Below are 113286 nucleotides of genomic sequence, written 5' to 3'. Positions count from 1 at the left end.
AAAACTTCTCGGTGTCGGCCCGCCTGGGCGGTACGCCGTTCTTCGTGATCGAGGCCGACGAGTACGACAGCGCCTTCTTCGACAAACGTTCGAAATTCGTCCACTACCGCCCGCGCACCGCGATCCTCAATAACCTTGAGTTCGATCACGCGGACATCTTCCCGGATCTTGCGGCGATCGAGCGGCAGTTCCACCATTTGGTGCGAACCATTCCGAGCGAAGGCCTGGTCATCCACCCGACCACCGAACCGGCCTTGCAGCGCGTGATCGAAATGGGTTGCTGGACGCCGGTGCAGACCACCGGCGCCGGCGGTCAGTGGCAGGTCAAACTGCTCAGCGAAGACGGTTCGGCGTTTGAAGTGATGTTCGAAGGCGTGCCTCAGGGCACGGTCGAATGGGAGCTGACCGGTCAGCACAACGTCGCCAATGCCTTGGCCGCGTTGGCGGCGGCACGGCACGTTGGCGTGGTTCCATCAATGGGCATCGCCGGGTTGAGCGCGTTCAAGAACGTCAAACGCCGCATGGAGAAAGTCGCCGAGGTGCGTGGCATCACCATCTATGACGATTTCGCCCACCACCCAACCGCCATCGCCACCACCCTCGACGGTCTGCGCAAGCGCATCGGCGACGCACCGCTGATCGCGATCATCGAGCCGCGCTCCAACTCGATGAAGCTCGGCGCGCACCGTGACGGTCTGCCTGACAGCGTGGTCGATGCCGATCAGGTGATCTGGTACGCCCCGGCCAACCTGGGTTGGGATCTGGCGGGCACCGCCGCACTGTGCACGGTGCCGTCGATTGTCAGCGATTCCCTCGAAGGCATCATCGAACGTGTGAAGAGCCAGGCCCAGCCCGGCACTCACGTGGTGATCATGAGCAACGGCGGCTTCGGCGGCCTGCACGGCAAACTCGCCGAGGCGCTGAAATGAACACTCTTTCCCAGGATGGCGGCCCGGAACGCATCACGCTGGCCATGACCGGCGCCTCTGGCGCGCAGTACGGTTTGCGCCTGCTCGATTGCCTGGTGCGCGAAGATCGCGAGGTGCACTTCCTGATCTCCAAGGCCGCGCAACTGGTGATGGCCACCGAGACCGATGTCACGCTGCCGCCCAAGCCGCAGATGATGCAGGCGTTCCTCACCGAATATACCGGCGCGGCTGCCGGGCAGATTCGCGTGTATGGCAAGGAAGACTGGATGTCGCCGGTGGCCTCGGGCTCTGGCGCACCGGCGGCGATGGTGGTGGTGCCGTGTTCCACCGGTACGCTGTCGGCGATTGCCACGGGCGCCTGCAACAACCTGATCGAGCGCGCTGCCGATGTCACATTGAAAGAGCGTCGCCAGTTGATTCTGGTGCCGCGCGAGGCGCCGTATTCGAGCATTCATCTGGAGCACATGCTCAAGCTGTCGAACATGGGCGTAACCATTCTTCCTGCGTCGCCGGGCTTCTACCACCAGCCGCAGACCATCGACGACCTGATCGATTTCGTCGTCGCACGGATTCTCAATCTGTTGGGCATTCCGCAGGACATGCTGCCGCGCTGGGGCGAGCATCATCTGAGCAGCGATGAATAAGCTGCTGGCAATTGTGCTGGCGCTGCAACTGGCCGGGTGCGCCACTGTGCGCACGCTGGATGCGGCCAAGCCGGGGGCGCCGGTGGTGTATTCCGGCACGCGCCTGGATTTGTACGCGCTGAATGGCGGGTGTTGTGCGATGGATCGCTTCGGCGCTGAGGCGCCGAGTTATCCGGGGGTGGACCTGCCGGCGAGTGCGTTGCTCGATACGTTGTTGTTACCGTTGTCGTTGCTCACCGTGATCGGCGTGAGTTTTCAGGCGACTGGCGGGTTGTAGGGGAGTGCGGCGCACTCCATCGCCAGCCTGCTGGCGATAGCGATTTCAGGTTATTTGCCCAATTTGCGTAGCTCATCCGACTCGATCACCCGCACCCCATCCTGCTCTTCCAGCGCCAGGCGCCACATCGCCCGGGCCAGCTGGCAGGCTTCGATGCCGCGGTATTTGCCTGGAATCAGTTTGGAAAACGGCGCGGCGAGTTGTTCGCCCAGACGCGGTTCGGCGCGATCACCCAATAACAGCGATGGCCGGCAAATGGTCAGTTGCGGCCAGTCTTGCGCACGCAACGCCTGCTCCATTTCACCTTTGACCCGGTTATAGAACACCGACGATTTCGGATCCGCGCCAATCGCGCTGATCACGATCAGATGCCGCGCACCCATCTCCCGCGCGCGTTTGGCGAAGGCCACGACCATGTCCAGATCTACCGCGCGAAACGCTGCTTCAGAGCCGGCCTGTTTGATGGTGGTGCCGAGGCAGCAATAGGCGATATCGACGCGGCCACTGAGTTGCGGCAGAAACGCCTGCGGATCGCCCACCGGGTTTTCCAGGTGCGGATGTTCGGCCAAGGGTCGACGGGAAGGGGCGAGCACACGTGAAATCGTTGGCTCGTTGAGCAAACGGTCGAGTAGATGTTCACCGGTCAAACCGGTGGCTCCGGCAAGCAATACGTGCTGAGGCGTCAAGTACATGGTGTCTCTCCCTTGATACTGTTCAGCTTAGTTGCTCTTTGTAGCTCCGTCGTTCAACGCAGCACTTTGCAATGCTTTTCTTGCCTGCTGTTTGCGCAGCAGTTGCCAGTGTGACAGCACGGCTTTCGGCGCCCAGATCTGCGGCTCCGAGGCTTCGAAATTGTCCGCCAGTTCGCGCTCGGCGACGGTGGCCCTGGCGAGTTTGAAGGCTTGCTCCAGATCGTCGGTCTGGTTCAGCGCCTGGGCGAACAGCGCGTCGCCGAAGTAGGTGAAGTTGGCTTCTTCCGAGCAGCCGAAGGACACCCGGTCGGCGCGCGACGCGGTCATGATCAGCGTGTGTTCGTCCTTGAGGGCGGGAATGAAACCGCCGGAGTAACACGACGAGATCACGATGATCTTGTCGCGGTTTTTCAGCGGTGCCAGCACGGCGGCGAGTTCGTCGGCGGGCAGGTCGGCCAGCTCCATGCGCGGCTGGTCGAGCACCAGTTCATGCTCGGCGGTGCCGTGGCTGGTCAGGTAGATGAACAGCAAGTCTTCCGGGCCGCTGCGTTCGGCCAGTGTCTGCGCGGCGCGGCGCAGGTTCTCGCGGGTGGCCATCGGTCGGTCGCCGAGATGGTCGCGGTGGTTGACCAGGCGGATCTGGCCGTAGGCGCCGAAACGTGTGTTGAGCATGTTGGCCACGTAGTCTGATTCGCGCAGAAACACGCTTTGCTTGCCATCGCCGCCGAGGGTCAACGTGTACAGCTCGACCGCTGGGGTCGAAGCGGGGATGGCGGCCAGCGCGTCATCGAGCAGACGTCCCTGGGCGAGCAAGCCGAGTTCAAGGGTATCGGGCAGCAACTTGCCATCGGCATCGCGCACGCGCTGGCCGTTGATCCAGGTGCCGCTCATCACGGTGCCATCGGTGAGCACCAGGGTGCCGCGTCCCGCATAGCTGTCGTTGTCGAAGCCGCCGATGTAGAAACTGCCGTCGGACAGGTTCAAGCGCCCCTGACCGCTGAAGCGCCAGTCGCTGAACGTGCCGATGTAGTGGCTGCCGTCGGCACCGATCAGTTCGCCCTTGCCGGTCAGCGCGCCTTCCTTGAACTGGCCGAGCCAGACATCGCCGTCAGCGTTTTCGTAACGACCTTTGCCGTGCAGTTGATTGTTCTTGAAGCCGCCGACATAGATGTCGCCGTCGGCACTGTTGAAGGTGCCATTGCCCTCCAGCTGACCATTGACGAAGTGGCCACTGAACGAATTGCCGCTGGCATCGCCGCGCTGGCCTTCGCCGTTGGGCTTGCCGTGGGCGAACTGGCCTTGATAGGAACTGCCGTCGTCCATTTCCAGGCGGCCGAGCCCCGAATATTGATCGGCCTTGAACTCGCCACGGTAGGTCATGGCGTTTTCTTTCAGCGTACCTTCGCCGTCGCGCCGGCCCTGTTTGAAACCGCCGGTGTAGCTGCTGGCATTGGTGGTCAGGCTGCCCTGGCCATCGAATAATCCCTGCTGGAACTGACCGCGATAAACCTCGCCATTGCTGCCGTGCCATTCGCCCTGGCCATGCCACTGGCCCTTGTCGAACTGCCCGGCGTACCAACTGCCGTTGGGATAGTCGACGCGGCCTTGACCTTGCAGCAAGCCATTGACCAGCTCACCGCGATAGCGCCCGCCGTCCGGCAGACGCGCATCCGGCGGCAACAGCGATTCGCCGTCGCCGCAAGCGGCCAGCAACAGAGTCAAGGCAAGGGGGGCAAGAGTCGCGAGTGAGCGCATAGCGGGATCCGGGCAATTAGGCGACCGAGTATGCCGCAGCTGTGTGACCTATTGCAGCCGGTAAAACAGTGTTGACGCGAAACAGCGTGCGCTGCTTCGCATCCAGAACCATCAGACGAAGCAGAGCGACAGTGGCTCGGCGATATAGGCCGGTTTGTCCGAGCCTTCTATCTCCAGTGTCGCGGTGGCCTTGAGCAGCCACTGGCCGGGTTTTTTCTCGGTCACTTCGCCCAGATCGACCTTCAGACGGACTTTCGAATTGACTTTCACCGGCTGGATGAAGCGCACGCTGTCCAGACCGTAGTTGACCACCATCTTCACGCCTTGCGGCAGGATCAGGATGTCTTCCATCAATTTGGGGATTAGCGACAACGACAGGAAACCGTGGGCAATGGTGCTGCCAAATGGCGTTTGCGCGGCTTTGACCGGGTCGACGTGAATGAACTGATAATCACCGGTGGCTTCGGCGAACAGGTTGATGCGTTCCTGATCGATAGTGAGCCATTCGGAACGTCCGAGTTCCTTGCCGACATAATCTTTGAGCTCTGCAACGGGAACATAGGGCATTGAGACTCTCCTTGGGTTCATCGGTTTTATAGTTTTTCAGGTGGGGGATTTGACCGCCCTGCGAACCACTGTAGATCATCATGGCGATTTGCTCCGGTCAACCGACCATGCTTTTGGCGAATGCCGATCCATAGCGCAGGCGTGCTTATAATGCTCGGCGCTTTTTGTCGGAGATGTCAGATGTTGTTACGTGGCCTGACCCTGCTGGTGCTGTTTCAATTGCTCGGCACGGCGCTCAATCACTTGCTGTTGCCGGTGCTGCCGGGGCCGATCATCGGCCTGCTGTTGCTGCTGGTGTTCCTGATCGTTCGCGGGGAAGTCGGCGAGCCGTTGAACCTCGCGGCCGGCAGTCTGTTGCGCTATCTGCCCTTGCTGCTGGTGCCGCCAGCCGTGGGTGTGATGGTGTACGCCTCGGCAATTGCCGCGGATTTCTGGGCGATTGTCGGCGCACTGGTGGTCTCGCTGATTCTGTCGATGGCCTTCGCCGGGGTCTTGATGCAGCGTCTGGTCCGGCGTCATGTAGCGCCATCGGAGGAATCCTGATGCTCTTCGACTGGCACGGCGCCTGGGCGTCGGTGATTCACCATCCGCTGTTCGGCATCGGCATCACCCTCGGTGCTTATCAACTGGTGCTGGCGGCGTTCGAGAAAACCCGCTGGATCTTTCTGCAACCGGTGCTGGTCTCCATGCTGTTGGTGATTGGGGTGCTGGTCAGCTGCGGCCTGACTTACGCCGAGTACCGCAAGAGCACCGAGATCCTCAGCATTCTGCTGGGCCCGGCGACAGTGGCGCTGGCGGTGCCGCTGTATCTCAACCTCAAACGCATCCGCCAATTGTTCTGGCCGATTTTTACTACGCTGGTGATAGGTGGTGTGGTCGCGACGGGCATGGGCGTGTTGCTCGGCTGGTGGTTCGGCGCCGAGCACATGATCCTGATGACCATGGCGCCGAAGTCGGTGACCTCGCCGATTGCCATGCTGGTGGCCGAGCAGATCGGTGGCGTCGCGGCGCTGGCGGCGGTGTTCGTGCTGATCACCGGGGTGATCGGCGCGATCTTCGGCCCGGCACTGTTGACCCGCCTTGGCGTACACAGCCCCGAGGCGCGCGGCATGGCGTTGGGCATGACAGCCCACGCCGTCGGCACCTCGGTGGCGTTGCAGGAAAGTGATGAGTGCGGCGCCTTCGCGGCGCTGGCAATGAGTCTGATGGGCGTGGCCACGGCGGTGTTCCTGCCGTTGGCGGTGTCGATGGTGGTCTAAGGAAATGTCTATGAGCCTGCCGCTTTTTCCGCTGAACACAGTGCTGTTTCCCGGTTGCAATCTCGACTTGCAGATCTTCGAGGCGCGCTACCTGGACATGATCGGTCGTTGCATGAAACAGGGCGGCGGCTTCGGCGTGGTGTGCATCCTCGACGGTAGCGAAGTCGGCCTCGCGCCGCAGGGTTTTGCGCTGGTCGGCTGCGAAGCGCTGATCACCGATTTCCAGCAGCAGGACAACGGGCTGTTGGGGATTCGCGTGCAGGGCGGGCGCCGCTTCCATGTGCTGCGCACCGAAGTGCAGCGCGACCAATTGATTCTCGCTGACGTCGAGTGGCTGGACGACGAGCCGGAGCAACCCTTGCAGGAAGAAGACGCCGACCTGGTGGCGCTGCTCAAGGCCCTGGCCGAGCATCCGATGGTCGAGGCGCTGAACATGGGCACCGACGCGCCTGGTCAGCAGTCACTGGCCAATCAGTTGGCCTACCTGTTGCCCTTTGCCGAAGAAGACAAGATCGACCTGCTGCAACTGGATGATCCGCAACAGCGCCTGGATGCCATTCAGGCACTGCTGGATGAGTTGCAAGGTGAGTTATTCGCCTGAGCTGCGCATCAGGCGATCAGTGCGCGGTTTATCACCAGGTCTTGCGGTTTGATCCGATAGCTCAAGTCGCTGTCGATGCCCCAGTAGTCCTTGCTCGCGTTGTAATAGATATGACCGCTTTTTTCGGCGGTGGAGCCGATGTTCAAGACGAACACCTGCGAAGCCAGTTCGTGGCGTTCCCGGTGTTGCCGGATGTCCTCCAGCAGCGCCGCCAGCGTGGCATAGCCCCGGGCTTCGATGACGTAGAGCTGCAACACTTCGAACAGCAGCGACACTTCATAAATGTTCCCGGATGACGTCGCCACACTGATGGACTCCACGGGGGTTTCTTCGTCGATGTCGGGCAATTCGATCAACACGCTGGCGACATGCAGTTCATTGCCACTGAGGCGGATATCGCTGCGGGTGACCGTTTCGGTCATCCGTGTGCTGTAGAACGTCCAGGTCGACGCGTTGGCGGTCCTGGCCTGAGCGCCGGGGGTCGACAGGCTGATGATCGCGTTGCTCGACGGATAGACGTCGTAGATCGAGCTTTGACCCTGTAGGGCGTACTTGCCCTTATGCTGCGTTGAATTGATGTCGACCTTGCCGGGATGCACGGGCAGCAGATGGCGTTCAGTCACCTGTGGACGGTTGAACAGATAGCGGCCATGCCGCGGTTTCAGGCACTCCGGTGCTGGCCGTGACTGGTAACCGGGGGTTGCGGAATCAGCGATATAGGAAAGGGCTGGCGGCACGAGGCGATACGATTCGCCATCCTTGAACACCAGCACTACGTCATGCCGGGTTTCGATGCCGGCGGCCATGCGTCCACCACCGACGTCGGTTTTATTGTCGGATCGCTCGCCCACCACATTCGATAGAAAAACAGCTTTTGCTAGCAGTTGCAGCCGGATCGTGAAAGCGCTGTAGGTGAGGTAGGAAAACCCCGATACGCCCTTGTTGCTGTCAACGCTGTAAGTGATGCCGAGGCCAAGCAACTCGGTACTGTTGTAGTCGAGGTGAATGACGCTGGACGTTCTGGCCGTGCCGTGTGGCACGCTGAAGTCGACTCTGCGGTTGTTGCGCGACATGAAGTAATGTTGCGGTTGCGCAGCCTTGGGATGTAGAGCACCGCCGTTGATGATGCAGGGGGCCGGCGGGCGGCTGCCGTTGACGGTCACGATGACTTCAGTCGTGTGGGGTAACAGGTCCTGCAGCAGCGCCGGCAGGACCGGCAATAGCTCGTAACCATCAGACGTGATGAAAAGCAGCAGGTTGTTGATCACCTGACGTTGACCATTGAGCGTTCTGTAGACGTTCTCGATGGTCAGGGTGTGCTCCGGCAGCTCGCCGTCTGCGCCCCGTCGTGAAGTGATGACCAGCGAGGTGCCGACAATTCGCCATTGTTGAATGTTCTCTGCTGGCCAGCCGAGTTCGATGTGACTGATCTGTTGACCGTTTTCGACAATCGTCGCCTCGATGGACGTCTCGGCGATGTAGTAGCGATCGGTCCCCGCGCCGCCGTCGACGTTGACCTGCGCACCGCGAATGACCAACTTGTCGTCGCCTGCTCCGGCGGTCACGGTGTCGTAGCCATTGGCAACGATGACATTGGCGCGATCATCGCCTGTCACCTTGCTCGAACCCTGCCGCAGGGTCGAGATGTTCTCGATGTCCTTGATCTGCGCCACGCTGATATCGGCGATTTGCGGGTCGCCACTGCGCAGTGCGACCTCTCCGCTGGGCAAGTGGACGTCATGGCCGACAAAGCGCGTTTCACGCCTGGGCCGTGCCCCTTCGAACGCCAGCAGGTCGGTGCCTGCACTGCCATCGAGGATGCTCGTGCGTGCTGGCCGCACCGCTCTGTCGAACTCGGTCTCGGCGACCTCGAAGAGGAAGGTGTCGTCCTTGTCACCACCGGTCAGGTTTTTGGCGTCGGTGCGATAGGTAAAGTAGTTGGGTTTGTTTTTCACCCCGACCACCCGGTCGTAACCGTCATCCAGGCGCCACAACACGCCTTTCCCGTCGCCGGCCTCACCGCTGACGACGCGCTCGAGGTCGGGTGGCAAACCGTCGCGCGCATCAATGTGGTCATCGCTGGAAACCACCACCGGCTCGTTCTCGACTTTGAACGGTTGTTCGCCGGCGCTCGCGTCCCACTGGTGGCGCCATACGTTGATCGGGCGTAACTGGACATTGAAGCTGCCGTTCACCACGTGTTCGATATAGTTTTTATAGGCACCCTGCAACAGGGCGGTGGCCGAGGCCTGCTGTTGCTGGCGGTGGTCGCCGGTGGCCTTGGCGATCCTGAACCGGTCCATCACGTCCTGATCCAGCTCTTGATGGGTGAAGGCAAACCAGCCTGAACGCAGACGCTCATGGAAACCCAGTTCGATGTAGTCATCAATGTCATCGACAACCCGCGCGGCGCGGTAGATTTCCGCACCCAGTACCAGCACGGCTGCCGCGGCCAGGCCAAGGGGGCCGGCAACGCTGCCAAAACCGGCGAGCGCCGCCAGGCCCAGGGCGATGCTGATTCCCGCACCGGCCACGCTGAGTCCGCCGCTGACGTAGTGATCCTGCGCTGCCTTGCCTGTCGTGCCCGCCGCCGCGTTAAAAGCCTTGACCGCACCAATGATGTCGAAGGGCAGCGTGATAGCACTGGCAAACAGGCCCGCGCCGCGACTCAGGGTCTTGCCGATGCTGGTGGCGGGAAACCGGTTGAACACCGTCGCGCCACTTTGGAACATCGCTTCGCCACCCTTGCTCAAGCCCCGCTCAATGATCAACGAACCGATTTCACTGCTGATGCCGCCGGCATTGAACGCGGCTTCGCCGAGATCGCCGACCTTGATCGCCTCGGCAATCCCGATCAGGCCGCTGTAGATGCCGTAGGCCTGCAGGCCGACGCCGGCACCGCTTTGCAAATAACTTTTGCTGCGGTTGACCCAGCCCGGCATGTGCTCAAGGGAATCGACGCGATGGATGTCGATTTTTTGTGCCGAGCCCAGCAGTTTGTCGAAGCGCGCCATCGGGTTGCCAGGCGCAAGAGGCGTGGAGGCAATGAACAGCGGTGCGGCAGTGGGTGAGCGTTTGCAGGCAATCTCGAAAAACAGGGTGGCGACTTTGCTGCTGTCGGGGTTGTCCGTGGATTTGATGCGCGATTCGACCTGAGCCGGATCGAAACCCAGCGCATCGAGAAAGGTTTTGTCGGCGGCCTCCAGGTGGGCATTGGCGCCACTGATGTGTTCGCCATTCACTGTCGCGCCCATGGCTTGCAGTTCCACGCGGCTGATCGTGAACTCGCCGATGCGCAGCGGCCCCAGGCGTTTGTCGAGCGTCTTGAGTGCAAGAGGCGCAGGGTTCTGCACAGGGCGGGCGGGCGGCGGTGTCAGCGGTGGTGCGCTGGGGACGATTTCAACCTGTCGCGAGACCGGCGCATGGTGGTTGGCCGAAGTGCTGATCGGCGTGATGTGAATGACTGCATCGAGGGTGGGTTCCACTGATGCTGTAATAAGTTTCGCCATTATTTAATCCTTTAAAAACAGGCGTGGTCGGACACCGGTGTTGGAATCGGTATTCCGTTGGGAAAAATTGTAGTGTGAATATAAAGATTGAAAGTTGAGCGGTGCAGTTAGTTGGTTTCTTGATATTTAAATAAAATGTTAGTTCTGCTGTGGTCGTATGTCATAGGGTGGTCGTCATTAAGTCTGCCCTCAGTATCGAGTTGTTTAAAATTCGGGCCAGACGATGTCATCGGCAAATTCATTTTTATTGCCTGAAAGCCGAAGTATTGGATCACCCAAGGCCTCGACCTTGTCGATCAACGCGTCATACTGGTTTTTATTGGACGTGCCGAAGTGGGTCGATTCTTCTATGAAATCCGCACGGTCTCCCGCCGCCTGATCAATGTCTTTGACCTTGGCCGCTTTCGTCATTTCCGTGTTCAACAACCAGACCCGCTCTGCTTCGATACCCTTGGTGGTGACAGACACCAGACCTTCGTACTCGTCATCGGGAAACCAACTGGCAGTGTCCTCAACCTTCGAGTTGAACAGATGATTCTCTTCGTGCGGCACGACCTCCAGACCTCGGGTATCCAGTACGTAAAGAAACATGACCGTCTGTTTTGTCCGGGTCGCAATGTAATCGCGGTCATGATCCCAGGCGACCGGGCTATCGGGATCATCCGACCACTCAGCAGATTCACTGCTGTCGGAATCACTGTCGCTGGCGTCGGATTTCAGTTTGCCCGGGTGTTTGTTCGTCTGGCTGTTGTAGAGCAGGTATTCGGGATCGGGCGCACTGGCGTAACCGATGCCCTCCTTGAGACTGAACGTGGAGCTGATCGGTTTTTCGGTCGAGGCGCCGGGGCTGTGGCGGTAGCGAGGCAGCATGGTGTCGTCTCTGGCGATCTCGAAGGGCGTGCGATCATCGCCTCTGAACATTGCCGGGACATCGGTGCGGTACAGGCAATTGTTCTTGTTACGCCGATAACCTGCTTTCGCCAGGAGTGCCTCGCGCACGGCATCGGTCATGCTGGTTTCGGGGTCATACCAGGGGTGTCGGGCGCCGCGTTTCAGGTTCAGTTCATTGACCATGTCGCGGGCGAGGGCGTCGAGACGCTGCGGACTGCCAGGGTCTTCAACCAGGCGTTTGTGTGATTCGGCCCACTGCGGGATTTTCAGTTCTGCACGCAAGTCTTGTTGCAGGCGAGACAACTGACTGGGCAACAGGTTGTAAGACTGCAACCACTTCTTGCGTTGATCCGCACTCAAGGTCGGATGCAACTGACTCAGGGCGTTTTGCAGCAGATCGGTGACGGGGTTTTCGGACTTCGTCGGCTTGAACTGTTTTGGTGGCAAACCAGAGGCCTGAGCCATTTCGCTGGCAGTGTCTGCGGGACGTTTCAGGGGTGACTGGCGTTGCTCGGTCAGGCGCCAGGTAGGTTCTTCGGGATTTTTGTAGAGGATCGGGCCGGAAGGTGTTCGTTCGGTGAGCATTTTCAGCCGATAAACCCCGAGGGTTTCATCCAGGCCGGCGTGCGCGGTGTGCACCTCACCGTCATGCTCGACATCGACGAATTTGCGTCCGACCACGTAGCGAAAACCCTCGCCGTCAGCAGCTTGCATGCCGCGCAGGAGAGGTGTGGCGCTCCAGTATCGGTCCACCGGACTGTTGGCCGTTGCCTGGCCGGCGTTCCGGTTGGGGAGCGCAGTCACTTCAACCGTCGGCGGCAGGGCGTGACTCACACTCTGCTCTGGATGACGGGGCCGAAACGGGTTTGTCGTGTCTGGCGTGCCAAAGGGCCTTGATGCAAGAGGGATCGAAGTGCCTGGCGGATTGTCGGAGCGATGCGCTATTGGTGTTGTTGTCTCTGTACTTTGCGAAGTTGAAGTCGACTGTTTGCGCGGTATTTTAGGGCTCATGGAATGCTCATTATTAATAGGTGTTTAAATTTATTAATGGTTAATGTGTTCAGTTGCTGTTCTGTTCAAGTAATTTTTCTTCGGGGTGGAGTCAGCGTCATGCTTTTTAATTTAATGGATTTTTGCACTGGTGAAGTGTTGGTTGTGAAGATGTTTAATATAAATATGTAACTTGGTTTTTTGTTTAGTGCGCAGGCAGCCACTCACTTGAGTCAATCAAGAGCAGCTTTCAGAACGGGGCGGGGGGAGTGCGGCGCCACTCCCGGCGTCAATTCGCAGAGAGTGGCGAGAGAGGGGCTATCAGTAGGCGTAACGCAACATCGTATGCGGCAAATGGCGCAGGACGAAGAAGCTGAACAGCAGCACCAGTGCCGGAATGATCAGCCACCAGATTTTGTACGGCATCGCACCGAGAGGAGCCTTGCGCTGGCTCAGCCACAGACTTGCCGCACACACGCAGGTCGCCAGCATCGCGCCAGCGAGAATGTCCGTCGGCCAGTGCGCACCCAGATAAACCCGTGAAAGGGCAATCGCCAGCGCAGGAATGCAGCCGAGTAGCAGCCAGGTCAGGCGCAGGCGGGGCGGTTGTCCACGTCCGGCAAGGACGGCCAGAGTCAGAAACAATGCAAACGAGCCGGAGGCATGCCCGCTGGGCATGCTGTAGCTGGTGATCGGGTCAGTCAGCACCTCCGGGCGTACACGGGCGAAGAATAGCTTGGTCGCGGTGTTGGCCAGAGCGGTGCAGAGCAACGTGCCGCCGGCGAACAGCGCATGTCGCCATTGCCGGCACAGCAACAGCAGCACGGTCAGCAGGGTGCTGAACATCAGCATGTTGCGGAATTCGCCGATGAGGGTGAGCGTCACCGCGATTTCATCCAGCATCGGCTGACGATGCTCCTGCACCAGGGTCATCACCCCTTGATCGAGCGCATTCAGATAGGGATAGCCGATGAACAGGCCGATCAGAATCAGCAGGCTCATGCTGCTGATCCAGAGGGTTGCCCGGCGGTGACGGCGCAGACTGCTGTTCACACTGAGGCCCACCATGACCGCGATGCTGGCGGCGACAATGCCCGCTTCCAGCCAGAAGCCTTCGGGCAGCGGCAAGCGGATGGCCGCACCGGTGGCCCAGCCCGGCAGCAGGTAAACCAGGCTCCACCCGGCGGCGGCCAGCAGGCTGACGGCGGCAAAACGCGGGAACGGCATATCGCACATGCCGGCCACCATTGGCAGCATCGGCCGCAACGGACCGATAAAGCGGCCAACCAACAGGCTGGCGATACCGTAGCGCTGGAAATAGGTTTCCGCCCCGGCCATCCATTCCGGGTGGTGGCGCAGCCCCGGCAGGCGTCGGATGTTCTGGTGGAAATGCCGGCCAAGGAAGTACGAGATTGCATCGCCGAGAATCCCGCCGAGAAAACCCAGCAACAGGGTTTCGCTCAACGACAGCGCGCCGCTGCCGGCCAGTACGGCGACAGCAAACAGTAACACCGTGCCAGGGACGATCAGTCCGGCGATCGCCAGGCATTCGACAAGGGCCACGACGAACACCGCTGCGGCCAGCCACTGGGGATTGGCCGCCAGCCAACCGGTCACGCTTTCGAGCCATGGGCCCATACAAAAAACTCCATCAAATATTCAATCGGCTCGCTGGGGGAGTGAGCCTGCTCGCGAAGAGGGTGTGTCAGTTGAATCTCTTTTGGCTGACCCTCTGCTTTCGCGAACAGGCTCGCTCCCGCATGGAATTCCTTTTAGTTCAGACCTGCTTCTGACCCCGACAGCAGGAAATAGTCGCGCCCTTCGACCTGGCCCCGGCGCAGCGGGTTCCGTGTGCACCATTGCGCATAGCTGGCGTCGACGAAGCGGTACATCAGGTGTTCGTCGCGGCCATGGGGGATACCCAGTCGCGTCGTCTGAATGATGTGGGTCGGTGTCGGTCCGGTGTCTTCCACCAGGAGCATTTCATGATCGAAACGCCTGGCGTCCCACACCGGTACCTTCAGGCCAAGAGCCTTGCACAGCAATGTCTGCCCGGCGCAGAGCTTTTGTGACGGGCGCGGGCGACCCTGTGCATCCGGATTGTTCAGCAGCATCTGCGCCAGGCTCGACTGCCCGCTGATGTCATCGACCCACGGATACGCCGATTTGATCAGCACGGCATTGCCCGGCCCTTGCGCGCTGAAATTCAGTGAGTCGCCGCCACGGGCGTAATACATATAGATGTGGCCGCCATCCAGAAACAAAGCCTTACGCTTTTCTGTGTAACCGAGGGACGCGTGACTGCCTTTTTCCGCGCAGTAATACGCTTCGGTTTCGATAATCCGCGCACTCAGCCACAGACTGCCGACACGATGACGGATGACTTTGCCGAGCAGATCCTTTGCCAGCACTTGGGCGTCTCGGTCGAAAAAAGCGTCCGGGAGCCCCTGCGGCAGGCTGTCGGCGCGGTTGCGAGCGGTCAGGTTGGACATGGCAGGCAAGGTTTATCCAGGCTGAAGAGGTCGTAATGATAACAATGCGCGGCTTAACTACGGCTTAACGTCGGCGATTCGCCGTTCATTTCGACCATCCGCCCGTCACCGCTGTTAGTCCCGGGACGCGACAGCTATAATCTGCCGCTTTCCTCTTTGCCAAGACCCCAGCAGACCATGACTGAGTCCGTTCTTGACTACATGACCCGATTGGGTCGCGCCGCCCGCGAAGCCTCCCGGGTCATCGGCCGTGCCAGCACTGCGCAGAAAAACCGCGCCTTGCAGGCTGCTGCCAATGCTTTGGACGCCGCTCGTGCCGAGCTGGCTGCAGCCAATGAGCAGGATCTGGCCGCCGGTCGCGCCAATGGTCTGGAGCCGGCATTGCTGGAACGCCTGGAACTGACTCCGGCGCGCATCGACGGCATGATCGTCGGCTTGCGTCAGGTCGCTGCGCTGCCGGACCCGGTCGGCGCGATCCGTGACATGAGCTTCCGTCCGTCGGGCATTCAGGTCGGCAAGATGCGCGTGCCGCTGGGCGTGATCGGGATCATCTACGAATCCCGTCCCAACGTGACCATTGATGCCGCGAGCCTGTGCCTGAAGTCGGGCAACGCGACCATCCTGCGCGGTGGTTCTGAAGCGATTCATTCCAATCGGGCGATCGCCGCGTGCATCCAGCGCGGTCTGGCCGAGGCCGAACTGCCGGCAGCGGTGGTGCAAGTGGTCGAAACCACCGACCGTGCTGCGGTTGGCGCAATGATCACCATGCCCGAGTACGTCGACGTGATCGTGCCGCGTGGTGGCCGTGGTCTGATCGAGCGCATCAGCCGCGATGCGCGCGTGCCGGTGATCAAGCACCTGGACGGCATCTGCCACGTTTACGTCAGCCAGCACGCCGACCTGGCGAAAGCCCAGCGCATCGCGTTCAACGCCAAGACCTATCGCTACGGGATTTGCGGGGCGATGGAGACGTTGCTGGTCGATCAAACGGTTGCAAAGGATTTCCTGCCGTCGATGGCGGCGCAGTTCCGCGAAAAAGGCGTCGAACTGCGTGGCTGCGAGCGCACCCGGGCATTCATCGACGCCGTGCCGGCCAGCGAAGACGACTGGAGCACCGAATACCTGGCGCCGATCCTGTCGATCCGCGTGGTCGACGGCCTGGCTCAGGCCATCGAACACATCAACCATTACGGCTCCCATCACACCGACTCGATTGTCAGCGAAAACCTCGCCGACACCCGCCGGTTCGTGGCGGAAGTCGACTCGGCGTCGGTGATGATCAACACCCCGACGTGCTTCGCCGATGGATTTGAATACGGATTGGGTGCCGAGATCGGCATTTCTACTGATAAGCTGCACGCCCGCGGCCCGGTGGGCCTTGAAGGACTGACCTGCGAGAAGTACATCGTGGTCGGTGATGGCCAGTTGCGCGGCCAGGCGACGGTCTGACTTGACCGACCTCGACCTGACAGCGCCGCAAACCGGCAGCGAGTCTCGCCCGCGACGCATCGGCGTCCTCGGCGGCACGTTCGACCCGGTGCACATCGGTCATTTGCGCGGCGGGCTGGAAGTCGCCGAAGCGCTGGCGCTCGACGAGCTGCGCTTGACGCCCAGCGCGCGGCCGCCGCATCGCGATACCCCGCAGGTGTCGGCGCAGGATCGGCTGGCGATGGTCGAGTGCGCGGTGGCCGGAGTGCCGCCGCTGGTGGTGGACGCCCGCGAATTGCAGCGGGACAAGCCGTCCTACACTATTGATACCCTGGAGTTGATGCGCGCCGAAATGCCCGCCGAGACCCAGGTTTTTCTGCTTTTGGGCTGGGACGCATTTTGCGGCCTGCCCACTTGGCACCGCTGGGAAGAGTTGCTCCAGCATTGCCATATCCTGGTGCTACAGCGCCCGGACGCCGACAGCGAACCGCCGGATGCCTTGCGCAACCTGCTGGCAGCGCGTTCGGTGAGCGACCCGCTGGCCCTCAAAGGGCCGAGTGGACAGATTGCATTCGTCTGGCAGACACCGCTCGCGGTTTCCGCCACCCAGATCCGTCAACTGCTGGCCAGCGGTAAGTCGGTACGTTTCCTGGTGCCCGACGCGGTCCTGGCCTACATCGATGCGCACGGTCTGTACCGTGCGTCGAACTGAACAAGGCGTGCTTCACGGATACGAATCCACGTGTCGCCAAGCCGCCGAATATATGAGCAAAACGAGTTTTATATGACTGACAAAGACCAAACCAAAGTTAAGCGCAAAGGCACGTTCAAGAGCGCTCCGCTGCCAGAAGCGGTCAACACCAACGAGCCGCTCAAGGGTGACGAGCTGGTCAAGATCGCTGTAGCCGCTCTGGAAGACGTCAAGGCGCAGGACATCCAGGTTATCGATGTTCGCGACAAGCAGAGCATCACCGACTACATGATCATCGCCACCGGTACGTCCAATCGCCAGATCAACGCGATGCTGGACAAGGTCCGTGAAGAAGTCAAAAAGCAGGGCGCCAAGCCGCTGGGCGAAGAAGGCAAGGGCGACAGCGACTGGGTACTGCTCGACCTCGATCTGGTCATCGTGCACATGATGACCGCCTCGGCGCGTCAGTTCTACGACCTGGAGCGCCTGTGGGCCGGTGCCGAGCAAAGCCGTGCGGCAGACGCCAAGCACCACAGCCCGGAAAACACCCACGAGCATTTCACCAAGCTCAACAAAGACCAGTTCTAAGGGATTGCTGTGCGACTGCGACTGATCGCCGTCGGTTCACGCATGCCCAAGTGGGTGGAAGAAGGCTGGCATGAATATGCCAAGCGTCTTCCGTCCGAGCTGGCGCTGGAACTGGTGGAAATTCCGCTCAATACCCGTGGCAAGAATGCCGACGTGGCCCGATTCATCCGTCAGGAAGGCGAAGCCATGCTGGCCAAGGTCGGGCAGAACGAGCGGATTGTCACGCTGGAAGTCCACGGTAAACCCTGGAGCACCGAGCAACTGGCGGTCGAACTCGACCGTTGGCGGCTGGATTCGCGCACGGTCAATTTCATGGTCGGTGGCCCGGAAGGGCTGGCACCGGAAGTCTGTGCCCGCGCGGACCAGCGCTGGTCGTTGTCGCCGCTGACGTTGCCGCACCCGCTAGTGCGGATTCTGATCGGCGAACAGTTGTACCGTGCCTGGACCGTGCTGTCCGGTCACCCTTACCACAAGTAAGCCTGCCCTCATGTCTCAGCCGATCCGCATCAAGGACCACGAAAAGGACGCACGCCTGGTGCGTAGCCGCGTCGTGTTCGGGGCCGTTGCGGTCATGCTGTTGATCTGCGTATTGATTGCACGGCTGTACTACTTGCAGGTGATCCAGTACGAGTACCACTCGACGCTGTCGGAAAACAACCGTGTCCATGTGCAGCCGATTCCGCCGACCCGTGGCCTGATTTTCGACCGCAACGGTGTGGTGGTGGCGGACAACCGTCCCAGCTTCAGCCTGAGCATGACCCGCGAGCGTTCCGGCGACTGGCAGCAAGTGCTCGACGTGATCGTCGAGGTGCTGCAGTTGACGCCCGATGACCGGGTGATTTTCGAAAAACGCATGCGTCAGGGGCGCCGGCCGTTCGAGCCGGTGCCGATCCTGTTCGAGCTGACTGAAGAGCAGATTGCCCGGATCGCGGTGAATCAGTTCCGCCTGCCGGGTGTGGAAGTGGTCGCGCAACTGGTCCGTCACTATCCGCAGGGTGCGCACTTTGCGCATTCGGTGGGGTACATGGGGCGGATCAACGAGAAAGAGCTGAAGACCCTCGATCCGGTCAACTACAGCGGCACGCACCATATCGGCAAGACCGGCATCGAACGCTTCTACGAGCCGGAATTGCACGGTCAGGTGGGTTACGAAGAGGTCGAGACCAACGCCCGTGGCCGCGTCTTGCGCGTGCTCAAGCGCACCGATCCGATTCCTGGCAAAGACATTGTCCTCAGCCTCGACATCAAATTGCAGGAAGCGGCCGAGGCCGCGCTGGGCGGGCGTCGTGGTGCCGTGGTGGCCCTCGATCCGCGCACCGGCGAAGTGCTGGCGATGGTCAGCCAGCCGAGCTTCGACCCGAACCTGTTCGTCACCGGCATCAGCTTCAAGGCTTACGCCGAGTTGCGCGATTCCATCGACCGGCCGCTGTTCAACCGTGTCTTGCGCGGCCTGTACCCGCCGGGTTCGACGATCAAACCGGCGGTGGCGATTGCCGGTCTCGACTCCGGTGTGGTGACGGCCTCAAGCCGGGTGTTCGATCCGGGCTACTACATGCTGCCCAACTACGACCACAAATACCGCAACTGGAACCGCACCGGGGACGGCTTCGTCGACCTCGATACGGCGATCATGCGGTCCAACGACACCTACTTCTACGACCTGGCGCACAAGCTCGGGATTGACCGGTTGTCGTCCTACATGAACAAGTTCGGCATCGGCCAGAAGGTCTCGCTGGACATGTTCGAAGAATCCCCCGGCCTGATGCCGTCCCGCGAATGGAAGCGTGCGACCCGCAAACAGGCGTGGTTCCCCGGCGAAACCCTGATTCTCGGGATCGGCCAGGGCTATATGCAATCGACCCCGCTGCAACTGGCCCAGGCCACGGCGCTGGTCGCCAACAAAGGTGTGTGGAACCGTCCACACCTGGCCAAATCCCTCGAAGGGGTGAAACCGGTGGACACCAACCCGATGCCGGACATTGTTCTGCGCGACCCGTCGGACTGGACCAAGGTCAATCACGGCATGCAGCAAGTGATGCACGGCGCCCGTGGCACCGCGCGCAAAGCGGCGATCGGCGCGCAATACCGCATCGCCGGCAAATCGGGTACCGCTCAGGTGGTCGCAATCAAGCAGGGCGAGAAGTACGACCGCTCCAAGGTTCAGGAGCGCCACCGCGACCACGCCTTGTTCGTCGGTTTTGCCCCGGCCGATGATCCGCGAATCGTCGTCTCGGTGATGGTCGAGAACGGTGAGTCCGGCTCCGGCGTCGCTGCGCCCGTGGTGCGTCAGGTCATGGACGCCTGGCTGCTCGATCAGGACGGACGCTTGAAGGCCGAATACGCCAGTCCAATCAGTGCGGAGGCTACGGCCCGTGATGAATAATTTTGATCGCATGCTCTCCAGTGAGGATGTGATGCGTCGCCGAGCGACGTTGCTGCAAAGACTGCATATCGACGGCCCGCTGTTGATCCTGTTGCTGATCCTCGCGGCCGGCAGCCTGTTCGTGCTGTATTCGGCCAGCGGCAAGAGCTGGGACCTGCTGGCCAAACAGGCGACATCGTTCGGCATCGGCCTGGTGTCGATGATCGTCATTGCCCAGTTCGAGCCACGGTTCATGGCGCGTTGGGTGCCCCTCGGTTATGTGGTCGGGGTGGTGCTGCTGATGGTGGTGGACATCATGGGCCACAACGCCATGGGGGCGACCCGCTGGATCAACATTCCCGGGGTGATCCGCTTCCAGCCGTCGGAATTCATGAAGATCCTGATGCCGGCGACCATCGCCTGGTACCTGTCCAAGCGCACGTTGCCGCCACAACTCAAGCATGTCGGGATCAGCCTGATGCTGATCGGCGTGCCGTTCGTCCTGATCGTGCGCCAGCCTGACCTTGGTACGTCGCTGCTGATTCTCGCCGGCGGGGCGTTCGTGCTGTTCATGGGCGGGTTGCGCTGGCGCTGGATTCTCAGCGTGCTGGCGGCGGCCGTACCGGTGGCCGTCGCCATGTGGTTTTTCATCATGCACGACTACCAGAAGCAGCGAATCCTGACCTTCCTCGACCCGGAAAGCGATCCACTGGGCACTGGCTGGAACATCATTCAATCGAAAGCCGCCATCGGCTCCGGTGGCGTGTTCGGCAAGGGCTGGTTGCTCGGCACCCAGTCGCACCTGGACTTCCTGCCGGAAAGCCACACCGACTTCATCATTGCCGTACTCGGCGAGGAGTTCGGTCTGGTGGGCATCTGCGTGCTGTTGCTGATCTATTTATTGCTGATCGGCCGGGGGCTGGTGATCACCGCTCAGGCGCAGACACTGTTCGGCAAATTGCTCGCCGGTGCGTTGACCATGACGTTTTTTGTTTACGTTTTCGTCAACATCGGTATGGTCAGTGGCCTGTTGCCGGTCGTGGGGGTGCCGTTGCCGTTCATTAGCTACGGAGGAACTTCGCTGGTGACGCTGCTGTCAGCGTTTGGGGTTTTGATGTCGATCCATACCCATCGCAAGTGGATCGCACAGGTTTGAATAAGGTGAAGAGTTCAATGCAAGTAATGCGTGGCTGGGCGACTCGATGCGCGCCGCTGGTTGGCCTGATGGGCCTGCTGGGCAGCGTGCAGGAAGCGCTGGCCGGCGAATACGAAGGCTCGCCGCAGGTGGCCGAATTCGTGGGTGAAATGACCCGCGACTATGGTTTCGCCGGTGAACAGCTGATGGGGGTGTTCCGCGAGGCAGAGCGCAAGCAATCGATTCTTGACGCGATCTCCAAGCCCGCCGAGCGGGTCAAGCAGTGGAAAGAATACCGCCCGATGTTCATCACCGACGCGCGCATTGCCCGGGGCGTGGACTTCTGGCGTCAACACGAGGCGACGCTGGCTCGCGCTGAACAGGAATACGGCGTGCCGGCACAGGTCATCGTGTCGATCATCGGCGTCGAGACCTTTTTCGGACGCAATACCGGTAATTTCCGGGTGATCGATGCCTTGTCCACCCTCGGTTTCGACTATCCTCCCCGTGCCGAATTTTTCCGCAAGGAACTGCGTGAGTTCCTGCTGCTGGCGCGTGAAGAGCAGGTCGATCCCCTGACCCTCAAAGGCTCGTACGCCGGGGCGATGGGATTGCCGCAATTCATGCCGAGCAGCTTCCGCGCCTATGCGGTGGATTTCGACGGTGACGGTCATATCAATATCTGGAATAACCCGGATGATGCGATCGGTAGCGTCGCCAGCTATTTCAAGCGCCATGGCTGGGTGGCCGGGGAACCGGTGGTCAGCCGGGCCGATGTGCGTGGCGAGCAGGTCGACGAAGGCCTGACCACCGGCATCGAACCGACGAAGACCGTCGGAGAGTTGCGGGCGCTGGGCTGGTCAAGTCATGATGCGCTGCGCGATGATATGCCGGTTACTGCATTTCGCCTCGAAGGCGACAACGGCCCTGAATACTGGATGGGCCTGAAGAATTTCTACGCGATCACGCGTTATAACCGCAGCGTGATGTACGCCATGGCCGTACATCAACTGTCTGAAGAGCTGGTAAAAGCACGGGGCGTCAAGTAATGCGGGCATTGCCTAACAATAAACCCCTGAAGCTGGTGGCATTCGCTGCGTTGGCGGTGCTGGTCGCCAGTTGTTCGACCAGCCGTTCCCCGACTCAGAAAACCTCGAATACTGCAGTGCGGGCGCAGCCTGGCCTGGACATCAACCGCGCGCACAAAGACGGCGCGCCGTGGTGGGACGTCGATGTGTCGCGCATCCCTGATGCCACGCCGACCCTGCACACCGGTCCGTACAAGGCCAACCCGTACACGGTGCTGGGCAAGACGTACTTCCCGTTGCAGGAATCCAAGACTTACGTCGCCTCGGGCACTGCGTCGTGGTACGGCACCAAGTTTCATGGCCAGAACACCGCCAACGGCGAAGTGTATGACCTGTACGGCATGAGTGCCGCGCACAAGACTCTGCCACTGCCAAGTTACGTTCGGGTGACCAACCTGGACAACAACAAGAGCGTGATCCTGCGGGTCAACGACCGTGGGCCGTTCTATTCGGACCGGATCATCGACTTGTCCTACGCCGCCGCCAAGAAGCTCGGTTATGCCGAAATCGGCACCGCGCGGGTCAAGGTCGAGGGCATCGACCCGCAGCAGTGGTGGGCCGCCAAGGGCCGTCCGGCGCCGCTGATGCTCAACGAGCCGCAAGTCGCGCAAACTAGCGCGCCGACCATCACGGCTTCGGCCGGTACCGTCGAGCAATGGACCCCGCCGCCGCAGCAACACGCCGCGGCCGTCGTGCCGGTTCAGCTTGATGCAAAAAAAAACGCTTCTGCACCAGCGTCTGGCCAGTATCTGCAGGTGGGCGCGTTCGCCAACCCGGACGCTGCAGAACTCCTGAGGTCGAAGCTCAGCGGGATGGTGAGCGCTCCGGTGTTCATCAGCTCGATCGTGCGCAATCAGCAGACTCTGCACCGGGTACGCCTGGGGCCGATCGGTTCGCCGGGTGAAATTGCCCAGGTGCAGAACAGTGTGCGCCTGGCCAACCTTGGTTCGCCAAGTGTGGTCAGCGAGTAATACGTAGACTTGATTGACGGTTCACTTGCGGTATTGGGGGGTGAACCAGGTTGTTGGCTCGTCGAAGAACAAAAGCCCGGCAAGGGTGACTGGAGTGAGCAACTGAACACGCGATGGCCCGTTAGAAGGCTGTCTGAATAGTTTTGCCTTCGGGCAAGTTTCCATTAGCGATTTCGAGAGACGGATGAACATCACCACCTTTGCCAAACGCCTGTGTCTGCTAGTCCCGCTGCTCCTCTCGCCAGCCGCCTTCGCGGCCGAGATGATGCCGTCGCCACCACAACTGGCTGCCAAGGCCTACGTTCTGATGGATGCCAGCAGCGGCAACGTGCTGGTCGAAAATAATGGCGACCAGCGTCTGCCACCGGCCAGCCTGACCAAACTGATGACCGCGTACATCGCTACGCTGGAAATCCGTCGCGGCCAGATCGGTGAAAACGATCCGGTGACCGTCAGCGAAAACGCCTGGCGCACCGGCGGTTCGCGGATGTTCATCAAGGTCGGTTCGCAAGTCACCGTCAGCGACCTGCTGCACGGCATCATCATCCAGTCCGGCAACGACGCCAGCGTGGCGCTGTCCGAGCACATCGCCGGCAGCGAAGACGCCTTCGCCGACCTGATGAACAAGACGGTCACCGACCTGGGCATGACCAATACCCACTTCATGAACCCGACCGGTCTGCCAAACCCTGAGCACTACTCGTCGGCTCACGACATGGCGATCCTCGCTCGCGCGATCATCCACGAAGACCCGGCTCACTACGCGATCTACTCGCAGAAAGAGTTCTTCTGGAACGGCATCAAGCAGCCTAACCGCAACCTGTTGCTGTGGCGCGACAAGACCGTTGACGGTCTGAAAACCGGTCACACCGACGAAGCCGGCTACTGCATGGTGTCCTCGGCTGTACGTGACGGCCAGCGTCTGATCGCCGTAGTGTTCGGCACCAACAGCGAAGTGGCTCGCGCCGCCGAGACCCAGAAGCTGCTGACTTATGGTTTCCGCTTCTTCGAAACCCAGACCTTCTATCAGAAGGGCACCGAACTGGCTCAGGCCCCGGTGTGGAAAGGCACCACCAATCAAGTCAAGGCCGGCCTGGCTGAAGACCTGACCATGACCCTGCCAAAAGGCCAGCTGAAGAAGCTCGCTGCCAGCATGACCATGAACCCGCAACTGACCGCGCCAATCGCCAAGGGCGACGTGATCGGTAAAGTCGAAGTCAAACTGGAAGACAAGGTGGTGCACAGCGCTGACCTGATCGCTCTGGATGGCGTCGAGGAGGGTGGTATCTTCCGCCGCATGTGGGATAGCATCCGTCTATTCTTCTACGGCTTGTTCAACTGATTTGTGTTGACCTGCATGGCCCCGCCCCGATCCGGTGCGGGGCCATGTGCGTTACCACTGCTTGCGCTCTAGAGGCCGTTACGCCATGACCGATACCGAAGTAAAGGCGCCAAAGATCGAATTTCCCCAGACTGATTATCCGATTAAGGTGATCAGCGACACGGGCGTCGGCAACAAAGACAAGATCATCGACATCGTCAAGAAACACGCGACCATCAATGATGAGCGCATCGACGAACGTCAAAGCAGCAATGGCAAATACACCACCATCCAGTTGCACATCGTCGCGACCGATCAGGATCAGCTGTACAACATCAACAGCGAACTGCGGGCTTCCGGTTTCGTGCACATGGTGTTGTGATGCCGGGCACGCTGGGCTTTCGCGAACTTGGCCAGATGGCTTACGAGCCGGTCTGGCATGCCATGCAACGCTTCACCAACGAACGCGGCAGCAATGCCGCCGACGAAATCTGGCTGGTCGAGCACCCTCCGGTGTTCACCCAGGGCCAGGCCGGCAAGGCTGAACATTTGCTGCTGCCGGGAGATATCCCGGTGGTGCAGGTCGATCGCGGCGGGCAGGTGACTTATCATGGTCCCGGCCAGCTGGTGGCCTACCTGCTGCTGGACGTGCGCAAGCTGGGTTTCGGCGTACGCGATCTCGTCACGCGCATGGAACAGTGCCTGATCGAACTGCTGGCCAGCTACGGCGTGACCGCCGCAGCCAAGCCGGATGCTCCCGGCGTCTACGTCGACGGAGCGAAAATCGCTTCTCTGGGTTTGCGGATTCGCCACGGTTGTTCCTTTCATGGCCTGGCCCTGAACGTGGATATGAACCTGGAACCGTTTCGACGGATTAATCCCTGCGGCTATGCCGGGCTGGCGATGACCCAGCTGAGCGATCACGCAGGACCGATTGAATTTGCCGAGGTAAGTGCCCGGCTGCGCGCGCAGCTCGTCAAACACCTCGACTATGCTGAGCAGACGACCCTGACGGGCGGAATCGACTGATATGACTACTGATGCAGTGCAAACCATGATCCCGACGCTCGACGTGACCGAGCGCCCGGCCCCGCGTCCCAAGGTTGAAGCCGGCGTCAAGCTGCGCGGCGCCGAGAAGGTTGCACGCATCCCGGTAAAGATCATTCCGACCACCGAGCTGCCGAAGAAACCTGACTGGATTCGTGTGCGCATCCCGGTTTCCCCGGAAGTCGACCGAATCAAGAGCCTGCTGCGCAAGCACAAGCTGCACAGCGTCTGCGAAGAGGCATCCTGCCCGAACCTGGGCGAGTGCTTCTCCGGCGGCACCGCGACCTTCATGATCATGGGCGACATCTGCACCCGTCGCTGCCCGTTCTGCGACGTGGGCCACGGTCGTCCGAAGCCACTGGACGTCAACGAGCCGGAAAGCTTGGCCATCGCCATTGCCGACCTCAAGCTCAAGTACGTGGTGATCACTTCGGTTGACCGCGATGACCTGCGTGACGGCGGTGCCCAGCACTTTGCCGACTGCATCCGCGAAATCCGCAAGCTGTCGCCGAACGTGCAACTGGAAACCTTGGTCCCGGACTACCGTGGCCGCATGGACATCGCCCTGGAAATCACTGCTGCCGAGCCGCCGGATGTGTTCAACCACAACCTGGAAACCGTGCCGCGCCTGTACAAGGCTGCGCGTCCGGGTTCGGACTACCAGTGGTCGCTGACCCTGTTGCAACGCTTCAAGCAGATGATGCCGCACATTCCGACCAAATCCGGCCTGATGCTGGGCCTGGGCGAGACGGACGAGGAAGTCATCGAAGTCATGAAGCGCATGCGCGAACACGACATCGACATGCTGACCCTCGGTCAGTACCTGCAACCGTCGCGCAGCCACTTGCCGGTGCAGCGTTTCGTGCATCCGGACACCTTCGCCTGGTTCGCCGAGGAAGGCTACAAGATGGGCTTCAAGAACGTCGCTTCCGGCCCGCTGGTACGTTCGTCGTACCATGCCGACGAGCAGGCGAAACTGGTCAAGGCCGAGCTGCTCGGTTCCTGATTCTGCGCTGAAGGCTGCATCAAATACCCGCTTCGGCGGGTATTTTTGTTTGGGTTGTTAACCTCTGAACCTTGTGGCGAGGGAGTTGGCTCGCGCTGGAGTGCGCAGCCGTCCCGAAGATCTTGGTGGCGCTGCGCAACCCGGCAGGAGCCGGCGCCCCCGCCACGAATTATTGAGTGAGCTCACCTCTTTTGTTTGTCGCTTTACCTGACTACTGTGTCCGCAAGACTTCACACAGGGAGACCCATGGATGACTGTTCGACCGACACATACCCTCGTTGCGCACAGACCGGTGCCGGCGCTGCCATCTGAGGGGCTGATTGGCGTGATCGCCCCCGCAGGGCCTGGTGCGCTGAACACCGAAAAAGCCGTGCAGTGGATGCGCGCCCGTGGTTATGCATTGAAGGTGTTTCCCGGGGTCTACGAGAAGGACGGCTATCTGGCCGGCAGTGACGACGTACGCCTCAATGACCTGCACGCTGCATTCGCCGACCCCGAGGTCGACGCGATCATCTGCCTGCGCGGTGGCTACGGCACGCCGCGTCTGCTGGACCGGATCGACTACGACCTGCTGAGCCGCCATGCCAAGCCGTTTGTCGGCTACAGCGACATCACCGCGCTGCATCTGGCGATCAGCCGTTATGCCGGCTTTGTGACCTTCCATGGCCCGCTGCTCAATGCCGACCTGTTGGGTGACAAGGAGCCACCGACCGTCACGTCATTCTTCGCCATGCTGCGCGGTCAGGTGAAGGCGGGGAGTGTGCTGAGTCATCCGGTGGCCTATCCATTGACCACTGTCGAGCCGGGTATTGCTCATGGGCGGCTGCTGGGCGGTAATCTGGCGATGATTGCCTCAACGCTGGGTACGCCATACGAAATCGACGTGGAGGGCGTGATTCTGTTGATCGAGGACGTCAACGAGCCGCTGTACAGGATCGACCGTTTGCTCACGCAAATGCGTCTGGCCGGCAAATTGGCCCGATTGCGTGGGGTACTGGTCGGTGATGTCGCTGGCGTGGATAGCGACGCGTTGAACCGCTTGCTCAAGCAGACTTTTGAACCGTTGCGAATCCCGGTGCTGTCCGGTTGGCGCAGCGGGCATTGTGATCCGAACCTGACACTGCCGATGGGGGCGCTGGTGAGGCTGGATGCGGGGAAGAAGGAGTTGATGTTGGAGCAGGATGTGGTCACCCGATAATGTGTGGGTGAAGCAAAAAGATCGCAGCCCTCGGCAGCGCCTGCACGGTAATCATCAATCCCGTGCAGGCGCTGCTGAAGGCTGCGATCTTTTGATTTTGCTTTACTGCGTGCGCAGGCTCTCGAGCAACTTGTGCGTCGGATACCCGTCCGCCGGCCAGCCAAACGACTGCTGGGCACTGCGGATGGCCTTGCGCGTGTTGGCGCCGATGATGCCGTCCGCCGTTCCGGCATCGTAGTTACGCGCGCTCAGCAGGTTTTGCAGCTCGATGCGTTCGGTGCGGCTCAGCGGCAGGTCATCCTTGGGCCAGGTGCCATTGATCAGGCCGCCACCGTCGAAGCGCTCGGACAACAGGCTCACCGCCAGAGCATAGGACGACGAGTTGTTGTACTTGAGGATCGCCCGGAAGTTGTCGAGGATCAGGAACGCCGGGCCACGATAGCCTGCCGGCAGCAGCAGGGCCGCGGACAGCTGTTCCGAACCGGCTGGCGCCTGACCGCCATTGGGCAGGATTACCCCCAGTTGACGCCATTCGGCAACGCTCTTGCGAATCGCGCCATCGGCCAGGGTGTAATTGAAACCGCTTGGCAGTTGCACTTCAAAGCCCCACGGCTGACCACGCTGCCAGCCGGAACTTTGCAGATAGTGCGCGGTGGAGGCCAGGGCATCGGCCGGACTGCCCCAGATATCGCGGCGACCGTCACCGTCGAAATCCACCGCATGGGTGTTGTAGGTGGTCGGAATGAATTGGGTCTGCCCCATCGCTCCGGCCCACGAACCCAACATTTTCTCTGGAGTGATATCGCCTTGTTGCAGGATCTGCAGGGCGGCGATCAATTGCGCATGGGCAAATGTCGGGCGACGGCCTTCGTAGGCCAGGGTGGCCAGCGAGTTGATCACCGACTTGTTGCCCTGGAACTGACCGAAATTGCTTTCCATCCCCCACACCGACACCAGTGCCTGGCGATCGACGCCGTAACGCTGTTCGATGCTCTGCAGAATGTCGGCGTACTGGCTGATCAGCGCCTGGCCCTTGCGCACCCGCAGCGGCGATAACGCGCCGTCGAGGTATTCCCACACTGGCCGTGAGAACTCCGGCTGACTGCGGTCGGCTTTGATCACGCTGGCATCGAAGCTGACATTGGCGAACGCGCGATCGAACAGGTCGGCGCGAATACCGGCGGCCAGCGCATCCTTGCGAAAACCCGCCTGCCATTCGGCAAAGGTCTGGGTCGGCTGGAGATCGAGAGGGTCGGCGGACGGCACTACCGGCGGGATGATCGCTGGGGCCGTGGCGACTGGGGCGGCTTGCAGGGGTTGCGCGTCGGCGGCGGTGGGTTTTTCCGCGCAGGCGACAAGCAGAATGAAGCTGGAGGCAGCGATCAGCTGGCGAACGGGCCAACGACGGGAAAGACTAAAGGGCATGCACAGTTCCAGGGGATACGGATCAGGTGCAGACCTTAACATGACCAGGGGGTGCTGCGCTTCAGGCGGCCAGAAAGTAAGAAGCCTCCCAGTTGTCAGACTGGAAGGCTTCGCGGCGGTAGCTGCCTTTACCCTTGGCTGGTCGTTCCTGGCGGCTGCGGAACAGGGGTTGGGCGACGATGGATTTGGCCTTGTTCGGGCCATGTTTCGATGGCTTTTTGCTCATGAGGGCTCTCTCGAGTGAGTGGGTTTTGCGCGGCAAATAATCTGCCGATGTTGGGCGTCTGTCCAGTTCCTGTTATGTGGGAATGTGTTGACGCTTTCGCGAGCAGGCTCGCTCCCACATTTGGAATGCATTTCAATGTGGGAGCGAGCCTGCTCGCGAATGGTCGTTATGCGGTAGGACAGGTTATTCGGCGGGAAGTGTCAGGCGCTGACCGGCCATCAACAACGCCAACCGGCTCAGGCTCATCCACGGCGAACCGGCGGCCTGGCCCTTGATCTGTGCATCTATACGCTGGGCTTCGAGTAGCAACTGCGCCCAACGTGGCGCCGAGTAGCGTTGCAGGGCCTTGCTCATCAGTGGTTTGCGCTTGTCCCAGACCGGTGGTTTCGCCTGACTGAAGCACTTGTCCAGCGGCGTGCCCTGGCTGTACTGCAACGAGATATTGGCCAGCAGCCGCAGTTCCCGTGCCAGCGCCCAGAGAATCACCGGCGGCTCGACCCCTTCACCGCGCAGGCCTTCGAGCATACGCAAGGCGTGAGCCGGTTCGCCATTGAGCACGGCATCGGTCAGGCCGAACACGTCGAATCGGGCACTGTCGGCCACAGCGGCCTGCACGGTTTCGACGGTGATCTGCCCACCTTCGGCCATCAGCTTGAGCTTTTCGATTTCCTGTGCGGCGGCGAGCAGGTTGCCCTCGACGCGTGCGGCAATCAGTTCGACCGCGTCCTGACTCGCCGACAAGCCGGCCTGCGACAGGCGCTGACGAATCCAGCTCGGCAACTGGTTGGCGTCCACCGGCCAGATCTGGATGAATTGAGTCTGCTGACCTTCGACCAGCGCCTTGCCCCACTTGGTTTTCTGCGCGCTGCCATCGAGCTTGGGCAGGCTGATCAGCAGCACCGTGTCTTCCGCAGGGCGCGAGCAGTATTCGATCAGCGCGGCAGCGCCCTTGTCACCGGGTTTGCCCGAAGGCAGGCGCAGTTCCAGCAGGCGTTTTTCGGCGAACAGCGACATGCTGGCACCGGCCTGCAACAACGTGCCCCAATCGAAATTGGCGTCGGCAGCGAATACCTGGCGTTCGTCGAAACCTTGCTGGCGGGCCGCACTGCGGATGGCGTCGGCAGCCTCCTGACACAACAGCGGGTCATCGCCGCTGATGATGTAGACGGGCGCAAGCGTGCCTTGCAGGTGTTTGCCGAGTTGAGCGGGAGCGAGCTTCATGGGAAATACCGAACGGGGCGCCTGAGCGCCCCGATCCTCTTACTGCTGCGGTATTTCGAGCGGCGACTGACGCGGGGTTTCCGCTTCAGCCTTTTGCGCGGCTTCCAGCGCATCGGCTTCAGCCTTGGCCCGTGCGTTGGCGGCTTGTTGCAGTTGCTGCAGTTGAGCCGGCGTCAGCTGTTGCAGACGCAGCATCATGCGCTGAACCAGCTCGCGACGGATTTCACGACGCGCTTCGTTGGCTTCCTGATCGGAGCCGACGAGGTTGTTGCCGTCGTGGATAAATACTTTCTGCACTTCAAGCTTGTCGCTCAACAGCGAAAGGTTCTTGTCGCCACGGATGTCGTAGCTCAGCACCGTGCTGACCTGATACTCGCCCGTACGACCGGCGCCGGCGTAGCTGAGGATGCGTTGGCTTTCCTGCTCGTCAGCCAGGTACAGCTTGTACGGAGCACCGCTGTAAACCTTGACGCCACTGGACTCCAGCGTCTGACGCAGCTGGGTGACGGTCTCGCCATAAGCGTTGCGGGCGCTCAGGTCGAGCTCCTTGAGCGTCAGTTCATTGGTGCCGGTACCGCGCAGCTGGAAACCACAGGCGCTCAACAGGACGGCAAGGCCCATCACCAGCAGATTGCGTTTGATCATTGTGTTGCTCCCCTTGAAACCATGTGGGCCGACCGTGCGGCCCGAAAGGTTTTACTTGGCGCCGGACAACACCGGCGCCCGATCCAATTAGCTGGCGACGATATTGACCAGTTTCCCGGGCACTACGATCACTTTACGAATAGTCAGGCCGTCGACGAAACGCAGTACGTTTTCGTTGGCGCGGGCTGCCGCTTCCACTTCTTCGCGCGTCGCGCTGGCCGGCATGTCGATCTGCCCGCGCAGTTTGCCGTTGACCTGGATAACCAGGGTCAGGCTGTCCTGCACCAGTGCGCTCTCGTCCACAACCGGCCAGTCGGCGTCGATCACTGCGTCGGCGTGACCCAGTTGTTTCCACAGTTCGTGGCTGATGTGTGGCGTGATCGGTGCCAGCAGCAGCGTCACGGCTTCCAGGCCTTCGTGAATCAGCGCGCGATCCTGTTCGGTGCCTTGTGCGGCTTTTTCCAGCACGTTCATCAGCGTCATCACCTGAGCGATGGCGGTGTTGAATTTGTGATTCTGGCCGACGTCATGGCTGGCCTGTTTGATGGCCAGGTGAGTCGCGCGGCGCACGGCTTTCTGCTCATCGTTCAGGCTGGCGACGTCCAGTTTGCCCGGCAGGCCCTGAGTGACGTGGGCTTGCGCCAGACGCCAGACGCGCTTGAGGAAACGGTGCGAGCCTTCAACGCCGGAGTCGGACCATTCGGCGCTCATGTCTGGCGGCGAAGCGAACATCATGAACAGGCGGCAGGTGTCTGCGCCGAACTGATCGATCATCGACTGCGGGTCGACGCCGTTGTTCTTCGACTTGGCCATTTTCTCGGTGCCACCGATTTCCACCGGCAGGCCGTCGGATTTCAGTTTGGCGCTGATGACCTTGGCTTTGCTGTCGCGTTCGAGCTCGACGTCGGCCGGGTTGAACCAGGTGTAGGCGCCATTGGCTTCGCGACGATAATAAGTCTCGGCGATCACCATGCCCTGGGTCAGCAGGTTCTTGAACGGTTCGTTGGAGCTCACCAGGCCTTCGTCGCGCATCAGCTTGTGGAAGAAGCGCGCGTACAGCAGGTGGAGAATGGCGTGTTCGATACCGCCGATGTACTGGTCGACCGGCAGCCAGTGATCGGCTGCGGATTTTTCCACCAGACCGCCTTCGAAGTGCGGCGAGGCGTAACGGGCGTAGTACCACGAGGACTCGACGAACGTGTCCATCGTGTCGGTTTCACGCTTGGCCGGCTGGCCGCATTTCGGGCAACTGCACTCGTAGAACTCGGGCATGCGTGCCAGCGGCGAACCGGCGCCGTCCGGCACCACGTCTTCCGGCAGTACGACGGGCAGTTGATCTTCCGGCACGGGTACGTCACCGCAAGCATCGCAGTGGATGATCGGGATCGGGCAGCCCCAGTAGCGCTGACGGCTGATGCCCCAGTCGCGCAGGCGGAACTGAGTGCGCGAGGCACCGAGGTTCTTCTTGATCAGTGCGACTTCCATGGCGTCGAAGGCGCCCGCGAAGTCCAGGCCGTCGAACTCACCGGAGTTGATCAGCGTGCCGTGCTCGCCGTAGGCGTCCTGCCACGGCGCCGGGTTGGTGTCACCGGAGCTGGTGCGTACCACCGACTTCACCGGCAGGTTGTACTTGTGGGCGAATTCAAAATCACGCTCGTCGTGAGCCGGTACTGCCATGACGGCGCCATCGCCGTAGTGCATCAGTACATAGTTGGCGACCCATACCGGCAGTTTTTCGCCGGTCAGCGGGTGCTCGACGAACAGGCCGGTCGGCAGGCCTTTCTTCTCTTGGGTGGCGACGTCGGCTTCAGCCACGCTGCCGCCCTTGCATTCGGCGATGAACGCTTGCAGCTCAGGGTTGTTCTTCGCTGCGAGGCTGGCCAGGTGATGTTCGGCAGCCACGGCAACGTAGGTCGCGCCCATCAGGGTGTCCGGACGGGTGGTAAAGACTTTGAGGGTGCCTTCTTCGCCGATCGAGTCGACGTTGTACGGGAACTGCACTTCCATGCCGCGGGATTTGCCGATCCAGTTGCGCTGCATGGTCTTGACCTGTTCCGGCCAGCCCGTCAGTTCGTCGAGGCTCTCCAGCAGCTCATCCGCGTAGGCGGTGATCTTGAAGTAGTACATCGGGATTTCGCGCTTTTCGATCAGCGCGCCGGAGCGCCATCCGCGACCGTCGATCACCTGTTCGTTGGCCAGAACGGTCTGGTCGATCGGGTCCCAGTTCACGGTGCCGTTTTTACGGTAGATCACGCCTTTTTCGAACAGGCGAGTGAACAGCCATTGTTCCCAGCGGTAGTAATCCGGTTTGCAGGTGGTCACTTCACGGGACCAATCCACTGCCAGGCCCAGGCTACGCAGCTGGGACTTCATGTAGGCAATGTTTTCGTAGGTCCACTTGGCGGGGGCCACGTTGTTCTTCATCGCGGCGTTTTCTGCCGGCATGCCGAAAGCGTCCCAACCCATTGGTTGCAGAACATTCTTGCCTTGCATGCGCTGATAGCGGGAGATCACGTCGCCGATGGTGTAGTTGCGCACGTGCCCCATGTGTAGCTTGCCGCTGGGGTAAGGGAACATCGACAGGCAGTAGTAGGTTTCCTTGCCTGGCTGTTCACTGACTTCAAAGGACTTTTGCTCGTCCCAGAACGACTGGGCGGCGGCTTCGATTTCACGGGGCTGATATTGTTCGTGCATGGCTACTTTTGTACTGGATAGGGGTGGCCTAATCCTCTTCAACGCAGGTTCCGGGGTGGCCCGGACGAGCTGGAAGTGGAATTACAGGAAGCGCCGTAGCATACATGACCGCGCTTGGCCTAGGGAAACCCTGATTACAGCTGTTTGGTCCGGCAAAACCGTGGCGAGGGCCGTTGGTCGCGGCGTGCAGCCGGTTTGTACAGCGAAGCTAAGCTCTAAGTGGGGAGTGAGTCTTATCTTCAATGAGGTGAGGGATGGTGGAGCAACGGAAAAAAAACGTAACGAAACCCGAGTTGTACGAAAGGCTGATCGACCGTCTGGGTGTGGCCCTGGACACTTTGAAAACCGCTGACCGGCTGCGCGATGAGCGCCCCCTGGAACTGGAATTGCGTGGCTTGAGCCCCGCCGAGTTCAAACTGGTCAAGGCCTATCTGGATCGCAGTGAACGTGAAACGCATGGATGCCTGTCACAAGCAGTGAAGCAACTCGATGCAGCACATTCGGCCAAGGTCATCTGGCTCAAGGACAAGGCACCCCGCAGAGAGACCGACAAGGTTCGTTCTCTGCAGGCCAAGTAAGCGCATGGCAGGTCAAGAACCGGATCTTTTGCAACAGGATCCCACCTATTGGTTGTAACGCTCTATTAACACTTTTAGGCTTCGGGCATCTGTGGAGATGCCCGATGCCTTTTCGTTATTTCATCAAACAACTTTTATTGCCGCCCGGCATCCTTTTGCTGCTGTTGCTGGCCGCGTGGTGGCTGCGCCGCTCGCGGCCGCGCCTGGCTGGCGTGTGTTTCGCCATTGGCTTTGGTGGAATGTGGCTGATGAGCCTGCCGGTGGTCGTGCAGTGGGGCGCCAAGGCGCTGGAGCGCGAACCGCCGCTGGCCCGTGGAGAATGGGCAACGCTGGCGCAGCGGGCCGATGCGATCGTGGTGCTCGGTTCCGGGCGCGAGCGCGGTGATCTGGCCTGGGGAGAGGATCAGCCGACCGGCGTGGGGCTTGAGCGTCAGCGTTATGCCGCGCGACTGGCCAAGGCGTCCGGGTTGCCGATTCTGACCACGGGTGGTTTGCATTACGGTACGCCGCCGACCGAGGCGAAGTTGATGGCGGATTCGCTGCGCGACGACTTTGGCGTGACGGTGCGTTGGCAGGAAGGTGAGAGCCGCACTACGTGGGAAAACGCGAAGTTCACCGCCGATATCTTGCTGCCGCAGGGGATCAAGCGTGTGGTGATCGTGACACAGGCCTGGCACATGCCGCGGTCGGTGTGGAGTTTTCAGCAGGCGGGATTTGAAGTGGTGCCAGCGCCGGTCGGTTTTCTCGGGACCGATAACGCCAGGCCGTTTGGTGGCTGGCTGCCGGAGTTCAAGTCGATCTGGCAGAGCGGGCAATTGCTGAACGAAGCGGTAGGGCAGGTGGGGTATTCGCTGTTTTACCGCTGAAGATCAAAAGATCGCAGCCTGCGGCAGCTGCAACAGGGAAAATACAAGTCCTGTGTAGGCGCTGCCGCAGGCTGCGATCGTTTGCTTTAGAGCGTTTTCGACATCCGGCTGGCCATCAGTGCCCAGCCAAACAACAGCAAGCACACGATGATCAATGGCCACGAACGCCATTGCAGGTACGGCGTCAGGTTGTGCATCGGCACCACTTCACCGTACAGAATGCCCTGTTCAAACTGCGGAATCTGCTCGGTGATCTGCCCGAACGGGTTGATCAGGCCGGTCACGCCGTTGTTGGTCGCGCGGATCATCCAGCGCCCGGCCTCCAGTGCACGCATCTGCGCCATCTGCAAGTGCTGCAACGGGCCAATCGAGGTGCCGAACCAGGTGTCGTTGCTGATCGTCAGCAGCAAATCACTGCGCGCTGACAGGCTGGCGGCAAATTCCGGATACACCACTTCGTAGCAGATAAACGGTGCGATTTGATAACCCTTGGCCTGCAACAACGCCTGATCGGCCGGGCCACGGGCAAAGTCGGACATCGGCAGGTCGAAGAATGCGATCAGCCCGCGCAGTACATCCTGCAACGGCACGTATTCGCCGAAGGGCACCAGTTTCTGCTTCAGATACGTGCCATCGCCTTCGCCGACCACGGTGATGCCGTTGAAGAAGCGTTTTTCATGACGAACGGTTTCGCGGATCGGTACGCCAGTGATCAGCGCCGATTTACGCTCGGCGGCGAAGGTACCCATCATGGTCAGGTAGCCCTCGGCGGACTCCTTCAATACCGGCACGGCGGTCTCCGGCCAGATCAGCAGATCCACCGGTTTCGAGCGGAAACTCAGGTCGCGGTACAGGGCCAACTGCGCATTGAGTTCGGCCGGGTCCCATTTCATGCTTTGTGCGACGTTGCCCTGAATCGCGGCAACGCTCAGTGGTGCGCCGGACGGGCTGGTCCAGGCATGACCTTTGAGCGCAATGCCGGCCACCCATGGCCCAACCAACAGCACCAGACCGGCAGCGATAAAGCCTTTGCGCCTGGTTTGCAGCAGGCGTGGGGCGTTATAGATCAGCGCCGCTGTCAGTGCCAGAACGAACGACACCAGCCACATCCCGCCAACTGGAGCGAGCCCGGCCAATGGGCCGTCGAGCTGGCTGTAACCCGAGTACAGCCACGGGAAACCGGTGAGGAACCAGCCGCGAAACGCTTCCTGGCCCACCCACAACGCAGCAAATGCCAAGGCATCGGCCACCGGTGCTTCATTGCGGCGCAACCAGCGCGCCCACAACCAGGCCGGCAGGGCAAAGAACCAGGCGATCGCTGCGGTAAACAGCAGCATCAGGAACCCGGCCAACAGCACCGAAGCACCACCGAAATGGTGGATGCTGTAATAGATCCAGCTGGTGCCGGCGCCGAACAGGCCGAAACCGAAGCACCAGCCGCGGCCCAGTGCCTGGCGCGGGCTCAGCTCGCGCAAACCGGCATAGAACAGGCCGACCGCCAGCAAGGCCAGCGGCCAGATGTTGAAAGGTGCCAGAGCGAGGGTGGTGATTGCACCGGCCGCCACGGCCAGCAGGTTACCGGGCCAGCCGGGGCGGGTTGTCCAGCGCATTTCAGTCCTTAGATTTCTTACCGGGCGATAGGGGTCAGTCGCAGCAAATGAATCCGACGGCTGTCGGCGTTCAGGATGCGGAAACGATAGGCGCCGATTTCAGTGATTTCATTGCGTTTTGGCAAGTGCCCGAACGCGCTCATCACCAGGCCGCCGACGGTGTCGAACTCGTCATCGGAAAACTCGCTGTCGAAGAACTCGTTGAAGTTCTCGATCGGCGTCAGCGCCTTGATCAGGAAGTCACCGCTGGGCAGCGGCTTGATGTAGCTGTCTTCTTCGACGTCGTGCTCGTCTTCGATGTCGCCGACGATCTGTTCCAGCACGTCTTCAATAGTCACCAGGCCGGCCACGCCGCCGTACTCGTCGATGACGATGGCCATGTGGTTGTGGTTGGCGCGGAATTCACGCAGCAACACGTTCAGACGCTTGGACTCCGGCACGAAAGTGGCCGGGCGCAGCAGGTCCTTGATGTTGAAGCTGTCGCCGTTCTCCTTGAGGATCAGCGGCAGCAGGTCCTTGGCCAGCAGCACTCCCATCACGTCGTCATGGCTTTCACCGATGACGGGATAGCGCGAGTGGGCCGAGTCGACCACGGCCGGGAGGAATTCACGGGGTGTCTGGTTCGCCTTGATGCTGATCATCTGCGAACGCGGGACCATGATGTCGCGCACTTGCAGGTCAGCCACCTGGATGGCGCCTTCGACGATGGCCAGCGCTTCGCTGTCCAGCAGTTTGTTCTGATGTGCATCGCGCAGCAGCTCAAGCAGCTCCTGACGGTTCTTCGGCTCGTGGGCAAAAGCCTGGGTCAGTTTACCCAGCCATGACTTCTGCCCGTTGCTCGATCGATCTTCGCTCATAGCGATTACTCTGAATCCTTTGTTGTAACGATAGGGGATGTTTCGGTTTCGTCGTCCGCGTACGGATCGGGATAGCCCAGTTCGGCAAGCAACTCGCGTTCCAGTGCTTCCATTTCTTCGGCTTCGTCGTCATCTATATGGTCGTAACCGAGTAGATGCAAGCAGCCGTGAATGACCAGATGTGCCCAGTGTGCTTTAAGTTCCTTGCCCTGTTCGGCGGCTTCGCGCTCGACCACCGCCACGCAGATCACCAGATCGCCGAGCAGCGGGATGTCGAGAAACTCGTCGGGCACTTCGGCCGGGAACGACAGGACGTTGGTCGCGTAATCCTTGTGGCGCCAGGTGTGATTGAGCTCGCGGCCTTCTTCCTCGTCGACCAGACGAATGGTCATTTCCGAGTCGGCGGTGCGCTGGCGCAGGGCCAGTTCGCACCATCGGCGGAAGTCGGCTTCACTCGGTGCGCTCGCTTCGGTAGCGATTTGCAGGTCTAGCTCAAGCATCGCGCGAGGTTTCCTTGGCGGCTTCGGCGCGGGTCTCGAAGCGCTCGTAGGCTTCGACGATCCGCTGCACCAATGGATGGCGCACGACGTCTTTAGGCTGGAAGTGCGTGAAGCTGATGCCCGGTACGTCCTTGAGCACTTCGATCACATGATGCAGGCCGGACTTGGTGCCACGCGGCAGGTCGACCTGAGTGATGTCGCCAGTGATGACCGCAGTCGAGCCGAAACCGATCCGGGTCAGAAACATCTTCATCTGTTCGACGGTGGTGTTCTGGCTTTCGTCGAGAATGATGAAGCTGTTGTTCAGCGTGCGGCCACGCATATAGGCCAGCGGCGCAACTTCGATCACCTGACGCTCGATCAGCTTGGCCACGTATTCGAAGCCGAGCATTTCGTAGAGTGCGTCGTAGAGTGGGCGCAGGTACGGGTCGATCTTCTGCGCGAGGTCCCCGGGCAGGAAGCCAAGTTTTTCACCTGCCTCGACTGCCGGACGCACCAGCAGGATGCGGCGGATCTGCTCGCGCTCCAGCGCATCGACAGCACACGCCACGGCCAGATAGGTCTTGCCGGTACCGGCCGGACCGATGCCGAAATTGATGTCGTTGCCGAGGATTTCCTTCACGTAGCGCAACTGATTCAAGCCACGTGGGCGAATCATGCCTTTCTTGGTGCGCAGGGCAACGGAGGCTTCGGCTGGGGCGTGATTGTCCAGCTCGACGACGGCTGATTCCTGCAGGAACAGGTGCACGAGATCCGGCGACAGCTCTGTACCCTTGGTTTCCCGGTACAGGCGGCGCAGCAGATTTTCCGCAGACGTGGTGTGCTTGGGGTCGCCGATCAGTTCGAACTGGTTTCCGCGGTTGCGGATCTCGATGGCCAGGCGCTGTTCGATCAAGCGCAAATGCTCGTCGAATTGCCCGCACAGATTGGCGAAGCGGCGAGCCTCAAAGGGCTCGAGGATAAAGCGATGTGGTTCTATGGGTGCGTTCAAGGTCGTATTTAGCCGCCCTGGGGCAATTAAGATGAAATCAAGGATAACGCCAGAGGCCTGGGTGCGAAAGCTCTTAAATTGATGAGCACAATCTCAGTAACAGTGCAGTCCACTGTGGGAGCTGGCTTGCCAGCGATAGCGGTGCAACAGGCGACATATTTGTCGGGGCTGATGGCCTTATCGCTGGCAAGCCAGCTCCCACAGGATTCTCTGTGTTCCTGATATTTTTTTACTGGATCAGCGAGCCGCGCAGCGAGTGCGGTTGTGCCGCGTCGATGTGCACATCGGCAAACTGCCCGATCAGGGTCGGATTGTCGCAGCGGAAGTTGACGATTCGATTATTCTCGGTGCGCCCTTGCAGCTCGCCAGGGTCTTTCTTCGAATAGTCGGTCACGAGAATGCGCTGGATCGAACCGACCATTTGTCGGCTGATCTCGAAGCCTTGCTGATTCAGGCGGTGCTGCAAGGCGTTCAGGCGTTCTTTCTTCAGCTCTTCCGGGGTGTCATCGGCCAGATCGGCTGCCGGAGTGCCCGGGCGCTGGCTGTAGACGAACGAGTAGGAGAAGTCGAAGCCGACATCGGCAATCAGCTTCATCGTCTGTTCGAAATCTTTCTCGGTTTCGCCGGGGAAACCGACGATAAAGTCCGAACTGATGCAGATGCCCGGCACGGCGGCGCGCAGTTTGCGCAGCTTGGACTTGTATTCCAGCGCGGTGTGGTTGCGCTTCATTGCCGCGAGAATCCGGTCCGAACCCGATTGCACCGGCAAGTGCAGGTGTTTGACCAGTTCCGGCACTTCGGCGTGGGCCTGGATCAGGCTGTCGGAGAACTCCAGCGGGTGTGAAGTGGTGTAGCGGATGCGGTCGATGCCATCGACGGCGGCGACTACACGGATCAATTCCGCCAGATCGGCCAGGCGCCCGTCATGGGTCAGGCCGCGATAGCCGTTGACGTTCTGCCCGAGCAGGGTCACTTCCCGCACGCCATTTTCGGCGAGGTGGATGATCTCGGCGATCACATCGTCGAACGGCCGGCTGACTTCTTCGCCACGGGTGTAAGGCACCACGCAGAACGTGCAGTACTTGCTGCAGCCTTCCATGATCGACACGTAGGCGCTCGGGCCGTCAATGCGCGGCTCGGGCAGGTGGTCGAATTTTTCGATCTCCGGGAACGAGACGTCGACTTGCGGCAACTTGCTGCTGCGCGCGGCGTCGATCATTTCCGGCAGACGGTGCAGGGTCTGCGGGCCGAACACCACGTCGACGTAAGGGGCGCGATCACGGATCGCCGCGCCTTCCTGGCTGGCCACGCAACCGCCGACGGCGATCACCATGTCCGGGTTGGCCAGCTTCAGTTCGCGCCAGCGGCCGAGTTGCGAGTACACCCGATCCTGGGCGCGTTCGCGGATCGAGCAGGTGTTGAGCAGAATCACGTCGGCGTCTTCGGCACGCGCGGTGACTTCCAGGGCCTGGTGTTCGCCCAGCAGATCGACCATGCGCGAGCTGTCGTACTCGTTCATCTGGCAACCGTGGGTTTCGATGTAAAGCTTCTTGGCCATGGAGTAGGGTCGTCACGTGATTCAAAGAACCGCGCATTATAGGGAACAAGCCCTCAGGTTCCTACCGCTGCGCGTCCGGTGGCTATGCTATAGTTTGCGCCCTCATTTTTATCCCCGATGTTATCCCCCCGCCATGACCAAACGCGAAGCTCCAATCTATAAGGTGATTTTCCTCAACCAGGGCCAGGTGTTCGAAATGTACGCCAAGCAGATCTATCAAAGTGATCTGTGGGGTTTTCTGGAAGTGGAAGAGTTCGTCTTTGGCGAGCGCACGCAAGTGGTCGTCGATCCGAGCGAAGAGAAGCTCAAGGCGCAGTTCGAAGGCGTAGTGCGCAGTTTTGTGCCGATGCATTCGATTGTGCGCATCGACGAGGTGGAACGTCTGGGCACCCCGAAAATCAGCGAAGCCCGTGGCGCGGTCGGCAATGTGATGCCGTTCCCGATGCCGATGCCTGAGAAGTAAAACCGGATCTGGATTTGAAATGATTTGTGGCGAGGGGATTTATCCCCGTTCGGCTGCGAAGCAGTCGCAAGTCCATTCAGCAAAGTGTGTCAGACAGAGCCGGATTGCAGGGTTTGGGGCTGCTTCGCAACCCATCGGGGATAAATCCCCTCGCCACAGCTAATCACCACACGATCAAGGCAATGGCGAGAAAGGCGTACGCCCATCGGCGCTCTGCAGTTCCATCAGGTATTTACGGAAAATTTGCCCGAGCACCTGGGTCGCGGTTTCGAGGTCCTCGCGGGACATTTTTTCCGAGACTTCGTCGGCCGTGTCCAGCGCATCTTCGGCGCCGTTGACCGCCGCCATCTTCAGCACGATGTACGCCTGAATGTTGTTGGCCTGCACGCCTTCGCCGTGGAAGAACATGGTGCCGAGCTTGAACTGCGCCTGAGCGTGGCCTTGCAGCGAGGCTTTCTCGAAGTAGCTCAAGGCTTGATTGAGGTCGCGCGGCGCATTCTTGCCGTCGTAGTAGAACTCACCCAACTCGTATTGCGCTTGCGCATCCCCTTCGTCCGCCGCTTTCTGGCAGGCGGCCAGTGCCTGCGTGACGTCTTGCGGCTGAGTATTGAGGGTGCAACGACCCATCGCCGGGATCAACAACGAGTTGCCGCCTGCTTGTGCATGCGCGAGCAGGGGCTGAAGGAGCAACAGGCAGCCCAAGGCAAGGGTGCGGCCGGTGCGGTTCATGGGAATCGACTTACCTCTGAAGGGCACGCGGACCCATCGAGGGATCCAATAAGCGCGCATTATGAAATAAGCAGGGCCAACCTTACAAAGTCTTTACTCGTTTTTCTGCTGCGCGGGGAATATATCGCCCACTTTGTGGAGGAATCTTGGCAGAAGCATCGGAAAAACCGTCTGGATGTAGGTGAAAGCTGACGCTGGCGATGGCCAACGTCAGCGGTACGGCGATTACTTCAGGGCAGCGAAGGCGCGCTCGGCAGCGTCCAGGGTGATTTTTAGCTCGGCTTCACCGTGGGCGATCGAGGTGAAACCGGCTTCGAATGCACTCGGCGCCAGGTACACACCGCCTTCCAGCATCAGGTGGAAGAAGCGCCCGAACAGGGCCGCGTCGCTGGCCATCACGTCTTCGAAGGTGACGATGTCGTCGGCACCGCTGAAGTACAGACCGAACATGCCGCCGGCCTGCGTGGTCACGAACGGAATGCCCGCTGCATCGGCGCGTTGTTGCAAGCCATCGAGCAGGCGCGTGGTGTAGTCGGTCAGTTCATCGTGGAAACCCGGACGGCTGATCAGACGCAACGTAGTCAAACCGGCGGCCATTGCCAGTGGGTTACCCGACAACGTGCCGGCCTGGTACACCGGGCCCAGCGGCGCGATGCGTTCCATGATTTCACGCTTGCCGCCAAAGCAGCCGACCGGCATGCCGCCGCCGATGATCTTGCCGAACGTGGTCAGGTCAGGATTGACCCCGTAGTACGCCTGGGCACCGCCGAGGGCAACGCGGAAACCGGTCATCACTTCGTCGAAAATCAGCACCACGCCATGCTTGTCGCACAGCGCGCGCAGGCCTTCGAGGAAACCCGGCGCCGGCGGTACGCAGTTCATGTTGCCCGCCACTGGCTCGACGATGATGCACGCCACGTCCTGGCCAACTTCAGCGAGCATCTTCTCAACGGCGTCGATGTCGTTGAACGGCAGGGTCAGGGTGTGTTTGGCGAACGCTGCCGGGACACCGGCCGAACTCGGCACGCCCTGGGTCAGGGCACCGGAGCCGGCCTTGACCAGCAGGCTGTCGGAGTGACCGTGGTAGCAGCCTTCGAACTTGATGATGCTGTCGCGGCCGGTGTAACCACGGGCCAGACGGATCGCGCTCATGGTCGCTTCGGTGCCGGAGCTGACCATGCGCACCATGTCCATCGACGGCACCAGCGAGCAGACCAGATCGGCCATCTCGGTTTCCATCGCGGTCGGCGCGCCGTAGGACAGGCCGTGTTGCAGCTGATTGCGTACGGCGTCGAGCACGTCCGGGTGGCTGTGGCCGAGGATCATCGGGCCCCACGAACCGACGTAATCGACATAACGCTTGTCGTCTTCGTCAGTGACGTAGGCGCCTTCGGCGTGCTTGAAGAACAACGGTGTGCCGCCCACGCTCTTGAACGCACGAACCGGCGAATTCACGCCACCGGGAATGTGTTTCTGGGCACTGGCAAACAGGGTTTCGGAACGAGACATGATCGGGCTCTCAAATCAGATTTTCAGAAGTTCGTTGAAGGCGCGGGCGCGGCGGGTCACTTCGGCAGTGCTTTGGGCACCGAACAAGCCGTGGACCACCGCCAGCAGGTCGACACCGTGGGCCACCAGCGGCGCGGCGTTGTCGAGGGTGATGCCGCCAATCGCGCAGACCGGCAGGTGCAGCGTGCGTTTGGCCTCGTCGAGCAGATCGAGGCTGCAGCTCGGCGCGCCGGGCTTGGTGTTGGAATTGAAGAAGCGGCCGAAGGCGACATAACTCGCACCTTCTTTGGCGGCTTGTTCGGCCAGTGCGAGTTGCGCGTGGCAGGTCGAGCCGATGATGGCTTTGGAGCCGAGCAGGGCGCGGGTCGGCGATAGCGGGCCGTCGGTCTGGCCCAGATGCACGCCAACGTTCAGGCGCGCGGCCAGTTCGGCGTCATCGTTGATGATCAGCTGCGTCTTGTAGCGCTCGCACAGGTTGCGCAGCGCTTCGGCCTCGCGCAGACGGCGGGCCTCGTCGCTGCTCTTGTCGCGGTATTGCAGCAGGGTGACGCCGCCTTCCAGCGCCGCCTCCACGTAGGACAGAAACTTGCCGGCCAGCAATTCGCTGTCGGTAATGGCATACAGGCCACGTAGTTTCATCAGGCAGACCTCACGACGTTACGAGCAGAAATCCAGCGGCAGGCGGCGCGGCACGAACTGGCCTTTGCCCAGTTGTTCGGCATCGCGCAGGGTGCGCCAGGTGTAATCCAGTGCCGTGCGTACGGCGCTGGCGAGGTGTTCGCCTTGGGCCAGGCGACCGGCGATAGCGCTGGCCAGCGTGCAACCGGAACCGTGATAGCTGCCTGGCAAACGCTGGCAATAGAAGGTTTCGCGCAGGCCGTCACGGCTGTACAGGCGATTGTGGATTTCAGTTTCGTCGCCATGGCCGCCGGTGATCAGCAGGTTTTTGACGAACGGCAGGAGTTTTTCCGCGCACTCGTCTGCAGTGCCTTCGGGCAGTTCAGCGAGGATGCGTGCTTCAGGAAGATTGGGGGTGGCGATGATCGACAGCGGCAGCAGACGCTCGCGCATCGCATAACCGACCTCGTCCTTGCCCAGGCGTCCGCCGCCGCCGGCGCGCAGCACCGGGTCGCAGACCACCGGCAGGTGCGGGTGCGCCGAAAGCAGTTCGACTACGGTGTCGACCATTTCCATCGAACCGAGCATGCCCAGTTTGACCGCCGCGACTTCGGAGTCGTTGAGCACGGCATTGGCCTGGGCCAGTACCCACTCACGGTCGAGGACGCGGAAGTCAGTGACGTTGACGGTGTCTTGCACGGTCAGGGCGGTGACGGCCGGAGCCGCATGGCAACCCTGCGCGAGCAAGGCTTCGATATCTGCCTGCAAGCCGGCGCCACCACTGGGGTCGTGGCCGGAGAGACAGAGGACAACGGGGCGGGAGCTGTAGATATTCATGGTGCGCGAGCTTACCACCAAACCTGATTTTGGGGTTCAGTCCTGTCAGTGGTTCCTCGCCACACAGGTATTCACCACATCCGCTGTTGCAGGTAGTTGACCAACTCAACAGCTCTAGCCCGCGACTTTGCTCTGAAACGCCCGTTCTAGAGCCTTTGTAGGAAAAATTTCGATGGTGCTTAATGGCCATCAACGGCTATGCTAGTCTGGATCCAAACCAATAACAGGTAATACCGGTTTTACGTCTACTCAAAGGGAATGGGGGGCTTCCTGACGCAACCGGACGAGCCACGCTGGGGCTTCAATGCGCTATTTGCTGATATTGCTGTTCTGCTTGCCCCTCCTCGCAAGCGCCGTCGAATTCGACGAAAACACTCAGAGCCTTCCCCTGGGCCGCTCCTTGCAAGTGTTCGAAGACCCGAGTGGTCAGGCGAGCATCGCCGACGTCCGTGCTCAAGCGGCGGCGGGCAATTTCAAACTCCACGATAAAGCCACGCTCAACGCCGGTTACTCGCGTTCGGCGTTCTGGCTGAAGATCGACCTGCATTACCGTCCGGCCAATCCCGCCGCGCAACGCACCTGGCTGCTGGAGCTGGCGTACCCGCCGCTTGATCATCTTGATCTGTATATGGCCGATGCCAATGGCGACTATCGCCTGATCCGACAGACCGGTGATGCGTTGCCGTTCGCCAGTCGCGAGATCCGTCAGAACAACTACCTGTTCGACCTTGAGTTCAAGCCCGATCAACAACGCACGGTGTACCTGCGCCTGGCCAGCGAAGGCTCGATCCAGGCGCCGGTGACGTTGTGGTCGAGCACCGCGTACCTCGAAGACCAACCGGTGCGCCTGTACGTACTGGGCATCATTTATGGCGTGTTGCTGGGGATGCTGGTCTACAACCTGTTCATCTACCTGAGCGTGCGCGACACCAGCTACCTCTATTACATCTTCTACATCGCCTCGTTCGGCCTGTATCAACTGTCGGTGAACGGGGCGGCGGTCGAGTATTTCTGGCCGGACAATCCGTGGTGGGCCAACGCCGCCACGCCGTTTTTCATCGGCTGTGCGGGGCTGTTCGGCAGTCAGTTCGCACGCAGCTTCCTGCAGACGAACAACCACAGCCGCTGGCTGGATCGCGTACTGATCGGCCTGATCGCATTCAGTGCGCTGGTCGTGGGCTTGTCGCTGATGACCAGTTACGCCCTGTCGTTGCGGTTGGCGACCCTGCTGGCGCTGACGTTTACCGTGGTGATTTTCGCCGCGGGGATTCTGGCCTGGTGGCGCGGCCTGCGAGTGGCGCGTTATTTCATCATTGCCTGGTCGGCGTTTCTGCTCGGCGGCATCATCAATACGCTGATGGTGCTGGGCCTGCTGCCGAACGTGTTCCTGACCATGTACGCCAGCCAGATCGGCTCGGCCATCGAAGTGGCGCTGCTGTCGCTGGCGCTGGCCGACCGCATCAACGCGATGCGCGAGCAGCAGGCGCAGACCCTGTTCGACGCCGGGCAGAAGCTGGAAGTACTCAACCAGCAATTGGCCCACAGCAACAAGCTCAAGGACGAATTCCTCGCGACCCTGACCCACGAACTGCGCACGCCGATGAACGGCGTGATCGGTTCGCTGGAACTGATGCAGACCGTCGAACTGGATCCGGAACTGGAGCAATACCAGCAGACCGCCGCCGGTTCTGCCCGCGACATGATGCGCATGGTCAACGGCATCCTCACCCTCACCGAACTGCAGGCCGGCAAGCTCAAGGCGACGCCGGACAGTTTCAGCCTGCGCGGGGTGGTCGAGGCGTTGCGGCTGCAGTTCGACGGCAACGCGGCGAGCAAGTCGCTGGACTTCAAGGTCGAGGTGCTGCCGACCCTGCCGGACCGTTTGCACGGCGACAGCGTGAAACTGGCGCAATGCCTGGAATGCCTGCTCGACAACGCGATCAAGTTCACCCGCGTCGGCGGTCTGGCCCTGCGCGTGACCGGCAAGCCTGCGTCGGACAATCGTCTGGCGCTGTCGTTTGCGGTGATTGACACCGGCATCGGTTTTACCGACCTGGGCGAGGCAACCCTGTATCAGCGCTTCTTCCAGCTCGACGGGTCAATGACACGCGAGTACGGCGGATTGGGCGTCGGCCTGGCGATCTGCCGGCAACTGGTGGAATTGCTCGGCGGCAAACTCACGCATCGTTCCGAACCCGGTCGCGGCAGCCGCTTCCAGCTCGATGTCGAGTTCGAGCTGCCGGCGGTCGAGGCGCCGCCAACACCCCAGCCATCGCGCGCTTGTGTGCGTGAACCGCAGGACTGCACAGTGCTGCTGGTGGATGACAACAGCGTCAACCAACTGGTGATGCGCGGCATGTTGCTCAAGCTCGGTTTCCGCGTGCGTACTGCCGATAATGGTGCGGCGGCGCTGGATTGCCTGCAGCGCGAAAGCTTCGACGCGGTGCTGATCGATTGCCAGTTGCCCGCACAGGATGGCGCGGCGCTGGCTTGCCAGATCCACGCCTTGCCAGGTTGCGCCAGTCTGCCGGTGTTCATGCTGGCGCTGAGCGCCGATCGCGAGCTATGCGCCAGCGGAGCGCCGATCGACTACCTGAACAAGCCGGTGAAATTCGAGGATTTGCAGTCCGCGCTGGAGCGCCGGGTGTTGTGTTGCTGATAGGGTAAAAGCGCCGCCAGTTCGGCGGATATGACACTTTGACGGGGCGTGGGGCGGTGCTTAACTGGTTCTCTGGCTGACCAAAGGAGCCCCGTCATGAACCTGCATCAGTTCGCCGAAACCCACGAAGTCACCAACCAGCCGCCGTCGCTGGACGGCACCAACCTGTACCGCATCGACCTGCCGTTGCAGGAATGGTCGCGCAGGTTCGGCGCCGGGTGGGCCGAGTCGCGGATTGATGCCTACGGCGCGCTGGCCGGGGGGCCGCTGATGGAGGCCGGGTTCCTCGCCAATCAGAACAAACCGGTATTCACCAGTCATGATCGCTATGGCCATCGCATTGATCTGGTCGAGTTTCATCCCGCTTATCACGAACTGATGCGCACCGCGATCGAGCACGGTCTGACCTCCTTGCCGTGGGCGCATCCGCAGGACGGCGCCCACGTTGCCCGCGCCTCGATGAGCTATCTGCACAGCCAGGCCGAAGCCGGCAGCGGTTGCCCGTTGACCATGACTTTCGCCAGCGTTCCGGCGCTGCGCCTGCAACCGGATCTGGCCGAGCAGTGGCTACCGAAAATCCTCGCCACCGAATACGACCCGCGCAACGTCGGCATGGCGCACAAGGCCGGCGTGACCATCGGCATGGCGATGACCGAGAAGCAGGGCGGCACCGACGTGCGCGCCAACACCACCAAGGCCTATCCGGTCGGCGCCAGCGGTCCGGGCCAGGCGTATGAACTGGTCGGGCACAAGTGGTTCTGCTCGGCGCCAATGTGCGATGCGTTCCTGACGCTGGCGCAGACCGACAAGGGCCTGACCTGCTTCCTGCTGCCACGCCATCGCCCGGACGACACGCGCAATCAGTTCTATATCCAGCGCCTGAAAAACAAACTCGGCAACCAGTCCAACGCCTCCAGCGAAGTGGAGTTCCGTGGCGCCCTGGCGTGGATGGTCGGTGAAGAAGGGCGCGGGGTGCCGACCATCATCGAGATGGTGGCAATGACCCGTTTCGATTGCATGGTCGGTTCCAGCGCGTTGATGCGTCAGGCGCTGACCCAGGCCAGCCATCACTGCGCGCACCGCAAGGTCGGCGGCAAGTTGCTCAGCGAGCAACCGTTGATGCAGAACGTGCTCGCCGACCTGGCCCTGGAAAGCGAAGCTGCGCTGGCCCTGAGCCTGCGCATGGGCAAGGCCCTGGATCATCTGGATGATCGCCACGAAGCGCAATTCGCCCGGCTGGTGACGGCGGTGGGCAAATACTGGATCTGCAAACGTGCCCCGGGAATGATCAACGAAGCGGCCGAATGCATGGGCGGCGCGGGGTACGTCGAGGAAAGCATCTTGCCGCGCCTGTACCGCGAGGCGCCGGTGAACTCGACGTGGGAAGGTTCGGGCAACGTACAGTGCCTCGACGTTTTGCGCGCACTGTCTAAAGAGCCGGGCGTTCTCGATGTGTTGTTCAGGGAGTTGGGCGATGGCCACGGTGACAAACGTTTGGCCGCGCATATTCAGCAGTTGCAGGCACAGTTCAAGGACACCCGCGATATTCAGTATCGGGCTCGGCAATTGACCGAGGGCATTGCCCTTGGGTTGCAGGCCAAACTGCTGCTGGAAGCCGGGAATTCGGCGGTGAGTGATGCGTTTATTGCCAGTCGGTTGAGTGGCGGCGGCCGGGTCTACGGCGCGTTGCCCCATGGGCTGGATGTCGCAGCGATCGTCGCCCGCTCGACCCCCCAGGGCTTCTGACCCCAAACTCCACAAAACCCTGTGGGAGCTGGCTTGCCAGCGATGGCGGCCTGATAGTCAACATTGATGTCGAATGTGAAGGCCTCATCGCTGGCAAGCCAGCTCCCACAGGGATTCGCGTTGTCTGAAAGATTTGGGTACAGCCACAACGCCACTGTTCCCGTGAGACCACGATGCAGGCAAGATGAAGCTCTGCAAGTCAGAACACAGGAAGCTGATCGTGACCGAAGCGTTTATTGTCGTTCAAACCGCCGAACAAGCCGTGGATCGTCTGGCCGAGCTGCATGAGCGGGCCACCACTGCGCTGAACTCGGCGCTCAAGCGTTACCTCAAGGATCGCGTCGAGCCCGACGCCGAACAGCGTGCCCTGTTTCGTTATCCCGAACTGCGTCTGACCTATCACTGTCAGGGCGAAGTGCCGCAGACCACTCGCGCTTACGCCAAAGTGCAGTTGCCAGGCACCTACAGCGTCACCGTCACCCACCCGGCGGCGTTCCGCAAATACCTGCTGGAACAACTGGTGCCGCTGATGCACGACTTCACCGTGACCGTGGAAGTCGGTGTCAGCCAACAGAACATTCCGTACCCGTACGTGGTAGAGCAGGGCGATGAACTGGCCGGCTCCGGCGTCACCGCCGCCGTGCTGGCGCGGGTGTTCCCGAGCACCGACCTGTCCGCCGCCACCGATGGCATCGCCGACGGTCTCTACGACTGGGAAAACACCGATCCGCTGCCACTGGCGCTGTTCGACGCCGCGCGGGTCGACTTTTCCCTGCGCCGTCTGGTGCACTACACCGGCAGCGACTGGCGCCATGTGCAGCCGTGGATCCTGCTGACCAACTATCACCGCTACGTCGACCAGTTCATCGTCCACGGCCTGGAGCAACTGCGTAAAGACCCGCGTTTCGTGCGCATGGTCCTGCCGGGCAACGTGATCATCGAGAAGAGCATGGATCACGGCGAAGCCTCGGCGATTGCTGCCGGTGTGGTCTGGCACCGCTACCAGATGCCGGCCTATCACCTGATCGCCAGCGATGGCCACGGCGTGACCCTGGTGAATATCGGCGTCGGCCCGTCCAACGCCAAGAACATCACCGACCACCTGGCGGTGCTGCGTCCGCATTGCTGGCTGATGATCGGCCACTGCGGTGGCCTGCGTCAGTCGCAGACCATCGGCGACTATGTGCTGGCGCACGCCTACATGCGTCGCGACGGGATTCTCGACCGCGTGGTGCCGCCGAACATTCCGATTCCGGCTCTGGCTGAAGTGCAACTGGCGCTGCAGCAAGCGGCGGCCAACGTCACCGGCGAGAAGGGCGATGACCTGAAGAAACGCCTGCGCACCGGCACCGTGCTGACCTACGACGACCGTAACTGGGAATTGCGCTGGGCTCAGGAACGACCGTTGATCAACCTGTCCCGCGCCGTGGCCGTGGACATGGAAAGCGGCACCATCGCCGCCCAGGGTTATCGCCTGCGGGTGCCATATGGCACGTTGCTGTGTGTGTCGGACAAACCGCTGCACAGTGAAATCAAACTGCCGGGTTCGGCCAACGCGTTCTACGAGCGTGCGGTCAGCCAGCACTTGAAGATCGGCATCGAAGCGGTGGACCTGCTGCGCACCGAACTCAACTCGCTGCACTCGCGCAAACTGCGCAGCTTCGACGAGCCGCCGTTCCGTTAACGGTTAGTCGTGGTCATTTGGCGGTCGGGGCACTAGCATTGTCAGCCCTGATCGCTAAATGTTTGCTCTCTTATGTCCCGTCCCCCGCGTCCACCTTCTCGCCGTCCTGGTGCGAAGCCTCAGTCTTCTTCCCCGCGCCGTGTTGCCAAGGCACCACCGGCCGAGCCGAAGCTGATCCTGTTCAACAAGCCGTTCGATGTGCTGACGCAGTTCAGTGACGAAGGCGGGCGGGCGACGCTCAAGGATTTCATCGAGGTGCCCGGCATCTACCCGGCCGGACGGCTCGATCGCGACAGTGAAGGTTTGTTGCTGCTGACCAACGATGGCCAGTTGCAGGCGCGGATTGCCGATCCGAAACACAAGTTGCCGAAGACGTACTGGGTGCAGGTCGAAGGCGTGCCCACGGCCGAGCAATTGCAGCGTTTGCGTGACGGCGTTGAGTTGAACGACGGCATGACCCTGCCTGCCGAAGCGCGGCAACTGGATGAACCCGAGTTGTGGCCGCGCAATCCACCGGTACGCTTTCGCGCGACCATCCCGACTTCATGGCTGGAACTGGTGATTCGCGAAGGGCGCAATCGTCAGGTGCGGCGGATGACCGCTGCGGTCGGGCTGCCGACGTTGCGGCTGGTGCGCGTCAGGATTGGTGACTGGACGATCGACGGACTCGATCAGGGGCAATGGAAAGAAGTGCCGCCGCGCCTATAACGCGCCGGATTCGATCAGGCCGATCACTACACTCTTGATGATGAACGCGGCCACGCCCAGGCCCAGCACGAAGAACAGAATGAACGAGCCGAAACGCCCGGCCTTGGACTTCTTCGCCAGATCCCAGACGATGAATCCCATGAAAATGATCAGGATGCTGACCAGGCCAGTCATCATCCACTCTTCGAATACTGCTGGATCCATCGGGTCTCTCCGGCGCGCATGGGGCTAAAAGGGCGCAGCGAGTATACGCCAAGGTGTGCGGGGTGGCATTGATCTGGGTCTGATCCGAACCTGTTGCCCTCACCCTAGCCCTCTCCCAGAGGGAGAGGGGACTGGCCGTGCGATGCTCACCAGTTACACCGACCTGATCTTGCGTCTGTGAATCCAGAATCGACGCGAAGGTTCAGGTCGATGGATGCTGTCAGACACTTCGGTCGGCTCCCTCTCCCTTTGGGAGGGAGAGTGGACTGGCCGTGCGATGCCCGCGAGTTACACCGACCTGATCTTGCGTCTGTGAATCCATAATCGACGCGAAGGTTGAGGTCGATGGATGCTGCCAGACACTTCGGTCGGCTCCTTCTCCCTCTGGGAGGGAGAGGGGACTGATCGTGCGATGCCCGCGAGTTGCACCGACCTGATCTTGCGTCTGTGAATCCATAATCGACTCGAAGGTTCAGGTCGATGGATGCTGCCAGACACTTCGGTCGGCTCCTTCTCCCTCTGGGAGGGAGAGGGGACTGATCGTGCGATGCCCACGAGTTACACCGACCTGATCTTGCGTCTGTGAATCCATAATCGACTCGAAGGTTCAGGTCGATGGATGCTGCCAGACACCTCGGTCGGCGCCCTCTCCCTTTGGGAGGGAGAGGGGACTGACCGTGCGATGCCCGCGAGTTACAGCGACCTGATCTTGCGTCTGTGAATCCATAATCGACTCGAAGGTTCAGGTCGATGGATGCTGCCAGACACCTCGGTCGGCGCCCTCTCCCTCTGGGAGGGAGAGTGGACTGACCGTGCGACGCCCGCGAGTTACACCGACCTGATCTTGCGTCTGTGAATCCATAATCGACTCGAAGGTTCAGGTCGATGGATGCTGCCAGACACCTCGGTCCGCTCTCTCTCCCTCAGGGAGGGAGAGTGGACTGGCCGTGCGATGCCCACCAGTTGCACCGACCTGATCTTGCGTCTGTGAATCCATAATCGACGCGAAGGTTCAGGTTGATGACACCTCGGTCGGCGCCCTCTCCCTTTGGGAGGGAGAGTGGACTGACCGTGCGACGCCCGCGAGTTACACCGACCTGATCTTGCGTCTGTGAATCCATAATCGACTCGAAGGTTCAGGTCGATGGATGCTGCCAGACACCTCGGTCGGCGCCCTCTCCCTTTGGGAGGGAGAGTGGACTGGCCGTGCGATGCCGACGAGTTACACCGACCTGATCTTGCGTCTGTGAATCCATAATCGACTCGAAGGTTCAGGTCGATGGATGCTGCCAGACACCTTGGTCGGCTCCCTCTCCCTCTGGGAGAGGGCTGGGGTGAGGGGCTTTTGATTAGCTGCGCAGATGCGTCAGTGGCAGTTCAGTGCTGTTGAGCACCTGATTCAGTACGAAGCTTGAGCGCACGCTGGTCACGCCTTCAATCCGGGTCAGGTGCCCCAGCAACAGCTTTTGATAGTGATCCATGTCCGGCACCACCACCTTCAACTGGTAATCCGCATCGACGCCGGTCACCAGGCTGCACTCCAGCACCTGCGGCAAGGTGCGAATCGCCGCCTCGAAATTCTCGAAACGCTCCGGTGTATGCCGGTCCATGCCGATCAACACATAGGCGGTCAGGCTCAGGCCAAGCATTTTGCGATCGAGCAGGGCGACCTGACGGGAGATGTAGCCATCGTCTTCCAACTGTTTGACCCGACGCGAGCAGGGCGAGGGCGACAGACCGATGCGCTCGGCCAGTTCCTGGTTGGAGATGCGGGCGTCGCGCTGCAATTCCGCCAAAATGCTCAGGTCGTAACGGTCGAGTTTGCTCATCAATCTGTCCTTGGTTGTAACTATTGCGGCGGATTATCTATCCAGGGTTAAAAATTGCGCAAGTGGTGTTTATTTGAGCAATCTTCGCAATCCTCTGTCGCGACCTCGGGCCTATGCTTATCACCAGAATCACTGCTCGGTAACACAGTCCACAGCGGCCCGCCCAAACAGGCCCGCCGCGGCCGCCACCCCCACCGGGGTTGTGCCGGTCCCCGAGCTGCACACTGTCCAGAAGACGGCGTGAGGTGAGCCGACGTCAAAAGCGTCGAGCCAGGACGAAGTTCTCTAGAAGGGAGGCCGACGGGTCTCCCTTTTTTCTTGGCTGCGATTTTTATGCCTCGCTCTACGTTCATCCTCAATAAATAAGTTTCGTGACTGATAACCTGTCGCAGAACCCGGTGTGTGTATTCCCGGTCTTAGCTACAAGCCCTCTTAATACCCGCAGTGAGGAAGAGCATGAAGTCGCGCATCTGGCGTCTGGCCGGTGTTGGTTTGCTGTGTGTGAGCGTCAGTGCGCAAGCGCTTGCCGACGAGCCACAGAATCGTGGCCCCGAGAATAACGGGCACGGTGGCGAGCATCAGGGCAATCAAGGGCGTGGCGGTGAGCGTCAGCCCCACGGCCAGAACAATCCGCCGCCGCAAAACCAGCCGCGGCCGCAGAACAACGAAATCATTCGGGGCGATAACAGCCGCCAGTTCGAACACAACGGCCAGCAGCGCAACAATGGTCAGTGGCAGAACCAGAACCGTGCACCCAATCAGCCGGCTCCGGTGCATCAGGCGCCACCGCCGCCGTCGAACACGCTGCCGATCCAGCCACGGCCCGACACTGTGCGCCAGACCCAGGAGCCACGTCAGGGTTACTACCGCGACGAGCGTCCGCAAAATGGTTACCACAACCAGCAATGGCAAACCGGCAACCGGGGCAATGATAATCGCTGGCCCGGCCGTCCGGACGGGCATGGCAACGGCTGGGGCCCAGGTCCGCAATACCGTCCGGGGCATGTGATCGACCGCTTCCCGGATCGCGAATTCCGCGTGCCGTATCGCGGTCAGGATTACTTCTATTCCGGCGGCTACTGGTATCGCCCGCAAGGCCCGCGCTACATCGTCGTGCAGCCGCCGCGAGGGATCCGCACCCACTATCTGCCGGACTACGCCCGTGAAGTGTGGATCGGCGGTGCGCTGCTGTTCCTCGCGGCCGGTTCCTACTATGCGTATGAGGAAGCCAGTCAGGATTACGTGGTGGTCGAGCCGCCGGTGCAGCAACCACCGCAGCCGCAATCCCAGGGGTATGACGTCGAGGCCTATCCGGCCAATGGTCAGTCACCGGAGCAGGTGCAGCAGGATGGTTACCAGTGCTACCAGTACGCGGTGCAGCAAAGCGGTTTCGATCCGCGTACCGCGACGTACCAACCGGCGCCTGAAGTGGTGCAGGCTTACCGCCAGGCTCAGGGCAATTGCCTGAGCAGTCGCGGTTATCAGGTCCAGTAAGAGCAGCTACGAGCTGCAAGTTTCCAGCTACAAGCTTGAAGCTTGCGGCTCGTGGCTTGAAGCTGCTTTTATCGGGTCAGCGTGCACCAGTACCTCGGCTCGCGGGTAGGCGGCGTGAATTGCATCGGCCGCCTGATCGCTGATGGCGTGGGCCACTGACAACGTCAGCTCGCCCGGCAACTCCAGGTGCAACTGCACGAACCAGTGGTTGCCCGAAATCCGCGTGCGCAAGTCATGCGCGCCCAACACGCCGGGTACGCCGCAGGCCAGTTCGAGCATGTGTTGGCTGACATCCGTCGGCAGCTCTTCATCCATCAGCACCGAAAAACTTTCCCGGGCGATCTGGATCGCACTCCATAAAATGTACGCGGCAATCCCCAGACCGAACCACGCATCCAGTTGATGAAAGCCCATGCCGGCGAGGATCAGCGCGAGCAGAATGCTGCCGTTGAGCAACAGGTCCGAGCGGTAGTGCAGCGAGTCGGCGCGCACGGCGTTGGAGCCGGTCTCCTTGATCACCCGATGTTGCAGCGTCAGCAATGCGGCAGTCAGCAACAGCGAGAATACGATCACGCCGATGCTCAGCCACGGTGCGCCCAGTGGCTCCGGTTGCTTGATCCGCTCGTAGGCTTGAAAGGCGATCAACACCGCACTGCCGCCGATGAACAGCGCCTGCGCCATGCCCGCCAGCGATTCGGCCTTGCCGTGGCCGTAACGGTGATCGTCATCGGCCGGGCGCAGCGCGTAATGCACCGCCAGCAGATTGAGCAGCGAGGTGACGCCATCCAGCGCCGAGTCGGTGAGGCCGGCGAGCATGCTCACCGATCCGCTGAGCCACCAGGCGATGGCTTTGGCGATGATCAGCGTGCAGGCCACCGCCACCGAGGCGCGGGTTGCCAACCGCAGCAGGCGGGCGTGTTCGGGGCTGGAGGTCATGAGTGCAGAGGTTCCTTGTGGATTAGGCGGCAGGTTGCAGGCCCAACATCGCCAGTTGCTGCGTGCTGCCCTTGTGCTGGATCAGCCGTGGATCGTCCAGCGGCAAGTGGCGGCCCAGTTCAGTTTCGAGAATAGCCTGCAACTTGAGGTTATTGACCTGACCGTCCGGGCCAATGGCTTGTTTCAACTTGGCCGGATCGACCTGGGCCGTGTGGCCTGGTTCGAAATAGATCGCGCCGGTGGTGAAGTCGACCGCGAACGCGATCAGGCCGGGAATGACGTAGAACAGCAGACCCAAGGCGTCGAGCACGGCAATCGCCGGGTCAATCTTGCCGTCGATCTGGCCGCGACGGTCCGGGTAGAAAATCGATCCGCAAGCGGTGATTTGGGTGAGCAGGGTGGCGACCAGTACACCGCCGATCAGGCGAGAAGGTAAGCGCATGGAAAATCTCCTGAGTCATCTGTTAACGAAGCTTCGTCTTGTGAAGTTAAGACCCTGACGAACACCTCGCAGTTCGCCGTTATACTCGCGGCTCTGTTTGGGAGCCAGCATGATTTCTTTGCCGATTGATGAAGTTTTACCCGCCCTGCGTGAAGCCTTGGCGACACGCGACGAAGCGGTGCTCGAAGCACCGCCCGGCGCCGGTAAAACCACCCGCGTGCCCTTGGCCTTGCTCAATGAGGCGTGGCTGGCCGGGCAGACCATTCTCATGCTCGAACCGCGCCGTCTCGCCGCGCGTGCGGCGGCTGAAAGGCTGGCCAGCGAACTGGGCGAGAAGGTCGGTGAAACCGTCGGTTATCGCATCCGCCTCGACAGTAAGGTCGGCCCCGACACCCGTATCGAAGTGGTCACCGAAGGCATTCTCACCCGGCGCCTGCAGGACGATCCGGCACTGGAAGGCGTGGGCCTGCTGATCTTCGACGAGTTCCACGAACGCAGCCTCGATGCCGATCTGGCATTGGCCCTGAGTTTGAACGGCCGCGAACTGTTCCGAGCTGAACAGCCGCTGAAGATTTTGCTGATGTCCGCCACGCTGGAGGGCGAGCGCCTGTCCGGGTTGCTCGATGACGCGCCGATCCTGCGCAGTGAAGGGCGCATGTTCCCGGTGACCATGCGCTGGGGGCGGCCGTTCCAGCCCGGCGAATACATCGACCAGCGCGTGACCCAGACCGTCCTCGAAGCCCTGCACGATGAGACCGGCAGCCTGCTGGTGTTCCTTCCGGGGCAGGCGGAAATCCGTCGCGTGCATCAGCAGTTGAGTGATGCCATTGGCGAGCGCAGCGATGTTTTGCTGTGCCCGTTGCACGGTGAACTGGACCTGAATGCCCAGCGCGCCGCCATCGACCCGGCCCCGGCGGGCAAGCGCAAAGTGGTGCTGGCGACCAACATCGCCGAGACCAGTCTGACCATCAATGGCGTGCGCGTGGTGATTGATGCCGGGCTGGCGCGGGTGCCGCGTTTCGATCCCGGTAGCGGCATGACCCGACTCGACACGCAGCGCATTTCCAAGGCCAGTGCCACACAGCGCGCAGGACGGGCGGGGCGTCTGGAGCCGGGGGTGTGTTATCGCTTGTGGTCGCAGGATCAGCACGAGCAACTCGCCGCTTACGGCAGTGCGGAAATCCTCTCGGCGGATCTGGCCAGCCTTGCCCTGCAGCTCGGTCGCTGGGGCGTGACCCCGGGCGAACTGGTCTGGCTGGATGTTCCGCCGGCGGCAGCGTATGCCCAGGCGCAGGATCTGTTGCAGCGCTTGGGGGCACTTGAAGATAAAGCGCTGACTGCCCACGGTCAGGCCATGGCCGAGCTGCCGGCACATCCGCGCATCGCCCATCTGTTGCTGCGCGGTCAGGCGCTGGGGCTGGCGAACATGGCGTGCGACGTCGCGGCGCTGCTCGGCGAGCGCGATATTCTGCGGGGTGCCGGCGCAGATCTGCACAGCCGATTGCTCCTGCTCTGCGGTGAGGAGCGCGCGGCACGCGGTGCTCAGGGGGGTGTGCAACGGGCGCGGCAACTGGCGCGACAATATCGTGGTTACTTGCGCGGCAAGGTCAGCGCGCCGGTCAGCGATCCTGATCATCCGCGCTGGCTCGGTGCGCTGCTGGCGCTGGCCTACCCGGACCGCGTCGCCCAACAGCGTCGCGCCGGTGGCGCGGAATATCGTCTGGCCAATGGACGCGCTGCGCTGTTCGCCGAAGCCGACAGCCTGATGAAGGAGTCGTGGATTGTGATTGCCGACCTCGGCAGCCGACAGGGCCAGCGCGAGGAACGGATTTATCTGGCGGCTGATTTCGATCCGGCGCTGTTCGACTCAGTGTTGGCCGAACAGGTGAGCTGTGTCGATCAACTGGACTGGGACGAGCGCGAAGGTGTGTTGCGCGCCGAGCGCCAGCGCAAGGTCGGCGAACTGGTCCTCAGCCGTGAACCGTTGACCGGTCTCGACGAAGCGGCGCGCAGTCAGGCGCTGGTCAATCTGGTGCGGCGCAAAGGTCTGGAGTTGCTGCCGTGGACGCCGGAGCTGCGTCAGTGGCAGGCGCGGGTCGCTTTGCTACGGCAATTGGACCTCGACGCTCAGGTCGAAAGCCAATGGCCGGATGTCAGCGATGCGACGTTGCTGAACACGCTTGAGCATTGGTTAATGCCTTACTTGGGCAAGGTCTCGCGGCTCAGTCATTTCGCCAATCTGGACCTGTCGAGCATCGTGCGCAATCTGCTGCCGTGGCCGTTGCCGCAGAAGCTTGATGAGCTGGCGCCACATCACCTCAGCGTGCCGTCGGGATCGTCGGTACGTCTGGATTACAGCGAGTCACCGCCGATTCTTGCCGTGCGTTTGCAGGAGCTGTTCGGCCTCGCCGAGACGCCGCGAATTGCCGGCGGGCGGCAAGTGGTCAAGTTGCACCTGTTGTCGCCGGCGCGGCGGCCGGTGCAGGTGACACAGGATCTGGCGAATTTCTGGCGCAGCACGTACGCCGAGGTGAAGAAGGATTTGAAAGGGCGGTATCCGAAGCACTATTGGCCGGATGATCCGTTGGTGGCCGAGGCCACCGCGCGGGCGAAACCCCGGGGCACTTGAGCCGGGGCTGCGCCAACACGGTTCGCCGCCTCAGGCGCCCACGGCCGCGGTGCTCGAAGGTCCTCGGGCGAAACGTGTAGCCGAGGTCTGCAACAGCAGCGCGACGCTCAGTGTCACCAGCAGGAACGGGAGCAGCCAGGCATTGTCGATCATGGCCAGTTGCAGGCTGAGGATCAGCAGCAGAACCGGCGTCGCCAGGGCATTCGCCCGGCTGACATACAACCCCACCGCGGCCTCGCTGTAGCGGCAGGCAATGGCGACGCGGATATGCACGCGCGCCCCACCGAACGCCATGCCCAGGATCAGCAGGCTCAGTGCCTTGAGAAGCAGATTGTCCGGCATCAGCAACCACATCAAAGTGGCGATCAGCGCCAGTGCAATCAGGCCTGACAGATAGGCCGTCAGATTACGTCCGGTATTGGCGATGATCACCAGCACGCCGATCAGCGCCATGCCCAGACCGAACACGGCATCGAGCACGCCCAGTTCAAACAGGGCCCAGCCGTGGCTCGCCACATACACCGGCAGCATGAAATTGAATGCCCCGAGGATTGGCCAGATCAGTACCATCGGCACAAACAGCGTCAGTGGCAGTCTGGTCGCAGCTGTGACTTCGACAGTGGTCTGCACCGCCGAGGGCTGACTGTGACGGGTAAAGCAAATCGCGGCGACCATGAAGAAGCCGGCGCTGAGCACCAGCGAGAAACCCATGCCGCTCAGAATCGGCATCAAACCTGCCGCCAGTAAAGGTCCGGTCATCAGTGCGGCCTGACTGGTCGCCGTGGTCGCACCGCTGATCCGCCGCACTCTGGTTTCATCCATGCCCCTTTGAATCTGGGCGAACCACATATCCAGGCTGGCCTCCAGCGACATGATCATCAGCCAGGCAAACAGATTGGTGATCAGCAGGCCGAGGGTGAAATCCCGCGACACGCCCGATATCAGGGCCAGACCGGCCAGCCCCAGCACAAACCAGCTGCTCATCTGCCGTCCGTTCATACGCAGCGACAGCCGCTTGATCATCGCTGGCGTGATGAACGCCGGAATGAACGAGCAGAAAATCGCCAGCGCCAAAGGCAGGTATCCGCCTTCGTCCTGGTTGAGGATGGTCCAGGTCAGCGAGACCATCAGTGCACCGGAAAACAACCGATAAACCGTCGAGCAGAACAGGAACATGACCAGTTCTTTTGCAGCGTTGCGGGTGACGGCGGATTTTTCGTTCATGTAATCGATCCTTGCCCTTGGGCACGCGGCGATTCTTCAATTGAATGGCGAACGTCGGCGCCCGCACCGGCGTTGAGCCAGTGCGGGCAACCGATGTCGGTTCGAGCGGGTGTCAGACCAGAGTGCGCATCACTTTGAGGGTTTTTTCGATGTCTTCGGGCGAGTTGATGATCCCGGCCGAGAAGCGCACCGTCGAATGCCGATAAGGCGTGGCACTGGCAATGATCTTCTGTTCCTTGAGCCTGGCGACGATCTCCTTGGGGCTGCGATCCTTGACATCGCAGCAGACAAAACCTGCGGAGAACTGTGCAGAACGTGGTGTGTGCAAATACACGTTGGGCAGCTTCGCCAGGCCTTCCTTCAACTGGCCATTGAGTTGCGCGATGCGATCGGCAATGCGCTTGCGCCCGATCTGCTGGATGAACTTGAACGCCTCGATCATCGCCCACTGGTTTTCAAACGCAAGGAAACCGCCGGGACTGACCCAGGCTGCCTGCGTCTGCCCCTGTGGATCGCGTTGCTCGCGCCAAGCGTTGGCGGGTTCTGCGGCCATGATCGTGGGAATGGTCGGCGTGATGTGTGCCCATTGACCTTCACGCGCCCAGACCAGGCCGGTACCGTGCGGCCCGAGTATCCATTTATGCGTGCCGGCGCTGAAAAAATCGCAACCCAGGCTCGCCACTTGCGCCTCGGAGCAGCCGAAGCCATGTACACCGTCGATCACGTAGATGATTCTGTCCGCCTCGGCCCGATCGCGATTGACCCGCGCCACCAGTTCGCCAATTTCCCGAGCCGGCAACCGTACGCCGGTGCCGGAATGCACCCAGGTCATCGCCAGAATGCGCGTGTGCGGCTTGATGGCCTTTTCAATGCGCGCGACGATCGCGTCGACGCTGACATCGTCCGGCCCCTGGTAGAGGTCGATTCGGCGAATGCTGCCACCCCACTTGACTACCGCCAGACGCATCGCCTCGTCGTGGGTGTACCACTCGTGGTTGGTGGTCAGGATTTCCTGGTGGGGTGCAAGCTTCAGGCCGTTGTAGACCATCGACAGGCCCTGCGTGGTGCTGGTGGTCAGGGCGATGTCCTCGGCACGTCCGCCGGTATAGTCGGCAGCCGCAGCGCAGACCTTGCGCCAGACCATGTCCTGCGGTGAGGCGAACATGTTGTCTTCGAGATAGGTGTACGGGTTTTCGTCGAACGCCTGCCGGTGGCGCGCCATTGCCTCGCGCACAGGCCTGGGGTTTGAGGCAAGAAAGAAGTTGGAAATGTGCACGAATTCCGGCGCCAGATTGAACTGCGCCCGCACGGATGCCCAGTCATTGGGGTTCAGTGCTGTTACTACGTTATCCGGAGCAGGCTGGTTACTCGCCTGTGCCCCTCCTGCCACGCCTGCCATCATGCTGCCTCCCACCAGGGTCGCCCCCATGGCGGCCCCCACGAACTCACGTCTTCCCAGACTCATACCCATTCCCTGTCGATTCATATTGAAGTGCGCGCAGAACGCGCAAACACAGTATTGAAAATTCGCTGTCCATAGAGGCCGACGGCCAGACCGAGCACGATCAGCACCACTGCCATGACCTTACTCGCCGGTACGCTCTCGTGAAAGATCAGTACCGAACCGAGCATGCCGAAAATCGGCACCAGCAACGACAGGGGCGCGACCGTCGAAACCGGGTAGGTTTTGAGCAGCGAGTTCCAGATCCAGTAAGCGAACAGCGTGTTCGGGTAGACCTGAAACAGGATCGACAACACGGCGGTTGCATCGACCTGATTGACGAACGTGGTGTAGCCGGCGCTGCCGTTCACCGCGTAGTCGAGTGCGAACAGCGGGATCGGTGCAAAGGCACTGGACCAGACCAGAAACCCGAAGACCTCCTTGGTGCTGGCCTTCTTGTTGATGATATTGGCGACGCTCCAGGAGGCCGCACCCACCAGCACCAGCAATACCCCGGGCAGACTGACCGTGCCATCGCTGATCATGATGATGCACAGCAATCCGCCCAGTGCGATCAACATGCCCAGTACCTGAAAGCGGGTGAGCGCTTCCTTGAACACCCAGCCACCGAGCAGGATCGTGAAGAACGCGCTGAATTGCAGCACCAGCGACGCGATGCCCGCCGAGAGCCCGGCCTTGATGCCCAGGTTGACGATGCCCCACAGGCCGATGCCGAACACCAGCCCGTAACCGATGATGTAGCGCCATGGCACATTTGGTTTGCGAATGAAAAAGATCGCCGGTAACGCACAGAGACTGAAGCGGATGCCCGCGAGAATGAACGGATCGACGGTGGCCAGTCCCAGTTTGATCACCGAGAAGTTGACACCCCAGATTGCCGTTATCAGTACAGCCAATACTACGTGCAGTGGTTTCATTGTTGAGTCGCCTTCATGAGGATGGGCCGGATCATGCGACCGATGTCAGGTTTTCTGCGAGGTACACCCGGGAAAACAGAGTTTGCATCCAGGCCTTGGTCTGTAGCGGGTCTGCGGTCTTGACGATGCCTGCCAGAGGGGCTTCGAACGCCGAATAGGTCACATGGCCCGGTAACAGCGCACCGGTCTGCAGCTCGTTCCATTGCACAACCAATGGGCTGGCGCGAAAGTCCTCCGCGCCTTCCAGACCTTGATAAATGCGCTGGTGGTGGGTGTGCCCGGGGAACACAAACCAGCCATAACCCAGATCCGGCTGCTGTGCGCTGAGCGGCACTTTGTCCACCAGTCCTTCGACATGAATGCGCAGCTCCAGCGATGGCAGGTGGATACCGGTCGCCAGCTCGTAAGTCGCGACTACATCGGCGCCGCCGACGCGGTTGCCGACTTCGAGGAACACCGGGTCGTCACCTTCCATGATGGCCTCGAGATGGAAGGCACCATTGCGGATCTGCACCGCATCCAGAACGGCACTGACCCACATTTGCATCGGCGTGGTGGTTTCCAGGTGCCACGAGCCCAATGGATGGCCGCGCTCCATGTAATCCAGGCAGGTGCCGACATATTGGCTCGAGAGCATGGTGAGAATTCGCCCGTCCTGCACCAGACCGTCGAAATGGCGGATGGGCCCGCTGATAAATTCTTCAACCTGAAATTCATCAATGTTCAGGGACAGATCGCTGATCTTGCGACTGATCTCGTCAAATGCGCGTGCAGGCTGCTGATGAATACTGACGTCCATGCTCGACGCGCCGCTGTGCGGCTTGAGCACGGTGGCTCCCTGCCACGGCACCTGGCCGTTGAGCGCCAGGTAGCGATCAAGCGGCATGAACTGCGGCACCCGCAGATTTCCCGCTGCAACGGCGGCCTTCATGTCCAGCTTGTTGCGCGCCAGATTCACCGCCGCCAGCGACGCGCCTTCGACGTTCAGCGCCTCGCGCAAGCGTGCCGCGTCGAGCAATTCGTACTCGGACATCGAGATGATCCGGTCAAATGACTGTGGAAACTGCGCCAGCCATTGCAGGGCCTCTTCGCAGGCACTGGCCTCTCCCGGGCGAATCACACGCTGGCAGCGCAGGTCGCTCGGCAGCGTATCGATCGCCGCTTGTTTGCCCAGATAAGTGACATCGTGCAGGTCATGATTGATGCCACGGTGGTACTCGATGCGCGGGTAGGGCACCCGGTGAAGAATGAGAATTTTCATGCAAACGGTCTCGCAGCGAAAAGGGCAGGGATCAGGACGCAACTTTCAACAGCAACTCGGGCGCCAGGCAGCGCTCCAGAACCAACAACCATTGCTCGCGCAGCACTCGCACCAGATCGCGGATATCAACCGATGGGGCGTGCAGCGCAACACAGGCCTGGGCGACGAAGTCGCTGTTGTCTCGGGGGATGGCATGGATCAACCGTGGCTCGCCGGCGATCCACGTGCTTTCGAGCAGGGCGATGTCGTCCCTGGACAGCGCCAGTTCCTCTGCCGCCCGTGTCAGTGTGTCGCGGACCAGCGCCTGTACATCGCCTAGCGTGGTCACGTCGATAGTCACATCGTGCGGCACACCGAACATCACCGTCGCGGCGCTGCAGGTGGCGGCAGGCAGTTCTTCCGGCACAGGCCCGGCGAATACCGAGTCAACCCATGCCGCGTACAGGTCAAGCCCATGGACGGCGTGCGCCAGGGTCCAGATCTTCATGCCGCCAGGACGCCGGTTTGGCTCAATCACCGCTGTCTGGTCGCCGCTGTCGCTGAGTTTGATCTCGTTGTGAAACGGCCCGATGCGTTGGCCGACCAGGCGGTTGACCTGCTCGCCGGCATTGCGAATGGCCAGTCGCTCCTGTTCACTGAGGCGCGCCGGCAGAATTTGCGCGACCTCAACCGGATAGCGCCCGCTGGCACTGACTTTTTCAGTGACAAACCACAGTTTGCCCAAGCCGTCATAAGAGAACTCGCGGGTGAATGTGATGAAAGCTTCGGCCAGCACACCGCCGTCCAGATAAGGTGCGACTTCCGTGAACGCCTGCTCACAGTCGCCACCCGCTGAAACCACCACCACACCGCGATTGTTGCCCTCACACGCAGGCTTTATCACGAAGCTGCCTTGCTGACGCGCTGCAAAATTGCGTACGTCGTGCAAACCGTCGATCCGTACGAAATCCGGCAGTGTCACCCCCAACTGGTTCAACTGCGTACGGACGCGATCTTCGGCGGTGCGGTACGCCAGTTTGTCAAAGGCCGCCAGGGCCAGTGCGGCATCGTCTACCGGCAAGCCGAGGCGCTCCAGCAGCGCCGCGCCACTGGCGACCGCGTTGTCGGAAAAGACCAGCCCGGCGCTGATCCGGCCCGCATCGTCGCCCAGCAGATTCAGTGCCTGATCGACGAAGTCGGGGTGCAACGGATCGGCATCGAACACACGATCGCTGATGGTCCGGTCATGGTCCTGAGGGTTGGCTCTGATCAGCCAGGTCTGCGCGCCCCACTGTTGGCGCGCGTAGTCTCGCAGGTGCAGCACATCGCCGATCCGGCTCAGGTTGTAGTCCACTATCAGTAATACAGGCGCTCGCAACGGCATGTTTGTTTCTTCCTCATCCGTGGGGGTAGTCATCGGCAGCAGTCTTGTTCAGGCGATCGCCCGGGTTGTTATTAATGGCTGTCGGGCTGATAGCGGATATCCAGCGCGGTCGCGCTGATAGTGGCCAGACGTTCAAGCTCGGTTGCGCGGTTGGCGCGCTCGAACGTCCACAACAATTGCCCGAGGAACACTTCACGGGCGTGTGCTGGAATCACATCGCCGGCCTTGAGCAGCACGTGCTGCACCACCGGGGCCAGCGGCAATGGGTTAAGCGTCACTGAACTCAGGGTTCCCGGCTCGGCGAAGTACACCCGAAAGAACGTTGCTACGGACTGTTCGCTGGTACCGTCCGCCTGCCACTCGAATTGCGCCAGATGCCGCACGAGATCTTCGCGCAGCGCAGTGTCGTCCTGGCTGGCGAGCAGCAGGTCGAGCCACAGTGAAAGCATGCTGTGTCCGTGGGTTACTGCTTCGACGCTGTGCGAGATCAGGCTGCCGCCGACGCGCGGGTTGATTTCGATCAGGTCCCAGTGCTGCCCCGAAAAGCGTGCCTCCACGTGGTAGCAACCCCACTTCAGCGCCATGCAAGCCAATACATCCTTCAGCCATTGCAGCCCTGCGGCGATCTGCGCCTGATCAAGGCTGGCCGGTGGCGTGGTGCAGCTGTCTTCAAGCACCGTCGCGGCGGTCTCGGTCACTTCGTATTTCTCATGGATGGCCACGACATGCGCCTGACCATCGACCAGCAATGTCTCGAAACTGAATTCATGACCGGCGATGTAATCCTCGGCCATGAACGTCAGCCCGTCGTTGAACGCCGAGGCATATACCGTGTCTTCGGCCGAGGCCAGACGCAGGTCCTCAAGGGCATTCCACGTAGTGTCTTTGCGCATGGGAAAGGCTGCGTAGGAGGCGATCCCATGAACCGGTTTGATGAAATAACGCTGATCCTGCGCCTTGAGCCGTTCCAGCACGGACTCGGTCAGGGCATAGGCATTAGCGTGCGACAGGCCTTTTTCGGCCAGTCGGTTACGGACATTGAGCTTGTTGCGCAGGGCTAATGCCTGCCCAGCGTCCATGTCGTAAGTGCCAAGCGAAGCGTTGGCAGCAGCCATCAGGTGGCGATAGCCTTCCCACACGCTGATGCAGCAACTGACCTGTTCACCAGACTTGCGCAGAGTCTCAAGGGCGGTCTGCACATCCTCCAGCTTCAACTGGTGGGAGTCGGTGGTGTAGAGCCGGTCCGCCCAGGCATGAATCTGCTCCAGGCGTCCCGGTATATGTTCTGGAAGCGGCAATGAAGACAGCACGAAACACCGGAGCTTTCGTCGATGAAGCTCCTGCTTCAGGTCTTCCAGGAAAGAAAAGCCGCAGTGGCTCAGGATCAGAACACCGGGTCGATTTGAATTCATTGCCTGCTCCATGGCTTAAGCAGCCTTGTCTTGCGGCTTGGCCAGGGTGTTGAGGTACAGCTTGTTGAAGAACATCGCGAGAATCGTCTGGTGCTCCTCGAGGTATTTTTTCAGTGCTGCGATGTCCTGCTCGTCCTTGATCAGGAAGCGCAGGGCCGCCCAGACTTCACCCGGGTGGTCATCATTGATGTCGGTATGCGAGTGGGATACCTGACCGGCGATGTTGGTTTCGCCCACCGAGGATTTGAGCGCTTCAAGTTTACGGGGCTCGAGTTTCACGTTGACGTACTCGACCAGGTAGGAATAAGCGACGACGCCAAGCGGCCCTTCATGATCCAGCAGGTAGGAAAAGAAACCGACCAGCAGTTTGGTCTCCAGGTACGGTTCGGTGGCGAGGAACTCCTCACGGCTGACGCCGATGCGGGTCAGGTCGGCGATGAACAGTTCGTCATGCAGCATTTCCTCTTGCTCGTAGTGAGCCCAGATCTGTGCTGCTGCAGGGCTGATCTTGGCCACTTCCGCCAGCGCCTTGGATTCAGCCACCCGCAGCAGGCGGATGCGCCATGCGGTTTCAATCAGGTGGCGCTTGTAGTACTCGCTGTTAACGTCCTTGCCTTCCAGATGCGCGGCCTCAGGAACGGTGGCGAACCATTGCTCTACTTGGCCGTCGATGATCTTGTCGATCTCTGCACGCAGGCCAGCCGAGCCGGCAGCGCTGAGGAACGGAGTGGTATCACCATAGCCAACATTTTTTACACGGTTAAGCATGAATAAGTCCTTTTTAGTTTATTTGAAACGCTTTGATTGAAACCGCAGTTAAACGCCAACGCTTAGCCAATTATTTCAATGGCTACTTTTCCTTTTAACAGGCACTGACAGGCCAGCCGGTATTCTTCACCGCTGTAACCCAACACCTCGATAAAAGCCTCTTCATCGTCATCGCGAGGACTTACCGCCTCGAAACCTGATGTAATCCTGATCAAACAAGCACCGCACGCCCCGATACGACAGCCCAGCGGGATGATGTTCTTGCCGTCACGTTCATATTCGATATCCGTGAACGGGGCGTTGGTTGGTAACTCGAACTCAATTTTATTCGCTGTAGTAGAAGTAACGGTTAGTGTGTGAAACCCTTCCATACATGCCTCATTTAATTGTTTAAGTTCGTGTGGCAGGCACACAGTTTCACGCCAAAGCCCGGCAGGCCATGGAAAGCAGTTCTAAATACTCAAGAAGTTAGCGAGAAGTCATTTGCAGATATAACCAGTACAACAACGCTGTACCACTGAACGCTGCGCCCAACAGGCAAACAGCGACCCAGCCAAAGTGGGCGTAAGTGTAAGTTGCCGCAATGGCACCGAGACCGCTGCCCACGGAGTAGAAGGTCATGTAGGCGCCGACCAGGCGGCTTTGCGCATCCGGCCGGGCGGCGAAAATCAGGCTCTGGTTGGTCACGTGCACGGCCTGCACTGCAAAGTCCAGCAAGACCACGCCGATGATCATGGCCAGCAATGAGCTTTCAACAAACGCGGTGGGTAACCAGGACACGGTCAACAGCACCAGCGCAATGCCTGTGGTGCGATTGCCCAAACCCTGGTCGGCCAACCGGCCGGCCCTTGCAGCGGCCAGTGCACCTGCAACCCCTGCCAGACCGAACAAGCCAATCTGAGTGTGGGAAAGTGACAGTGGCGGTGCACTTAGCGGCAGGACCATCGCAGTCCACAATACGCTGAATGCAGCGAATATCAGCAGGGCGAAGGTCCCCCTGACGCGCAGCGTCGGTTCGGTCAGATACAACTGCAAGACCGAGCGCAGCAACTGCAGATAACTGCCTTTGGCCGGTGGCTTGGTCGACGCCGGCATGGTGCGATAGAGCACCAGCGCCATGCTGATCATCAAGGCTGCCGAGACAAAGTAAACCCCGCGCCAGCCCGCCAGATCGGCCACCGCGCCAGAGACGAAGCGCGCCAGCAAAATGCCCAGCACGACACCACTGGTCACTGTGCCAATGGCTTCGCCGCGTTGTTCGGGACTGGCCAGTGTCGCCGCGTAGGCAACCACCACTTGCACGACCACCGCCATCAGTCCGACCAGCACCATCGCGCCGAGCAGCATGCCCCATTCCTGTGCCAGTCCGACGGCACACAATGCCGCGGCCGACAGCAGCATCTGCGTGAGGATCAGTCCCTTGCGATTGAGCAGATCGCCCAAGGGGACGATGAACAACAGACCGACTGCGTAACCGGCCTGAGTGGCCGTGACCACCACACCGATGGTGCCGGGCGATACCGACAGACTGGCTGCCATCGACTCCAGCAGTGGTTGCGCGAAGTAGACGTTTGCCACGGCCATGGCGCAGGTAATTGCAAAGAGAAATGTCTGGTAACGACTTAGGCCAGGTGTGGTTGCATGCTCCTGAGCGGACTGAACAGTGCCGCCACCGGCTGATTTTTCGGCTTCGACGTCCATAATCGAAGGCTTTCGAGGGTTCAGCATCATCATTCCATCCTTGGGAATAACTGGTTTTCAAACAAAACCGATGCGTTGATTTTTATCAAAACTGGTTTTAATCTACAACTAGTTTTTCAAAATATTTTCTTCTGACGTTAGAACAGTTCTGACGCACTTTATTAATCAACACTGGAGACTCATGGCTAGGCAGCAGCTACTGGCACAAAGCGAATGCCCTGTGGCCCGAACGCTTGAAGCTATCGGTGATCGTTGGGTTTTGATGATCATCCGTGACGCCTTCGATGACGTCCGTCGTTTCAGCGAATTTCAAAAGCGCCTGGGCCTGGCGAAAAACGTCCTCACGGTGAAACTCAAACGGTTGGTCGAGCTCGGTGTCTTCGAGGTGCAGCCTGCATCCGACGGCACCGCCTACAAGGAGTATGTGCTGACCGAGATGGGGCGTTCTGTGTTTCCGATCGTGATCAGCATGCGTCAGTGGGGCGAGCGCTTCCTGTTCAGCAAGGGCGAGAGCTATTCGATACTGCTGGACAACGAGCACGCCGAGCAGATCGAGATCATTGAGGTGCGATCGAGGGCGGGCAAGGTATTGGGCCCGGCCGATTGCCATCGGCGTGTGGTCAAGCGCCGCAGTTGAATGTTCGCCATGGCCCGTGCGGGTCAGGCGCCAGCCTTGCGTGTCAGTTGTTCGCGGCAATAATCGGCGAACAACTGCGCCGGTTTGGTCAGTTGCCCACGTTTGAGCCACGCCGCTACCAGGCCTGAACCGGTGACATCTTCGACAATGTCGACGCACACCACTTTCTTGCCGTCATAGGTGCACTCCGAGTGCGGCTTCGTCACGAGTACCGAGAAGCCGAACCCCTGGCCGACCATGCCGCGGACCATTTCGATCGACGGTGAGCTGAACTCGATGCGCGGGGTCAGGCCGAGTTCTTCGAACAGGCTGACGAAGTAGGTCCGGCTCGGCTGCACATCGAGCAGGATCATCGGCTCCAGACACAAATCCCGCAGCGACACTTGCTTGTATTCGGCGAAGCGGTGATCGGCCGGCAGCAGTGCATAAGGGCGCTGCGCCGGCATCAAGGGTTCGGTCTGAATGGTCGCGTCGAGTTCGTGTTCGTACAAGATGACCAGATCGAACGCACCCGATGTCAGGCCTTGCACCAGTTCCTGTTGTTCACCGTCGCGGATGCGGATTTTCACCCCCGGATACAGCGCGCAAAACCCGGCGATCAATTGCGGCAGGTACAGCGGGGCGACGGTTTCGAAGCAGCCGATGTCGATCTGCCCGGCGACGATGTCGTTGTCGGCCAGGGCGTTCTGTTCGAACTCTTTGGCCATGCGCAGCAGTTCCTGCGCCTTGCGCAGAAAGCGTGCGCCGCTGGGCGTCAGGGACACGCCCTGGGCGTGATGGCGGATCAGCAGTTGCACGGCGAAGCTGTCTTCCAGTGCCTTGATCGCGGTGGAAATGGCCGGTTGGGCGATGTACAGCTTGCGCGACGCCTCGGCAACACTGCCGCATTCGACGGTGGTGATGAAGTATTTGAGCTGACGCAAATTGTAGGCGGCCACGGCAAACCTCTGGACGAGCGGACTCGACTTCCAAGCAATTTGTGCGCCGCCACGTCCGCTGCGCGACGATGTATTTATCTTTCAACCATAGCCATCTGGCCCGCGTTTGGGGCAAGTCATTGCCCAGTGTTTTTATTGCCTGCGAAGATATTTTTACTGGTTTTAGCCCGCACCGCCCTGAGCGACCATCAATGCACAATTAAAGCCCAGGGAGCATCCGAACGTGTTCGAGCTTGCAGAGTGGCAGCGCCGCGCCGTTGCATTGAAGTTTCCCGATCAAGCCGTGATCGACGGCCAACACTGCGCCGCACAATCGGGGCAGACCTTCGCCGCGATGAATCCCGCTACCGGGCAGTTGCTGGCCAATGTCGCGGCCTGTGGCGAGGCGGACGTCGATGCGGCGGTGCGCAATGCACGACAGGTGTTCGAGGCCGGTACCTGGTCACAACGCCCACCGGCGGAGCGCAAACAGGTGCTTCTGAAACTGGCCGATCTGCTGATGAACCACCGCGAAGAACTGGCCCTGCTCGATTCGCTGAACATGGGCAAACCGGTGATGGATGCCTACACCATCGACGTGCCGGGCGCTGCCGGGGTGTTTCGCTGGTACGCCGAAAGCATCGACAAACTCTACGATCAGATTGCCCCCGCCGCGTCCAGCGTGCTGGCGACCATTACCCGTGAAGCACTGGGGGTGGTCGCCGCGGTGGTGCCGTGGAATTTTCCGCTGGACATGGCCGCGTGGAAACTCGCGCCGGCGCTGGCGGCGGGCAATTCGGTGATTCTCAAGCCGGCGGAGCAATCACCGTTTTCGGCGTTGCGTCTGGCCGAACTGGCACTGGAGGCCGGACTGCCGGCAGGTGTGCTCAACGTGTTGCCGGGGCTGGGTGAACAGACCGGCAAGGCGTTGGGCCTGCACCCGGATGTCGATTGTCTGGTGTTCACCGGCTCGACGCAGGTCGGCAAATATTTCATGCAGTATTCGGCGCAGTCCAACCTCAAACAGGTCTGGCTGGAGTGCGGCGGCAAGAGTGCCAACCTGGTGTTCGCCGATTGCCGCGATCTGGAGCTGGCAGCGGAGAAAGCCGCGTTCGGGATCTTTTTCAATCAGGGCGAAGTGTGTTCGGCCAACTCGCGTCTGTTGGTTGAACGCGCTATTCACGATGAGTTTGTCGAGCGCCTGAAAGCCCAGGCCGAGCGCTGGCTGCCGGGGGATCCACTTGACCCGCAAAGCCGTGCCGGAGCCATCGTCGATCACCGGCAGACGACGAGCATCCAGCGCGCCATTCACGGTGCCACCCAGTCGGGGGCGACCTTGGTCTGTGGCGGTCAGCAACGGCGTTTCAACGGCTCGGACAACTTCATCGAACCGACGATTTTTACCGGCGTCAGCGCCGACATGCCGCTGTTTCGTGAAGAGGTGTTCGGCCCGGTGCTGGCGGTGGTGCCGTTCGACGATGAAGACGAAGCGGTGCGTCTGGCCAATGACAGTGTCTACGGGCTGGCGGCGTCGCTGTGGACGGATGATCTGCATCGCGCGCACCGCGTGGCCCGACGACTGCGAGCGGGCACGGTGTCAGTCAATACCGTCGATGCACTGGACGTGACCGTGCCGTTTGGCGGCGGCAAGCAATCGGGCTTTGGTCGCGACCTGTCGCTGCACTCGTTCGACAAATACACCCAGCTCAAGACCACCTGGTTTCAGTTGCGCTGAAACCGCGTGGCCCCTGTCGCGAGCAGGCCCACTCCTACAATAGACGCCCCTGTAGGAGTGGGCCTGCTCGCGATGACTTAGGTACATTCAGCGAAAATTTCTGCTTTGCACCCACCCCGTGCATCCCCGCCAACGTCGCCCTTCAGCGGTGCGCACTACCCAGTTTTTTCATCATTTGCTGCCAACAATTTCCTGATTTTCCTCACCGCGCACATGGGCCACCATCCCTCTCGTCAGCCCAGGCCTTCACGCCAGAGTCCAGCAGAGACCGCAGCGTGCATTGGCATCTTTGGCGCTGGCCGTACTGCCCATGACAAAACTAAATCAACAGCGTCGGGAGTGCTCCATGATCAAGTCCTTGTGTATCCGTCTCACTCATCCTCTGGCGATCACCGCCCTGGCCGCCACGGTCGCGACCAGCGCCCACGCCGGCACCTTGTCCATTGGCCACACCACGTGGGTCGGCTACGGCACGCTCTACCTGGCGCGGGATCTGGGCTACTTCAAGGAGAACGGTCTGACCGTCGAGTTGCCAGTGGTCGAAGAAGCCTCGATGTACATGGCCGCCCAGGCATCCGGGCAGTTGTCCGGCTCCGCCTCGACCATTGACGAGGTGCTCAAGTACCGCCCGCAGTTCTGCTTCAAGGCCGTTGCGGCGCTGGATGACAGCCACGGTGGCGATGGCGTGCTGGTCGGCAAGGACGTCAAATCCCTGCAGGAACTCAAGGGCCAGGCCGTGGCCGTCAACGAAGGCTCGACCTCGCAGTTCTGGCTCTCTTACCTGCTGAAAAAGAACGGTATGAAAATGAGCGACATCACCGTGCAGAACATGACTGCGGACGATGCCGCCACCGCGTTCATCGCCGGGCGCGTGCCCGCCGCCGTAACCTGGGAACCACACCTGTCGATGGTCCGCGACAAACAGCAGGGCAAAGTGCTGATCGACAGCAGCAGTACCCCCGGCGTGATCGTCGACGTGGTGGCGCTGAACTGCAGCGTCATCGAGAAACAGCCGCAAGACGTCAAGGCGCTGGTGGCGGGTTTGTACAAGGCGGTGCAATACACCAAAGATCATCCCGAAGACGCTTACAGGATCATGGCCAAAGGTGTCGGTGGTTATCTGTCCGATCCCAAGGAACTGGCCGCCGCTGCCCAAGGCGTACGTTTCTACGATCAGGCGATGAGCGATAAATTGCTCGGCGCACCGGGCAAGCCGGGCGACAGCGCAGCGCTGATCAAACTGGCCAACGAAACCGCCAGCGAATTGCAGGGTAAACCTTACAACGTCAGCAACGACGATCTGGTCGACAACCGTTTTGTCAGCCCGCTCTAGGAGGTCTGCAATGTTCAAGCGCAATTCGTGGCTGAGCCGCTGTCTCACGCCGAAGACCGGTTTGCCGGTGCCGGTGGTGTGGAGCGCCAGCGGGCTGGCCTGGGTGTTGTTGATCGGTCTGTGGGCCGGATTGTCCTACGGCGGTATCGTCCCGGGCATGTTCTTGCCGACGCCGGGGGCAGTGGTGGAAGCGGCTGTGCGCCTGAGCCGTGACGGCACCCTCGGCACCCACGTGTGGGCCAGTGTCGAAGTGGTGATGGTCGGCTTCATTCTGTCGTCGCTGGTGGCGGTGCCGCTGGGGTTGCTGATGGGCAGCTTCCGCATCGTCCAGGCGTTCCTCGAACCGATGGTCAACTTCATTCGTTACCTGCCGGTGACTTCGTTCGTGCCGCTGTTCATCCTGTGGATCGGCATCGGTCTGGAGCAGCGGGTGTCGGTGATCATCTTCGGTGTGTTCTTTCAGCAACTGGTGATGATCGCGGACGTGTCCAAAGGCATTTCCAAGGACCTGATCAACGCTTCGTACACCCTCGGTTCCAATCGCCGCGACGCGGTGCTGCACGTCATCGCGCCGGCATCGGTGCCCGGCGTGCTTGATACCTTGCGCGTGACCATGGGCTGGGCCTGGACTTACCTGGTGGTGGCTGAACTGGTCGCCGCTTCCAGTGGGTTGGGCTATCTGAGTCTGAAGGCCATGCGCGGTTTTCAGGTCGACGTGATTTTCCTCGCCATCGCGATCATCGGCCTGCTGGGGCTGGTCACCGATCAACTGTTCCGTTTTCTCCGCTTGAGGGTTGCCGCATGGGCTCAGTGACTGCTGCCAATCATCGTTTTATCGAACCGGTCGCGAGTCCGGCGCAAGCGGCGCCGCGCTTGCAGGTGGACAAAGTCAGCCTGCGCTACAGCAAGCCTGGTGGCGGCACGTTCACTGCGCTTGAGGCAGTGTCGTTCGAGGTGCCGGATCAGCAGTTCGCCGTGCTGGTCGGGCCGTCGGGGTGTGGCAAGTCGAGTCTGTTGTACCTGACCGCCGGTCTGGCCGAGCCGACGTCCGGTGAGATCTACGTCGGCGGTCAGCAAGTGCAGGGCCCCGGCGCAGATCGCGGCATGGTGTTCCAGAGCTACACGCTGTTTCCGTGGCTGACGGTGCGCCAGAACGTCGAGTTCGGCCTCAAGCGGCGTGGTGTGCCGGCGGCGCGGCGCAAGGAGATTGTCGATTACTACGTCAACGAGGTCGGCCTGAGCGGGTTCGCCGACAACTACGCCAAGCAGCTGTCGGGCGGCATGATGCAGCGGGTGGCGATCGCCCGGGCGCTGGCCAACGATCCGCAGATCCTGCTGATGGACGAGCCGTTCGGCGCCCTCGACAGCCAAACCCGTCTGCAGATGCAGCAACTGTTGCTGCGGGTCTGGGGCAACAGCAAGAAGACCGTGCTGTTCGTCACGCATGACATCGACGAGGCGATTCTGCTCGGCGACCGGGTGTACGTGATGGGGGCCAAACCGGGGCGGATCAAACAGATCCTCGACGTGCCGATCGAACGCCCGCGTTCGCTGGACATGGTCATGGAGCGCTCGTTCATCGACATGAAGCGGCAGATCTTCGGGCTGTTGCATGACGATCTGGAAGAGGTCCACTGAAACGCGAGGCATCCCGTCCCTGTGGGAGCAGCTAGCTCCCACAGGGGGGGGCGATTACGCGAATGCGAAAACCGTTTTGACCCAGCCCTGCAATGTGTATTTCTGGTAGATGGTCTCGGGCACATCGACATACGGATCGGTGATGAAACGCTCGGGAATCACCGGGTTGGCCTCGTCGATCACCAGGATGTTGGCCGGATTGTAGAAGTCGTAATCGACCACGCTGTGGTTGGTGGTGATGACTTTTTTGCGCGAGGCCATGGCTTCGAAGAAACGGAAGCTCAAGCCGGCCTGGCCGGGTTTGGCGATGTCCAGAATGATCCGCGAGCGCTTTACCAGCTCCCCCACGGATTCCAGCGACATACGTTGCTCGAAAAAGGTGATGCCCGGGTGCGCACCGGGGATCGGTTTGCACTGCACCAGAAACTTGTAATCGGTGACGCCGAGTCGATCGAACTCCCGCGCCAGCCCTTCCAGGGCCGGCACTCGATCCTTGCCGGCCATCACCACGAACGCCGAATAGTCGCCGGGCGCACCGTCCGCGACGTAGTCCTCGTAAATGAAGTTGTAGTGCTTTTTCAGGCCGTAACTCTCGGCATTCCCCGGATCGAACGAAAATACCTCGTCATAACCGGCCAGTGCTTCGCGGGTCATTGGCCAGCGGCTGAAACTGTCGTAGAGGTAGGCGATCTTGCGGTCGGCCACATTCAGGCCTGCGACCAATTGCTGCGGATCGATTTGCGCCGGGTTGATGATCAGCGCAACGTCAAAGCGCGCAGCCTTGCCGAGGACCTTTTTGAACTGGCGCAACTGGGCCCAGCGCTTGAGCGGGCGGCGCAGGATCTTTGGCGCCCGGTCAAAGCGGTTGGACAGCGACGAGGTGTCGATGAAGCACACGTCGTGCTCGGTCATCAGGTAGTCGGCCAGTTTGCCGGCGTAACCGCCGATGTCCTTGCACACCAGTAAGATTTTCATGGGCGTTCCGTGTCGTGAATGCGTGAGCTGAAGCAGAGGGCGCGTTGGTCGCCACTAGGGCGTGGCAGGCAGCAGGAAGCGCGCAATCACCGGCAGATGATCAGAGATGCGCAACGTATCGTCCTGGCGCACCCTCGCTTCGACCCGTTTGATTTTCGGGCTGTAAAACAGGTAGTCGACCGTGCGGTCCGGGCCATTCAGGCCCGGGTCGTTGGGATAGTGGGTCAGCCATTGCGCGCGGTCGATGCCGCTGGCCTCGTTGTTGGTCGGGATCATCGGGTATTTGTCCCACAGCAGGTGCAGTTCGCTGTCGGCGGAGTAGGGCGTGCGCTGCTCCGCCGGCAAGCGCCGGTATTGGCCGAGGGGCAACAGGTTGAAGTCGCCGCCGATCAGCCACGCCAGGCCCTGGCTTTCATACTTGTCGAGCACCCTGGCCACGGCCGTCACCTGGGTCTGCAAGGTGTCATCCGGTTGGCTGGCACGTTCCAGATGGGTATTGAACACGGTCAGTTGTCCGCCATCGCTCAGGGGCAGTCGGGTGACGAGCAGCGCGTCTTTGGGCTGGAACTGGCGGCTGATGAAGTTGGCCTCGGCGACCGGCAATTGCAGGCGTTCGGCGTGTTCGATGCGGTAGCGGCTCAGGGTTGCCAGTTGTCGGCCGACGCTGCCGAAAATGTGCCGGTCAGGCACGAAATCGGCCTTCCAGTCGAAGGCGCTGGTGCTGCATGGATACAGGTCGGCAACCCGCTCCTGCAACAGCTTGAGCTGATCCTGATAATCGCTGGCCTTGGCGCCGTCATCCAGTTCCTGCAGCAGCACCACATCGGGCTGCTCATCGCGGATCACCCGCGCCACTTCATCGAGGCTGAACGCCATGTCTTCCAGGGTCGGCGCATCATCGTCGCCCTGGGCCAGATCATTCCAGAACACGTAGCGCTTGCCCGCCAGGTACTGAACGTTCCACGTCATGACTTTCAGGGCCTGGCCGGGCACTAGCGTCGGCGCGCTGGTGGTGCAGTTGACCGGCAGGGTTTCCCGGGCGTCGGGGCGCCAGGTCAGGCTGAACATCAGTGCGGCGGCCAGCGCGAGGGCGAGCAACACAAAGAACAGGGTGTAGCGCAGCAGACGGGTCATGGCTCGGCTTATAGCGTTACAGAAAGTGGCCCCGAGCATACCTGACGGCAGCCTCGAAGCCCAAGCGCAGAGCGGTCAGACCGCCCCGTCACGTTTGTCAGGCAATTCACTGATCAGCATGAACAGGCGAAACAGCACCACGCTGGTGAACAGTTGCAGGAAGCTGTGAGCGCTGTCGATCAACACGGCGATCAGCGGGTTCTGCGGCTCGGGATACACCGCCAGCGTCGCGCCCTTGAGCAGCCACAGTGGCGTCATCACGCACAGGATGCACAGCAGGATTCGCCAGAAGTGCCCACGGGTCAGGCGCAGGCTTTCCTTCATGGCCTGCAACGGCCCCAGGCCGCGCAGGACCAGCAGGTATTCACCGAACGCGAGCATGACCATCAGGATCAGGCCCGGCAGGAAATACAGCGACAGGCCCAACAGAATCAGCAGCGTGTTCAACGCGGTCAGCACGGCGAAGCGCGGCCAGAGGGTCGCGGCCATCGCCAGCAGATCCCGGTTGCGCGGCGCCTCGCCACGGCTGCGTGCATCGAGAAACAGAATCAGGGCGGCGGTGTACAGCGGATAGACCAACAGACCGACAATGACGTTGATCGCCGAGAAATTGTCCGGGCCGGTGGCGTGATCGACGACCTGTTGCAGAACCGCTTCGAAAATCACCAGCGGCAGGCACAACTGCACGATGCTGCCCAAATGACGTTTGAAAAAATACAGGGAGTCGCGCAGTACTTCGAAGGCATTCATCAGTCGGTATCGCAGGTCAAAAACAGTGGCTCACTTTAACCGATGATGGCGGGTGCGACACAAACGTAAACATTCGGTAAAGGTCATTGAAACATCCTGTCACTGTCTCCATTACGGGAGAGCACTTCGCCCACAGTGGGCGAGGGCAACGTTATCCCCGGCAATCTACGAGGTCGCCATGAACAGCGAAGAGCAAACCCTGATCGATGGACTGTTTTCCCGGCTGCAACAAGCCGAAACGGAGGCAGCCCCGCGCGACGCCCAGGCCGAGGCGCGGATCAAGGAACACCTGACCCGCCAGCCGGCGGCAGGTTATTTCATGACCCAGGCGATTCTGGTGCAAGAGGCGGCGCTCAAGAGCCTCGACGAGCAGAACAAGCAACTGACCCAACAAGTCCAGCAATTGCAGGCTGAGCTGCAAGCGGCCAAGACGCAAAGCGCGGCCCCCGCGCCAAGCGGTGGCGGCGGGTTCCTGTCCAGCATCTTCGGCGGCAGCCCGCGTCCGGCACCGACCCCAAGTGCTCCGGCCTCGACGGGCGGCTGGCGTGAGCCGGCACCGCAGCAGAATTTTGGTGCAGCACCGCCACAACAGAACTATGCCGCGCCACCGCCTAATTACGCACAGCCAGCCGCCCCGGCAGCAGCGGGCAGCAGCTTTCTCGGTGGCGCCCTGAAAACCGCTGCCGGCGTGGCCGGCGGTGTGATGCTGGCGCAGGGCATCAGCAGCCTGTTCCATCACAACCAGCAGCCCGAAGAAATCGTTGAAGTGATCAAGGAAGAGCCGGCGCAAGTGGCTGACCATAGCAACAATGGCTGGAATGATGACCAGCGTGTGGCCGATAACGGCTTCTCGGGCAATGACCAGGGCGGGTTCACCGACACCGACTACAGCGACGACAACTCGTCGTTCTTCGATGACGATGATTCGTTCGTCTGACCCAAACCTTGCAGGTTGACATCGAACTGTGGCGAGGTGATTTATCCCCGTTGGGCAGCGTAGCGGCCCCGGTTTCTTGGGCCTGCTGTGCAGTCCAACGGGGATGAATCCCCTCGCCACATTCACCGCTCGTCAGTAGCACCATGGCGCCTGTGGGTGATTATTCGCTGAACATTCCTCTTGGCTGGCATACTGAGCGCCTTTTTCGGGCCCGGCGCCTGATCCCGCTTCGTGCGCTATGCGCCCACAGGAATCCCGGTGAAAAAAATCGCAGTGTTCGCCGACGTGCAGAACCTCTACTACACCGTGCGTCAGGCCTATGGTTGCCACTTCAACTACGCCGCATTGTGGGCGGACATCAGCAAGGACGGGCAGATCGTCGAAGCCTACGCCTACGCGATCGACCGTGGCGACAGCAAGCAGCAGCAGTTCCAGCAGATCCTGCGCAACCTCGGTTTCACCGTGAAGCTCAAGCCCTACATCCAGCGCAGCGACGGCTCGGCCAAGGGCGACTGGGACGTGGGCATCACCCTCGACATCATGGATGCCGCCGACCACGTCGACGAAATCGTCCTGGCCTCGGGTGATGGCGATTTCGACATGCTGCTCGAACGCATCATCAGCAAGCACGGCGTGCAAGCGGTCGCCTATGGTGTGCCCGGCCTGACGGCCAATTCGCTGATCCGCGCCGCCAGCCGTTATGTGCCGATCGAAGGCGCGCTGTTGTTGAAGAACTGAGCCGCTACTGAAGAATTGATTTGAATGGAGTACAACCCGGTTTGGAACGCATTGCAGTCATCGACTTTGAAACCACCGGCCTGTCGCCGAACAGCAGCTGTCGCGCCACGGAAATCGCCGTGGTCATGCTGGAAAACGGGCGCATCGTCGAGCGTTACCAGAGCCTGATGAACGCCGGCGTGCGCGTCCCGGCCTTCATCGAACAACTGACCGGCATCAGCAACGCCATGCTGCGCAGCGCGCCCTCGGCGGAAAGGGTCATGGAAGAGGTCAACGAGTTCGTCGGCTGCACGCCGCTGGTCGCACACAACGCCTCGTTCGACCAGAAGTTCTGGGACTTCGAACTGGGGCGGATCAAACGTACCCGTCTGCAGAACTTTGCCTGCTCGCTGTTGCTGGCCCGGCGCCTGATGCCGGCAGCGCCAAATCACAAACTCGGCACCCTGACCACCTTCGCCCGCCTGCCGCACACCGGTCAGGCGCACAGGGCGATGGCGGATGCCGAGATGGCGGCGAACCTGATGGCGCATCTGGCTGAAGAACTGCGGCACAAGCATGGCGTGCGTGAGTTGAACCACGACCTGCTGTGCAAACTGCAGAAAGTCCCGGCTGCCAAAGTCAGCGAACACTTGCAACGCTACCGCTGAGGCAGAGCCCAACACAAAATCCTTGCAGGAGTTGGCCCGAGCTATTTACCGTTGCTGTCGATGTGGCCGAGTGGCACGCGCTTCTCGATCGCGCTCGACAACACAATCGAAGTCTTGCTGAAGCCGAACTTCGCCACCCGGTTGATCAACTCCTCCAGCTCCGTCATCGAACCCACCGCGCCCTTCATCATCACGCACGGATCGCCGGTCACTCGAAAGCACTCGGTCAGTTGCGGGATTTTCACCAGTTCGTCGTAGACCTTCTGACTGCCGTTCTGGTGCAGGCGCAATTCGATCATGCACTGGATCGGCAGGCCGATTTTCGACAGGTCGATGTTCGCCTGATACCCAGTGATCACTCCGGCCGCCTCAAGCTTGGCCACACGCTCGGCCACCGCCGGCGGCGAGAGGTTCACTTTGCGCGCCAGTTCGGCGTAGGACGCCCGACCGTTTTCCAACAGGGCGCTGAGCAGCATGCGGTCGTATCTGTCCAAGGCCGGACTCCTTAAATTGCCAGACTTTCGAAATCACGGTTTATCCCGTAGATCTCCGTTCTTTCAAAAGTGTACCGGCGCGATAAACAGGTTTTGTAGCTTATTTTTGCCTGCGTGCCTTTCTAGAATAATCCATCCCCTGACGCTGACTTTCGAGTTGCCCATGCCTGCCTTGCGCCGTTTTTCCTTGCCGTTGATCGCCGCGTTTTTTGCGCTGTATGTGATTTGGGGATCGACCTATCTGGTGATCCGCCTCGGCGTTGAATACTGGCCACCGCTGATGCTCGGTGGCGTGCGGTTCGTGATTGCCGGCAGCCTGATGTACGCCTTCCTGCGCTGGCGCGGGGCGCCGGCGCCGACCTGGGCGCAGTGGAAAGCCGCGGGGATCATCGGGATTTTGCTGCTCAGCTTCGGTAACGGTGCGGTGAGTGTGGCCGAACATAGCGGGGTGGCGTCCGGTGTGGCGGCACTGGCGGTGGCGACGGTGCCCTTGTTCACGTTGCTCTGTGGCTATTTCTGGGGGGCGCGCAATACTCGCCTGGAGTGGGCCGGGGTGGCGCTGGGGATTGTCGGCATCGCCATGCTCAACATGGGCTCCAACCTGCAATCGAGTCCGATGGGCGCGGCGCTGTTGATTTTCGCGGCGGCGACCTGGGCCTTTGGCTCGGTGTGGAGCAAACACCTGCCGCTGCCTCAAGGCGCGATGGCCAGTGCCGTGGAGATGCTGGTGGGTGGCGTGGTGCTGCTGATCGGCAGCGCGGCGAGTGGCGAGCACCTGCAAGCCGTGCCGCCTCTCGAAGGCTGGCTGGCGCTGGCGTATCTGATTTTTTTCGGCTCGATCATCGCCTTCAATTCCTACATGTACTTGCTCAAGCATGTGCGTCCGGCGGCGGCCACCAGTTATGCCTACGTCAACCCGGCGGTGGCGGTGTTGCTGGGGATCGTGTTCGTCGGCGAGACCATTGGCATGGAAGAAGCGCTGGCAATGCTGGTGATCATCAGCGCCGTGGTGCTGATCGGTCTGCCGCAGTGGCGGCGGCCGGCGCAGCCGCTCGTCGCGCAGCCACCGAAGACAGGCGTGCCAGCAGAACAGCGCGTGAATTAGGGTAAACTGCGCGCCATTGCACACTCGTGTCGCACAACTGCGCTGAATTTTCCTACGGTATTCCCATGACTTTCGCCACCCTTGGCCTGATCGAACCCTTGCTGCGCTCCCTCGAGACGCTCGGCTACCAGACCCCGACGCCGGTTCAGGCGCAAGCCATTCCGGCCGTGCTGGCCGGTCGCGACCTGATGGCTGCGGCCCAGACCGGCACCGGCAAGACCGCCGGTTTCGCCTTGCCGCTGCTGCAGTTGCTGGCCATGGAAGGGCCGAAAGTGGCCGCTAATTCGGCTCGTGCACTGATTCTGGTGCCGACCCGCGAGCTGGCGGAGCAGGTTCATGAGTCGGTGCGCCAATACGCTGAAAATCTGCCATTGCGCACTTATGCGGTGTACGGCGGCGTCAGCATCAACCCGCAGATGATGAAGCTGCGCGGCGGCGTTGATGTGCTTGTCGCCACGCCTGGTCGTCTGATCGACCTGTTCCGCCAGAACGCGTTGAAACTCGATCAGTTGCAAACCCTGGTGCTGGATGAAGCCGACCGCATGCTCGATCTGGGCTTCTCCGAAGAACTGGCGAACATTTACCGCATGCTGCCGAAGAAGCGCCAGACGCTGCTGTTCTCCGCGACCTTCTCCGATGACATCCGCCTGCTGGCCGGGCAGATGCTCAACGATCCGCTGAGCATCGAAGTCAGCCCGCGCAACGTCGCGGCCAACACCGTCAAGCAGTGGGTGGTGACGGTGGACAAGAAACGCAAGCCGGAACTGTTCGTGCACCTGATGCGCAAGAACAAGTGGAAGCAGGTGCTGGTGTTCGCCAAGACCCGCAACGGTGTGGACGCGCTGGTGGAAAAACTCCAGGGCCTCGGTGTCAACGCCGACGGTATCCATGGCGACAAGCCGCAGGCCACCCGTCAGCGTGCGCTGGACCGTTTCAAACTCAGTGAAGTGCAGATTCTGGTGGCGACCGACGTGGCTGCCCGTGGTCTGGACATCGAAGACTTGCCGCTGGTGGTCAACTTCGATCTGCCGATCGTGGCCGAGGATTACATCCACCGTATCGGTCGCACCGGTCGTGCGGGTTCGACTGGCGAGGCGATTTCGCTGGTGTGTGCCGATGAAGTGAACCTGCTGTCGGCGATCGAGATGCTCACGCGTCAGACGTTGAAGCGTCAGAACGAGCCGGACTTCGAACCGGAACACCGCGTGCCGGACACCGATGCCAGCGGTCAGGTGATCAAGAAGCCGAAGAAACCGAAAAAGCCGAAGGCGTCCGGCGGCGGTGGCGGCAAGCGTAATCTCGGCAAGTGGGTCGACAGCGGTGAGACATCGGCGCCGGAGCCTTCGATCAAGCCTGTGCGTAAAGTGCCGGTGTTTAACACCGGACCTCGTAAGCGTAAACCTTAAAGTCAAAAGCCCCTCACCCTAACCCTCTCCCGGAGGGAGAGGGGACTGATTGGGGGGATGCTTTAAGGTTGTGCCGACCTGAAAGAGCATTGCCGAATCCATAATCGACTCGGTGTTTCAGGTTGATGAGGGAGAGGGGACTGATTGGGGGATGCGTTAATGTTGTGCCGACCTGAAAGAGCATTGCCGAATCCATAATCGACTCGACCGCTCAGGTCGATGGATCGCCCAAGACACCTCGGTCGGCCCCCTCTCCCTCTGGGAGAGGGCTGGGGTGAGGGTTCAGGCAGACGCCTCGGACTTGAGCCACTGCACGACCCCCAACCCCGCAGCCCGCCCGCTGGCAAAACACCCCGTCAGCAGATAGCCGCCCGTCGGCGCTTCCCAATCGAGCATCTCCCCCGCGCAAAACACCCCCGGCAACGCCTTGAGCATCAATCGCTCATCCAGCGCCTCGAACGTCACGCCACCGGCGCTGCTGATCGCTTCGTCCAGCGGACGGGGTTTCACCAAAGTCAGCGGCAATGCCTTGATCGCCCGGGCCAGCAGCGCCGGATCGGCAAAGGTGGCGGCGTCAGTCAGTTCACGCAACAACGCCGCTTTTACCCCGTCGATCCCGACCTGACTGTGCAGATGTTTGGCCATCGAGCGCGAACCGCGTGGCTTGCTCAAGGCCGCCTGCAATTTATCCACAGGCCGGCCCGGCAGCAGATCAATGTGCACAGTCGCAGCACCCTGCGCGTTGATCGCCTCACGAATGGGGGCTGACAGCGCGTAGATCAGGCTGCCTTCAACGCCCGTCGCAGTGATCACGCATTCTCCTAGGCGCGGGATGTCGTCGTTCAAACCGATGGCGACGTTTTTCAGCGGTGCGCCGGCGAATTTGCTGACAAGGAATTCGCTCCAGGCCTGCACCTCGAAGCCACAATTGCTCGGCTGCAACAGCGCCAGTCCTACGCCTTTTTGCTCCAGGGGCAGCATCCACGCGCCATCCGAACCGAGCCGCGACCAACTGCCGCCGCCGAGGGCGAGCAGGGTCGCATCGGTTTTGACGGTGATTTCGCCATCGGGACTGGCGATACGCAGTGCGCCTTGCGCATCCCAGCCGAGCCAGCGGTGGCGGGTGTGGATAACCACGCCGCTGTCGCGCAGGCGTTTGAGCCAGGCGCGCAGCAATGGCGCGGCTTTCATGTCAGTGGGGAACACCCGGCCGGAGCTGCCGATGAAGGTTTCGATGCCCAGTTCATGAATCCAGCGGCACAACGCATCGGCGTCGAAGGCGCGCAGCAACGGCGCAATCTGCGGTGCGCGTTCGGCATAGCGCGAGAGAAACGCCGGGTAGGCTTCGGAATGGGTGATGTTCATGCCACCGACCCCGGCCAGCAGAAACTTGCGACCGACCGAGGGCATGCCGTCGTACAGATCGACACGCACGCCGGCCTGGCTCAGCACTTCGGCGGCCATCAGGCCGGCAGGGCCACCGCCGATGATGGCGACGTGAGCGGGGAGGCGAGCAGAAGTCTGGGTCATGGCGTGCGCTGCGGTATGGCGGGATAAGGCGCGCATTCTAACAGCGCAGATCCCTTGTAGGAGTTAGCCTGCTCGCGATAGCGGTGGATCAGTCAACTCTGAGTTGAAGGGGCTGACGCTATCGCGAGCAGGCTTACTTCTGAAAGGATTTGGGGCAGTTCGAGATGTTGGTCAAAAAACAACCAGTGCGCTGTAAGCCATGCTCACTGTGGTCTGTAGTCCCTTTCACTCAGGTTATCCACAGGCCGTTCCACAGCCATTGTGGGTAACGCAGCACAACTCAATGACAGCCGTGTGACTGCCAGACCCGTTGCGCGCTGTGATGCAGGATGCCGTGGCGGCGGGCGAGGGCGTGGCGATCATTGCTGTAACCGCCGCCAATCACACCGACCACCGGGATATCGCGACCCAGGCAATGGCGCATCACGCGTTCATCGCGGGCGGCGACCCCTTCGTCGGTCAGTTGCAGGTATCCGAGGGCATCGTCCTTGTGCACATCGACGCCGGCGTCGTACAGCACCAGGTCCGGTTGGTACAGCGGCAGCAGATAGTTGAGCGCGTCATCCACAACCTGCAGATAGTCGGCATCGCCCATGCCTTTGGGCAGCGGAATGTCCCAATCGCTTTCGGCCTTGCGTGCAGGAAAGTTCTTCTCGCAGTGCAGGGAAACGGTAATCGCCTCCGGCGTGTCGTGGAGAATCCGCGCGGTGCCATCGCCCTGGTGCACGTCGCAGTCAAAGATCAGCACGCGATTGACCCGACCGCTTTGCAGCAGGTAATGGCTGATGATCGCCAGGTCATTGAAGATGCAGAAACCGGCCGGGTAATCGTAATGGGCATGATGGGTGCCGCCGGCCAGGTGACAGGCCAGGCCATGCTCCAGGGCTTTCTCCGCCGCCAGAATCGAACCGCCCACCGCACGCACGGTGCGTCGCGCCAGGGCTTCGTTCCACGGCAGGCCAAGACGCCGCTGGTCTTCGCGGGACAACTCGCCGCTCATGTAGCGTTCGATATAGCGACGGTCATGGGCGAGGGCGAGGATGTCGTTGGGGCAGATCTGCGGGCGCAGCAGATCGGCGTCGCGGGTCAGGCCACTGTCGACGAGGTGATCGCGCAGCAGCCGAAACTTGTCCATCGGGAAGCGGTGGTCCGCCGGGAATTCGGGGCTGTAGTCGTCGTGGTAGATCAGCGGCAGTGGCATGGCGATTTCATGTAGGAAACGTTTGTAAGAGTGAAGGATCCTACCAGCGATGTAGACTTGCGGCATGGAAACGGAGGGGCACGATGGAGCCGATACTGGAACTGCAAAGCGCACGCCTGCTGATGCGACAGTGGCAGGACGAAGATTTGCCGGCATTTGCGGCGATGTGTGCCGATCCGCAAGTGATGCGTTATTTTCCGGCAGCGCTGAGCCGTCTGGAAAGTGCGGCACTGATCGGCCGCGTGCGCGGGCACTTTGCCGAGCACGGTTTTGGCTTGTGGGCGCTGGAGCGCAAGGACAGCGGCGAATTCATCGGTTTCACCGGGCTCGGTGTGGTCGGTTTCGATGCGCCGTTTACGCCTGCGGTGGAAATCGGCTGGCGGCTGGCCAAGGAGCACTGGGGGCTGGGTTATGCCAGTGAGGCGGCGTGGACGGCTCTGCGCTGCGGCTTTGACCGGCTGGCGCTGAAAGAGATCGTGTCTTTCACCGCGCAATCCAATCTGCCCTCGGAGAAGGTCATGCAGGCAATCGGCATGCATCACGCGCCGGAGGATGATTTCGATCACCCCAAACTTGCCGCCGATCATCCGCTACGACGACATGTGCTGTATCGCATCACCCGGGAGCAATGGCTGCAGACCTTGCATGGCTAAGCCGACACGGACGTTTACAATGGCGCGACAGTGGCTCGCGCCAGAACCTGAATTGCCCGCCGCAGCCAAGACTGCGCGGCATAGCTTTGTGTGAGGAGAGTCTGAATGAGCCAAGTGTTGGAAGATCTGGTCGACTTGCTGACCCTGGAACCGATCGAAGAAAACCTGTTCCGCGGCCGTAGCCAGGATCTGGGTTTCCGTCAGTTGTTCGGGGGTCAGGTACTCGGTCAGTCGCTGTCGGCGGCCAGTCAGACCGTTGAAGAGGCGCGTCATGTGCATTCGATGCACGGCTATTTCCTGCGTCCGGGCGATGCCAAGTTGCCGGTGGTGTATTCGGTTGATCGCGTGCGCGATGGCGGCAGCTTCAGCACTCGCCGGGTGACCGCGATCCAGAAGGGCCATCCGATCTTCACCTGCAGCGCCTCGTTTCAGTACGACGAAGCAGGCTTCGAGCACCAGAGCCAGATGCCGGTGGTGGTCGGTCCGGAAAACCTGCCGTCGGAGCTGGAACTGACCCAACAGCGCGCACACCTGATTCCGGAACACATGCGCGAAAAACTGCTGTGCCCGAAACCGATCGAAGTGCGCCCGGTCACCGAAAAAGACCCGTACAACCCGCAGCCGGCCGATCCGGTGAAATACGTGTGGTTCCGCGCCGACGGTGCGCTGGCCGATATTCCGGCGCTGCACAAATACCTGCTGGCCTACGCCTCGGACTTCGGCCTGTTGACCACCTCGATGCTGCCGCACGGTAAGTCGGTCTGGCAGAAAGACATGCAGGTCGCCAGCCTCGATCACGCGCTGTGGTTCCACAACGACTTGCGCGCCGATGACTGGTTGCTCTACGCGATGGACAGTCCGTGGGCCGGCAACTCCCGTGGTTTTTCCCGTGGCAGCGTGTACAACCGCGCCGGTCAACTGGTGGCGTCGGTCACTCAGGAAGGCTTGATTCGTCACCGTAAGGACTGGGCATGAGCCTGAGCGATGTGAAGCACTGGGTGTTCGACATGGACGGCACGCTGACCGTCGCCGTGCATGACTTTGCGGCGATCCGCGTGGCGCTGGCGATTCCGCCGCAGGACGACATCCTCACTCATCTTGCGGCATTGCCGGCAGATGAAGCGGCGGCCAAACACGCCTGGTTGCTGGAGCACGAGCGTGATCTGGCGCTGGGCTCGACCCCCGCCACTGGCGCTGTGGAACTGGTGCGCGACCTGCACTCGCGTGGTTATCGCCTCGGCATCCTCACCCGGAACGCGCGCGAGTTGGCGCATGTGACGCTTGAGGCGATTGGTCTTGCCGACTGCTTTGCGGCGGAGGATGTACTGGGTCGCGACGAGGCGCCGCCGAAGCCGCATCCGGGTGGTTTGCTGAAGCTGGCAGACGCCTGGAAAGTGCCTGCCAGCAAGATGGTCATGGTCGGTGATTACCGCTTTGACCTGGATTGCGGCAGGGCCGCCGGGGCGCGGACGGTGCTGGTGAATCTGCCGGATAACCCGTGGCCGGAATTGACCGACTGGCATGCGCAGGATTGTGTCGAGTTGCGGCGGATGCTTCTGGCCTGAAAATCCTGGGTGCTTAGCGGGCCTCATCGCGAGCAGGCTCACTCCTGCAATTGGAATGCGTTCCCCTGCAGGCGTGAGCCTGGTCGCGATGGCGTTGGATCAATCAGCACAAAACTTATTCGAACAACGCCTTCTGCCCCTCCGGCGAGGTCAACATTCCATCGCCGTTATGCCCAACCCCGGGCACTTCAACCAGCCGCTGATTCACCCCTTCCGGATGGCGCCGCAGCAGATAGCCGAAAAACAACTTGCCGCGCTCCAGACGATAAGCCCCTTGCGCCTCGGCTTCGCACCCCTTGTCCAGCGCCGGATGCTGCGGATCAATGTCCTGCTGGCCGAGCAGATACGTCACTTCACGCTTGATGTAACTGCTTTCAAGCTGCAGCGGCGTTTGCCCTCCGGCGTACACCGGCATGTCTGACAGACCGTATTTCCAGCGATTGAAGCCCACGCACTTGGCATGATCGAACGCCACCGGCCGCTGTTCATTGAAATACGCATACGACGAAGGATTGGCCACCACGTAGCGCAAGCGGATGCCGTTGGCCTTCAGCGCAGGCTGGTCTTTGGCGAGCAGGGCATACCGCTGCACCACCTGGCCGCCGCCGGAATGGCCGAACATCACGATCTGCTTCACGTCCGGGAACTGTTTGCGGTCAGCGAGGCGGGCGACGATTTCATCGAGTGCGGCATAGGCGCTCAACGGATTCGGGCCTGTGGATAACCCGCCGCCCATCCACTCGTTACCCTTCCAGCGCAACAACGTCGCGGGCAACGAATACAGGGCCACATCACTTTCGTTGAGAAACTGCGGGGCGATCACCAGCGTGTGCGCGGTTTGCCCCGCCAGCTCGGTCGCGCGCTCGGCGCTTTTGCGATAGGTCTCGGCGTTGCGCAAGCGACCATGAATGACGATCAGCACACGCTCGATCTTCTCCGGCGCAGGGCCGATGCCCACCGCCATTTCCCCGGCCTTGAGTTGCAGGCGACCGGGGCTGATGGCATCGACGCCGGCCGCGTGCGCTGTGCTGCCAATGATCAGTAGTGCCAAAAGCCATTTATGCATTTACAGGTTTTTCGCTGCGAAGGTGTCGCACTGGCCGACCTGGCCCTGCGCGAATCCGGTTTTGAACCAGCGCACCCTTTGCGCCGACGTACCGTGAGTGAACGAGTCCGGCACCACACGGCCCTGACCCTGTTGCTGCAGGCGATCATCACCGATGGCGTTGGCGGCGTTCAAGGCTTCCTCGATGTCGCCGGGTTCCAGCCAGTTCAAACGTTTTTGCGCGTTATACGCCCAGACTCCGGCCAGGCAGTCGGCTTGCAGCTCCTGGCGCACCAGCAAACCGCCGGCACCTTCCATCTGCCGGCCCTGCTGACGGGCTGTCTGAATTTTCGCCGAGACGCCAAGAAGCGTCTGCACATGGTGTCCGACTTCGTGAGCGATGACGTAGGCCTGGGCGAAGTCGCCGGCGGCCTTGAAGCGTTGCGCCATTTCCTGGAAGAACGCCATGTCGAGATAGACCTTCTGATCGGCCGGGCAATAGAACGGGCCGGTGGCGGAGGTTGCCAGGCCGCAGGCGGAGTTGACCCGATTGCTGAACAGCACCAGGGTCGGGTCCTTATATTGCCGACCGGCCTGTTGAAAAATCGCGCCCCAGGTGTCTTCGGTATCGCCGAGGATCGAGCGCACGAACTCGGCCTGTTCGTCATTCGCCGGAGGCGCCTGCCGGGTCTGTGAGGAGGGGGCCGTTTGCTGGCCCGTTTGCCCGGTAAGCTGGCCGAGGATCTGCAACGGGTCCTGACCGGTGATCCAGCCGATGCCGACGATCAGCAGAATGGCCCCGAGGCTCAGGCCTTTGCCGCCACCAAAACCCATGCCGCCGCCACCGCCGGCATCATCACCACGGGCATCGACGACGTTGTCACTGCGTCGGCCTTTTTTCCATAGCATGTGGGAATCCTCTTTTTTCCGGTGGAGAGCTTCGGGGGGGATGAAAGCTTCGTGGTGAAGAACGTTACGTGGTGTTGAGTGTTGCTGGTGTGTGAGTGTGGCGCCAGTCCGGCTATCCGTCTATTCGTGGACACGCGGGCCTGTGTATGACGAGCTGGCACGGGAGTAATTCAATCCGGACGCTGGCATCGCTGCAAATAGTTCGGGCGATGCCGATCGACTCATCAGTTCCAGATTTCTTATTCCTTTGCATATATTTTAGAATCAGCAAAATTTCATTGGGATGTCATCATGGCCGGCAGTCAGATCGAACGGGTTTTCAGCGTGCTGGAAAGTCTTACCGGCGAGCCCCGCGGGTTGCCGCTGCAGACGTTGTCCGAGCAGATCGACATCCCGAAAAGTGCCACGCACCGTTTGCTCGCCGAACTGGTGCGCCTGGGGTATGTGCGGCAGAACCCCGAGACCCTGCGCTATCACTTGTCGACCAGATTGGTGGCGATGGGCTTTCGCCACCTCTCCAGCAGCGGTGCCGACATTGTGCAGCCGGTGCTGGATCGGCTCGCTCAGGAAACCGGCGAGCTGGTGCGTCTGGGTGTCATCGACGGTGAACGCCAGACCTGGATCGCCAAGGCGCAGGGCGCGCGCACCGGTCTGCGTTACGACCCTGACATGGGCCGTGACGCGCCACTGTTCTACACCGCATCCGGCCACGCCTGGCTTGCGAGCATGAGTGATGCCGAGGCCTTGTCGCGGGTTGAACGGCAGGCCGCGCAGGTGCCCGTGGATATCGGGCCGAATGCGCCACGTTCCAATATCGAATTGCTCGAGCGTCTGCGGCTGACGCGCGAGCAGGGCTATGCCTGCGTCGAGGAGAGTTCGGCAGTGGGCACTTCGGCGATTGCCGCCGTGGTGCGGCATCCCGCGGATGCTCGGGTGATCGGCGTGTTGAGCATTGCCGGGCCGAGTGCGCGGATGCCCGGGGCAAGGTTGCATGAGCTGGCGCCGCTGCTGTTGAAATTCACCGAGGAGTTGTCGGCAGCCAGCCTGGCCTCGGAACTGTTCATCTGACGACAAAGCGAACCCATCCCCTGTAGGCGCTGTCGAGTTAAACGCGAGATCAGGATCAAAGATCGCAGTGGTGCCCGCGCCTAAAGAGATATCGTGCAAAGCTGTGCGCTGTTCGCACACTTTTATGGTTGAAGGCTGTCGGAATCTGGAACCGGGTTCTAGATTGTTGCTTGAGGCTTTTCCTCAGTGTGTTTTTCTTCAGAGATCGCCAATGACCGTCAGCACCCCGCTTTCCGGAGTCAACCAGCCCTTTAAAGGGATCTTGCTGATTGTGGTGGCGACCTTCCTGTTCTCCAGCCATGACGCGTTGTCGAAATACCTGTCAGGTTTCTATCCGATCGTGATGGTGGTGTGGGCACGGTATGTGGTGCACACCTTGCTGATGGCGGGGATTTTTCTGCCGCAGTCCGGGTTGCGGGTGCTGCGCACGAAAAAACCGTTATGGCAGCTGGCACGCGCGCTTTGCCTGCTCGGCACCAGTCTGTTTTTCACCACGGCGCTGCTGTACATCCCGCTTGCCGAGGCCACGGCGGTTAACTTTCTGGCGCCGGTACTGGTGACGGCCTTGTCGGTACCGCTGCTGAAAGAGCGGGTGACGCGTGGCCAGTGGATCGCGGTGATTTGTGGTTTTATCGGCGTGCTGATCATTGTTCACCCCGGCGGCGAACTGTTCACGCCGGCAGTGTTGCTGCCGTTCTGTTCGGCGCTGTTTTTCTGCTTTTACCAACTGCTGACCCGCAAACTCGCCGAAGTGGACAGCCCGACCACCAGCAACTTCTTTGCCGGGCTCTGTAACACTTTGGTGATGAGTGCGCTGGTGCCGTTCTTCTGGCAGGTGCCGACGTTGACCCACGCCGGGCTGATGCTCGCGCTCGGCAGTTGCGGGATGACGGCGCATCTGTTTCTGACCCAGGCTTTCCGCCATGCCGCACCGGCATTGCTGGCGCCGTTCGGTTATTGCCAGATCGTGTTTGCGGGATTGTTGGGCTGGCTGCTGTTCAATCACACACCGAGCCTGTTGACGGTGATCGGGATCGCGGTGATCTGTTGCAGCGGACTGGCGGCGGCGTGGCAGCAAAGCCGCCGCTGATGAATGACAAAAAAACCGGAGCGAGCCTGCTCGCGATAGCGGTGCACCAGTCGATAAAGATGTTGACTGACACAAAGCCATCGCGAGCAGGCTCGCTCCTACAGGGGTATCTGGTGCAGGCGTTTTATTCGGTGATGGTTGGAATCTTGCGCGGTGCCATGAAGTACATCCACGTCAGCGCGATGAAATACATCGCCGGAATCAGGGTGAACAGCACGGTGTAGTTGTTATTCGTGACGGTGAGGATGTGCCCGACGATCTGGGTCATGAACATCCCGCCAATCGCCGCGCACATGCCGCCGAACCCGAACACCGTGCTCATCATGTGCTTGGGCGTGTAATCCATCACCAGGCTCCAGATGTTTGCGGTCCAGGCCTGATGCGCACCGATGGCCAGGGAAATCGCCGCCACCGCCACCCACAGATTGCTCGAACCGGCGGCCATGATCACGCCGATGATGCAGCAGGCAAACAGGAACATCGACAGCAGCCGCGCCTTGATCGAATTCATCCCGCGACCGATCAGGAACGACGACAGGATGCCGCCACCGACGCTGCCGAAGTCGGCCGTGACGTAGATGATGATCAGTGGAATACCCATCTGGGTCACGTTGATGCCCAGATTGTATTGCTGATTGAGGAACGGTGGCAGCCAGTACAGGTAGAACCAGAACACCGGAGCGGTCAGCGAGTAGGCGAGGGCGAAGGCCCAGGTGCCGCGCATGCGCAGGATTTTCGAGAACGGCACACGGGCCTGTTCCGGTTCGACTTCCTGCTGGATGTAATCGAGTTCGGATTGCTTCACGCTCGGATGATCTTCCGGGTTGAAATACTTCAAGCCCCAGAACAGCAACCAGATCGCGCCCAGCGCCGCCATGCACAGGAACGCAGCCTGCCAGCCCCACACGTGGAGGATCAGTGGCAGCAGCATCGGCGTGAACATCGCACCGACGTTGGTGCCGGCGTTGAAGATGCCGGTGGCCACGGCACGTTCACCGGCCGGGAACCACAGGCGCGTGGTTTTCACGCAGGCCGGATAGTTCGCCGCTTCGGTCAGCCCGAGGATGAACCGGCAGACCATGAAGCCAACGGCAGAAGTCGCCAGGCCGTGGGCGCCGGTGGCCAGGCTCCAGAGCAGCACGGCGCAGAAGAACACACGCTTGACGCCGACCCGGTCGATCAGCCGGCCTTGCAGGACGAAGCCGATGGCGTAGCCGACCTGAAACCAGAAGTTGATGTTGGCGTAGTCCATCGCCGTCCAGCTCATTTCCTTGGCGAGGATCGGCTGCATGACACCGAGGGCGGCGCGGTCGATGTAGTTCAGGGTGGTGGCGAAAAACACCAGGGCCAGCATGCCCCAGCGGGTCTTGCCGACAGCCATGGCGCCGCGGATCTTGTCGCCGATGCCACCCGTGGCAGTGCTCATGGCCGGGGCCATGCGGGAAGTCTGTGAAGGAATCATGTGTTCCACCCGTTTTTGGATTTGTTATTTGGTGTGCTTTTTTTTTGCACGCTGCGACCGGTGGTTCAGATCCGGACTCAATGTGCAGCCGATGTTGGGCAGTGGACGAAAAATCGTCAATTCGCCAAACCGCCATTGTGTTCGATAATCGCACGCAAAACTAACCGGGTAGTACACTTTAAATTGCTGCCGAAAAGGATGCAGCCAATAATTTCCCTCAATATAAAAACCATCCTGCGCAGGAGCCCCCGAAGGCTGCGATCTTTGCTTTTGAGGAACAAGGGATCGCGACCTTCGGCAGCACCTGCACAAAGAACGGCGCAGTCCGGGAGTTGAAACATGCAGCGTTCGATAGCCACCGTTTCCTTGAGCGGTACCCTGCCGGAAAAGCTCGAAGCCATTGCCGCCGCCGGATTCGACGGCGTGGAGATTTTCGAAAACGACCTGCTGTATTACGACGGCAGCCCGCGGGAAATCCGGCAGATGTGCGCCGATCTCGGCATCGCCATCACTTTGTTTCAGCCGTTCCGCGATTTCGAGGGCTGCCGCCGGGATCGGCTGGCGCGCAACCTGGAACGGGCCGAACGCAAGTTCGACCTGATGCAGGAACTGGGCACTGATCTGGTATTGGTGTGCAGCAACGCCTCGGCCGACAGCGTCGGCGATCAGCAGACACTCGTCGACGACCTGCGCCTGCTGGCTGAACACGCCGGCGCGCGTGGCCTGCGCATCGGTTACGAGGCGCTGGCCTGGGGGCGTCACGTCAATACGTATCAACAGGTCTGGGACATCGTGCGTCAGGCCGATCACCCGAGCCTCGGCGTGCTGCTCGACAGTTTTCATACCTTGTCGCTGAAGGGCGATCCCCGCGCGATTGCCGACATTCCCGGCGACAAGATCTTCTTTGTGCAAATGGCCGACGCGCCGATTCTCGCGATGGATGTCCTGGAGTGGAGCCGGCACTTCCGCTGCTTCCCCGGACAGGGCGAATTCGATCTGCCGGGTTTCCTCGCGCCGATCATCCAGAGTGGTTATACCGGGCCGTTGTCGCTGGAAATCTTCAATGACGGCTTCCGCGCCGCGCCGCCACGGGCCAATGCCGCAGACGGTTTGCGTTCCTTGCTGTATCTGGAAGAAAAGACCCGCCAGCGTCTGGAGCAGGATGCGGCACCAGTGGCCAACCGCGAGATTCTGTTCGAAACGCCGAAGGCCAGCGAGTACAACGGCATCGAGTTTCTCGAGTTCGCGGTGGACGAAGCACTCGGTGCCAAACTGACCCACTGGCTGGAACGCCTCGGTTTCGCCAAGGCCGGGCAGCACCGTTCCAAGAGCGTCAGCCTGCTGCGTCAGGGCGATATCAACCTGATCCTCAATGCCGAGCCGTATTCATTCGGCCACAGCTTTTTTGAGGCCCATGGTCCGTCGCTGTGCGCCACCGCCGTCCGGGTCAAGGACAGCGCCAGTGCGCTGGCGCGTGCTGTCGCCTACAAGGGTCAGCCCTATCGCGGACTGGTCGGCCCCAACGAACTGGAACTGGCCGCCGTGCGTGCTCCGGACGGCAGCCTGATTTATCTGGTGGATGAAGCGGCGGATGTCTATGGCACGGATTTCAACCTGCTGCCGGACGCCCGGGCCCGCGGCGGTCTCAAGCGCATCGACCACATGGCCATGGCGCTGCCGGCGGACAGCCTCGACAGTTGGGTGCTGTTCTACAAGAGCCTGCTGGATTTCGAGGCCGATGACGAAGTGGTGCTGCCTGATCCCTACGGCCTGGTGAAGAGCCGCGCGCTGCGCAGCCGTGACAGTTCGATTCGTCTGCCGCTGAATATCTCGGAGAATCGCAACACCGCGATCTCCCACGCCCTGTCGAGTTATCGCGGCTCCGGTGTGCATCACATCGCTTTCGATTGTGACGATATCTTCGCTGAAGTCAGTCGTGCCAAAGAGGCCGGCGTACCGTTGCTGGACATTCCCCTCAACTATTACGACGACCTCGCCGCCCGCTTTGATTTCGATGACGAGTTCCTCAGCGAACTGGCGTACTACAACGTGCTTTACGATCGCGATGCTCAGGGCGGTGAGCTGTTTCACGTGTACACCGAGCCTTTCGAAGGGCGGTTCTTCTTCGAGATCATCCAGCGCAAGAACGGCTATGCCGGTTATGGTGCGGCGAACGTCGCGGTGCGTCTGGCGGCGATGGCCAAATCACGCAGCGGCGCAGTCCGTCAGGCGAAGTTGTAGGAAATTCGTAAACGCGGGATTAAACGCGGGCCTCGCGGCTTCCTTCACTGGGCCGCGCGGCCCATAATCGCCGCCTGTGCAGTGATGGCCGTGAGCCCGCAATGACGATGAATACAGAACTTTCCGCAGCTGCTGTCGGCTCCGCCGAAGAGCCGCGCAAGAGTCGCAAAAACAACCCGGAAAAGACCCGCGAGAACATCTTGCAGGAGGCGATCGTCGAGTTCGTCCAGCAAGGCTTGTCCGGCGCCCGCGTCGATGCGATCGCCGAGCGCATCCATACCTCCAAACGCATGATCTATTACTACTTCGGCAGTAAGGAGCAGCTGTACGTCGAGGTGCTGGAGAAGCTTTACGGCGATATCCGCAACACTGAAAACCGCCTGCACCTGGCCGAGCTGCCGCCGGTGGTAGCGATTCGGCGGCTGGTGGAATTCACGTTCGACCATCACGATCACAACGTCGATTTCGTGCGGATCGTCTGCATCGAAAATATCCACAACGCCGAATTCGTGAAGCGTTCCGACGCGATCAAGGCGATGAACAACACCATCCTCGATTCGCTGGGCGAGATTCTGCGCCGTGGCGCCGAGGAGGGCGTGTTCCGCAAAGGGCTCAATGCGCTGGATGTGCATCTGCTGATCAGTTCGTTCTGCTTCTATCGCGTCTCGAACCGGCACACGTTTGGTGAGATCTTTCAGATCGATCTGCCGGATGAAGCTATCAAACAACGGCATCGCGAGATGATTTGCGAGTCGGTTCTGCGCTACCTGCAAACCTGACGTAATCCCCTTGTCGGAGTGAGCCTGCTCGCGATGGCGTCCTTTCAGCCAACACATTAGTTGCCTGACACACCGCTATCGCGAGCAGGCTCACTCCCACAGGGAAGCAAGTTGCTTCAGCCATTCATGCTTTGAAAATGCGCCAGCATTCGCTGCGCATCCGGCACTACACCGCTGAACAATTCAAACGCCTTCACTGCCTGAAATACCGCCATGTTGCCGCCATCCAGCGTGCGGCACCCCAGCGCGCGGGCGTTGCGCAGCAATTCGGTTTCCAGCGGAAAGTACACGATCTCCGCCACCCACAACGCCTTGCGCAACAGCTCCACCGGCACCGGCATGCCCGGCAGTTTGGCCATGCCCATCGGAGTGGTGTTCACCAGCCCGTCAGCCTGCTCTAGCGTCCCCGGCAGATCCTGCCCGGCCACGGCCCGACCAGCGCCGAAATGCTCGTTGAGGTTATTGGCCAGGCACTCGGCGCGTTCCTTGTCGACGTCGAAAATGCTCAGGCGCTGTACGCCCTCGCTCAGCAGGGCATGGGCCACTGCGGCGCCGGCACCTCCGGCGCCCATTTGCACCACGCGTTCACGGGGGGCGTCCTTCAAGCCTCGGCGAAAGCCTTCGGCAAAGCCCAGGCAATCGGTGTTGTGGCCGACCCGTTTGCCGTCCTTCAGCACGACGGTGTTCACCGCGCCGATGCCCCGGGCTTCCGGCGACAACTCATCGAGCAGCGGGATAATCGCCTGCTTGCACGGGAAGGTGATGTTCAGCCCGGTATAGTTCATCCGCTCGGCCGCCAGCAGCAGTTCGGGCAGGGCGTTGCTGTCGATGTGCAACTGGTCGAGGTCGATCAACCGGTAGAGATAACGCAGGCCTTGCGCATCACCCTCATGCTCATGCAGTGCGGGGGTACGCGAGGCCTGGATGCCTGCACCGATCAGTCCGGCCAGTATTGCCGGTTTGCGGGTCATGCTGCGCGCCCCTTCAGTCGTTGGCTGAAGTGTTCCAGGGCGAGGCGATAGCCATGGCTGCCGAAGCCGCACATCACCGCCGTGGCGATGGCCGACACGAACGAGTGATGACGGAACGGTTCGCGCGCGTGGACGTTGGACAGGTGCACTTCGATCACCGGCAATTCACTGGCGACCAGCGCATCGCGAATCGCTACCGAGGTGTGCGTCCACGCCGCCGGATTGATCACGATCCCGGCGCAACGTCCGCGTGCCGCGTGAATCCAGTCGAGCAGTTCGCCTTCGTGATTGGTCTGGCGAAATTCCACAGCCAGGCCGAAGTCTTCGGCGGCGCGTCCGCAGAGAGCAGAAATATCCGCCAGGGTTTCGTGGCCGTAAGTCGCCGGTTCACGGGTGCCGAGCAGGTTCAGGTTCGGGCCGTTGAGCACCAGAACGATAGGGGGCATGGGGCAGAACTCCACTTATTGTTTTTGGCTTGCGCCGAGGGGCTCGGCGTGTGGAGGTAAAATGTACCAGATGGTTACTCTGGTCAATTCAACAGTATTGCGTCCGACGTTTTATGTTCGGTGATCGCACACATCAAAAGATCACAGCCACAAAAAAGCCGTCATCACGACGGCTTTTCGTATCGCATCGGCCATCAGCGCCGGGTCAGCAACACACCTGATTCCATGTGATGCGTCCACGGAAACTGGTCGAACAGCGCGCACCGGGTAATGCGGTGCGTGTCGTGCAACTGGGCGATGTTGGCCGCCAGGGTTTCCGGGTTGCAGGAGATGTACAGGATGTTGTCGAAACGCCGTGTCAGTTCGCAGGTGTCCGGGTCCATGCCGGCGCGCGGCGGGTCGACGAACACGCTGCCGAATTCGTAGCTCTTCAGGTCGATGCCGTGCAAGCGACGGAACGGGCGCACTTCGTTGAGCGCTTCGGTCAGTTCTTCGGCGGACAGGCGCACCAGCGTGACGTTATCCACAGCGTTTTCGCTGAGGTTGCTCAGCGCGGCGTTGACCGAGGTCTTGCTGATTTCGGTGGCCAGCACTTTGCGCACGCGGGTGGCCAGCGGCAGGGTGAAGTTGCCGTTGCCGCAGTACAGCTCCAGCAGATCGTCGCTGCGATCACCCAGCGCTTCATACGCCCAGTTCAGCATCTTCTGGTTCACCGTGCCGTTCGGCTGGGTGAACGCGCCTTCCGGTTGGCGGTAGCTGAAGGTGCGGCCGCCGACCTCGAGTTTCTCCACCACGTAATCGTGGCCGATGACTTCGCGTTTGCCTTTGGAGCGACCGATGATGCTGACGCCCAGATCTGCCGACAGTTGTGTTGCCGCCGCGTGCCAGTGCGCGTCCAGCGGACGGTGGTAGCACAGGGTGATCATCGCATCGCCGGCCAGAGTGGTCAGAAACTCCACCTGAAACAGCTTGTGGCTCAGCGCCGAACTGGCCTGCCAGGCGGCCTTGAGCTGCGGCATCAACTGGTTGATGCGCAGGCTGGCGATCGGGAATTCCTCGATCAGGATCGGCGTGCGTTTGTCGTCCTGGGAGAACATCGCGTAGTGGCGCTCGCCGGCCTCGCGCCACAGGCGGAATTCGGCGCGCAGGCGGAAGTTCTGCTGCGGCGAGTCGAACACCGTCGGTGCTGGCGCATCGAACGGAGCGAGCAGGTCACGCAAACGCGCGACCTTGTCTTCGAGCTGAGTGGCGTAGGCCTGGGAATCGAATGTCATGCGTTGAACCAACCCAACTTGATCACGAACAGAATCGACAGAATCACCAGCGCCGGGTTCAGCTCACGGGCACGGCCCGACAGCAGCTTGATCGCGGTCCAGGAGATGAAACCGAAGGCGATGCCGTTGGCGATCGAGTAAGTGAACGGCATCGCCAGCGCAGTCACTACAACCGGGGCGGCTACGGTGATGTCTTCCCAGTCTATTTCCGCCAGGCCCGAAGTCATCAACACGGCGACGAACAGCAGGGCCGGTGCGGTGGCGAACGCTGGAACGCTGGCGGCCAGTGGCGAGAAGAACAGCGCCAGCAGGAACAGAATGGCCACGACGATGGCCGTCAGGCCGGTACGACCGCCCGCACTCACGCCAGCAGCGGATTCGATGTAGCTGGTGGTGGTCGAGGTGCCCAGCAGCGAGCCGGCCATGGCGGCGGTGCTGTCGGCGATCAGCGCACGCCCCATTTTCGGCATGTGGCCGTCCTTGCCCATCAGGCCAGCGCGCTTGGCGACGCCGATCAGGGTCCCGGAGTTGTCGAACAGGTCGACGAACAGGAAGGCGAAGATCACGCTGACCAGACCGATGTCCAGCGCGCCTTTGATGTCCAGTTGCAGGAAGGTCGGGGCCAGCGATGGTGGCATCGAGGTCACGCCGCCGAACGGGGTGACACCCATGGCGATGGACGCGATGGTCACCGCGAGAATGCCGATCAACACGGCACCGCGCACTTTCAGCGCTTCGAGGGCAACGATCAGGGCGAAGCCGAGGGTGGCGAGGATCGGCGCCGGTTGTTTCAAGTCACCAAGGCCGACCATGGTCGCCGGGTTGCTGACCACGATACCGGCGTTGTGCAGGGCGATCAGCGCCAGGAACAGGCCGATACCGGCGGCAATCGCCGAGCGCAGGGGCAGCGGGATACTGTTGATGATCCATTCACGGATGCGGAAGATCGACAGCAGGAAGAACAGCACCGCGGAAATGAACACCGCGCCCAGCGCCACTTGCCAGGTGTGGCCCATGTGCAGCACCACGGTATACGTGAAGAAGGCGTTCAGACCCATGCCCGGGGCAAGGGCGATCGGGTAGTTGGCGATCAGGCCCATGACCGTCGAACCAATGGCCGCAGCCAGACAGGTGGCGACGAACACCGCACCTTTGTCCATGCCGGTCTCGCCGAGAATGCTCGGGTTGACGAATAGAATGTAGGCCATGGCCAGGAAAGTCGTGACGCCCGCGAGAATCTCGGTCCGCACGTTGGTGTTGTGTGCCTTGAGTTGAAACAGCCTTTCCAGCATGTCTGCTCCCCGTGGCGCGCATGGCGCCGTGAATGTATCGACCTCAACAGCAAAGCACAGACCGTCGCAAGCGCCTGGGAATTTGTGGTGGGCCGGAAAAAGCCGCGCATCATAGCAGCAGCGTGAGGAATATGGCGGTTGTTGGTGTCGATCGTCGGCGAAGTTTTGCCCCGGGGCCAACTGCGCCATACTGCGCGCTGATTTTGGGGGGATGGGGATCGTATGAGCACGCACTGGGTAAAGGCTTTCGGGCTGATGGCGGTTTTGCTGGGCACGGCGTCTGGCGCCGGGGCGGCATCGGCGCCACCGCTGACGCAGTTGAAGGTATTGAAAGTCGAATCGCCGAACTGCGGTTTCGAAGACATTGCCGAGGGGCAGGAGCAAACGCGCTGTGATCACAGTGGATCGAACATCAAGGTCTACGTGCTGGAAGTCGGTTATGGTCGCGAGCCCCATGTCGCGCTCGACGGTTTTGAGGTGAACGGCACGCGCACTCCGGTTTGCGCATTTGATAACGGCAATCTCACCGAATGCACCGTAGGTCGCAAAACCGTGGGCTACCTGTATGTCTTTGACCTGGCCGGCAAGCAGGATGGCATTTTTACCTTCAGCAACACCTCGATCAACGCACCGGGCAACACGCTGGCTACCCAGCTTTACATCAAGTAACGGCTGTCTCTGAACAGGTCCGGGCAAAGCTGACTACGCTTTAAAGACCCTTCAGTGGAAAGCGCCCATGACTTTTAGAGCCCTGATTACCCTCGCCGAGGGCATCGATGATCTGCAAAGCGTCACCCTGATCGACGTGCTGCGCCGCGCCGGCATCGAAGTGATGGCGGCCAGCATCGAGGGTCGACGTATGCTCACCTGCGCCCGCGGCACCCGACTGACCGCCGACGGCATGCTGGTCGATGTGCTGGCGCAACTATTCGATCTGATCGTCCTGCCCGGCGGCGCCGTTGGCGCACAGCACCTGGCGGCGCATCAGCCGTTGCAACAACTGCTCAAGGACCAGGCCAGCGCCGGACGCCTGTTCGCTGCCATCGGCGAATCCCCGGCCATTGCCCTGCAAGCCTCGGGTGTCTTACGCCAACGCCGCATGACCTGCCTGCCGAGTGCCAGCCATCAACTGTCGGGCTGTACGTTTGTTGATCAACCGGTGGTGGTCGACGGCAATTGCATTACCGCCCAGGGCTCCGGCGGCGCACTGGCGTTTGCCCTGACCCTGGTTGAGCAACTTGGCGGCAAGGCGTTACGGGCGAAGGTGGCGGGGGAGTTGTTGGCCTGAATAACGTCAGACCTTCACCTCTTCCACCGGCACGTGCATCCGGTCGCGGTTGGCCAGGGTCGGGAACAGTTTGATCCACGTGCCTGTCACCACCAGCGTGCCGATCCCGCCCATCACCACGGCGGGTACGGTGCCGAACCAGTGCGCAGTGAGGCCGGATTCGAATTCGCCCAACTGGTTCGAAGCACCGATGAACAGGCCGTTCACCGCGCTGACCCGGCCGCGCATTTCGTCCGGGGTTTCCAGCTGCACGAAGGAAGCACGGATCACCATGCTGATCATGTCTGCAGCGCCCAGCACGACCAGCACCGCCAGCGAGAACCAGAACGACGTCGACAGGCCAAAGGCGATGGTCGCGACGCCGAACACGCCGACGGCGGTGAACATCACTCGGCCGACATTGCGTTCGACGGCAAACCGGGCGAGGAACAGCGACATCAACAACGCGCCGACGGCGGGTGCCGAACGCAGTAACCCCAGGCCCCACGGGCCGGTGAGCAGGATGTCTTTGGCGAACACCGGCAGCAGCGCGGTGGCTCCGCCGAGTAACACGGCGAACAGGTCCAGCGAAATCGCCCCGAGGATGTCCGGTCGGCTACGGATGAAACGAATGCCCGCCAGCAGCGAATCCAGCGTGGCCTTGCCCTTGTTGAGCGGCGTATGCCGTGCGGGCAGGTTGAGCATCAGCGAGCAGGCGATGACATAGAGCAGCACCGTCGGCCCATAGACCCAGACACTGCCGAACGCGTAGAGCAAACCGCCCAGGGCCGGGGCGACGATGGTTGCCGATTGCTGCGCCGACTGTGCTGCCGCGACCGCACGCGGAAAGAGTGCGCTGGGCACGATGCTCGGCAACAGTGCCTGAGTGGTCGGCAGCTCGAAGGACCGTGCAGCACCGAGCAGGAAAGCGAGGATAAAGATCATCTCCCGAGTGACGTGATCGGTGGCACTGCCGATCGCCAGCGCCAGGGCGATCAGCGCTTGCAGCGACTGACAGAGCGCCGCCACTTTGCGTCGGTCGTAGCGGTCGGCGACGTGCCCGGTGTGCAGCATGAACAGCACGCGCGGGGCGAATTCGACGAGCCCGACCAGGCCCAGATCGAGAACGTTGCCGGTCAGTTGATAGAGGTTCCAGCCAATGGCGACGGTGAGCATCTGGAAGCCGCTGGCGGTGAAGATCCGGGCGAGCCAGAACGCAAGGAAAGGACGATGGTGACGTAACAGCAGGGGCGCTTGGCTGGGCATCTGAAGGCAGGTCTGGTTCGAGGGTGAATCGCGAGGTTATCACCACTCTGTAACAGGAAGTTGCCATGACAAAAAATTTAGTTAGCCAGACAACGATCTCCTCTCAATAACACCGCAACCCTGTGGCGAGGGGATTTATCCCCGTTGGGCTGCGCTGCCGCCGCGCACGCATCTGTTTACGACTGCTGCGCAGCCGAGCGGGGATAAATCCCCTCGCCACAGGACTTCTGTCTCTCTGAAGAATCTGTTCGAGAGCATTGCCGTGGTGCTGAGGCAACTTGTCACGCGGCAAACGACCACGCAGTTCATCGGCAAAAATGGGACTACTCTTTTAACGTTGCTTGATCCAGATCAAGACCCCAGACGGAATTGATCCGGTGGCCTGTTGGCCAGACTCCCTGCGTTGCGATGGTTGTTAAAAAAGAACGAATCAGAATTCGCCGCACTCCATATCCGTGGGGGCAGTAGGTGCAAGGGCCAAAAGCCCCGACGCCGGTATTACCTGACAGAGGAAGACTTATGTTCGGTTTAGAGGCACTCGATCTCGCCCGAATTCAGTTCGCGTTCACCATCTCGTTCCACATCCTGTTCCCGGCCATCACCATTGGCCTGGCGAGTTACCTTGCGGTGCTCGAAGGCCTGTGGCTGAAAACCCACAACGACACCTACCGTGATCTCTACCATTTCTGGTCGAAAATCTTTGCCGTCAACTTCGGCATGGGGGTGGTGTCCGGGTTGGTCATGGCTTACCAGTTCGGCACCAACTGGAGTCGTTTCTCGGACTTTGCCGGTTCCGTCACCGGGCCCTTGCTGACTTATGAAGTGCTCACAGCCTTCTTCCTCGAGGCCGGTTTCCTCGGCGTGATGCTGTTCGGCTGGAACAAGGTCGGGCGCGGTCTGCACTTCTTCTCCACCGTGATGGTGGCGATCGGCACGCTGATCTCGACCTTCTGGATTCTGGCCTCCAACAGCTGGATGCAGACCCCGCAGGGCTTCGAGATCGTCAACGGCCAGGTGATTCCCACCGACTGGCTGGCCATCATCTTCAACCCGTCGTTCCCCTATCGCCTGATGCACATGGCAACCGCAGCGTTTGTTGCCACGGCGTTCTTCGTGGGCTCGTCGGCGGCCTGGCACCTGCTGCGCGGCAAGGACAATCCGGCAATCCGCACCATGCTGTCGATGGCGATGTGGATGGCGTTGATCGTTGCACCGATCCAGGCGGTCATCGGTGACTTCCACGGCCTCAACACTCTTGAGCATCAGCCGGCGAAAATCGCCGCGATTGAAGGTCACTGGGAAAACAAAGGCGACGAAGCGACACCCCTGATTCTGTTCGGCTGGCCGGACATGAAAGAAGAGAAGACCAAATTTGCCGTGGAAATCCCCTACCTCGGCAGCCTGATCCTGACCCACTCGCTGGACAAACAGGTGCCGGCACTCAAGGAGTTCCCGCCTGAGGACCGGCCCAACTCGACCATCGTGTTCTGGTCGTTCCGGATCATGGTCGGCCTCGGTTTCCTGATGATCTTCACCGGTCTGTGGAGTCTGTGGCTACGCAAACGCGACACGCTCTACACCTCGCGGCCGTTCCTGTACCTGGCGTTGTGGATGGGGCCTTCCGGTCTGATCGCGATCCTGGCGGGCTGGTTCACCACCGAGATCGGCCGCCAGCCGTGGGTGGTCTACGGCCTGATGCGTACGGCGGACGCTTCGTCGAATCACAGCTTCATGCAGATGAGCATCACCCTGATCATGTTCGTGCTGGTCTACTTCGCGCTGTTCGGTGCAGGGCTTGGCTACATGATGCGCCTGGTGCGCAAAGGGCCGAAAACCGACGAAGGCAAGGAAACCAACGACGGTGGTCCTGGCCAGAAACGCACACCGGCGCGGCCGTTGTCTGCGGCTGATGATGAAGGCACCGACGCTGACCAGGCGCGCAGCCTGGAAAAGGAGATTTGACTCATGGGTATTGATCTTCCGCTGATCTGGGCCGTGATCATCATCTTCGGCATCATGATGTACGTGGTCATGGACGGCTTCGACCTGGGGATCGGCATTCTCTTCCCGTTCATCCCGGGCAAGACTGATCGTGACGTGATGATGAACACCGTCGCCCCGGTCTGGGACGGTAACGAGACCTGGCTGGTGCTGGGCGGCGCGGCGCTGTTCGGTGCGTTCCCGCTGGCTTATTCGGTGGTGTTGTCGGCACTTTATCTGCCGCTGATCTTCATGCTGATCGGCCTGATTTTCCGCGGTGTGGCCTTCGAGTTCCGCTTCAAGGCCAAGGACGACAAACGGCATCTGTGGGACAAGGCCTTTATCGGCGGCTCGGTGGCGGCGACGTTCTTTCAGGGTGTGGCGCTGGGGGCGTTCATTGATGGCTTGCCGGTGGTCAATCGCCAGTTCGCCGGCGGTTCACTGGACTGGCTGACACCGTTCACGCTGTTCTGCGGCGCCGCGCTGGTGGTGGCGTACGCCTTGCTCGGCTGCACCTGGCTGATCATGAAAACCGAGGGCAAGTTGCAGGAACAGATGCACGATCTGGCGCGCCCGCTGGCCTTCGTGCTGCTGGCGGTGATCGGTGTCGTCAGCCTCTGGACGCCGCTGGCCCATCCGGAAATCGCCACGCGCTGGTTCAGCATGCCGAACCTGTTCTGGTTCATGCCGGTGCCGATTCTGGTGTTGGTGACAATGTACGGGCTGATCCGTGCCGTGGCGCGCAACGCCAACTACATGCCGTTCCTGCTGACCCTGGTGCTGATCTTCCTCGGCTACAGCGGTCTGGGCATCAGCCTGTGGCCGAACATCGTGCCGCCGTCGATCTCGATCTGGGACGCCGCCGCACCGCCGCAAAGCCAGGGCTTCATGCTGGTAGGCACGCTGTTCATCATCCCGTTCATCCTGGGTTACACCTTCTGGAGCTACTACGTGTTCCGCGGCAAGGTCACCCATGAAGACGGCTATCACTAGCACCTGTGGAATCTGGCTTGCCCGCGATGGCGTCGTCACTGGCGCCATCGACCTGACTGAGGATCGCAACAATGACCGGCAAACATTCGCTGCACGACATTGAACAAGCCGAAAAAAAACCGCTGTGGCAGCGGCTCGGCTGGCTGGCCCTGATCTGGCTCGGCAGTGTGGGCGTGCTGTTTATCGCCGCCAGCCTGATGCGCATGTTCATGAACGCAGCAGGCCTGACGACGCACTGAAGCACTCCGTCCCGGCGCCTTCGGGTACGGATTTGAAACCCTCCATCTGGAGGGTTTTTTTTGCCTCGGGTTTATTTGCGTGCTTTGAGGATGACGAATTTCGGCGTAGCCGCGACTTGCTCGACGCCGCGGAACAGCCGCGCCAGTTTGCTGTGATAACCCAGGTGACGATTGCCGACGATGTACAGCGCTCCGCCGACCACCAGCGCCTCGCGGGCCTGCTGGAACATGCGCCAGGCGAGGAAATCGCCGACCACCTGCTGCTGATGGAACGGTGGGTTGCACAGCACCACGTCCAGCGATTGCGCCGCTTGCCCGGCCAGGCCATCACCGGCCCGGACGGTCACGTCGCGATCGCCGAGGGCCGCATGCCAGTTTTCCGCGGCTGATTGCACTGCCATGAACGATTCATCGACCAACGTGTAATGTGCCTCGGGGTTTTGCAGGGCGCTGGCAATTGCCAGCACACCGTTACCGCAGCCCAGGTCGGCGACTTGCGCGCTGCCGAGGTTCTTGGGCAGATGCGGTAGGAAGGCGCGGGTGCCGATGTCGAGACCTTCGCGGCAGAATACGTTGGCGTGGTTGAGCAATTCGATCGCCGGTTCCTCGAGGCGGTAGCGCGACGGGTAGGGCGAGCTCGCCGGGACTTTCGCTTCTGGCGTCGCGATCAGCAGGCGAGCCTTTTTCACTGCCAGTGAGGCTTGCACCGGACCGATGTAGCGTTCCAGCAGATCGCCAGCGGCGCGTGGCAAGTGCTTGACCATCGCCGCAGCAATAACCTGCGCACCCGGCGCCAGTTGTCCTTGCAGGCGGATCAATTGTTCTTCGAGCAGTGCCAGGGTTTTCGGTACGCGGATCAGCACGCGATCAAACGGCCCGACCAGCGGTTCACTCGCCGGGATGCCGCGAATGGCGTCGAACGCCTGGCCATTGCGCAGCAGATTCTTCTCCAGTCCCTGAAAGCCCAGAAACGAATCGCCGCTGCTGACCACATCGACGTTGCCCAGCAGGCTGGCCGCCAGCGCACCGAAACTGTCATTGAGCACCAGTACCCGGGTGTCGGCCGTCGGCTGCTGCGCAGCCAGATGATTGAGCAGGTATTCGTCGGCGGCATCGAAGGCTTGCAGCGGTTCGTTCTGCTGTTCGGGCTGGCGGATCAGGTCGACTTGGGCGAAAGGCGTATCGAGCAAAGGCATGGGGCGGGGACTCAGGGTAATCGGGGGATGTCCCGCTGCCTGTACCGTGCGGCGGAACCGACCGAGTGAACTGCAGTGCGAACAGCTCGCCTTATCACTCGGAAAGGTCACAAATGGTACGTTTTTTTCTCTGGAAATACTCGCAGGTTTTAATTTTGGTGCAAGGCGTCGGGTCTAGATGATGCCGGCTCTGGCGGCCGCTATGACGGCAGAAATTTTGTTGCAGACATGGAGTTTCTCGATCACGTTTTGCACGTGATAGTTCACCGTGCGCTCGCTCAGGCTGAGGATTTTCGAAATCTCATAGGCCGTTTTGCCACCGGCGGATAATTGCAGAACCTCCAGTTCCCGTGGGGACAGGCGCGGTTGGCTAGGTTTGGCGGGCCGTGTGGGGAGTGTCCGAGCGAACAACTCACTCAGGTGGCTGGTGGCATAGAACATGTAGCCAAAATGCTCATACAGCTCGAGCGGGCTGATCGGGCAATGCTTTCGGGCCAGGCTGAGTATGCTGCACAAGCCACTCTCCTCGTGGTGAAACGCTTGAGACCAACCATGTTGCAGGCCATATTGCTGCAGCGCACCCCACAACTCCGGGGTGTCTTTATATACCGCTTTATCCCAGACGATGGGCATCATTGAATGATTGCAGTGTGCTATTACCGGGTCGATTTTCTTGTATTCGTTCAATTCATATTGCAGGTTCCATTCTTGAGGGTAGTTGTTGATTTGCAAAGGATTAAGATGCATTTCCCGTTGGGGCGAAGTAACTGAAACTGCACAGAAGTTAAACCCGAGGTTTTCGGCGAATCTCAGCAAGATGGGATAGGCCGTATCTATTTCCTTTGCGAAAGTCAGTTGCTTTAACTGCGACTCCTTCCACGTTTCCATTACAAGTTCTCCATGATTGTAGCGGGGGTGCGAATGGATCCAAAAATCCGGCACGCTCCGGAGTGTAGGACGTTTCTTACGGCAGGTAATAAATTATTTTGGTCTTGAAAGTGAAAAAGTATTCATTAAGCGTTCTTAGCGACGGATGAGTTCTGATATTTAAATCGTCATCTTAAGGGTGTCGTTATCGCTCCGCTGCGAACCGTCCAAATAATTTTAATTATTTCTAATGTGGGTGCACTGGCGAATACCATTAGCAATCATCGGTGTTTAGACCGGCGGTTTTGCGGGACACTGGCGGCAATCGTTCAATGGAGCGCCCCATGACCGCCACTGCAGAGAAATACACCAAACAGACCCTGCTTGATGTACGGCCCTTGACCCCAAGCCTGTTCACCTTGCGTACCAGCCGCGATGCAGGCTTTCGCTTTCGGGCGGGGCAGTTCGCCAGGCTGGGGGTGAACAAGGCTGACGGCAGCATCGTCTGGCGTGCTTATTCGATGGTGTCGTCACCGTTCGACGAGTTTCTCGAGTTCTTTTCCATTGTGGTCCCGGGTGGCGAGTTCACCAGCGAACTGAGCCGCTTGCAGGTGGGGGACACGTTGCTGGTCGACCGTCAGGCATTCGGTTATCTGACCCTGGATCGTTTCAGCGACGGGCGGGATTTGTGGCTGTTGGCCACTGGCACAGGCGTGGCGCCGTTTCTGTCGATCCTGCAGGACTTCGAGGTCTGGGAGAAATTCGAGCGCATTATTCTGGTGTACAGCGTGCGCGAGGCACGGGAACTGGCCTACCAGCCATTGCTGGCCGAACTGGCGCAGCGCGATTACCTCAGCGAGTACGCGCACAAGTTGCAGTTCATCCCGACGGTGACCCGTGAAGCGCACCCGGGTGCGTTGAGCGGACGCATCACCACGCTGATCGAAAACGGTGAGCTGGAGCGTGCAGCCGGCGTGGAAATCTCGCCCGAGCATTCGCGGGTTATGCTGTGCGGCAATCCGCAAATGATCGACGACACGCGCGCGCTGTTGAAAAAGCGCAACATGAGTCTTGCCCTGAGCCGCCGGCCGGGCCAGGTGGCGGTGGAAAACTACTGGTAAACAAACGGCGCCCGAAGGCGCCGTCTGTTTGTCGTGCAGGGTTCAGGGCCGGTTGTTCTGGGCCTTGAGCAGATCGCGGATCTCGCCGAGCAATTCCTCTTCCTTGGTCGGAACCGGTGGCAGCGTCGGGGCCACGGCCTCTTCGCGCTTGAGGCGATTGATGGCTTTGACACCCATGAAAATCGCGAACGCGACGATCATGAAGTCGAGAATGCTCTGGATGAATTTGCCGTAGGCCATCACGACCGCAGGGGCGCTGCCCTCGGCGGCCTTGAGCGTTATGGCGAGATCGCTGAAGTCCACCCCGCCGATCAACAGGCCGATCGGCGGCATGATCACGTCACCGACAAACGACGAAACAATCTTGCCGAAGGCTGCACCGATGATGATACCGACGGCCATGTCGACCACATTGCCTTTGACCGCGAAGGCCTTGAACTCACTTAGCACGCCCATAGGTTATTTCCTTGTTACAGATGAGTTTGGTGTACGCAGTGTAAATCAGCAAAACGCGTCCTGCGCGAAACACCTTCTTACAATGCCCGTTTTTATCGACACATTAATCGACGAATAGTTTGCAAAGTGCCACTAATCGCGCGCGAAATACGCCGTAACTCGCTGATCGGGAAGCTAAATTTCTCAATCATCGAGTTACGAACTTTCTATTTATGTTTGCCGGTTTTGCCCTCTAGCCTCTGATTGGCGCACCTGGATGCGCCCAAAAAACCAGAGGAACCTGATATGAATCCCACGCTTGGCTTAGGGGCATTTCCCCATCGCCGTACTCTTGGCGTACTCACCGCCAGCCTGTTGACCTTCTCCGTACACGCCGCGCCCCTGACCCGGGACAACGGTGCGGCGGTGGGCGACAACCAGAACTCGCAAACCGCCGGAGCCAATGGCCCGGTGCTGCTGCAGGATGTGCAATTGATCCAGAAGCTGCAGCGGTTCGACCGCGAGCGAATCCCCGAGCGCGTGGTGCATGCCCGCGGTACCGGCGCCCATGGCACCTTCACGGTGACCAATGATCTGAGCGACCTGAGCAAGGCCAAGGTGTTCGCCGCCGGCCAGAGCACCCCGGTGTTCGTGCGTTTTTCCGCCGTGGTGCACGGCAACCACTCCCCCGAAACCCTGCGTGATCCGCGCGGTTTCGCCACCAAGTTCTATACCGCCGATGGTAACTGGGATCTGGTCGGCAACAATTTTCCGACGTTCTTCATTCGCGATGCGATCAAATTCCCGGACATGGTGCATGCGTTCAAGCCCGATCCGCGCACCAATCTGGATGACGACTCGCGTCGTTTCGACTTCTTCTCCCATGTACCGGAAGCGACGCGCACCCTGACCGAGCTGTATTCAAATTCGGGAACGCCGGCCAGTTATCGCGAGATGGACGGTAACGGTGTACATGCCTACAAGTTGATCAATACCAAAGGCGAAGTGCATTACGTCAAGTTCCACTGGAAGAGTTTGCAGGGGATCAATAACCTCACGCCGAAAGAAGTCAGCAAAGTTCAGGGTCAGGATTACAGTCATATGACCAACGATCTTGTAACTAACATTAATAAAGGTAACTTCCCTAAATGGGACTTGTACATTCAAGTGCTGAAACCACAAGATTTGTCCAAGTTTGATTTTGACCCGCTGGATGCAACCAAGATCTGGCCGGGTATTGCAGAACGAAAAGTTGGACAAATGGTGTTGAACCGTAATCCGGCTAATGTGTTTCAGGAAACTGAACAAGTAGCGATGGCACCGGCCAATGTTGTGCCGGGAATCGAACCTTCGGAAGATCGCTTATTGCAAGGTCGCGTATTCTCTTATGCCGATACTCAGATGTATCGCCTGGGTGCCAATGCGCTGCAACTGCCGATCAACGCCCCTAAAGTTGCGGTCAATAACGGCAATCAGGATGGTGCGATGAACTTCGGCGCAACGCAGTCTGGCGTGAATTACCAGCCGAGCCGTCTGCAGCCGCGCGAAGAGCCGCGAGACGCCCGTTACAGCCAGTTGGCACTGTCGGGCAGCACCCAGCAGGCGAAGATCCAGCGCGAGCAGAACTTCAAGCAGGCCGGCGATCTGTACCGTTCCTTCAACAAGCAGGAGCGTCAGGACCTGATCGACAATTTCGGCGGCTCCCTGGCCACCACCGACGACGAGAGCAAGCACATCATTCTGTCCTTCCTTTATAAGGCCGATCCGGAATACGGCACCGGCGTGACCAAAGTGGCCAAGGGTGACCTGGGCCGGGTCAAGGCACTGGCGGCGAAACTGGTCGACTGATCCCGACGCCATGCAATGCGGGGCCTGATTCAGGCCCCGTTCTACCCAAGGAGAGCGTTTATGCGTCCTTATCTTTTACTGTTGCTCGGATGCCTGTCCTTCGCAGTGCAGGCCGAACAGAGCCCCGAGGCGATCAAGGCACAACTGCAGGACTACTATTTTGATGCCGCCCGCCGCGGTGACGTGCCGATGCTCGACACCTTCATCGAGTCCGGCTATTCCCTTGATACCCGCGACAGCAAGGGCTACACCGCGTTGATTCTGGCGGCGTATCACGGCCAGGGCGCGGCAGTAGACCGCTTGCTGGCGGCGGGCGCTGATGCCTGCGCGCAGGACCTGCGTGGCAACACGGCGCTGATGGGCGCAATTTTCAAGGGCGAGATCCAGATCGCCCGGCGATTGATGGCCACCGATTGCAATGCCGACCAGCGCAATGGCGCCGGACAGACTGCGGCGATGTACGCCGGGCTGTTCAAGCGCGTCGAATTGCTCGACGCGCTCAAGGCCAAAGGGGCCGACCTCAATGCCGAAGACCCGCTGGGCAACAGCGCCGCGCGTCTGGCCAGTGGCGAGATCCGTATTGCCGCGCCGCGCTGAGCTGCGGCGTCTGCGTTATCATCGCGGTTTTGCTCCGGGGGTTCAGATGGCCAAGGCCAAGCGCATGTATGGCTGCACCGAATGCGGCGCAACATTTCCCAAATGGGCCGGGCAGTGCGGTGAATGCGGTGCCTGGAACACCCTGACCGAAACCATGATCGAAAGCGGCGGAGCGACAGCGCCGACCGGGCGCACCGGCTGGGCTGGACAACAGGCGCAGATCAAGACCCTGGCCGAAGTCAGCATCGAAGAGATTCCGCGTTTTTCCACCGCCTCCGGTGAACTGGATCGCGTGCTG

106 protein-coding genes (2 of these 106 only partly in view) are annotated in these 113286 nt (G+C 60.8%); 54 read left to right on the top strand and 52 right to left on the bottom strand.

Going from position 1 to position 113286, the window contains the following annotated elements; genetic code table 11:
• The 3 genes in view from mpl to HV782_RS25715 are tightly spaced (each overlapping or abutting the next) and all read left to right on the top strand, a layout consistent with a single transcriptional unit that may run on beyond the window.
• On the top strand, window positions 1-929 hold the 3' portion of the coding sequence (gene mpl / locus HV782_RS25725) for a UDP-N-acetylmuramate:L-alanyl-gamma-D-glutamyl-meso-diaminopimelate ligase (RefSeq protein WP_128613636.1). It extends 421 nt beyond the left edge of the window; only the last 929 of its 1350 coding nucleotides appear in the window; its start codon lies beyond the left edge, outside the window; it ends in the stop codon at window positions 927-929.
• A complete protein-coding gene (gene ubiX, locus HV782_RS25720; RefSeq protein ID WP_102354554.1) occupies window positions 926-1573 on the top strand; it encodes a flavin prenyltransferase UbiX in 648 nt (215 codons plus the stop codon). Before mpl ends, ubiX begins: the two co-directional genes overlap by 4 nt.
• Window positions 1566-1850: a YceK/YidQ family lipoprotein gene (locus HV782_RS25715; RefSeq protein ID WP_128613638.1), complete on the top strand. Its 285-nt coding sequence runs from the start codon at window positions 1566-1568 to the stop codon at window positions 1848-1850. Before ubiX ends, HV782_RS25715 begins: the two co-directional genes overlap by 8 nt.
• 50 nt (window positions 1851-1900) lie before the next feature.
• On the opposite strand, the gene HV782_RS25710 is transcribed toward HV782_RS25715, so the two are convergent.
• The 3 genes from HV782_RS25710 to HV782_RS25700 form a co-directional block, all read right to left on the bottom strand.
• Window positions 1901-2542 (bottom strand): oxidoreductase, encoded by a 642-nt coding sequence (locus tag HV782_RS25710; RefSeq protein ID WP_123463805.1) that lies wholly within the window; start codon window positions 2540-2542, stop codon window positions 1901-1903.
• Window positions 2543-2569: 27 nt separating this feature from the next.
• Window positions 2570-4297 carry a C13 family peptidase gene (locus HV782_RS25705; protein WP_186746124.1) on the bottom strand — a complete coding sequence of 576 codons (1728 nt, stop codon included), beginning with the start codon at window positions 4295-4297 and terminating at the stop codon, window positions 2570-2572.
• Window positions 4298-4408: 111 nt separating this feature from the next.
• Complete coding sequence (locus HV782_RS25700) at window positions 4409-4864, bottom strand: MaoC family dehydratase (RefSeq protein ID WP_007909575.1); 456 nt, start codon at window positions 4862-4864, stop codon at window positions 4409-4411.
• Window positions 4865-5044: 180 nt separating this feature from the next.
• Here HV782_RS25700 and HV782_RS25695 point away from each other — a divergent pair, with 180 nt between their 5' ends.
• Genes HV782_RS25695 through HV782_RS25685 form a run of 3 tightly spaced genes read left to right on the top strand, consistent with a single transcriptional unit; the run spans window position 5045 to window position 6724 of the window.
• Complete coding sequence (locus HV782_RS25695) at window positions 5045-5407, top strand: CidA/LrgA family protein (RefSeq protein WP_186746126.1); 363 nt, start codon at window positions 5045-5047, stop codon at window positions 5405-5407.
• A complete protein-coding gene (locus tag HV782_RS25690) occupies window positions 5407-6123 on the top strand; it encodes an LrgB family protein (protein ID WP_123463812.1) in 717 nt (238 codons plus the stop codon). The genes HV782_RS25695 and HV782_RS25690 overlap by 1 nt, the downstream gene beginning before the upstream one ends.
• A gap of 10 nt (window positions 6124-6133) precedes the next feature.
• Window positions 6134-6724, top strand: a complete 591-nt coding sequence (locus tag HV782_RS25685; protein WP_123463814.1) for an LON peptidase substrate-binding domain-containing protein — start codon at window positions 6134-6136, stop codon at window positions 6722-6724.
• 8 nt (window positions 6725-6732) lie between these two features.
• Here the strand turns inward: HV782_RS25685 and HV782_RS25680 are convergent, their stop codons facing one another.
• From HV782_RS25680 to HV782_RS25665, 4 genes are all read right to left on the bottom strand, one after another.
• Window positions 6733-10233: a calcium-binding protein gene (locus tag HV782_RS25680; protein WP_186746128.1), complete on the bottom strand. Its 3501-nt coding sequence runs from the start codon at window positions 10231-10233 to the stop codon at window positions 6733-6735.
• Between the two features lie 204 nt (window positions 10234-10437).
• A complete protein-coding gene (locus tag HV782_RS25675) occupies window positions 10438-11958 on the bottom strand; it encodes a hypothetical protein (protein ID WP_225931038.1) in 1521 nt (506 codons plus the stop codon).
• Between the two features lie 477 nt (window positions 11959-12435).
• On the bottom strand, window positions 12436-13752 hold the full coding sequence (locus tag HV782_RS25670) for a bifunctional DedA family/phosphatase PAP2 family protein (RefSeq protein ID WP_186746132.1): 1317 nt from the start codon (window positions 13750-13752) through the stop codon (window positions 12436-12438).
• A 134-nt stretch (window positions 13753-13886) separates the two neighbouring features.
• Window positions 13887-14606: a DNA-3-methyladenine glycosylase gene (locus tag HV782_RS25665; RefSeq protein ID WP_186746151.1), complete on the bottom strand. Its 720-nt coding sequence runs from the start codon at window positions 14604-14606 to the stop codon at window positions 13887-13889.
• Between the two features lie 177 nt (window positions 14607-14783).
• On the opposite strand from HV782_RS25665, the gene HV782_RS25660 reads away from it, so the two are divergent.
• From HV782_RS25660 to HV782_RS25600, 13 genes are all read left to right on the top strand, one after another.
• Window positions 14784-16055, top strand: a complete 1272-nt coding sequence (locus tag HV782_RS25660; protein WP_186746134.1) for a glutamate-5-semialdehyde dehydrogenase — start codon at window positions 14784-14786, stop codon at window positions 16053-16055.
• Complete coding sequence (gene nadD, locus HV782_RS25655; protein WP_123463826.1) at window positions 16024-16746, top strand: nicotinate-nucleotide adenylyltransferase; 723 nt, start codon at window positions 16024-16026, stop codon at window positions 16744-16746. The genes HV782_RS25660 and nadD overlap by 32 nt, the downstream gene beginning before the upstream one ends.
• Window positions 16747-16818: 72 nt before the next feature.
• Entirely contained in the window at window positions 16819-17313 is a 495-nt protein-coding gene (rsfS, locus tag HV782_RS25650) for a ribosome silencing factor (RefSeq protein ID WP_123463828.1), read from the top strand.
• 9 nt (window positions 17314-17322) lie between these two features.
• Window positions 17323-17790: a 23S rRNA (pseudouridine(1915)-N(3))-methyltransferase RlmH gene (gene rlmH / locus HV782_RS25645; RefSeq protein WP_009051038.1), complete on the top strand. Its 468-nt coding sequence runs from the start codon at window positions 17323-17325 to the stop codon at window positions 17788-17790.
• A 10-nt stretch (window positions 17791-17800) separates the two neighbouring features.
• Window positions 17801-19696 carry a penicillin-binding protein 2 gene (gene mrdA / locus HV782_RS25640; protein ID WP_128615292.1) on the top strand — a complete coding sequence of 632 codons (1896 nt, stop codon included), beginning with the start codon at window positions 17801-17803 and terminating at the stop codon, window positions 19694-19696.
• A 31-nt stretch (window positions 19697-19727) separates the two neighbouring features.
• On the top strand, window positions 19728-20831 hold the full coding sequence (rodA, locus tag HV782_RS25635; RefSeq protein WP_185015778.1) for a rod shape-determining protein RodA: 1104 nt from the start codon (window positions 19728-19730) through the stop codon (window positions 20829-20831).
• Between the two features lie 17 nt (window positions 20832-20848).
• Window positions 20849-21859 carry a lytic murein transglycosylase B gene (mltB, locus tag HV782_RS25630; protein WP_123463833.1) on the top strand — a complete coding sequence of 337 codons (1011 nt, stop codon included), beginning with the start codon at window positions 20849-20851 and terminating at the stop codon, window positions 21857-21859.
• The gene (locus HV782_RS25625; RefSeq protein ID WP_128615293.1) at window positions 21859-22869 is read left to right on the top strand and encodes a septal ring lytic transglycosylase RlpA family protein; all 1011 of its coding nucleotides are present in this window, start codon (window positions 21859-21861) and stop codon (window positions 22867-22869) included. The genes mltB and HV782_RS25625 overlap by 1 nt, the downstream gene beginning before the upstream one ends.
• Before the next feature lie 184 nt (window positions 22870-23053).
• Window positions 23054-24211 carry a D-alanyl-D-alanine carboxypeptidase family protein gene (locus tag HV782_RS25620; protein ID WP_123463836.1) on the top strand — a complete coding sequence of 386 codons (1158 nt, stop codon included), beginning with the start codon at window positions 23054-23056 and terminating at the stop codon, window positions 24209-24211.
• An 85-nt stretch (window positions 24212-24296) separates the two neighbouring features.
• Complete coding sequence (locus tag HV782_RS25615; protein ID WP_027612895.1) at window positions 24297-24572, top strand: DUF493 domain-containing protein; 276 nt, start codon at window positions 24297-24299, stop codon at window positions 24570-24572.
• Window positions 24572-25219, top strand: coding sequence for a lipoyl(octanoyl) transferase LipB (gene lipB / locus HV782_RS25610; protein ID WP_128615294.1), 648 nt, complete (start codon window positions 24572-24574; stop codon window positions 25217-25219). Before HV782_RS25615 ends, lipB begins: the two co-directional genes overlap by 1 nt.
• A 25-nt stretch (window positions 25220-25244) precedes the next feature.
• On the top strand, window positions 25245-26243 hold the full coding sequence (gene lipA / locus HV782_RS25605) for a lipoyl synthase (RefSeq protein ID WP_160768663.1): 999 nt from the start codon (window positions 25245-25247) through the stop codon (window positions 26241-26243).
• Between the two features lie 250 nt (window positions 26244-26493).
• On the top strand, window positions 26494-27441 hold the full coding sequence (locus HV782_RS25600; RefSeq protein ID WP_128615295.1) for a S66 peptidase family protein: 948 nt from the start codon (window positions 26494-26496) through the stop codon (window positions 27439-27441).
• Window positions 27442-27543: 102 nt separating this feature from the next.
• On the opposite strand, the gene HV782_RS25595 is transcribed toward HV782_RS25600, so the two are convergent.
• The 5 genes from HV782_RS25595 to leuS form a co-directional block, all read right to left on the bottom strand.
• Entirely contained in the window at window positions 27544-28866 is a 1323-nt protein-coding gene (locus HV782_RS25595) for a lytic murein transglycosylase (RefSeq protein WP_128615296.1), read from the bottom strand.
• 61 nt (window positions 28867-28927) lie between these two features.
• A complete protein-coding gene (gene arfA, locus HV782_RS25590; protein ID WP_128615297.1) occupies window positions 28928-29092 on the bottom strand; it encodes an alternative ribosome rescue factor ArfA in 165 nt (54 codons plus the stop codon).
• A gap of 183 nt (window positions 29093-29275) precedes the next feature.
• Entirely contained in the window at window positions 29276-30313 is a 1038-nt protein-coding gene (gene holA / locus HV782_RS25585; RefSeq protein ID WP_123463841.1) for a DNA polymerase III subunit delta, read from the bottom strand.
• A gap of 39 nt (window positions 30314-30352) precedes the next feature.
• The gene (locus HV782_RS25580; RefSeq protein WP_186746137.1) at window positions 30353-30958 is read right to left on the bottom strand and encodes an LPS-assembly lipoprotein LptE; all 606 of its coding nucleotides are present in this window, start codon (window positions 30956-30958) and stop codon (window positions 30353-30355) included.
• A gap of 87 nt (window positions 30959-31045) precedes the next feature.
• Entirely contained in the window at window positions 31046-33652 is a 2607-nt protein-coding gene (gene leuS / locus HV782_RS25575) for a leucine--tRNA ligase (protein WP_123463843.1), read from the bottom strand.
• Between the two features lie 254 nt (window positions 33653-33906).
• Here leuS and HV782_RS25570 point away from each other — a divergent pair, with 254 nt between their 5' ends.
• Entirely contained in the window at window positions 33907-34230 is a 324-nt protein-coding gene (locus tag HV782_RS25570) for a hypothetical protein (RefSeq protein ID WP_123463844.1), read from the top strand.
• Between the two features lie 104 nt (window positions 34231-34334).
• Complete coding sequence (locus tag HV782_RS25565; protein WP_123463845.1) at window positions 34335-35096, top strand: YdcF family protein; 762 nt, start codon at window positions 34335-34337, stop codon at window positions 35094-35096.
• A gap of 86 nt (window positions 35097-35182) precedes the next feature.
• On the opposite strand, the gene lnt is transcribed toward HV782_RS25565, so the two are convergent.
• From lnt to miaB, 5 genes are all read right to left on the bottom strand, one after another.
• Window positions 35183-36706, bottom strand: coding sequence for an apolipoprotein N-acyltransferase (gene lnt, locus HV782_RS25560; RefSeq protein ID WP_128615300.1), 1524 nt, complete (start codon window positions 36704-36706; stop codon window positions 35183-35185).
• 17 nt (window positions 36707-36723) lie between these two features.
• Entirely contained in the window at window positions 36724-37563 is an 840-nt protein-coding gene (locus HV782_RS25555) for a CorC family transporter (protein ID WP_027612886.1), read from the bottom strand.
• Window positions 37564-37568: 5 nt separating this feature from the next.
• Window positions 37569-38063 carry an rRNA maturation RNase YbeY gene (gene ybeY, locus HV782_RS25550; protein ID WP_123463847.1) on the bottom strand — a complete coding sequence of 165 codons (495 nt, stop codon included), beginning with the start codon at window positions 38061-38063 and terminating at the stop codon, window positions 37569-37571.
• Window positions 38056-39054: a PhoH family protein gene (locus tag HV782_RS25545; protein ID WP_128615302.1), complete on the bottom strand. Its 999-nt coding sequence runs from the start codon at window positions 39052-39054 to the stop codon at window positions 38056-38058. Before HV782_RS25545 ends, ybeY begins: the two co-directional genes overlap by 8 nt.
• Window positions 39055-39283: 229 nt before the next feature.
• Window positions 39284-40612, bottom strand: a complete 1329-nt coding sequence (gene miaB / locus HV782_RS25540) for a tRNA (N6-isopentenyl adenosine(37)-C2)-methylthiotransferase MiaB (RefSeq protein ID WP_186746139.1) — start codon at window positions 40610-40612, stop codon at window positions 39284-39286.
• A gap of 133 nt (window positions 40613-40745) precedes the next feature.
• On the opposite strand from miaB, the gene HV782_RS25535 reads away from it, so the two are divergent.
• Window positions 40746-41075 (top strand): DUF1820 family protein, encoded by a 330-nt coding sequence (locus HV782_RS25535; RefSeq protein WP_003185742.1) that lies wholly within the window; start codon window positions 40746-40748, stop codon window positions 41073-41075.
• A 174-nt stretch (window positions 41076-41249) separates the two neighbouring features.
• Here the strand turns inward: HV782_RS25535 and HV782_RS25530 are convergent, their stop codons facing one another.
• The 4 genes from HV782_RS25530 to HV782_RS25515 form a co-directional block, all read right to left on the bottom strand.
• A complete protein-coding gene (locus HV782_RS25530) occupies window positions 41250-41804 on the bottom strand; it encodes a tetratricopeptide repeat protein (RefSeq protein ID WP_003228518.1) in 555 nt (184 codons plus the stop codon).
• A 225-nt stretch (window positions 41805-42029) separates the two neighbouring features.
• Window positions 42030-43313, bottom strand: coding sequence for a glutamate-1-semialdehyde 2,1-aminomutase (gene hemL, locus HV782_RS25525; RefSeq protein WP_186746142.1), 1284 nt, complete (start codon window positions 43311-43313; stop codon window positions 42030-42032).
• Window positions 43314-43328: 15 nt separating this feature from the next.
• Complete coding sequence (gene thiE / locus HV782_RS25520; RefSeq protein WP_123463853.1) at window positions 43329-43952, bottom strand: thiamine phosphate synthase; 624 nt, start codon at window positions 43950-43952, stop codon at window positions 43329-43331.
• 18 nt (window positions 43953-43970) lie between these two features.
• Complete coding sequence (locus HV782_RS25515; protein ID WP_186746144.1) at window positions 43971-44768, bottom strand: hydroxymethylpyrimidine/phosphomethylpyrimidine kinase; 798 nt, start codon at window positions 44766-44768, stop codon at window positions 43971-43973.
• Between the two features lie 304 nt (window positions 44769-45072).
• On the opposite strand from HV782_RS25515, the gene HV782_RS25510 reads away from it, so the two are divergent.
• The 4 genes from HV782_RS25510 (at window position 45073) to HV782_RS25495 (ending at window position 51565) form a co-directional block, all read left to right on the top strand.
• Entirely contained in the window at window positions 45073-47427 is a 2355-nt protein-coding gene (locus HV782_RS25510; RefSeq protein ID WP_186746146.1) for a hybrid sensor histidine kinase/response regulator, read from the top strand.
• A 96-nt stretch (window positions 47428-47523) separates the two neighbouring features.
• The gene (locus HV782_RS25505) at window positions 47524-49173 is read left to right on the top strand and encodes an acyl-CoA dehydrogenase family protein (RefSeq protein ID WP_186746148.1); all 1650 of its coding nucleotides are present in this window, start codon (window positions 47524-47526) and stop codon (window positions 49171-49173) included.
• A gap of 184 nt (window positions 49174-49357) precedes the next feature.
• Complete coding sequence (amn, locus tag HV782_RS25500; protein WP_177490631.1) at window positions 49358-50857, top strand: AMP nucleosidase; 1500 nt, start codon at window positions 49358-49360, stop codon at window positions 50855-50857.
• 72 nt (window positions 50858-50929) lie between these two features.
• Window positions 50930-51565, top strand: a complete 636-nt coding sequence (locus HV782_RS25495) for a pseudouridine synthase (RefSeq protein ID WP_123463859.1) — start codon at window positions 50930-50932, stop codon at window positions 51563-51565.
• Here HV782_RS25495 and HV782_RS25490 read toward each other — a convergent pair.
• Both HV782_RS25490 and HV782_RS25485 read right to left on the bottom strand, forming a co-directional pair.
• On the bottom strand, window positions 51560-51769 hold the full coding sequence (locus HV782_RS25490; RefSeq protein WP_003228500.1) for a DUF2788 domain-containing protein: 210 nt from the start codon (window positions 51767-51769) through the stop codon (window positions 51560-51562). The genes HV782_RS25495 and HV782_RS25490 overlap by 6 nt on opposite strands.
• 1349 nt (window positions 51770-53118) lie before the next feature.
• Window positions 53119-53598 (bottom strand): Lrp/AsnC family transcriptional regulator, encoded by a 480-nt coding sequence (locus tag HV782_RS25485; RefSeq protein WP_007909658.1) that lies wholly within the window; start codon window positions 53596-53598, stop codon window positions 53119-53121.
• 456 nt (window positions 53599-54054) lie between these two features.
• Between HV782_RS25485 and HV782_RS25480 the strand changes: the two genes are divergently transcribed.
• Window positions 54055-55092 carry a DUF6515 family protein gene (locus tag HV782_RS25480; protein WP_186748014.1) on the top strand — a complete coding sequence of 346 codons (1038 nt, stop codon included), beginning with the start codon at window positions 54055-54057 and terminating at the stop codon, window positions 55090-55092.
• 27 nt (window positions 55093-55119) lie between these two features.
• On the opposite strand, the gene HV782_RS25475 is transcribed toward HV782_RS25480, so the two are convergent.
• Both HV782_RS25475 and pmcY read right to left on the bottom strand, forming a co-directional pair.
• Window positions 55120-56028, bottom strand: a complete 909-nt coding sequence (locus HV782_RS25475) for a cation diffusion facilitator family transporter (protein ID WP_186748015.1) — start codon at window positions 56026-56028, stop codon at window positions 55120-55122.
• 22 nt (window positions 56029-56050) lie between these two features.
• Window positions 56051-56470: a periplasmic Zn2+ metallochaperone PmcY gene (gene pmcY, locus HV782_RS25470; protein WP_123463874.1), complete on the bottom strand. Its 420-nt coding sequence runs from the start codon at window positions 56468-56470 to the stop codon at window positions 56051-56053.
• Between the two features lie 109 nt (window positions 56471-56579).
• Between pmcY and hrpB the strand changes: the two genes are divergently transcribed.
• Window positions 56580-59099, top strand: a complete 2520-nt coding sequence (gene hrpB, locus HV782_RS25465) for an ATP-dependent helicase HrpB (protein ID WP_186748016.1) — start codon at window positions 56580-56582, stop codon at window positions 59097-59099.
• A 30-nt stretch (window positions 59100-59129) separates the two neighbouring features.
• Here the strand turns inward: hrpB and HV782_RS25460 are convergent, their stop codons facing one another.
• From HV782_RS25460 to HV782_RS25420, 9 genes are all read right to left on the bottom strand, one after another.
• Window positions 59130-60323 (bottom strand): hypothetical protein, encoded by a 1194-nt coding sequence (locus tag HV782_RS25460; RefSeq protein ID WP_186748017.1) that lies wholly within the window; start codon window positions 60321-60323, stop codon window positions 59130-59132.
• A gap of 112 nt (window positions 60324-60435) precedes the next feature.
• Window positions 60436-61788: an aminotransferase class V-fold PLP-dependent enzyme gene (locus HV782_RS25455; RefSeq protein ID WP_225931037.1), complete on the bottom strand. Its 1353-nt coding sequence runs from the start codon at window positions 61786-61788 to the stop codon at window positions 60436-60438.
• A 17-nt stretch (window positions 61789-61805) separates the two neighbouring features.
• Window positions 61806-62702 (bottom strand): EamA family transporter, encoded by an 897-nt coding sequence (locus HV782_RS25450; RefSeq protein ID WP_123463880.1) that lies wholly within the window; start codon window positions 62700-62702, stop codon window positions 61806-61808.
• Window positions 62703-62733: 31 nt separating this feature from the next.
• Window positions 62734-63963, bottom strand: coding sequence for an ATP-grasp domain-containing protein (locus HV782_RS25445; RefSeq protein ID WP_186748018.1), 1230 nt, complete (start codon window positions 63961-63963; stop codon window positions 62734-62736).
• A gap of 31 nt (window positions 63964-63994) precedes the next feature.
• The gene (locus tag HV782_RS25440) at window positions 63995-65326 is read right to left on the bottom strand and encodes an ATP-grasp domain-containing protein (RefSeq protein ID WP_186748019.1); all 1332 of its coding nucleotides are present in this window, start codon (window positions 65324-65326) and stop codon (window positions 63995-63997) included.
• Between the two features lie 71 nt (window positions 65327-65397).
• Complete coding sequence (locus tag HV782_RS25435) at window positions 65398-66636, bottom strand: ATP-grasp domain-containing protein (protein ID WP_225931036.1); 1239 nt, start codon at window positions 66634-66636, stop codon at window positions 65398-65400.
• Between the two features lie 117 nt (window positions 66637-66753).
• Window positions 66754-67506, bottom strand: a complete 753-nt coding sequence (locus tag HV782_RS25430) for a hypothetical protein (RefSeq protein ID WP_123463887.1) — start codon at window positions 67504-67506, stop codon at window positions 66754-66756.
• 62 nt (window positions 67507-67568) lie between these two features.
• Complete coding sequence (locus HV782_RS25425) at window positions 67569-67877, bottom strand: 2Fe-2S iron-sulfur cluster binding domain-containing protein (RefSeq protein WP_186748021.1); 309 nt, start codon at window positions 67875-67877, stop codon at window positions 67569-67571.
• Window positions 67878-67974: 97 nt separating this feature from the next.
• Entirely contained in the window at window positions 67975-69237 is a 1263-nt protein-coding gene (locus HV782_RS25420; protein WP_186748022.1) for an MFS transporter, read from the bottom strand.
• A 151-nt stretch (window positions 69238-69388) separates the two neighbouring features.
• On the opposite strand from HV782_RS25420, the gene HV782_RS25415 reads away from it, so the two are divergent.
• Complete coding sequence (locus HV782_RS25415; RefSeq protein ID WP_123463893.1) at window positions 69389-69844, top strand: winged helix-turn-helix transcriptional regulator; 456 nt, start codon at window positions 69389-69391, stop codon at window positions 69842-69844.
• A 23-nt stretch (window positions 69845-69867) separates the two neighbouring features.
• On the opposite strand, the gene HV782_RS25410 is transcribed toward HV782_RS25415, so the two are convergent.
• Window positions 69868-70782: a LysR family transcriptional regulator gene (locus HV782_RS25410; RefSeq protein WP_123463895.1), complete on the bottom strand. Its 915-nt coding sequence runs from the start codon at window positions 70780-70782 to the stop codon at window positions 69868-69870.
• A gap of 223 nt (window positions 70783-71005) precedes the next feature.
• Here HV782_RS25410 and HV782_RS25405 point away from each other — a divergent pair, with 223 nt between their 5' ends.
• The 4 genes from HV782_RS25405 to HV782_RS25390 all read left to right on the top strand — a co-directional run bounded on the left by HV782_RS25405 (window position 71006) and on the right by HV782_RS25390 (window position 75467).
• Window positions 71006-72496 carry an aldehyde dehydrogenase gene (locus HV782_RS25405; protein ID WP_186748023.1) on the top strand — a complete coding sequence of 497 codons (1491 nt, stop codon included), beginning with the start codon at window positions 71006-71008 and terminating at the stop codon, window positions 72494-72496.
• Window positions 72497-72842: 346 nt separating this feature from the next.
• Window positions 72843-73829, top strand: coding sequence for an ABC transporter substrate-binding protein (locus tag HV782_RS25400; protein ID WP_186748024.1), 987 nt, complete (start codon window positions 72843-72845; stop codon window positions 73827-73829).
• A 10-nt stretch (window positions 73830-73839) separates the two neighbouring features.
• Complete coding sequence (locus tag HV782_RS25395) at window positions 73840-74643, top strand: ABC transporter permease (RefSeq protein ID WP_123463901.1); 804 nt, start codon at window positions 73840-73842, stop codon at window positions 74641-74643.
• Window positions 74631-75467 carry an ABC transporter ATP-binding protein gene (locus tag HV782_RS25390; RefSeq protein ID WP_128615970.1) on the top strand — a complete coding sequence of 279 codons (837 nt, stop codon included), beginning with the start codon at window positions 74631-74633 and terminating at the stop codon, window positions 75465-75467. The genes HV782_RS25395 and HV782_RS25390 overlap by 13 nt, the downstream gene beginning before the upstream one ends.
• Window positions 75468-75521: 54 nt before the next feature.
• Here the strand turns inward: HV782_RS25390 and HV782_RS25385 are convergent, their stop codons facing one another.
• From HV782_RS25385 to HV782_RS25375, 3 genes are all read right to left on the bottom strand, one after another.
• Window positions 75522-76442, bottom strand: coding sequence for a WaaS/CpsH family glycosyltransferase (locus HV782_RS25385; protein WP_186748025.1), 921 nt, complete (start codon window positions 76440-76442; stop codon window positions 75522-75524).
• A 54-nt stretch (window positions 76443-76496) separates the two neighbouring features.
• A complete protein-coding gene (locus tag HV782_RS25380; RefSeq protein ID WP_186748026.1) occupies window positions 76497-77576 on the bottom strand; it encodes an endonuclease/exonuclease/phosphatase family protein in 1080 nt (359 codons plus the stop codon).
• 75 nt (window positions 77577-77651) lie between these two features.
• Window positions 77652-78326, bottom strand: coding sequence for a YciC family protein (locus HV782_RS25375; protein WP_123463908.1), 675 nt, complete (start codon window positions 78324-78326; stop codon window positions 77652-77654).
• 178 nt (window positions 78327-78504) lie between these two features.
• Here HV782_RS25375 and HV782_RS25370 point away from each other — a divergent pair, with 178 nt between their 5' ends.
• From HV782_RS25370 to HV782_RS25360, 3 genes are all read left to right on the top strand, one after another.
• Window positions 78505-79263, top strand: a complete 759-nt coding sequence (locus tag HV782_RS25370; protein ID WP_123463910.1) for a DUF2076 domain-containing protein — start codon at window positions 78505-78507, stop codon at window positions 79261-79263.
• Between the two features lie 258 nt (window positions 79264-79521).
• The gene (locus tag HV782_RS25365; protein WP_007949802.1) at window positions 79522-80001 is read left to right on the top strand and encodes a LabA-like NYN domain-containing protein; all 480 of its coding nucleotides are present in this window, start codon (window positions 79522-79524) and stop codon (window positions 79999-80001) included.
• Between the two features lie 41 nt (window positions 80002-80042).
• Window positions 80043-80648, top strand: a complete 606-nt coding sequence (locus HV782_RS25360) for a 3'-5' exonuclease (protein ID WP_027612872.1) — start codon at window positions 80043-80045, stop codon at window positions 80646-80648.
• A gap of 41 nt (window positions 80649-80689) precedes the next feature.
• Here the strand turns inward: HV782_RS25360 and HV782_RS25355 are convergent, their stop codons facing one another.
• Window positions 80690-81142: an Lrp/AsnC family transcriptional regulator gene (locus HV782_RS25355; RefSeq protein WP_123463913.1), complete on the bottom strand. Its 453-nt coding sequence runs from the start codon at window positions 81140-81142 to the stop codon at window positions 80690-80692.
• Window positions 81143-81305: 163 nt separating this feature from the next.
• On the opposite strand from HV782_RS25355, the gene yedA reads away from it, so the two are divergent.
• Window positions 81306-82247, top strand: coding sequence for a drug/metabolite exporter YedA (yedA, locus tag HV782_RS25350; protein WP_186748027.1), 942 nt, complete (start codon window positions 81306-81308; stop codon window positions 82245-82247).
• Between the two features lie 65 nt (window positions 82248-82312).
• The gene (rhlE1, locus tag HV782_RS25345) at window positions 82313-83653 is read left to right on the top strand and encodes an RNA helicase RhlE1 (RefSeq protein WP_123463918.1); all 1341 of its coding nucleotides are present in this window, start codon (window positions 82313-82315) and stop codon (window positions 83651-83653) included.
• A gap of 282 nt (window positions 83654-83935) precedes the next feature.
• On the opposite strand, the gene HV782_RS25340 is transcribed toward rhlE1, so the two are convergent.
• Window positions 83936-85183 carry a TIGR03862 family flavoprotein gene (locus HV782_RS25340; protein WP_186748028.1) on the bottom strand — a complete coding sequence of 416 codons (1248 nt, stop codon included), beginning with the start codon at window positions 85181-85183 and terminating at the stop codon, window positions 83936-83938.
• Between the two features lie 280 nt (window positions 85184-85463).
• Complete coding sequence (locus tag HV782_RS25335) at window positions 85464-86384, bottom strand: histone deacetylase family protein (protein ID WP_186748029.1); 921 nt, start codon at window positions 86382-86384, stop codon at window positions 85464-85466.
• A gap of 83 nt (window positions 86385-86467) precedes the next feature.
• On the opposite strand from HV782_RS25335, the gene HV782_RS25330 reads away from it, so the two are divergent.
• The 3 genes from HV782_RS25330 to HV782_RS25320 all read left to right on the top strand — a co-directional run bounded on the left by HV782_RS25330 (window position 86468) and on the right by HV782_RS25320 (window position 88602).
• Window positions 86468-87037 (top strand): GNAT family N-acetyltransferase, encoded by a 570-nt coding sequence (locus HV782_RS25330; RefSeq protein ID WP_123463924.1) that lies wholly within the window; start codon window positions 86468-86470, stop codon window positions 87035-87037.
• 105 nt (window positions 87038-87142) lie between these two features.
• Window positions 87143-88012 carry an acyl-CoA thioesterase II gene (gene tesB, locus HV782_RS25325; RefSeq protein WP_003228466.1) on the top strand — a complete coding sequence of 290 codons (870 nt, stop codon included), beginning with the start codon at window positions 87143-87145 and terminating at the stop codon, window positions 88010-88012.
• On the top strand, window positions 88009-88602 hold the full coding sequence (locus HV782_RS25320; RefSeq protein ID WP_123463926.1) for an HAD family hydrolase: 594 nt from the start codon (window positions 88009-88011) through the stop codon (window positions 88600-88602). Before tesB ends, HV782_RS25320 begins: the two co-directional genes overlap by 4 nt.
• 115 nt (window positions 88603-88717) lie before the next feature.
• Here HV782_RS25320 and HV782_RS25315 read toward each other — a convergent pair whose 3' ends face one another.
• On the bottom strand, window positions 88718-89668 hold the full coding sequence (locus HV782_RS25315) for an alpha/beta hydrolase (protein WP_123463928.1): 951 nt from the start codon (window positions 89666-89668) through the stop codon (window positions 88718-88720).
• Entirely contained in the window at window positions 89669-90556 is an 888-nt protein-coding gene (gene ypfJ / locus HV782_RS25310) for a KPN_02809 family neutral zinc metallopeptidase (protein ID WP_128616124.1), read from the bottom strand. It lies immediately after the preceding gene.
• A 291-nt stretch (window positions 90557-90847) separates the two neighbouring features.
• Between ypfJ and HV782_RS25305 the strand changes: the two genes are divergently transcribed.
• Together HV782_RS25305 and HV782_RS25300 are read left to right on the top strand one after the other, a co-directional pair.
• The gene (locus tag HV782_RS25305; RefSeq protein ID WP_123463932.1) at window positions 90848-91624 is read left to right on the top strand and encodes an IclR family transcriptional regulator; all 777 of its coding nucleotides are present in this window, start codon (window positions 90848-90850) and stop codon (window positions 91622-91624) included.
• 211 nt (window positions 91625-91835) lie between these two features.
• A complete protein-coding gene (locus HV782_RS25300; protein WP_123463934.1) occupies window positions 91836-92714 on the top strand; it encodes a DMT family transporter in 879 nt (292 codons plus the stop codon).
• 124 nt (window positions 92715-92838) lie between these two features.
• Here the strand turns inward: HV782_RS25300 and HV782_RS25295 are convergent, their stop codons facing one another.
• On the bottom strand, window positions 92839-94176 hold the full coding sequence (locus tag HV782_RS25295; RefSeq protein ID WP_186748030.1) for an MFS transporter: 1338 nt from the start codon (window positions 94174-94176) through the stop codon (window positions 92839-92841).
• 339 nt (window positions 94177-94515) lie between these two features.
• Between HV782_RS25295 and quiC the strand changes: the two genes are divergently transcribed.
• Together quiC and HV782_RS25285 are read left to right on the top strand one after the other, a co-directional pair.
• Window positions 94516-96417 carry a 3-dehydroshikimate dehydratase QuiC gene (quiC, locus tag HV782_RS25290; protein ID WP_123463940.1) on the top strand — a complete coding sequence of 634 codons (1902 nt, stop codon included), beginning with the start codon at window positions 94516-94518 and terminating at the stop codon, window positions 96415-96417.
• 101 nt (window positions 96418-96518) lie between these two features.
• Complete coding sequence (locus tag HV782_RS25285; protein WP_128616122.1) at window positions 96519-97196, top strand: TetR/AcrR family transcriptional regulator; 678 nt, start codon at window positions 96519-96521, stop codon at window positions 97194-97196.
• 116 nt (window positions 97197-97312) lie between these two features.
• On the opposite strand, the gene HV782_RS25280 is transcribed toward HV782_RS25285, so the two are convergent.
• The 4 genes from HV782_RS25280 to HV782_RS25265 form a co-directional block, all read right to left on the bottom strand.
• Window positions 97313-98167: a shikimate dehydrogenase gene (locus HV782_RS25280; protein ID WP_186748031.1), complete on the bottom strand. Its 855-nt coding sequence runs from the start codon at window positions 98165-98167 to the stop codon at window positions 97313-97315.
• Window positions 98164-98613: a type II 3-dehydroquinate dehydratase gene (gene aroQ / locus HV782_RS25275; protein ID WP_123463945.1), complete on the bottom strand. Its 450-nt coding sequence runs from the start codon at window positions 98611-98613 to the stop codon at window positions 98164-98166. The genes HV782_RS25280 and aroQ overlap by 4 nt, the downstream gene beginning before the upstream one ends.
• A gap of 194 nt (window positions 98614-98807) precedes the next feature.
• Entirely contained in the window at window positions 98808-99887 is a 1080-nt protein-coding gene (trmA, locus tag HV782_RS25270) for a tRNA (uridine(54)-C5)-methyltransferase TrmA (protein ID WP_186748032.1), read from the bottom strand.
• On the bottom strand, window positions 99884-101179 hold the full coding sequence (locus tag HV782_RS25265; protein ID WP_128614312.1) for an NCS2 family permease: 1296 nt from the start codon (window positions 101177-101179) through the stop codon (window positions 99884-99886). The genes trmA and HV782_RS25265 overlap by 4 nt, the downstream gene beginning before the upstream one ends.
• A gap of 222 nt (window positions 101180-101401) precedes the next feature.
• Here HV782_RS25265 and HV782_RS25260 point away from each other — a divergent pair, with 222 nt between their 5' ends.
• Window positions 101402-101848: a DUF4879 domain-containing protein gene (locus tag HV782_RS25260; RefSeq protein WP_186748033.1), complete on the top strand. Its 447-nt coding sequence runs from the start codon at window positions 101402-101404 to the stop codon at window positions 101846-101848.
• Window positions 101849-101915: 67 nt separating this feature from the next.
• Window positions 101916-102467: a DJ-1 family glyoxalase III gene (locus tag HV782_RS25255; protein ID WP_186748034.1), complete on the top strand. Its 552-nt coding sequence runs from the start codon at window positions 101916-101918 to the stop codon at window positions 102465-102467.
• Window positions 102468-102473: 6 nt separating this feature from the next.
• Here HV782_RS25255 and HV782_RS25250 read toward each other — a convergent pair whose 3' ends face one another.
• Window positions 102474-103712 (bottom strand): MFS transporter, encoded by a 1239-nt coding sequence (locus HV782_RS25250; protein ID WP_123463955.1) that lies wholly within the window; start codon window positions 103710-103712, stop codon window positions 102474-102476.
• A gap of 519 nt (window positions 103713-104231) precedes the next feature.
• Between HV782_RS25250 and HV782_RS25245 the strand changes: the two genes are divergently transcribed.
• The 3 genes from HV782_RS25245 (at window position 104232) to HV782_RS25235 (ending at window position 106924) form a co-directional block, all read left to right on the top strand.
• Window positions 104232-105674 carry a cytochrome ubiquinol oxidase subunit I gene (locus tag HV782_RS25245; RefSeq protein ID WP_123463957.1) on the top strand — a complete coding sequence of 481 codons (1443 nt, stop codon included), beginning with the start codon at window positions 104232-104234 and terminating at the stop codon, window positions 105672-105674.
• A gap of 3 nt (window positions 105675-105677) precedes the next feature.
• A complete protein-coding gene (cydB, locus tag HV782_RS25240; RefSeq protein WP_123463959.1) occupies window positions 105678-106685 on the top strand; it encodes a cytochrome d ubiquinol oxidase subunit II in 1008 nt (335 codons plus the stop codon).
• 71 nt (window positions 106686-106756) lie between these two features.
• Window positions 106757-106924 carry a DUF2474 domain-containing protein gene (locus HV782_RS25235; protein WP_123464152.1) on the top strand — a complete coding sequence of 56 codons (168 nt, stop codon included), beginning with the start codon at window positions 106757-106759 and terminating at the stop codon, window positions 106922-106924.
• 71 nt (window positions 106925-106995) lie between these two features.
• Here HV782_RS25235 and HV782_RS25230 read toward each other — a convergent pair whose 3' ends face one another.
• Complete coding sequence (locus tag HV782_RS25230; RefSeq protein ID WP_186748035.1) at window positions 106996-108120, bottom strand: methyltransferase; 1125 nt, start codon at window positions 108118-108120, stop codon at window positions 106996-106998.
• Window positions 108121-108294: 174 nt separating this feature from the next.
• The gene (locus HV782_RS25225) at window positions 108295-109008 is read right to left on the bottom strand and encodes an autoinducer binding domain-containing protein (RefSeq protein WP_123463963.1); all 714 of its coding nucleotides are present in this window, start codon (window positions 109006-109008) and stop codon (window positions 108295-108297) included.
• 323 nt (window positions 109009-109331) lie between these two features.
• Between HV782_RS25225 and HV782_RS25220 the strand changes: the two genes are divergently transcribed.
• Window positions 109332-110108 carry a ferredoxin--NADP reductase gene (locus tag HV782_RS25220; RefSeq protein ID WP_186748036.1) on the top strand — a complete coding sequence of 259 codons (777 nt, stop codon included), beginning with the start codon at window positions 109332-109334 and terminating at the stop codon, window positions 110106-110108.
• Window positions 110109-110150: 42 nt separating this feature from the next.
• Here the strand turns inward: HV782_RS25220 and mscL are convergent, their stop codons facing one another.
• Complete coding sequence (gene mscL / locus HV782_RS25215; RefSeq protein WP_128614452.1) at window positions 110151-110564, bottom strand: large-conductance mechanosensitive channel protein MscL; 414 nt, start codon at window positions 110562-110564, stop codon at window positions 110151-110153.
• Between the two features lie 285 nt (window positions 110565-110849).
• Here mscL and katB point away from each other — a divergent pair, with 285 nt between their 5' ends.
• The 3 genes in view from katB to radA are tightly spaced (at most 60 nt apart) and all read left to right on the top strand, a layout consistent with a single transcriptional unit that may run on beyond the window.
• Window positions 110850-112391 carry a catalase KatB gene (gene katB, locus HV782_RS25210; RefSeq protein ID WP_186748037.1) on the top strand — a complete coding sequence of 514 codons (1542 nt, stop codon included), beginning with the start codon at window positions 110850-110852 and terminating at the stop codon, window positions 112389-112391.
• Window positions 112392-112451: 60 nt separating this feature from the next.
• The gene (locus tag HV782_RS25205) at window positions 112452-112988 is read left to right on the top strand and encodes an ankyrin repeat domain-containing protein (RefSeq protein WP_186748038.1); all 537 of its coding nucleotides are present in this window, start codon (window positions 112452-112454) and stop codon (window positions 112986-112988) included.
• A gap of 46 nt (window positions 112989-113034) precedes the next feature.
• Window positions 113035-113286, top strand: partial view of a DNA repair protein RadA gene (radA, locus tag HV782_RS25200; protein ID WP_007909773.1) — the start only. It continues 1116 nt past the right edge of the window; only the first 252 of its 1368 coding nucleotides appear in the window; it begins with the start codon at window positions 113035-113037; its stop codon lies off the right edge, out of view.

This window comes from Pseudomonas monsensis (genome assembly GCF_014268495.2).
Classification (GTDB): Bacteria; Pseudomonadota; Gammaproteobacteria; order Pseudomonadales; family Pseudomonadaceae; genus Aquipseudomonas; species Aquipseudomonas monsensis.
Note: the sequence above shows the minus strand (reverse complement) of the source record. Positions and strands in the feature narration are given on the sequence as shown.

What these genes read in the sequence shown, in the direction of transcription:
- HV782_RS25225 (WP_123463963.1), bottom strand. Translation starts at nt 109,008, where the DNA reads ATGGAAACGTGGAAGGAGTCGCAGTTAAAGCAACTGACTTTCGCAAAG.
- HV782_RS25555 (WP_027612886.1), bottom strand. Translation starts at nt 37,563, where the DNA reads ATGAGCGAAGATCGATCGAGCAACGGGCAGAAGTCATGGCTGGGTAAA.
- HV782_RS25285 (WP_128616122.1), top strand. Translation starts at nt 96,519, where the DNA reads ATGACGATGAATACAGAACTTTCCGCAGCTGCTGTCGGCTCCGCCGAA.
- HV782_RS25620 (WP_123463836.1), top strand. Translation starts at nt 23,054, where the DNA reads ATGAACATCACCACCTTTGCCAAACGCCTGTGTCTGCTAGTCCCGCTG.
- lipA (WP_160768663.1), top strand. Translation starts at nt 25,245, where the DNA reads ATGATCCCGACGCTCGACGTGACCGAGCGCCCGGCCCCGCGTCCCAAG.
- HV782_RS25300 (WP_123463934.1), top strand. Translation starts at nt 91,836, where the DNA reads ATGACCGTCAGCACCCCGCTTTCCGGAGTCAACCAGCCCTTTAAAGGG.
- HV782_RS25685 (WP_123463814.1), top strand. Translation starts at nt 6,134, where the DNA reads ATGAGCCTGCCGCTTTTTCCGCTGAACACAGTGCTGTTTCCCGGTTGC.
- HV782_RS25530 (WP_003228518.1), bottom strand. Translation starts at nt 41,804, where the DNA reads ATGAACCGCACCGGCCGCACCCTTGCCTTGGGCTGCCTGTTGCTCCTT.
- lnt (WP_128615300.1), bottom strand. Translation starts at nt 36,706, where the DNA reads ATGCGCTGGACAACCCGCCCCGGCTGGCCCGGTAACCTGCTGGCCGTG.
- HV782_RS25330 (WP_123463924.1), top strand. Translation starts at nt 86,468, where the DNA reads ATGGAGCCGATACTGGAACTGCAAAGCGCACGCCTGCTGATGCGACAG.
- HV782_RS25715 (WP_128613638.1), top strand. Translation starts at nt 1,566, where the DNA reads ATGAATAAGCTGCTGGCAATTGTGCTGGCGCTGCAACTGGCCGGGTGC.
- HV782_RS25245 (WP_123463957.1), top strand. Translation starts at nt 104,232, where the DNA reads ATGTTCGGTTTAGAGGCACTCGATCTCGCCCGAATTCAGTTCGCGTTC.
- leuS (WP_123463843.1), bottom strand. Translation starts at nt 33,652, where the DNA reads ATGCACGAACAATATCAGCCCCGTGAAATCGAAGCCGCCGCCCAGTCG.
- HV782_RS25385 (WP_186748025.1), bottom strand. Translation starts at nt 76,442, where the DNA reads ATGAAAATCTTACTGGTGTGCAAGGACATCGGCGGTTACGCCGGCAAA.
- cydB (WP_123463959.1), top strand. Translation starts at nt 105,678, where the DNA reads ATGGGTATTGATCTTCCGCTGATCTGGGCCGTGATCATCATCTTCGGC.
- yedA (WP_186748027.1), top strand. Translation starts at nt 81,306, where the DNA reads ATGCCTGCCTTGCGCCGTTTTTCCTTGCCGTTGATCGCCGCGTTTTTT.
- arfA (WP_128615297.1), bottom strand. Translation starts at nt 29,092, where the DNA reads ATGAGCAAAAAGCCATCGAAACATGGCCCGAACAAGGCCAAATCCATC.
- HV782_RS25615 (WP_027612895.1), top strand. Translation starts at nt 24,297, where the DNA reads ATGACCGATACCGAAGTAAAGGCGCCAAAGATCGAATTTCCCCAGACT.
- HV782_RS25445 (WP_186748018.1), bottom strand. Translation starts at nt 63,963, where the DNA reads ATGAAAATTCTCATTCTTCACCGGGTGCCCTACCCGCGCATCGAGTAC.
- trmA (WP_186748032.1), bottom strand. Translation starts at nt 99,887, where the DNA reads ATGACATTCGATTCCCAGGCCTACGCCACTCAGCTCGAAGACAAGGTC.
- hrpB (WP_186748016.1), top strand. Translation starts at nt 56,580, where the DNA reads ATGATTTCTTTGCCGATTGATGAAGTTTTACCCGCCCTGCGTGAAGCC.
- HV782_RS25625 (WP_128615293.1), top strand. Translation starts at nt 21,859, where the DNA reads ATGCGGGCATTGCCTAACAATAAACCCCTGAAGCTGGTGGCATTCGCT.
- rhlE1 (WP_123463918.1), top strand. Translation starts at nt 82,313, where the DNA reads ATGACTTTCGCCACCCTTGGCCTGATCGAACCCTTGCTGCGCTCCCTC.
- rodA (WP_185015778.1), top strand. Translation starts at nt 19,728, where the DNA reads ATGCGTCGCCGAGCGACGTTGCTGCAAAGACTGCATATCGACGGCCCG.
- HV782_RS25455 (WP_225931037.1), bottom strand. Translation starts at nt 61,788, where the DNA reads ATGAGTCTGGGAAGACGTGAGTTCGTGGGGGCCGCCATGGGGGCGACC.
- HV782_RS25660 (WP_186746134.1), top strand. Translation starts at nt 14,784, where the DNA reads ATGACTGAGTCCGTTCTTGACTACATGACCCGATTGGGTCGCGCCGCC.
- HV782_RS25395 (WP_123463901.1), top strand. Translation starts at nt 73,840, where the DNA reads ATGTTCAAGCGCAATTCGTGGCTGAGCCGCTGTCTCACGCCGAAGACC.
- HV782_RS25380 (WP_186748026.1), bottom strand. Translation starts at nt 77,576, where the DNA reads ATGACCCGTCTGCTGCGCTACACCCTGTTCTTTGTGTTGCTCGCCCTC.
- miaB (WP_186746139.1), bottom strand. Translation starts at nt 40,612, where the DNA reads ATGGCCAAGAAGCTTTACATCGAAACCCACGGTTGCCAGATGAACGAG.
- HV782_RS25505 (WP_186746148.1), top strand. Translation starts at nt 47,524, where the DNA reads ATGAACCTGCATCAGTTCGCCGAAACCCACGAAGTCACCAACCAGCCG.
- HV782_RS25220 (WP_186748036.1), top strand. Translation starts at nt 109,332, where the DNA reads ATGACCGCCACTGCAGAGAAATACACCAAACAGACCCTGCTTGATGTA.
- HV782_RS25475 (WP_186748015.1), bottom strand. Translation starts at nt 56,028, where the DNA reads ATGACCTCCAGCCCCGAACACGCCCGCCTGCTGCGGTTGGCAACCCGC.
- HV782_RS25375 (WP_123463908.1), bottom strand. Translation starts at nt 78,326, where the DNA reads ATGAATGCCTTCGAAGTACTGCGCGACTCCCTGTATTTTTTCAAACGT.
- HV782_RS25420 (WP_186748022.1), bottom strand. Translation starts at nt 69,237, where the DNA reads ATGATGCTGAACCCTCGAAAGCCTTCGATTATGGACGTCGAAGCCGAA.
- HV782_RS25260 (WP_186748033.1), top strand. Translation starts at nt 101,402, where the DNA reads ATGAGCACGCACTGGGTAAAGGCTTTCGGGCTGATGGCGGTTTTGCTG.
- ybeY (WP_123463847.1), bottom strand. Translation starts at nt 38,063, where the DNA reads ATGCTTGAGCTAGACCTGCAAATCGCTACCGAAGCGAGCGCACCGAGT.
- thiE (WP_123463853.1), bottom strand. Translation starts at nt 43,952, where the DNA reads ATGAAACTACGTGGCCTGTATGCCATTACCGACAGCGAATTGCTGGCC.
- HV782_RS25695 (WP_186746126.1), top strand. Translation starts at nt 5,045, where the DNA reads ATGTTGTTACGTGGCCTGACCCTGCTGGTGCTGTTTCAATTGCTCGGC.
- HV782_RS25710 (WP_123463805.1), bottom strand. Translation starts at nt 2,542, where the DNA reads ATGTACTTGACGCCTCAGCACGTATTGCTTGCCGGAGCCACCGGTTTG.
- HV782_RS25235 (WP_123464152.1), top strand. Translation starts at nt 106,757, where the DNA reads ATGACCGGCAAACATTCGCTGCACGACATTGAACAAGCCGAAAAAAAA.
- HV782_RS25255 (WP_186748034.1), top strand. Translation starts at nt 101,916, where the DNA reads ATGACTTTTAGAGCCCTGATTACCCTCGCCGAGGGCATCGATGATCTG.
- HV782_RS25425 (WP_186748021.1), bottom strand. Translation starts at nt 67,877, where the DNA reads ATGGAAGGGTTTCACACACTAACCGTTACTTCTACTACAGCGAATAAA.
- amn (WP_177490631.1), top strand. Translation starts at nt 49,358, where the DNA reads ATGAAGCTCTGCAAGTCAGAACACAGGAAGCTGATCGTGACCGAAGCG.
- HV782_RS25305 (WP_123463932.1), top strand. Translation starts at nt 90,848, where the DNA reads ATGGCCGGCAGTCAGATCGAACGGGTTTTCAGCGTGCTGGAAAGTCTT.
- aroQ (WP_123463945.1), bottom strand. Translation starts at nt 98,613, where the DNA reads ATGCCCCCTATCGTTCTGGTGCTCAACGGCCCGAACCTGAACCTGCTC.
- tesB (WP_003228466.1), top strand. Translation starts at nt 87,143, where the DNA reads ATGAGCCAAGTGTTGGAAGATCTGGTCGACTTGCTGACCCTGGAACCG.
- ubiX (WP_102354554.1), top strand. Translation starts at nt 926, where the DNA reads ATGAACACTCTTTCCCAGGATGGCGGCCCGGAACGCATCACGCTGGCC.
- HV782_RS25450 (WP_123463880.1), bottom strand. Translation starts at nt 62,702, where the DNA reads ATGAAACCACTGCACGTAGTATTGGCTGTACTGATAACGGCAATCTGG.
- HV782_RS25680 (WP_186746128.1), bottom strand. Translation starts at nt 10,233, where the DNA reads ATGGCGAAACTTATTACAGCATCAGTGGAACCCACCCTCGATGCAGTC.
- mrdA (WP_128615292.1), top strand. Translation starts at nt 17,801, where the DNA reads ATGTCTCAGCCGATCCGCATCAAGGACCACGAAAAGGACGCACGCCTG.
- HV782_RS25280 (WP_186748031.1), bottom strand. Translation starts at nt 98,167, where the DNA reads ATGACCCGCAAACCGGCAATACTGGCCGGACTGATCGGTGCAGGCATC.
- HV782_RS25705 (WP_186746124.1), bottom strand. Translation starts at nt 4,297, where the DNA reads ATGCGCTCACTCGCGACTCTTGCCCCCCTTGCCTTGACTCTGTTGCTG.
- HV782_RS25510 (WP_186746146.1), top strand. Translation starts at nt 45,073, where the DNA reads ATGCGCTATTTGCTGATATTGCTGTTCTGCTTGCCCCTCCTCGCAAGC.
- HV782_RS25495 (WP_123463859.1), top strand. Translation starts at nt 50,930, where the DNA reads ATGTCCCGTCCCCCGCGTCCACCTTCTCGCCGTCCTGGTGCGAAGCCT.
- HV782_RS25535 (WP_003185742.1), top strand. Translation starts at nt 40,746, where the DNA reads ATGACCAAACGCGAAGCTCCAATCTATAAGGTGATTTTCCTCAACCAG.
- HV782_RS25570 (WP_123463844.1), top strand. Translation starts at nt 33,907, where the DNA reads ATGGTGGAGCAACGGAAAAAAAACGTAACGAAACCCGAGTTGTACGAA.
- HV782_RS25415 (WP_123463893.1), top strand. Translation starts at nt 69,389, where the DNA reads ATGGCTAGGCAGCAGCTACTGGCACAAAGCGAATGCCCTGTGGCCCGA.
- HV782_RS25490 (WP_003228500.1), bottom strand. Translation starts at nt 51,769, where the DNA reads ATGGATCCAGCAGTATTCGAAGAGTGGATGATGACTGGCCTGGTCAGC.
- holA (WP_123463841.1), bottom strand. Translation starts at nt 30,313, where the DNA reads ATGAAGCTCGCTCCCGCTCAACTCGGCAAACACCTGCAAGGCACGCTT.
- HV782_RS25340 (WP_186748028.1), bottom strand. Translation starts at nt 85,183, where the DNA reads ATGACCCAGACTTCTGCTCGCCTCCCCGCTCACGTCGCCATCATCGGC.
- mscL (WP_128614452.1), bottom strand. Translation starts at nt 110,564, where the DNA reads ATGGGCGTGCTAAGTGAGTTCAAGGCCTTCGCGGTCAAAGGCAATGTG.
- HV782_RS25665 (WP_186746151.1), bottom strand. Translation starts at nt 14,606, where the DNA reads ATGTCCAACCTGACCGCTCGCAACCGCGCCGACAGCCTGCCGCAGGGG.
- HV782_RS25515 (WP_186746144.1), bottom strand. Translation starts at nt 44,768, where the DNA reads ATGAATATCTACAGCTCCCGCCCCGTTGTCCTCTGTCTCTCCGGCCAC.
- HV782_RS25315 (WP_123463928.1), bottom strand. Translation starts at nt 89,668, where the DNA reads ATGCATAAATGGCTTTTGGCACTACTGATCATTGGCAGCACAGCGCAC.
- pmcY (WP_123463874.1), bottom strand. Translation starts at nt 56,470, where the DNA reads ATGCGCTTACCTTCTCGCCTGATCGGCGGTGTACTGGTCGCCACCCTG.
- hemL (WP_186746142.1), bottom strand. Translation starts at nt 43,313, where the DNA reads ATGTCTCGTTCCGAAACCCTGTTTGCCAGTGCCCAGAAACACATTCCC.
- HV782_RS25430 (WP_123463887.1), bottom strand. Translation starts at nt 67,506, where the DNA reads ATGCTTAACCGTGTAAAAAATGTTGGCTATGGTGATACCACTCCGTTC.
- ypfJ (WP_128616124.1), bottom strand. Translation starts at nt 90,556, where the DNA reads ATGCTATGGAAAAAAGGCCGACGCAGTGACAACGTCGTCGATGCCCGT.
- HV782_RS25565 (WP_123463845.1), top strand. Translation starts at nt 34,335, where the DNA reads ATGCCTTTTCGTTATTTCATCAAACAACTTTTATTGCCGCCCGGCATC.
- HV782_RS25485 (WP_007909658.1), bottom strand. Translation starts at nt 53,598, where the DNA reads ATGAGCAAACTCGACCGTTACGACCTGAGCATTTTGGCGGAATTGCAG.
- HV782_RS25320 (WP_123463926.1), top strand. Translation starts at nt 88,009, where the DNA reads ATGAGCCTGAGCGATGTGAAGCACTGGGTGTTCGACATGGACGGCACG.
- HV782_RS25595 (WP_128615296.1), bottom strand. Translation starts at nt 28,866, where the DNA reads ATGCCCTTTAGTCTTTCCCGTCGTTGGCCCGTTCGCCAGCTGATCGCT.
- HV782_RS25250 (WP_123463955.1), bottom strand. Translation starts at nt 103,712, where the DNA reads ATGCCCAGCCAAGCGCCCCTGCTGTTACGTCACCATCGTCCTTTCCTT.
- HV782_RS25480 (WP_186748014.1), top strand. Translation starts at nt 54,055, where the DNA reads ATGAAGTCGCGCATCTGGCGTCTGGCCGGTGTTGGTTTGCTGTGTGTG.
- HV782_RS25580 (WP_186746137.1), bottom strand. Translation starts at nt 30,958, where the DNA reads ATGATCAAACGCAATCTGCTGGTGATGGGCCTTGCCGTCCTGTTGAGC.
- HV782_RS25230 (WP_186748035.1), bottom strand. Translation starts at nt 108,120, where the DNA reads ATGCCTTTGCTCGATACGCCTTTCGCCCAAGTCGACCTGATCCGCCAG.
- nadD (WP_123463826.1), top strand. Translation starts at nt 16,024, where the DNA reads ATGGCCAGTTGCGCGGCCAGGCGACGGTCTGACTTGACCGACCTCGAC.
- HV782_RS25670 (WP_186746132.1), bottom strand. Translation starts at nt 13,752, where the DNA reads ATGGGCCCATGGCTCGAAAGCGTGACCGGTTGGCTGGCGGCCAATCCC.
- HV782_RS25400 (WP_186748024.1), top strand. Translation starts at nt 72,843, where the DNA reads ATGATCAAGTCCTTGTGTATCCGTCTCACTCATCCTCTGGCGATCACC.
- HV782_RS25440 (WP_186748019.1), bottom strand. Translation starts at nt 65,326, where the DNA reads ATGCCGTTGCGAGCGCCTGTATTACTGATAGTGGACTACAACCTGAGC.
- katB (WP_186748037.1), top strand. Translation starts at nt 110,850, where the DNA reads ATGAATCCCACGCTTGGCTTAGGGGCATTTCCCCATCGCCGTACTCTT.
- HV782_RS25335 (WP_186748029.1), bottom strand. Translation starts at nt 86,384, where the DNA reads ATGCCACTGCCGCTGATCTACCACGACGACTACAGCCCCGAATTCCCG.
- HV782_RS25295 (WP_186748030.1), bottom strand. Translation starts at nt 94,176, where the DNA reads ATGATTCCTTCACAGACTTCCCGCATGGCCCCGGCCATGAGCACTGCC.
- HV782_RS25265 (WP_128614312.1), bottom strand. Translation starts at nt 101,179, where the DNA reads ATGCTGGAAAGGCTGTTTCAACTCAAGGCACACAACACCAACGTGCGG.
- rsfS (WP_123463828.1), top strand. Translation starts at nt 16,819, where the DNA reads ATGACTGACAAAGACCAAACCAAAGTTAAGCGCAAAGGCACGTTCAAG.
- mltB (WP_123463833.1), top strand. Translation starts at nt 20,849, where the DNA reads ATGCAAGTAATGCGTGGCTGGGCGACTCGATGCGCGCCGCTGGTTGGC.
- HV782_RS25600 (WP_128615295.1), top strand. Translation starts at nt 26,494, where the DNA reads ATGACTGTTCGACCGACACATACCCTCGTTGCGCACAGACCGGTGCCG.
- HV782_RS25700 (WP_007909575.1), bottom strand. Translation starts at nt 4,864, where the DNA reads ATGCCCTATGTTCCCGTTGCAGAGCTCAAAGATTATGTCGGCAAGGAA.
- HV782_RS25370 (WP_123463910.1), top strand. Translation starts at nt 78,505, where the DNA reads ATGAACAGCGAAGAGCAAACCCTGATCGATGGACTGTTTTCCCGGCTG.
- HV782_RS25690 (WP_123463812.1), top strand. Translation starts at nt 5,407, where the DNA reads ATGCTCTTCGACTGGCACGGCGCCTGGGCGTCGGTGATTCACCATCCG.
- HV782_RS25460 (WP_186748017.1), bottom strand. Translation starts at nt 60,323, where the DNA reads ATGAACGAAAAATCCGCCGTCACCCGCAACGCTGCAAAAGAACTGGTC.
- quiC (WP_123463940.1), top strand. Translation starts at nt 94,516, where the DNA reads ATGCAGCGTTCGATAGCCACCGTTTCCTTGAGCGGTACCCTGCCGGAA.
- HV782_RS25205 (WP_186748038.1), top strand. Translation starts at nt 112,452, where the DNA reads ATGCGTCCTTATCTTTTACTGTTGCTCGGATGCCTGTCCTTCGCAGTG.
- HV782_RS25390 (WP_128615970.1), top strand. Translation starts at nt 74,631, where the DNA reads ATGGGCTCAGTGACTGCTGCCAATCATCGTTTTATCGAACCGGTCGCG.
- lipB (WP_128615294.1), top strand. Translation starts at nt 24,572, where the DNA reads ATGCCGGGCACGCTGGGCTTTCGCGAACTTGGCCAGATGGCTTACGAG.